The sequence below is a fragment of the Dongia deserti genome (assembly GCF_003574735.1).
Lineage (GTDB): Bacteria > Pseudomonadota > Alphaproteobacteria > Dongiales > Dongiaceae > Dongia_A > Dongia_A deserti.
In genome coordinates this window covers 1-111,345 of sequence record NZ_QORW01000016.1, presented here as the reverse complement: position 1 = coordinate 111,345, position 111,345 = coordinate 1, and the positions used below count along the sequence as shown (strand labels likewise).

At 64.2% G+C, this 111,345-nt stretch carries 114 protein-coding genes and 1 pseudogene (1 of these 115 only partly in view); 70 read left to right on the top strand and 45 right to left on the bottom strand.

Going from position 1 to position 111,345, the window contains the following annotated elements; all coding sequences use genetic code 11:
• The 8 genes from DTX69_RS22560 to DTX69_RS22525 all read left to right on the top strand — a co-directional run.
• A protein-coding gene (locus DTX69_RS22560) for a heme lyase CcmF/NrfE family subunit (protein ID WP_119303846.1) crosses the window boundary here: on the top strand, positions 1-955 show its 3' end. It extends 1,022 nt beyond the left edge of the window; only the last 955 of its 1,977 coding nucleotides appear in the window; its start codon lies off the left edge, out of view; it ends in the stop codon at positions 953-955.
• A 10-nt stretch (positions 956-965) separates the two neighbouring features.
• Positions 966-1,502, top strand: a complete 537-nt coding sequence (locus tag DTX69_RS22555; protein ID WP_119303845.1) for a DsbE family thiol:disulfide interchange protein — start codon at positions 966-968, stop codon at positions 1,500-1,502.
• Positions 1,499-1,966 carry a cytochrome c-type biogenesis protein gene (locus DTX69_RS22550; protein WP_119303844.1) on the top strand — a complete coding sequence of 156 codons (468 nt, stop codon included), beginning with the start codon at positions 1,499-1,501 and terminating at the stop codon, positions 1,964-1,966. The genes DTX69_RS22555 and DTX69_RS22550 overlap by 4 nt, the downstream gene beginning before the upstream one ends.
• Positions 1,963-3,327 carry a c-type cytochrome biogenesis protein CcmI gene (ccmI, locus tag DTX69_RS22545; RefSeq protein WP_119303843.1) on the top strand — a complete coding sequence of 455 codons (1,365 nt, stop codon included), beginning with the start codon at positions 1,963-1,965 and terminating at the stop codon, positions 3,325-3,327. The genes DTX69_RS22550 and ccmI overlap by 4 nt, the downstream gene beginning before the upstream one ends.
• 164 nt (positions 3,328-3,491) lie before the next feature.
• Positions 3,492-4,001 (top strand): membrane lipoprotein lipid attachment site-containing protein, encoded by a 510-nt coding sequence (locus DTX69_RS22540; protein ID WP_119303842.1) that lies wholly within the window; start codon positions 3,492-3,494, stop codon positions 3,999-4,001.
• A gap of 99 nt (positions 4,002-4,100) precedes the next feature.
• Positions 4,101-4,784, top strand: a complete 684-nt coding sequence (locus tag DTX69_RS22535) for an SDR family NAD(P)-dependent oxidoreductase (protein ID WP_119303841.1) — start codon at positions 4,101-4,103, stop codon at positions 4,782-4,784.
• 133 nt (positions 4,785-4,917) lie between these two features.
• Positions 4,918-5,331 (top strand): hypothetical protein, encoded by a 414-nt coding sequence (locus tag DTX69_RS22530; RefSeq protein ID WP_162917466.1) that lies wholly within the window; start codon positions 4,918-4,920, stop codon positions 5,329-5,331.
• A 25-nt stretch (positions 5,332-5,356) separates the two neighbouring features.
• The gene (locus DTX69_RS22525) at positions 5,357-6,604 is read left to right on the top strand and encodes a class I SAM-dependent methyltransferase (RefSeq protein WP_119303839.1); all 1,248 of its coding nucleotides are present in this window, start codon (positions 5,357-5,359) and stop codon (positions 6,602-6,604) included.
• Here the strand turns inward: DTX69_RS22525 and DTX69_RS22520 are convergent, their stop codons facing one another.
• On the bottom strand, positions 6,605-6,916 hold the full coding sequence (locus DTX69_RS22520) for a cupin domain-containing protein (protein WP_119303838.1): 312 nt from the start codon (positions 6,914-6,916) through the stop codon (positions 6,605-6,607).
• A gap of 98 nt (positions 6,917-7,014) precedes the next feature.
• Here DTX69_RS22520 and DTX69_RS22515 point away from each other — a divergent pair, with 98 nt between their 5' ends.
• From DTX69_RS22515 to DTX69_RS22475, 9 genes are all read left to right on the top strand, one after another.
• Positions 7,015-7,452 carry an Lrp/AsnC family transcriptional regulator gene (locus DTX69_RS22515; RefSeq protein ID WP_119303837.1) on the top strand — a complete coding sequence of 146 codons (438 nt, stop codon included), beginning with the start codon at positions 7,015-7,017 and terminating at the stop codon, positions 7,450-7,452.
• An 85-nt stretch (positions 7,453-7,537) separates the two neighbouring features.
• The gene (locus DTX69_RS22510; RefSeq protein WP_119303836.1) at positions 7,538-8,167 is read left to right on the top strand and encodes a glutathione S-transferase family protein; all 630 of its coding nucleotides are present in this window, start codon (positions 7,538-7,540) and stop codon (positions 8,165-8,167) included.
• A gap of 156 nt (positions 8,168-8,323) precedes the next feature.
• Positions 8,324-9,262, top strand: coding sequence for an aldo/keto reductase (locus tag DTX69_RS22505; RefSeq protein WP_119303835.1), 939 nt, complete (start codon positions 8,324-8,326; stop codon positions 9,260-9,262).
• Between the two features lie 251 nt (positions 9,263-9,513).
• Positions 9,514-10,506, top strand: coding sequence for a calcium-binding protein (locus DTX69_RS22500; RefSeq protein ID WP_119303834.1), 993 nt, complete (start codon positions 9,514-9,516; stop codon positions 10,504-10,506).
• A gap of 232 nt (positions 10,507-10,738) precedes the next feature.
• Positions 10,739-11,704 carry a calcium-binding protein gene (locus DTX69_RS22495; protein WP_119303833.1) on the top strand — a complete coding sequence of 322 codons (966 nt, stop codon included), beginning with the start codon at positions 10,739-10,741 and terminating at the stop codon, positions 11,702-11,704.
• Positions 11,705-11,908: 204 nt separating this feature from the next.
• Positions 11,909-13,183 carry a PQQ-dependent sugar dehydrogenase gene (locus DTX69_RS22490; RefSeq protein WP_119303832.1) on the top strand — a complete coding sequence of 425 codons (1,275 nt, stop codon included), beginning with the start codon at positions 11,909-11,911 and terminating at the stop codon, positions 13,181-13,183.
• Between the two features lie 61 nt (positions 13,184-13,244).
• Positions 13,245-13,574, top strand: coding sequence for a c-type cytochrome (locus DTX69_RS22485; protein ID WP_119303831.1), 330 nt, complete (start codon positions 13,245-13,247; stop codon positions 13,572-13,574).
• A gap of 272 nt (positions 13,575-13,846) precedes the next feature.
• Entirely contained in the window at positions 13,847-14,779 is a 933-nt protein-coding gene (locus DTX69_RS22480; protein WP_162917465.1) for a hypothetical protein, read from the top strand.
• 83 nt (positions 14,780-14,862) lie between these two features.
• Positions 14,863-15,687, top strand: a complete 825-nt coding sequence (locus DTX69_RS22475; RefSeq protein ID WP_162917464.1) for a sulfotransferase family protein — start codon at positions 14,863-14,865, stop codon at positions 15,685-15,687.
• On the opposite strand, the gene DTX69_RS22470 is transcribed toward DTX69_RS22475, so the two are convergent.
• Complete coding sequence (locus DTX69_RS22470) at positions 15,654-15,845, bottom strand: hypothetical protein (protein WP_119303828.1); 192 nt, start codon at positions 15,843-15,845, stop codon at positions 15,654-15,656. The genes DTX69_RS22475 and DTX69_RS22470 overlap by 34 nt on opposite strands.
• Positions 15,846-15,991: 146 nt before the next feature.
• On the opposite strand from DTX69_RS22470, the gene DTX69_RS22465 reads away from it, so the two are divergent.
• Positions 15,992-16,276: a BrnT family toxin gene (locus DTX69_RS22465; protein ID WP_119303827.1), complete on the top strand. Its 285-nt coding sequence runs from the start codon at positions 15,992-15,994 to the stop codon at positions 16,274-16,276.
• Positions 16,263-16,556: a BrnA antitoxin family protein gene (locus DTX69_RS22460; protein ID WP_119303826.1), complete on the top strand. Its 294-nt coding sequence runs from the start codon at positions 16,263-16,265 to the stop codon at positions 16,554-16,556. The genes DTX69_RS22465 and DTX69_RS22460 overlap by 14 nt, the downstream gene beginning before the upstream one ends.
• 57 nt (positions 16,557-16,613) lie before the next feature.
• Here DTX69_RS22460 and DTX69_RS22455 read toward each other — a convergent pair whose 3' ends face one another.
• Both DTX69_RS22455 and mutS read right to left on the bottom strand, forming a co-directional pair.
• On the bottom strand, positions 16,614-18,131 hold the full coding sequence (locus DTX69_RS22455) for a hypothetical protein (RefSeq protein WP_119303825.1): 1,518 nt from the start codon (positions 18,129-18,131) through the stop codon (positions 16,614-16,616).
• 73 nt (positions 18,132-18,204) lie between these two features.
• Positions 18,205-20,874 carry a DNA mismatch repair protein MutS gene (gene mutS, locus DTX69_RS22450; protein ID WP_119303824.1) on the bottom strand — a complete coding sequence of 890 codons (2,670 nt, stop codon included), beginning with the start codon at positions 20,872-20,874 and terminating at the stop codon, positions 18,205-18,207.
• 311 nt (positions 20,875-21,185) lie between these two features.
• Here mutS and DTX69_RS22445 point away from each other — a divergent pair, with 311 nt between their 5' ends.
• Both DTX69_RS22445 and DTX69_RS22440 read left to right on the top strand, forming a co-directional pair.
• Positions 21,186-23,456, top strand: coding sequence for an NADP-dependent malic enzyme (locus tag DTX69_RS22445; protein ID WP_119303823.1), 2,271 nt, complete (start codon positions 21,186-21,188; stop codon positions 23,454-23,456).
• A 241-nt stretch (positions 23,457-23,697) separates the two neighbouring features.
• A complete protein-coding gene (locus DTX69_RS22440; RefSeq protein WP_119303822.1) occupies positions 23,698-24,306 on the top strand; it encodes a glutathione S-transferase family protein in 609 nt (202 codons plus the stop codon).
• A gap of 60 nt (positions 24,307-24,366) precedes the next feature.
• Here DTX69_RS22440 and DTX69_RS22435 read toward each other — a convergent pair whose 3' ends face one another.
• On the bottom strand, positions 24,367-25,425 hold the full coding sequence (locus tag DTX69_RS22435; RefSeq protein WP_119303821.1) for a sensor histidine kinase: 1,059 nt from the start codon (positions 25,423-25,425) through the stop codon (positions 24,367-24,369).
• A 119-nt stretch (positions 25,426-25,544) separates the two neighbouring features.
• On the opposite strand from DTX69_RS22435, the gene DTX69_RS22430 reads away from it, so the two are divergent.
• From DTX69_RS22430 to DTX69_RS22410, 5 genes are all read left to right on the top strand, one after another.
• On the top strand, positions 25,545-25,856 hold the full coding sequence (locus DTX69_RS22430; RefSeq protein ID WP_119303820.1) for an ArsR/SmtB family transcription factor: 312 nt from the start codon (positions 25,545-25,547) through the stop codon (positions 25,854-25,856).
• Complete coding sequence (locus DTX69_RS22425; protein ID WP_119303819.1) at positions 25,853-26,329, top strand: SRPBCC domain-containing protein; 477 nt, start codon at positions 25,853-25,855, stop codon at positions 26,327-26,329. Before DTX69_RS22430 ends, DTX69_RS22425 begins: the two co-directional genes overlap by 4 nt.
• Positions 26,330-26,435: 106 nt before the next feature.
• Positions 26,436-27,146, top strand: a complete 711-nt coding sequence (locus DTX69_RS22420) for a GntR family transcriptional regulator (protein WP_119303818.1) — start codon at positions 26,436-26,438, stop codon at positions 27,144-27,146.
• A complete protein-coding gene (locus DTX69_RS22415; protein ID WP_119303817.1) occupies positions 27,143-27,949 on the top strand; it encodes a phytanoyl-CoA dioxygenase family protein in 807 nt (268 codons plus the stop codon). Before DTX69_RS22420 ends, DTX69_RS22415 begins: the two co-directional genes overlap by 4 nt.
• Positions 27,950-27,959: 10 nt before the next feature.
• Positions 27,960-29,315: an NAD(P)H-dependent oxidoreductase gene (locus DTX69_RS22410; protein ID WP_119303816.1), complete on the top strand. Its 1,356-nt coding sequence runs from the start codon at positions 27,960-27,962 to the stop codon at positions 29,313-29,315.
• On the opposite strand, the gene DTX69_RS22405 is transcribed toward DTX69_RS22410, so the two are convergent.
• Together DTX69_RS22405 and DTX69_RS22400 are read right to left on the bottom strand one after the other, a co-directional pair.
• Positions 29,312-29,974 (bottom strand): glutathione S-transferase family protein, encoded by a 663-nt coding sequence (locus DTX69_RS22405; protein ID WP_119303815.1) that lies wholly within the window; start codon positions 29,972-29,974, stop codon positions 29,312-29,314. The genes DTX69_RS22410 and DTX69_RS22405 overlap by 4 nt on opposite strands.
• Before the next feature lie 85 nt (positions 29,975-30,059).
• The gene (locus tag DTX69_RS22400; RefSeq protein WP_162917463.1) at positions 30,060-30,980 is read right to left on the bottom strand and encodes a hypothetical protein; all 921 of its coding nucleotides are present in this window, start codon (positions 30,978-30,980) and stop codon (positions 30,060-30,062) included.
• Between the two features lie 175 nt (positions 30,981-31,155).
• On the opposite strand from DTX69_RS22400, the gene DTX69_RS22395 reads away from it, so the two are divergent.
• From DTX69_RS22395 to DTX69_RS22360, 9 genes and pseudogenes are all read left to right on the top strand, one after another.
• On the top strand, positions 31,156-32,463 hold the full coding sequence (locus DTX69_RS22395) for an ATP-binding protein (protein ID WP_284735996.1): 1,308 nt from the start codon (positions 31,156-31,158) through the stop codon (positions 32,461-32,463).
• A 227-nt stretch (positions 32,464-32,690) separates the two neighbouring features.
• Positions 32,691-33,710, top strand: a complete 1,020-nt coding sequence (locus tag DTX69_RS22390; protein WP_119303812.1) for a PstS family phosphate ABC transporter substrate-binding protein — start codon at positions 32,691-32,693, stop codon at positions 33,708-33,710.
• Between the two features lie 122 nt (positions 33,711-33,832).
• Positions 33,833-34,729: pseudogene (locus DTX69_RS31095) on the top strand (substrate-binding domain-containing protein); the annotation flags it as partial.
• 255 nt (positions 34,730-34,984) lie between these two features.
• Positions 34,985-36,313, top strand: coding sequence for a phosphate ABC transporter permease subunit PstC (gene pstC / locus DTX69_RS31090; protein WP_407643993.1), 1,329 nt, complete (start codon positions 34,985-34,987; stop codon positions 36,311-36,313).
• Complete coding sequence (gene pstA, locus DTX69_RS22380) at positions 36,306-37,628, top strand: phosphate ABC transporter permease PstA (protein ID WP_284735992.1); 1,323 nt, start codon at positions 36,306-36,308, stop codon at positions 37,626-37,628. Before pstC ends, pstA begins: the two co-directional genes overlap by 8 nt.
• A 78-nt stretch (positions 37,629-37,706) precedes the next feature.
• On the top strand, positions 37,707-38,516 hold the full coding sequence (pstB, locus tag DTX69_RS22375) for a phosphate ABC transporter ATP-binding protein PstB (protein ID WP_119303866.1): 810 nt from the start codon (positions 37,707-37,709) through the stop codon (positions 38,514-38,516).
• A 19-nt stretch (positions 38,517-38,535) separates the two neighbouring features.
• The gene (phoU, locus tag DTX69_RS22370; protein ID WP_119303809.1) at positions 38,536-39,249 is read left to right on the top strand and encodes a phosphate signaling complex protein PhoU; all 714 of its coding nucleotides are present in this window, start codon (positions 38,536-38,538) and stop codon (positions 39,247-39,249) included.
• A complete protein-coding gene (phoB, locus tag DTX69_RS22365) occupies positions 39,242-39,979 on the top strand; it encodes a phosphate regulon transcriptional regulator PhoB (protein WP_119303808.1) in 738 nt (245 codons plus the stop codon). Before phoU ends, phoB begins: the two co-directional genes overlap by 8 nt.
• Positions 39,980-40,087: 108 nt before the next feature.
• A complete protein-coding gene (locus DTX69_RS22360) occupies positions 40,088-40,606 on the top strand; it encodes an anthrone oxygenase family protein (protein ID WP_162917461.1) in 519 nt (172 codons plus the stop codon).
• On the opposite strand, the gene DTX69_RS22355 is transcribed toward DTX69_RS22360, so the two are convergent.
• Entirely contained in the window at positions 40,554-40,847 is a 294-nt protein-coding gene (locus tag DTX69_RS22355; protein WP_119303806.1) for a SelT/SelW/SelH family protein, read from the bottom strand. The genes DTX69_RS22360 and DTX69_RS22355 overlap by 53 nt on opposite strands.
• Positions 40,847-42,160 carry an AmpG family muropeptide MFS transporter gene (locus tag DTX69_RS22350; protein ID WP_119303805.1) on the bottom strand — a complete coding sequence of 438 codons (1,314 nt, stop codon included), beginning with the start codon at positions 42,158-42,160 and terminating at the stop codon, positions 40,847-40,849. The genes DTX69_RS22355 and DTX69_RS22350 overlap by 1 nt, the downstream gene beginning before the upstream one ends.
• A 258-nt stretch (positions 42,161-42,418) precedes the next feature.
• Here DTX69_RS22350 and DTX69_RS22345 point away from each other — a divergent pair, with 258 nt between their 5' ends.
• Entirely contained in the window at positions 42,419-43,762 is a 1,344-nt protein-coding gene (locus DTX69_RS22345; RefSeq protein WP_119303804.1) for an ammonium transporter, read from the top strand.
• A 16-nt stretch (positions 43,763-43,778) separates the two neighbouring features.
• The gene (locus tag DTX69_RS30345; protein ID WP_162917460.1) at positions 43,779-43,946 is read left to right on the top strand and encodes a hypothetical protein; all 168 of its coding nucleotides are present in this window, start codon (positions 43,779-43,781) and stop codon (positions 43,944-43,946) included.
• Positions 43,947-44,018: 72 nt separating this feature from the next.
• Here DTX69_RS30345 and DTX69_RS22340 read toward each other — a convergent pair whose 3' ends face one another.
• From DTX69_RS22340 to DTX69_RS22330, 3 genes are all read right to left on the bottom strand, one after another.
• Positions 44,019-44,918, bottom strand: a complete 900-nt coding sequence (locus tag DTX69_RS22340) for a homocysteine S-methyltransferase family protein (RefSeq protein WP_119303803.1) — start codon at positions 44,916-44,918, stop codon at positions 44,019-44,021.
• Between the two features lie 172 nt (positions 44,919-45,090).
• Positions 45,091-46,923, bottom strand: a complete 1,833-nt coding sequence (typA, locus tag DTX69_RS22335) for a translational GTPase TypA (protein WP_119303802.1) — start codon at positions 46,921-46,923, stop codon at positions 45,091-45,093.
• Between the two features lie 136 nt (positions 46,924-47,059).
• Entirely contained in the window at positions 47,060-48,049 is a 990-nt protein-coding gene (locus DTX69_RS22330; protein WP_119303801.1) for an adenosine kinase, read from the bottom strand.
• A 189-nt stretch (positions 48,050-48,238) separates the two neighbouring features.
• On the opposite strand from DTX69_RS22330, the gene DTX69_RS22325 reads away from it, so the two are divergent.
• The 3 genes from DTX69_RS22325 (at position 48,239) to DTX69_RS22315 (ending at position 50,125) form a co-directional block, all read left to right on the top strand.
• Positions 48,239-48,928: an EI24 domain-containing protein gene (locus DTX69_RS22325; RefSeq protein WP_162917459.1), complete on the top strand. Its 690-nt coding sequence runs from the start codon at positions 48,239-48,241 to the stop codon at positions 48,926-48,928.
• Positions 48,929-49,038: 110 nt separating this feature from the next.
• Entirely contained in the window at positions 49,039-49,593 is a 555-nt protein-coding gene (locus tag DTX69_RS22320; protein ID WP_119303799.1) for a bactofilin family protein, read from the top strand.
• A gap of 100 nt (positions 49,594-49,693) precedes the next feature.
• Positions 49,694-50,125: a hypothetical protein gene (locus DTX69_RS22315; RefSeq protein WP_119303798.1), complete on the top strand. Its 432-nt coding sequence runs from the start codon at positions 49,694-49,696 to the stop codon at positions 50,123-50,125.
• A 410-nt stretch (positions 50,126-50,535) separates the two neighbouring features.
• Here the strand turns inward: DTX69_RS22315 and DTX69_RS22310 are convergent, their stop codons facing one another.
• The 3 genes from DTX69_RS22310 to choX all read right to left on the bottom strand — a co-directional run bounded on the left by DTX69_RS22310 (position 50,536) and on the right by choX (position 53,978).
• A complete protein-coding gene (locus DTX69_RS22310) occupies positions 50,536-51,972 on the bottom strand; it encodes an amidase (RefSeq protein ID WP_119303797.1) in 1,437 nt (478 codons plus the stop codon).
• A gap of 99 nt (positions 51,973-52,071) precedes the next feature.
• Entirely contained in the window at positions 52,072-52,986 is a 915-nt protein-coding gene (locus tag DTX69_RS22305) for an alpha/beta fold hydrolase (RefSeq protein ID WP_119303796.1), read from the bottom strand.
• A gap of 50 nt (positions 52,987-53,036) precedes the next feature.
• A complete protein-coding gene (gene choX / locus DTX69_RS22300) occupies positions 53,037-53,978 on the bottom strand; it encodes a choline ABC transporter substrate-binding protein (protein WP_119303865.1) in 942 nt (313 codons plus the stop codon).
• Positions 53,979-54,100: 122 nt separating this feature from the next.
• On the opposite strand from choX, the gene betI reads away from it, so the two are divergent.
• The 3 genes from betI (at position 54,101) to DTX69_RS22285 (ending at position 56,576) form a co-directional block, all read left to right on the top strand.
• Positions 54,101-54,682, top strand: a complete 582-nt coding sequence (gene betI / locus DTX69_RS22295; protein WP_119303795.1) for a choline-binding transcriptional repressor BetI — start codon at positions 54,101-54,103, stop codon at positions 54,680-54,682.
• 83 nt (positions 54,683-54,765) lie between these two features.
• A complete protein-coding gene (locus DTX69_RS22290) occupies positions 54,766-56,244 on the top strand; it encodes a multicopper oxidase family protein (RefSeq protein WP_119303794.1) in 1,479 nt (492 codons plus the stop codon).
• An 83-nt stretch (positions 56,245-56,327) separates the two neighbouring features.
• On the top strand, positions 56,328-56,576 hold the full coding sequence (locus tag DTX69_RS22285; RefSeq protein ID WP_119303793.1) for a GlsB/YeaQ/YmgE family stress response membrane protein: 249 nt from the start codon (positions 56,328-56,330) through the stop codon (positions 56,574-56,576).
• Between the two features lie 68 nt (positions 56,577-56,644).
• Here DTX69_RS22285 and DTX69_RS22280 read toward each other — a convergent pair whose 3' ends face one another.
• The 5 genes from DTX69_RS22280 to trpS form a co-directional block, all read right to left on the bottom strand.
• A complete protein-coding gene (locus tag DTX69_RS22280; protein ID WP_119303792.1) occupies positions 56,645-57,166 on the bottom strand; it encodes a universal stress protein in 522 nt (173 codons plus the stop codon).
• 9 nt (positions 57,167-57,175) lie between these two features.
• Positions 57,176-57,928 carry a TIGR02186 family protein gene (locus DTX69_RS22275; RefSeq protein WP_119303791.1) on the bottom strand — a complete coding sequence of 251 codons (753 nt, stop codon included), beginning with the start codon at positions 57,926-57,928 and terminating at the stop codon, positions 57,176-57,178.
• Positions 57,925-58,884: a sulfite exporter TauE/SafE family protein gene (locus DTX69_RS22270; RefSeq protein ID WP_119303790.1), complete on the bottom strand. Its 960-nt coding sequence runs from the start codon at positions 58,882-58,884 to the stop codon at positions 57,925-57,927. The genes DTX69_RS22275 and DTX69_RS22270 overlap by 4 nt, the downstream gene beginning before the upstream one ends.
• Positions 58,885-59,165: 281 nt before the next feature.
• Entirely contained in the window at positions 59,166-60,134 is a 969-nt protein-coding gene (locus DTX69_RS22265) for a DUF2333 family protein (protein WP_119303789.1), read from the bottom strand.
• 64 nt (positions 60,135-60,198) lie between these two features.
• Positions 60,199-61,224, bottom strand: coding sequence for a tryptophan--tRNA ligase (gene trpS / locus DTX69_RS22260; RefSeq protein WP_119303788.1), 1,026 nt, complete (start codon positions 61,222-61,224; stop codon positions 60,199-60,201).
• 245 nt (positions 61,225-61,469) lie between these two features.
• Here trpS and DTX69_RS22255 point away from each other — a divergent pair, with 245 nt between their 5' ends.
• Both DTX69_RS22255 and DTX69_RS22250 read left to right on the top strand, forming a co-directional pair.
• Complete coding sequence (locus DTX69_RS22255) at positions 61,470-62,195, top strand: Bax inhibitor-1/YccA family protein (RefSeq protein ID WP_119303787.1); 726 nt, start codon at positions 61,470-61,472, stop codon at positions 62,193-62,195.
• Positions 62,196-62,327: 132 nt separating this feature from the next.
• Positions 62,328-62,954 carry a glutathione S-transferase family protein gene (locus tag DTX69_RS22250; RefSeq protein WP_119303786.1) on the top strand — a complete coding sequence of 209 codons (627 nt, stop codon included), beginning with the start codon at positions 62,328-62,330 and terminating at the stop codon, positions 62,952-62,954.
• A 19-nt stretch (positions 62,955-62,973) separates the two neighbouring features.
• On the opposite strand, the gene DTX69_RS22245 is transcribed toward DTX69_RS22250, so the two are convergent.
• Together DTX69_RS22245 and DTX69_RS22240 are read right to left on the bottom strand one after the other, a co-directional pair.
• Positions 62,974-63,420 (bottom strand): DUF421 domain-containing protein, encoded by a 447-nt coding sequence (locus DTX69_RS22245; protein ID WP_119303785.1) that lies wholly within the window; start codon positions 63,418-63,420, stop codon positions 62,974-62,976.
• A gap of 9 nt (positions 63,421-63,429) precedes the next feature.
• Positions 63,430-63,951 (bottom strand): hypothetical protein, encoded by a 522-nt coding sequence (locus DTX69_RS22240; RefSeq protein WP_119303784.1) that lies wholly within the window; start codon positions 63,949-63,951, stop codon positions 63,430-63,432.
• Positions 63,952-64,112: 161 nt separating this feature from the next.
• Between DTX69_RS22240 and DTX69_RS22235 the strand changes: the two genes are divergently transcribed.
• Complete coding sequence (locus tag DTX69_RS22235; RefSeq protein WP_119303783.1) at positions 64,113-64,934, top strand: potassium channel family protein; 822 nt, start codon at positions 64,113-64,115, stop codon at positions 64,932-64,934.
• Positions 64,935-65,022: 88 nt separating this feature from the next.
• Complete coding sequence (locus DTX69_RS22230) at positions 65,023-65,583, top strand: DUF924 family protein (protein ID WP_119303782.1); 561 nt, start codon at positions 65,023-65,025, stop codon at positions 65,581-65,583.
• A 474-nt stretch (positions 65,584-66,057) separates the two neighbouring features.
• Here DTX69_RS22230 and DTX69_RS22225 read toward each other — a convergent pair whose 3' ends face one another.
• Both DTX69_RS22225 and gcvA read right to left on the bottom strand, forming a co-directional pair.
• Positions 66,058-66,732: a hypothetical protein gene (locus DTX69_RS22225; protein WP_119303781.1), complete on the bottom strand. Its 675-nt coding sequence runs from the start codon at positions 66,730-66,732 to the stop codon at positions 66,058-66,060.
• Complete coding sequence (gcvA, locus tag DTX69_RS22220) at positions 66,729-67,655, bottom strand: transcriptional regulator GcvA (protein WP_119303780.1); 927 nt, start codon at positions 67,653-67,655, stop codon at positions 66,729-66,731. The genes DTX69_RS22225 and gcvA overlap by 4 nt, the downstream gene beginning before the upstream one ends.
• 131 nt (positions 67,656-67,786) lie before the next feature.
• Here gcvA and DTX69_RS22215 point away from each other — a divergent pair, with 131 nt between their 5' ends.
• Positions 67,787-68,011, top strand: coding sequence for a DUF1127 domain-containing protein (locus DTX69_RS22215; protein ID WP_119303779.1), 225 nt, complete (start codon positions 67,787-67,789; stop codon positions 68,009-68,011).
• A gap of 143 nt (positions 68,012-68,154) precedes the next feature.
• Positions 68,155-68,391, top strand: coding sequence for a DUF1127 domain-containing protein (locus DTX69_RS22210; protein WP_284735991.1), 237 nt, complete (start codon positions 68,155-68,157; stop codon positions 68,389-68,391).
• An 11-nt stretch (positions 68,392-68,402) separates the two neighbouring features.
• Here the strand turns inward: DTX69_RS22210 and DTX69_RS22205 are convergent, their stop codons facing one another.
• Positions 68,403-69,410 carry an isopenicillin N synthase family dioxygenase gene (locus DTX69_RS22205; protein ID WP_119303777.1) on the bottom strand — a complete coding sequence of 336 codons (1,008 nt, stop codon included), beginning with the start codon at positions 69,408-69,410 and terminating at the stop codon, positions 68,403-68,405.
• Between the two features lie 147 nt (positions 69,411-69,557).
• Here DTX69_RS22205 and DTX69_RS22200 point away from each other — a divergent pair, with 147 nt between their 5' ends.
• From DTX69_RS22200 to DTX69_RS22190, 3 genes are read left to right on the top strand one after another with little or no spacing between them, the layout of a single operon-like run.
• Positions 69,558-70,073, top strand: a complete 516-nt coding sequence (locus DTX69_RS22200) for a DinB family protein (protein ID WP_119303864.1) — start codon at positions 69,558-69,560, stop codon at positions 70,071-70,073.
• Positions 70,074-70,111: 38 nt separating this feature from the next.
• The gene (locus DTX69_RS22195; protein WP_119303776.1) at positions 70,112-70,753 is read left to right on the top strand and encodes a LysE family translocator; all 642 of its coding nucleotides are present in this window, start codon (positions 70,112-70,114) and stop codon (positions 70,751-70,753) included.
• A 9-nt stretch (positions 70,754-70,762) separates the two neighbouring features.
• Positions 70,763-71,704 (top strand): proline dehydrogenase family protein, encoded by a 942-nt coding sequence (locus DTX69_RS22190; RefSeq protein WP_119303775.1) that lies wholly within the window; start codon positions 70,763-70,765, stop codon positions 71,702-71,704.
• Positions 71,705-71,706: 2 nt separating this feature from the next.
• Here DTX69_RS22190 and DTX69_RS22185 read toward each other — a convergent pair whose 3' ends face one another.
• The 4 genes from DTX69_RS22185 to DTX69_RS22175 all read right to left on the bottom strand — a co-directional run bounded on the left by DTX69_RS22185 (position 71,707) and on the right by DTX69_RS22175 (position 75,196).
• Positions 71,707-72,174 (bottom strand): DUF5680 domain-containing protein, encoded by a 468-nt coding sequence (locus DTX69_RS22185; RefSeq protein ID WP_119303774.1) that lies wholly within the window; start codon positions 72,172-72,174, stop codon positions 71,707-71,709.
• 212 nt (positions 72,175-72,386) lie between these two features.
• Positions 72,387-72,920 (bottom strand): translation initiation factor IF-3, encoded by a 534-nt coding sequence (gene infC / locus DTX69_RS22180; protein ID WP_284735990.1) that lies wholly within the window; start codon positions 72,918-72,920, stop codon positions 72,387-72,389.
• A 330-nt stretch (positions 72,921-73,250) separates the two neighbouring features.
• Complete coding sequence (locus DTX69_RS30340) at positions 73,251-73,409, bottom strand: hypothetical protein (protein ID WP_162917458.1); 159 nt, start codon at positions 73,407-73,409, stop codon at positions 73,251-73,253.
• A 2-nt stretch (positions 73,410-73,411) separates the two neighbouring features.
• The gene (locus DTX69_RS22175) at positions 73,412-75,196 is read right to left on the bottom strand and encodes a thiamine pyrophosphate-dependent enzyme (protein WP_119303772.1); all 1,785 of its coding nucleotides are present in this window, start codon (positions 75,194-75,196) and stop codon (positions 73,412-73,414) included.
• 47 nt (positions 75,197-75,243) lie between these two features.
• Here DTX69_RS22175 and DTX69_RS30335 point away from each other — a divergent pair, with 47 nt between their 5' ends.
• The 3 genes from DTX69_RS30335 to DTX69_RS22160 all read left to right on the top strand — a co-directional run bounded on the left by DTX69_RS30335 (position 75,244) and on the right by DTX69_RS22160 (position 77,513).
• Positions 75,244-75,468 (top strand): hypothetical protein, encoded by a 225-nt coding sequence (locus DTX69_RS30335; RefSeq protein ID WP_162917451.1) that lies wholly within the window; start codon positions 75,244-75,246, stop codon positions 75,466-75,468.
• Entirely contained in the window at positions 75,446-76,543 is a 1,098-nt protein-coding gene (locus DTX69_RS22170) for an ATP-dependent DNA ligase (RefSeq protein ID WP_284735989.1), read from the top strand. Before DTX69_RS30335 ends, DTX69_RS22170 begins: the two co-directional genes overlap by 23 nt.
• A 655-nt stretch (positions 76,544-77,198) precedes the next feature.
• Complete coding sequence (locus DTX69_RS22160) at positions 77,199-77,513, top strand: HU family DNA-binding protein (protein ID WP_119303770.1); 315 nt, start codon at positions 77,199-77,201, stop codon at positions 77,511-77,513.
• A 187-nt stretch (positions 77,514-77,700) separates the two neighbouring features.
• Here DTX69_RS22160 and DTX69_RS22155 read toward each other — a convergent pair whose 3' ends face one another.
• From DTX69_RS22155 to DTX69_RS22145, 3 genes are all read right to left on the bottom strand, one after another.
• Positions 77,701-78,768: an ABC transporter ATP-binding protein gene (locus tag DTX69_RS22155; protein ID WP_119303769.1), complete on the bottom strand. Its 1,068-nt coding sequence runs from the start codon at positions 78,766-78,768 to the stop codon at positions 77,701-77,703.
• Complete coding sequence (locus tag DTX69_RS22150; protein ID WP_119303768.1) at positions 78,768-80,969, bottom strand: ABC transporter permease; 2,202 nt, start codon at positions 80,967-80,969, stop codon at positions 78,768-78,770. Before DTX69_RS22150 ends, DTX69_RS22155 begins: the two co-directional genes overlap by 1 nt.
• Before the next feature lie 63 nt (positions 80,970-81,032).
• Positions 81,033-82,079 carry an ABC transporter substrate-binding protein gene (locus DTX69_RS22145; protein WP_119303767.1) on the bottom strand — a complete coding sequence of 349 codons (1,047 nt, stop codon included), beginning with the start codon at positions 82,077-82,079 and terminating at the stop codon, positions 81,033-81,035.
• A 134-nt stretch (positions 82,080-82,213) separates the two neighbouring features.
• Between DTX69_RS22145 and DTX69_RS22140 the strand changes: the two genes are divergently transcribed.
• Complete coding sequence (locus DTX69_RS22140; RefSeq protein WP_119303766.1) at positions 82,214-83,002, top strand: inositol monophosphatase family protein; 789 nt, start codon at positions 82,214-82,216, stop codon at positions 83,000-83,002.
• Positions 83,003-83,063: 61 nt separating this feature from the next.
• The gene (locus DTX69_RS22135; protein ID WP_119303765.1) at positions 83,064-84,125 is read left to right on the top strand and encodes a DNA topoisomerase IB; all 1,062 of its coding nucleotides are present in this window, start codon (positions 83,064-83,066) and stop codon (positions 84,123-84,125) included.
• Here the strand turns inward: DTX69_RS22135 and DTX69_RS22130 are convergent.
• The gene (locus tag DTX69_RS22130; protein WP_119303764.1) at positions 84,122-84,916 is read right to left on the bottom strand and encodes an endonuclease/exonuclease/phosphatase family protein; all 795 of its coding nucleotides are present in this window, start codon (positions 84,914-84,916) and stop codon (positions 84,122-84,124) included. The two genes, DTX69_RS22135 and DTX69_RS22130, sit on opposite strands and share 4 nt — an antisense overlap.
• A 27-nt stretch (positions 84,917-84,943) precedes the next feature.
• The gene (locus DTX69_RS22125; RefSeq protein WP_119303763.1) at positions 84,944-87,172 is read right to left on the bottom strand and encodes a VTT domain-containing protein; all 2,229 of its coding nucleotides are present in this window, start codon (positions 87,170-87,172) and stop codon (positions 84,944-84,946) included.
• A gap of 148 nt (positions 87,173-87,320) precedes the next feature.
• Here DTX69_RS22125 and DTX69_RS22120 point away from each other — a divergent pair, with 148 nt between their 5' ends.
• The 5 genes from DTX69_RS22120 to DTX69_RS30330 all read left to right on the top strand — a co-directional run bounded on the left by DTX69_RS22120 (position 87,321) and on the right by DTX69_RS30330 (position 91,361).
• Positions 87,321-87,992, top strand: coding sequence for a DUF4142 domain-containing protein (locus DTX69_RS22120; RefSeq protein ID WP_119303762.1), 672 nt, complete (start codon positions 87,321-87,323; stop codon positions 87,990-87,992).
• Positions 87,993-88,120: 128 nt separating this feature from the next.
• Entirely contained in the window at positions 88,121-88,327 is a 207-nt protein-coding gene (locus DTX69_RS22115; RefSeq protein ID WP_119303761.1) for a hypothetical protein, read from the top strand.
• A gap of 119 nt (positions 88,328-88,446) precedes the next feature.
• The gene (gene ligD / locus DTX69_RS22110) at positions 88,447-90,963 is read left to right on the top strand and encodes a DNA ligase D (protein ID WP_119303760.1); all 2,517 of its coding nucleotides are present in this window, start codon (positions 88,447-88,449) and stop codon (positions 90,961-90,963) included.
• A gap of 4 nt (positions 90,964-90,967) precedes the next feature.
• Complete coding sequence (locus DTX69_RS22105; protein WP_119303759.1) at positions 90,968-91,147, top strand: hypothetical protein; 180 nt, start codon at positions 90,968-90,970, stop codon at positions 91,145-91,147.
• 67 nt (positions 91,148-91,214) lie between these two features.
• Positions 91,215-91,361, top strand: a complete 147-nt coding sequence (locus tag DTX69_RS30330; RefSeq protein ID WP_162917457.1) for a hypothetical protein — start codon at positions 91,215-91,217, stop codon at positions 91,359-91,361.
• A 7-nt stretch (positions 91,362-91,368) separates the two neighbouring features.
• Here the strand turns inward: DTX69_RS30330 and trhA are convergent, their stop codons facing one another.
• Complete coding sequence (gene trhA, locus DTX69_RS22100; protein ID WP_162917456.1) at positions 91,369-92,037, bottom strand: PAQR family membrane homeostasis protein TrhA; 669 nt, start codon at positions 92,035-92,037, stop codon at positions 91,369-91,371.
• A 329-nt stretch (positions 92,038-92,366) separates the two neighbouring features.
• Between trhA and DTX69_RS22095 the strand changes: the two genes are divergently transcribed.
• The 4 genes from DTX69_RS22095 (at position 92,367) to DTX69_RS22080 (ending at position 96,616) form a co-directional block, all read left to right on the top strand.
• Positions 92,367-92,555, top strand: coding sequence for a hypothetical protein (locus DTX69_RS22095; protein ID WP_119303757.1), 189 nt, complete (start codon positions 92,367-92,369; stop codon positions 92,553-92,555).
• Between the two features lie 193 nt (positions 92,556-92,748).
• Positions 92,749-93,111 carry a DUF427 domain-containing protein gene (locus DTX69_RS22090; RefSeq protein ID WP_119303756.1) on the top strand — a complete coding sequence of 121 codons (363 nt, stop codon included), beginning with the start codon at positions 92,749-92,751 and terminating at the stop codon, positions 93,109-93,111.
• A gap of 174 nt (positions 93,112-93,285) precedes the next feature.
• Positions 93,286-95,151, top strand: a complete 1,866-nt coding sequence (locus DTX69_RS22085) for an ABC transporter ATP-binding protein (protein WP_284735988.1) — start codon at positions 93,286-93,288, stop codon at positions 95,149-95,151.
• Between the two features lie 31 nt (positions 95,152-95,182).
• Entirely contained in the window at positions 95,183-96,616 is a 1,434-nt protein-coding gene (locus tag DTX69_RS22080; protein WP_284735987.1) for a phospholipase D-like domain-containing protein, read from the top strand.
• 241 nt (positions 96,617-96,857) lie between these two features.
• Here DTX69_RS22080 and DTX69_RS30325 read toward each other — a convergent pair whose 3' ends face one another.
• Positions 96,858-97,301, bottom strand: coding sequence for a hypothetical protein (locus tag DTX69_RS30325; RefSeq protein ID WP_162917454.1), 444 nt, complete (start codon positions 97,299-97,301; stop codon positions 96,858-96,860).
• A 97-nt stretch (positions 97,302-97,398) separates the two neighbouring features.
• Here DTX69_RS30325 and DTX69_RS22075 point away from each other — a divergent pair, with 97 nt between their 5' ends.
• On the top strand, positions 97,399-99,171 hold the full coding sequence (locus tag DTX69_RS22075) for a hypothetical protein (RefSeq protein ID WP_162917453.1): 1,773 nt from the start codon (positions 97,399-97,401) through the stop codon (positions 99,169-99,171).
• Positions 99,172-99,199: 28 nt separating this feature from the next.
• Here DTX69_RS22075 and DTX69_RS22070 read toward each other — a convergent pair whose 3' ends face one another.
• On the bottom strand, positions 99,200-99,622 hold the full coding sequence (locus DTX69_RS22070; protein ID WP_119303754.1) for a hypothetical protein: 423 nt from the start codon (positions 99,620-99,622) through the stop codon (positions 99,200-99,202).
• A gap of 149 nt (positions 99,623-99,771) precedes the next feature.
• Here DTX69_RS22070 and DTX69_RS22065 point away from each other — a divergent pair, with 149 nt between their 5' ends.
• Together DTX69_RS22065 and DTX69_RS22060 are read left to right on the top strand one after the other, a co-directional pair.
• Positions 99,772-101,409 (top strand): acetolactate synthase large subunit, encoded by a 1,638-nt coding sequence (locus DTX69_RS22065; protein ID WP_119303753.1) that lies wholly within the window; start codon positions 99,772-99,774, stop codon positions 101,407-101,409.
• Positions 101,410-101,479: 70 nt separating this feature from the next.
• A complete protein-coding gene (locus DTX69_RS22060) occupies positions 101,480-102,928 on the top strand; it encodes a nucleotidyltransferase family protein (protein WP_119303752.1) in 1,449 nt (482 codons plus the stop codon).
• Here DTX69_RS22060 and DTX69_RS22055 read toward each other — a convergent pair.
• The 8 genes from DTX69_RS22055 to DTX69_RS22020 all read right to left on the bottom strand — a co-directional run bounded on the left by DTX69_RS22055 (position 102,925) and on the right by DTX69_RS22020 (position 109,115).
• Positions 102,925-103,356 carry a PqqD family protein gene (locus DTX69_RS22055; protein ID WP_119303751.1) on the bottom strand — a complete coding sequence of 144 codons (432 nt, stop codon included), beginning with the start codon at positions 103,354-103,356 and terminating at the stop codon, positions 102,925-102,927. The two genes, DTX69_RS22060 and DTX69_RS22055, sit on opposite strands and share 4 nt — an antisense overlap.
• 53 nt (positions 103,357-103,409) lie before the next feature.
• The gene (locus DTX69_RS22050) at positions 103,410-104,159 is read right to left on the bottom strand and encodes a glycosyltransferase family 2 protein (protein WP_119303750.1); all 750 of its coding nucleotides are present in this window, start codon (positions 104,157-104,159) and stop codon (positions 103,410-103,412) included.
• Complete coding sequence (locus DTX69_RS22045; protein ID WP_119303749.1) at positions 104,156-104,863, bottom strand: glycosyltransferase family 2 protein; 708 nt, start codon at positions 104,861-104,863, stop codon at positions 104,156-104,158. Before DTX69_RS22045 ends, DTX69_RS22050 begins: the two co-directional genes overlap by 4 nt.
• A 66-nt stretch (positions 104,864-104,929) precedes the next feature.
• Complete coding sequence (locus DTX69_RS22040; RefSeq protein ID WP_119303748.1) at positions 104,930-105,988, bottom strand: phosphoenolpyruvate carboxykinase (ATP); 1,059 nt, start codon at positions 105,986-105,988, stop codon at positions 104,930-104,932.
• 202 nt (positions 105,989-106,190) lie between these two features.
• Entirely contained in the window at positions 106,191-106,763 is a 573-nt protein-coding gene (locus tag DTX69_RS22035; RefSeq protein ID WP_119303747.1) for a hypothetical protein, read from the bottom strand.
• A gap of 365 nt (positions 106,764-107,128) precedes the next feature.
• The gene (locus DTX69_RS22030; protein WP_162917452.1) at positions 107,129-107,749 is read right to left on the bottom strand and encodes a hypothetical protein; all 621 of its coding nucleotides are present in this window, start codon (positions 107,747-107,749) and stop codon (positions 107,129-107,131) included.
• A gap of 197 nt (positions 107,750-107,946) precedes the next feature.
• On the bottom strand, positions 107,947-108,369 hold the full coding sequence (locus tag DTX69_RS22025; protein ID WP_119303745.1) for a hypothetical protein: 423 nt from the start codon (positions 108,367-108,369) through the stop codon (positions 107,947-107,949).
• Positions 108,370-108,536: 167 nt separating this feature from the next.
• Positions 108,537-109,115 carry a hypothetical protein gene (locus tag DTX69_RS22020; RefSeq protein WP_119303744.1) on the bottom strand — a complete coding sequence of 193 codons (579 nt, stop codon included), beginning with the start codon at positions 109,113-109,115 and terminating at the stop codon, positions 108,537-108,539.
• Between the two features lie 571 nt (positions 109,116-109,686).
• On the opposite strand from DTX69_RS22020, the gene DTX69_RS22015 reads away from it, so the two are divergent.
• A complete protein-coding gene (locus DTX69_RS22015; RefSeq protein WP_119303743.1) occupies positions 109,687-111,231 on the top strand; it encodes a hypothetical protein in 1,545 nt (514 codons plus the stop codon).
• Positions 111,232-111,345: the final 114 nt, after the last annotated feature.

Sequence of the window (111,345 nt, the reverse complement as noted above, 5' to 3'; positions counted from 1 at the left end):
GTTCGCACCACTGAGCCGCGAAGGTGCCTTGGTGATGAACAACCTGCTGCTGGCCACCATGACGGCGACGGTGCTGCTGGGCACGCTCTATCCGCTGCTGCTGGAGCTCACCACGGGAAAGACAATCTCGGTCGGCGGGCCGTTCTATATGGCGACCTTCGGCGTGCTCGCCTTGCCGCTGCTGATCCTGATGGCGATCGGGCCGTTCCTGGGCTGGAAGCGCGGCGACGTGAAAGGCGCGTTGCAGCGTTTGATTGCCGCCGGCATTTGCGCGCTCGGCGCCGCGATCATCGCGATCTGGATCAAGGCGGATGGGCCGATCCTGGCCCCCCTCGGCCTGTTCGTCGGCGTGTGGCTGCTGGTCGGAACGCTCATCGAGTTCATGGAGCGCATTCGCCTGTTCGACGGCAAGCCGGGGCGCGTCTGGACGCGCATCCGCCACACGCCACGCGCCACCTATGGCATGACGCTGGCGCATCTCGGCCTCGCCATCGCGGTCATCGGCATGACCGGCGCCGGCGCCTGGAAGAGCGAGGAGATAAGGCTGCTGCATCCGGGCCAGTCGCTCACGTTGCAGGGCTACGACTTCAAGCTCGAAAGCGTGGAGGGTGTGCGGGGCGAGAACTACCTTGCCGACCAGGCGCATTTCATCGTCAGCCGCGACGGCAGATTCGTCGCCGATCTCTATCCGGAGCGGCGGCAATATATGGTGCAGCCGATGCCGACAACCGAGGCCGCGATCCGCTCAGGGCCGCTTGCCGATCTCTATGCGGTGATCGGCGAGCCCGACGGCAAGGGCGGCTGGCTGGTGCGCGTCTATCACGAGCCGCTGGTGACATGGATCTGGTTCGGCGCACTGGTGATGGTGGCGGGTGGCCTGACGAGTCTCAGCGACCGGCGCTATCGCGTGGGTGCACCCGTTCGCGCCGGTGCCGCACAAGCCGTGAGAGCGTAAGTCATCGATCATGCGCAGACTGGTCTTCCTGTTGCCGATTCTGATCGTCGCCATTCTGGTGGCGGTGTTCTGGATCGGCCTCGATCCGAAGCGGGACAAGAGCGTCCTGCCCTCGGCCCTGGTGGGCAAGCCGGCGCCGATGATCGATCTGCCGGGCCTGCATGAAGGGGCGCCGCGCCTGACGCTCGAGTCCTTCCAAGGCCAGCTGGTGGCCATCAACTTCTTCGCTTCGTGGTGCCTGCCGTGCCGCGCGGAGCATCCGCTGCTGAAGCAGATCAGCGCGGAGTTCGGCGTGCCGATCATCGGCATCGCCTGGAAGGACAAGCCGGACGACTCGCGCGCCTTCCTCGCCGAGCTCGGCGATCCCTACGTCGCGACCGGCACGGATGAGAACGGCCGTACCGGCATCGATTTCGGCATCACCGGAATCCCTGAGACCTTCCTGGTGGATGGCAACGGTATCGTGCGCTATCGCTTTGCCGGGCCGTTGAGTCCCGATGGCCTGCGCAACCAGCTTGCGCCCGCGATCGCGGAGGCGAAGCGATGAGGCGCGTCCTTGCCGTCCTGGCCGTGCTGTGGCTGGGCCTCGCGCCGGCGCTGGCGCAGGAAGTGCAGCTCGCCGATCCGAAGCTGGAGCAGCGTGCACGCGACCTGTCGCGCGAGATCCGCTGCGTGGTCTGCCAGAGCCAGTCGGTCGCCGATTCCGATGCCGACATCGCCAAAGAAGTGCGCGCCATCATCCGCGAACAGATCGGGGCGGGCAGGAGCGATCAGGAAATCCGCGACTACCTGGTCGCGCGCTATGGCGACTTTGTGCTGTTCGATCCGCCCTTCAAGACCTCGACCTACGCGCTGTGGATCGGGCCTTTCGCGATCCTGGTGTTCGCGGCGATCGGCGTCGCGATCTTCTTCCGCCGCCGTGCGCAGGAACCGGCGCGCGTGCGCGAACTCGATCCCGAAGAGCAGAGCCGGGTCGCGCGCCTGCTGAACGACCGGGAGGGCGGCGCATGATTCTGTTCTGGATCATCGCTGGTGTGCTGACCCTTGCCGCCGCTGTCGTGCTGGCGGCGCCCCTCTTCGACACGCGCAAGTTCAAGAGCGAGGACGCCTTCGCGCTCGAGGTCTATCGCGATCAGCTGGCGGAGCTGACTCGCGACGAGCAGCGCGGCCTCCTGACCGCGGAGCAAGCGCGCGCGGCACAGATCGAGATCGAGCGGCGCATCCTGGCGCTGGATGAAGGGAAGAGGTTCCAGCCCGCGCGGCCGCCCAGCCATGCGCTGACGCTTGCCATGGCAGTTATTTTGCCGCTGGCGGGCTTCGGAATTTACCTCTTCCTAGGTTCGCCGCACTTGCCGTCGCAATCGGCGATGGAGCGGCTGGCGGAAGAGCGACAGCGCACGTCACCGGAGATCCAGGCGCTGGAAGCGAAGGTCGAGCAATCGCCTTCGGATGGGCAAAGCTGGATCGAGCTCGGCGGCGCTTACGCCGATGTCGAGCGCGCCAAGGATGCCGCAGATGCTTTCGCCAAGGCGATGGCGCTGGGCCGCAAGGAGCCGGACCTGCTGCGCCAGTACGCGCATGCGGCGATCGTGGCGGCGGGCGGACGCGTCGGTCCCGACGCGCAGCGCGCCTTGCAGCGCGCGCTTGCAGCCGATCCCACCGACCCGACCGCGCGCTTCTTCCTCGCGCTCGCCAAGGCGCAGAACCAGGATGTCGAAGGCGCGCTGACCGACTGGCTGGCGCTCGAGGGGCAACTGCCGCCCAATGCGCCGCTGCGTGGCCTGGTGACGGACAACATCGACAAGGCAGCGCGGCAACTGGGCAAGGATCCCGCCACGCTGCCCGGCCGCGCTGCGGGCGCCGCCCCGGCAGGGCCGAGTGCCGAGGACATGGCTGCAGCGGCGCGGATGTCGCCGGAGGAGCGCCAGGCCTTCATCGAAAGCATGGTCGAGCGCCTTGCGGCCAAGATGAAAGAAAATCCGGACGATCTCGAAGGCTGGATCAAGCTCGCCAATGCTTATGGCGTGCTGGAGAAGCGCGAGGAAGCGCGCGCGGCCTGGGCGGAAGCGGCGAAGCGCGCGCCCTCGCGCATCGACGTGCAGATTGATTACGCGGGATCGCTGATCCAGGGTCGCAGCGATCTTGCCCAGATCCTGCCGGCGGAGTTCCCCGAGGCGGTGAAACGTATCCGCACCCTGGATCCCGAGAACCCGCTGGGCATGTTCTACGCGGGCGTGGTGGCGCGGGCAGAGGGCCGCTCGGAGGAGGCGAAAGCGCTGTGGGAAAAGGTCTTGGCGCTGATGCCCGAAGGTGCCCCCGAACGCCAGCAACTGCAGCGCCAGATCGACAATCTCGGTAAGCCCGCGAACTGACGTCGGTTGCAGACTCAATCGCACCTGCAGCGGATGAATGGATCCAGGGGCTCGCGCTGCGTTTGGCGGGTGACAGTTTAAGTGTGTGACCTGGATCACCCGTCTCACGGGAGCGTGAGCAACGGTGGCCTTGTTTGCAGTATTGGAAGGCGCACAATAGAGCCATGCGACGAACCATCCTGCCCATCTTCGCGATGCTCCTGCTGGCGGCCTGCTCCAGCAACGGCGGCGGCAGCGGCTATGGCGGCACCGGCACCTCCTATACCGACGCGCATTTCCTGAAGGATGATCCGACGGTGATCGAGCTCAAGGTGCGCGATCCATTGCCGGTAACCCAGGTCGTCTTGATCGATCCGACCGGCGCCAAGACGGAAGCCTACGATATCGAGCGCGACCGGCAGACCTATCGCTCCGGTGGCGGGCCGAGACCCAATGTCGGCGTCGGCGTGTTCGGCGGCTCTTCCGGACGCATCGGAACGGGCGTCGGCATCGGCTTCCCGATCTTCTCCGGCCAGTCCGGCGCCACCAACACGGTGGTCGACAGCACCGCCAAGGTGAAGATCAGCAACCCGGTACTCTATCGCTCGACGTGGCAAAACTGGAAATTGCGCGCCGAGCTGGACGACGGGCGCACTAAGCGCACGATCGAAATGGTTCCTCCGAAGCCGCTCTGACGCGCGCGTATCGAATGGCAGCCATGATCGCGCGGCGCTGCGCGGTCGCGCGTGGGCCGATATACTCCAATCGCTGCATGGAACGATCGGAGATCGATCATGTCATCCAATCCACATGCCATTGTGATCGGCGTCGGGCCCGGGCTCGGTGCGGCCTTGGTCCAGAAGTGCCTGACCGAGGGGATGAAGGTCAGCGCCGGCGCGCGCGATCGCGACCGGCTGCGCACGCTGCTCGATGAGCGCGGGCTGCAGGACGTGCCGGCCTTGCGGTGCGATGTGAGTGATCCTGCCAGCGTGGATCATGCCTTCGGCGACGCGATCAGCGATGGCGGCGTGCCGGACCTGATGATCTTCAATGCCAGCGGCTATGCGCGTGGCAGCATCCTGGATCTGACGCCAGGCCAGCTCGAGGCCGCGTGGCGCGTTGGGTGCCTGGGCGGATTCATCGTCGGGCAGGCGGCGGCCAAGGTGATGGTGCCGGCGGAACGCGGCACGATTCTTTTCACCGGTGCGACCGCCTCGCTGCGGGGCAGCGCCAATTTCGCGCCCTTCGCGATCGCCAAGTTCGGCCTGCGCGCTCTGGCGCAGAGCATGGCGCGCGAACTCGGGCCCAAGGGCATCCACGTCGCACATATGCTGATCGACGGCCAGATCGGCACCGCCGAGGGCGACACCAAGCTGAAACCGGCCGACATTGCCGAAGCTTATTGGTCGATTTATCGGCAGCCGCGCAGCGCCTGGACTCTGGAGGCGGACCTGCGTACCTGGGTGGAAAAGTTCTAGAAAAGTCTGTCTACTACCCCCTTGCTCCCAAATGAATGTCGCGGCACCCTGGCCCTGGACTCGGGATCGAGGGGGTACCGAGTCGCTTCATCCGTGCAGATGCCGGACGGCAGGCACGGCGTAGAGGGGACGAATGACAAAATCGCCGTCGAAATCGAGTGACCTGAGCTCACGCCTGCCGGCTTTGGGCGAGCTGCGCCATATCTCCTTCAGCAAGGATGCGCTGGTGATGGCGGTGAAGCTCTACTACGCCGCCACCAAGAAGCCGCTGCCCTCGGGCGTGGTCGAAGGCTGCGAGATCGTCGCAGCACCCGATACGCAAGTCGAGATCAAGATCCGCGACGATGCCAGCGGCGAGATCAAAACCGTGCCGATTTCCGCCGAGATCATCGGTGCGGCCATGATCAATTACTGCCGCAAGGTGAATGTACCCTTGCCGCGCGAAGGCAAGAAGTCGCTGCTGGTGTCCGGCGACAATCTCGTGCTCGTCGTCAACGTGCAGGCCCAGCCGACGAAGTTGTTCCGCACGGGAACGGCTGAGCGCTAGGGCGCGATCCGGCGCGCTCCACCCCATGTCCGATCCGGTCCGACAGCAATATGAGCTCCTACCCTATCCCGCGCGCGACCCGCGCGACGAGGCGCAACGGCTGATCGAAGGCTCGCCCAGCCATCTGCTGGAGCTCAATCACTATCTGTTCGCCGGCGCACGCGACTTCTCGAAACCGTTCCGGGCTCTGGTGGCGGGCGGCGGCACCGGCGACGGCCTCATCATGCTGGCGCAGCACTTGCGCGACAAAGGCTGCCCGGCGGAGATCGTCTATCTTGATCTGTCCAAGGCCTCGCGCGCCATCGCAGAAGGGCGTGCGCGGGTGCGCAGTCTCAACACCATCACCTTCGTGACGGGCTCGCTGCTCGATCTGCCCACGCTCGATCTGGGCCAGTTTGACTACATCGACTGCTGCGGCGTGCTGCATCATTTGACCGATCCGCCGGCCGGCCTGGCCGCGCTCACCGACGCGCTGGCGCCGGATGGCGGGATGGGCGTGATGGTCTATGGCACGCTCGGACGTACCGGCGTCTATCCTGTGCAGGCGATGCTGAAGACGCTCGCTGCCTACGCGCCCGCGCCAGCCTTGACGTCGACGGCGCAGCTCGCGACCGCGCGTGACCTGCTGAAGCAATTGCCGGTCACCAACTGGCTGCGGCGCAATCCGGCGATCGGCGATCATCTGGCCGGCGGCGATGCGGGTTTGCACGATCTGCTGCTGCATGCCCAGGACCGAGCCTATACCGTCGCGGAGTTGGCGGAACTGGTGCGCGGTGCCGGGCTGGAGATCACGGCTTTCATCGAGCCCTGGCGGTACGATCCTGCCAGCTATCTCGGCGATGCCGGCTTGCTGCACCGGTTGGAGCGGCTGGATTCGATTGCCCGTGCCGGGTTCGCGGAGCAACTCGCCGGCAACCTCAAGCGCCACATCGCCTATCTGGTGAGACGGGACCGCGCGCGGGCAGCGGTCGCGCAGCCGGATGATCCCACCATGGTGCCGGTCCTGCGCGCCGACAGCAGCGAACTCGGCGCCTCGCTGCGCGGCCGCAGCAGCCTAAAAGTCACGATCGACGGGCTCGAGGTGCGCTTTCAGGTTCCCCTGCATGCCGCCGACATTCTGGGAGCGATCGACGGCAAACGCACGATCGCGGCGATCCATCAGGCCGTCGCCGGTGCGGTCGGTGACCTGAAGAGCTGGGGTGCATTCAAGCCTGCGTTCGACAGAGTCTACGCGACTTTCAACAAGCTGAACCGCTTGTTCCTGACGCGCTAACTAGACGCTGCCCTTCTTCTCGATCACCAGGATGTGCGCGGGACCGTCAGGGTGCGCGACGTGCTCGTCGCCAGGCTCGGCATGACAGATGTCGCCGGCTCGCATCGCGCGCCGATATTCCTGGCCGCCGCGGCGGTAATGCATGGTGACCGCACCCTCGAGCACGACGAACACCTCAGCGCCATCATTGACGTGCCAGATATAAGGGCGGTCGGTCCAATGCAGACGAACGGTCGCGCCTTCGATCTCGGCGATCGGCAAGGCATCCCAGGCTTTGGTGGTGATAAAGTCGCTTGGTCTCATGAAGTTCATGAGCGAGGTCTAGCAGTGAAGTCAAACGGCCTGTATCGTCATTCTGTCGTGAACCGACCGGCATTGTGACGCGCTTCGCAACGCTTTCCTTGGGGACAATGGCCCGTAAACTGGACCAGACCGATCAGCAGATCCTGACGCTTCTTGCCGAGAATGCGCGGCAGAGCGTGAAAGAGCTGGCGCGTCGCATCGGCTTGTCGCGCTCCGCGGCGCAGGAGCGGCTGGCGCGGCTGGAGCGCGACGGCGTGCTGGCCGGCTACACGATCCGGCGCAACGACCCGGCGGAGGGGAGGGTCGCCGCCTATTTCATCATCAAGACCAGACAGGCGGTGTGTGACGACCTTGCGCCTTATCTGCGCAAGATCCCGGAAGTCGTGGTGTTCGATTCGGTGGCCGGCGAGACCGACGGCCTCGTCGAGGTGGTGGCTGACAGCATGACCCGCTTGCAGGAAGTACGCAGCGCGATCGCCGCTCTCGACGACGTCGAGGCGATAGAGACCTCGGTCATCCTGAAACGGCATTTCAATCGGCGGTGATGAAGGTACGACGAGGTTGTTCTCTCTTCTCCGTCATGGTCGTGCCAGGCACGGTCATGACGAAACAGACGAAGGGGTATTGGATATGAACAACTATCATCTGATCGCCTCTAAAGCCGCGGGGTCGATGATCGTGGAGGCGGCACTCGCCGTGTCGAGACTGCCATACGACGTGGAGATGATCCCCTATCTCGAGCCGGGGCCGCAGCGTGACCGGCTGCTCTCACTCAACCCGCTGGGGCAGGTGCCGACCCTGTTGCTGCCCGATGGGCGCGCCATGACGGAGAGCGCGGCCATCATCCTGCACTTGGCGGACGAAGCACCGGATGCTCAGCTGACGCCGCGGGCTCAGGATCCGACGCGGCCGATGTTCTTGCGCTGGCTCATTTTCATTGTCGCGGCGATCTATCCGACCTTCACTTACGGCGACGACCCGTCGCGTTGGGCGCACGACGAGGCATCCGGCAGACATCTGCGCCAGGCGACGGACGAGCATCGCAAGGCGCTGTGGCGCTACTTCGCGGCACAGAGTCCGTGCAAGCCGTGGGTGCTGGGCGATCGCTTCTCCGCGCTCGATCTCTATGTCGCGGTGATGAACATGTGGCGGCCGGGGCCGGACTGGTTCAAACGGGAATGTCCGGCACTCGCCGCCATCGCCGCGCGTGTATCGGAGATGGATGCGCTGCGCGACGTGTGGAAGAGGAACGCGGGTTGATGCTACTGCCCGAGTCACGCAGGTGCTACCATTCCGCTGTCAGCCCGGCCTTGAGCTGGGATCCATGGTTCAGTCGCACGTGCGACTGTGGAATGGACACGGGCTCAACGCCAGGTGACGGGATACGACGGATTCATCACGCGATAGGAAAAACAAATGGAAAAGCGTCGGCTGGGAAAATCCGATCTCTACGTCGCGCCGCTGTGTCTCGGCGGCAATGTGTTCGGCTGGACGGCGGATGAGGCGATGAGTTTCAAGCTGCTCGACGCCTTCATCGATGCCGGCTTCAACTTCGTCGACACGGCCGACGTCTATTCGAAGTGGGCGCCCGGCCATCACGGCGGGGAATCCGAAATCATCATCGGAGATTGGCTGAGGCGGCGCGGCAAGCGCGATGACGTGATCATCGCGACCAAGGTCGGATCGGAGATGGGGCCGGGCAAGACGGGCCTCTCCAAGGCCTACATCACGCGCGCGGTCGAGGATTCGCTACGCCGGCTCGGCACCGAGTATATCGATCTCTACCAGTCGCATCGCGATGATCCGGACACGCGACCCGAGGAAACGCTGGAGGCCTATAGCGCCCTGATCAAGGCCGGCAAGGTGCGGGCGATCGGCGCCTCCAACTTCACCGCGGAACGCCTCGCCGAATCGCTCGAGGCGAGCGCAAAGCACGGCCTGCCGCGCTATGAGACGCTGCAGCCGGAATACAATCTGATGGTGCGCGATTTCGAGCGGGAGCTGGCGCCCCTGTGCACGCGGCACGACATCGGCGTCATCCCCTATTTCGGCCTCGCCTCCGGGTTCCTCACCGGCAAGTACCGCAGCAAGGCCGACCTCAAGCAGAGCCCGCGCGGCGAGGATGTCGAACAGTATCTGAACGAGCGCGGCTTCAAGGTGCTGGCGACGCTGGACCAAATCGCTGCGCGCTCCGAGGCCACGCCGGCCCAGGTCGCCCTCGCCTGGCTGATGACTAGGGTGACGGCGCCGATCGCCAGCGCCACCAACCCGAAGCAGCTCGCGGACCTCGTTGGTTCGGCGCGGCTGAAGCTCCATTCCTCGGATGTCGCAAAGCTGGAAGTCGCGAGCGCATAAGAAGCCTCCAGAACAGGACGCATATGCCGCCCAAACGCTCAATTTGCCGCCCCCATCGGGCGCTCCACTTGCGCGGCAGGGTCATTGCCTTGCCTGCAAGTTTCCCAACCTTGCGACTGGAGTGTAGGTAGCGCGGGACCTTTGAGGCCTCCGTGATCGCTGTCACGTGCCTTCGGCGCAAACCCTCCCACCTGACTTGGCACCGCGCCACGCAAGCGGCGTAGGCGTCAATCTCTATTAAGGAGGTTCATATGGTCCGCAAGGTTCTTTACGAGTGGCCGCCCAGTTTCCTCAAGGCCGCGACACACATCATCAGCCCGGGTGCGCCGGTGGTGCCCTTCACGATTCTCGGTACGCACAACGACGACATCATCTTCGGCACGCGCCGTCATGACATTATCAACGCCAAGGGCGGCGAGGATGCGGTCTCGGGTGGGAACGGCAACGACTGGATCCTTGGCGGCCGCAGCAATGATCTGCTGAACGGCGATGGCGGCGATGATCATCTCTTCGGCGAGGAAGGAGATGACTATCTGAACGGCGGCTGGGGTAATGACACGATGTATGGGGGAATCGGCTCCGACGCGGGATGGGGCGACGCAGGCGATGACGTGATCTACGGCGAATCCGGCGATGACGGGTTCGGCGGCGCAGAAGGCAACGACACCCTCTACGGAGGCGACGGCAACGACAATCTCGAGGGTGGCACAGGCGAAGACAAACTCTATGGCGGAGCCGGCAACGATGTCCTGGATGACACTAAGGAGTTCGACGGCAGCCCAGGTCACGACTCGTTCTATGGCGGCGACGGGGACGACCAGCTGTTCGCGGCCGGGGTCGAGGACGCGCTCGCCATGAATGCGATCGACGGCGGCGCCGGCTTCGACCGGCTGGAGCTGGTTTCAGACGAAGCCGTGATCTCCAATCTGGGCATGCTGGCCGGATTCACCGAAGGCATCGAGGCGATCGGCCTCAGCCACGACCTCGATACCACCTTGATCGTCAATCCGGCGGACGTACTGGACTTTTCCGACGACAGCAACACGCTCTATATTACCGGCGGCCACGACAGCTTTTTCGCAGTGAACAACTGCAAGATCGACAGCACGGTTGGCGGCTGGACCGCGGTCGGCACGGTGCAGGCCTACAACAATGAGTTCACCCACTACCAGGCGACGGTCAACGGCCAGCAGGTAGATCTCTACGTCGACACTTGGCTGCAGCAGAGCGACCTGACGGTCTAACGCCTGCTCGGCAGCCAATAATTCGCCGCGCAATCTTTCCAAACATCACACCCGGCGTGTCGCACACGCCGGTTTTTTTCCTTCTCGCGCACGTTTTGTTCCTGCGATTAGCTGAGACAAAGCGATGACCTTCGCATGCGTCGTGACGATCGTCATCCTCCTTCGGTCGCCAAGGATATAGTCTTTCAGCTGTTGCGAGCGCCCCACCGGGGCTCCATTCCAGGAGGCGACAATGGCACTGCGGGATATTTACAGTTTCCGTTTGGCTTTGCTGAACAAGGGCCACCTCGTGTTTAATCCAGCTGCCTTGCATTGGCCGTTCTACACCCAGATCGGGACTGACAAGGATGATGAGCTTTTCGGTGGGATTGGCGCCGACATCATCGACGGCAAGGGCGGCGACGATGTCATTTGGGGAGACGAAGGTAACAACTGGATCGAGGGCGGGAGCGGCAACGACGAGGTGACCACTCTTGGCGGCAGCGACCATGTCTTCGGTGAGGACGGGAATGATTTTGCCAATCTCCATGGGGGAGATGACAAGTTCTACGGAGGAGACGGGGATGACGAGGCCGCCGGATGGAGTGGCAATGACCTCATGTATGGCGAGGCCGGCGATGACTATCTTGAGAGCGGCAAGGGCGAGGATACGCTCCACGGCGGTGACGGGAACGACATTTTCGATGAGTTCAGGAACTACGGCGGCGATGTCTTCGAGGTCTCTGGTCCCGATTGGTTCTATGGCGGGAACGGTAACGACCAGTTGTTCGCCTTCGATATCCCAGATGCAGTGCAGATGAACTTGCTCGATGGCGGCCCCGGCTTCGACCGGCTGGAGCTGCAGGTGGACGGCGCCGTCATTGCCAACCTTGATTTGTTAGCAGGGGCCACAACAGGAATCGAAGCGATCGGTCTTAGCCATTGTGTGGGCACCACGCTGTTCGTCGAGCCGCTGGATGTCCTGAACTTTTCTGACGAGAGCAACGCGCTCTATGTCACGGGTTACTTCACTGGCGGTTTCGACACTATTCCATCGCCCAACACCTCCTCGGTGGACAGCGCGAGCAAAGCTTGGACCGAGGTTGGTACGGTCCAGGCCGATGGACATGATTTCCTCCATTACCAGGCGACGGTGAAGGGCCAGCAGGTGGACCTCTACGTCGATAGCTCGCTACAGCAGGCCGGTATCACGTCGTAGGCGCTCGGGCGCGTCCGCCGAGCATCAGCCCGACGTGGCCGTCCGCACGCCGGGCTGCAGCCATGGAGCCAATTCACTGATTGGTCCATGCAGTACTGGCGTACTGCATGGTCGTCAGATCAATAGGCGACAGCCGGTTTCTCGTGATAGCGTTTTCATGGGGGAGGGTAACGAGGGCGCGACAACGAACAATGGGAGGAGCAAATGAGGAATTTGTTGCTTTCGTCCATCGCGGCTGGCGCGGTGGCCTTTGCGGGGCTGGCTCACGCTCAACAGGCGCAGACGGTGCCGACCGAGAATCTCCAGAAACTGAGCGCCATGCAATCGACCGGCACGCCGATGGAGGCGTTCCAGCCGGTTCCGCAGAATGACGAATACGCGGCACAGCTGCGCAAGAACCTGGAGCGCATCAAGCTGCCGCCCGGGTTCAAGATCAATCTCTATGCCGTGGTGCCGGATGCGCGCCACATGGCGGTCGGGCCGCAGGGCGTCGTCACTTTTGTCGGCACGCGCAAGGACGCAATGTGGGCGATGACCGACCGCAACAAAGACGGGGTGGCGGACGAGGTGAAGCGCTTCGCCCCCTCGCTCGCCTTCGACATTCCGAACGGGCCGTGCTTCTCGAGGGACGGCTTCCTCTACATCGCGGAGCGCAACCGCATCCTCGTCTTCCCGGCGGCCGAGTTCTTCTATGAGAGCCCGGACATCGCGGTCGGCGAAGTGGTGAAGCAGGGCGAGCTCATCCCCAAGGAGGAGGAGAGCTTCAACCACACCGCGCGCGTATGCCGGATCGGGCCGGACAAGAAGCTCTACGTGCAGCTCGGCCAGCCCTACAACGTGCAACCGAAGGAAAAGGTGGAGCTCTATGAGAAGGTCGGCATCGGCGGCATCATCCGCATGAACCAGGACGGCAGCGAGAAGGAGGTCTACTCGATCGGCCACCGCAATCCGGTCGGCATGGACTTCCATCCGACCACCGGCGAGCTGTGGAGCAACGACAACCAGGTCGACGGGCTCGGCGACGACACGCCGCCGGGCGAGCTCAACCGCATCACCGGGCCGGGGCAGCATTTCGGCTTCCCGTATCTCAACGGCGGCGTGCGGATTCCCGACTACAAGGACATGGAAGCGCCGGCCGAGACGGTGGCGCCGGTGGTGGAGACGGCGGCGCATGCCGCCGACCTCGGCCTCTTGTTCTATACCGGCAACAAGTTCCCGGCCAAATACAAGAAGGGCGTGTTCACCGCCCAGCACGGCTCGTGGAACCGCACGGTGCCGGTCGGCGCGCGCGTGCTGTTCACGCCGCTCAATGATGATGGCACCGCCGCGGGCGAGCAGGAGGAGTTCGCCGCCGGCTGGCTGACCCAGGACGGCGAATATATCGGCCGGCCGGTCGACATCGCGCAGCTACGCGACGGCTCGATCCTGGTCTCCGACGACTTCGCCGGAGCGGTGTATCGCATCTCCTACAGCCAGTGAGTGGGTTCGGGCCGCGGGTCTCCGTTTACCCGCGGCCCTCTTTCCTTCGGAGTTCTAGTCGATGAAGCCCTTCGTCGTTTCGGTCGCGGCGCTTATCGCCGCTGTCTCGGCCAATACCGCGCTCGCCGCCGATCCCGCCGCCGGCAAGAAGGTGGCCCAGGGCACCTGCGCCGTCTGCCACGGTCTGGACGGCATCGCCAAGGTCCCCGATGCGCCTCACTTGGCCGGCGAGAACGTCGAATACCTCATGCGTCAGCTGAAGGCGTTCAAATCCGGCGAGCGCAAGCACGAACAGATGTCCATCATCGCCCAGTCCATGAAGGATGAGGACATGGAGAACGTCTCGGCCTGGTACTCGCAGATCCAGATCAAGGCGGAGATGCCGAAGTAGAGCGCTATGCCGGCTCGTCGATATTGCTGAGCAGCGGCATCCCGCGATCGCCGCTACGCATGCTGTAGGCCCGGTATTGCACTTTTCAGCAGTGCGGTGTCGACGGCCCGCGCTGCCATCGTGCGCTTTCACGCAGACTCGTTCATCCGAAGCCAAGGCCACAGCTATATCACTCGAAGCCACAGCTATAACAACGGTACAATAAAGACCGAAGCGAGGGATTGACTTGGCAACGCGCCGTGGGCGAGCTCAAAACCAGGGGGACGCAGTTTATGAAGCTCAGTGACTGCGATGTTATTTTGCACCTTGGAGCCCATCGAACGGGGACAACTTCAATCCAGCATGCGTTGAACCAAAACTCCCAAGAGCTCTTTCAAGAGGGGATGATTTGCTTAACCGCGCCTGCGATGGGCGAACATAGTGAAGGCACCGTTCGCCAAGTAACGAAAGCATTGCCCAAGCTGGGAAGGAGATTTGGGCATGTGCTGCACTGGTCCCTTGCAGCTCAGCAAAAGAGTCTCCTTGCACAACTGATGATCGATCGATCCCAGGGAAGGGCGTTTAACTCGGTCATCGTGTCGGAAGAGAATTTCCTGGGCCATGCATTCCCTTTAGGCAGCAAGACCGATCTGTTTTACCCCAATCTCGCCAAGATGCTGCGTGGACTCAAGCGCACCTTGGGATCGAGGATCTCCCGCATTCATCTCTGCATCAGGTCTTACGACACATTCCTGCCATCGTACTACGCCATGCGTGCCATGTTCGGGGAGCGGAACGATTTCAAAAGCATCAAGGCTCGTTGGATGAAGGTTGAGGGCGGCTGGCCGAGTGTGATCGAACGGATCGCCGAACATTTCCCGAATGCGCAGCTTCGCGTGACCACGTTCGAATCTGCAACGCCAGAGGAGACATTCTGGCAAATCATCGGCTCGGAGCGCCTGCGTGGGCGATTGTCATGGAATGTGGAGGTGCACAACCAGTCGCCGACATGTGAGGCAATCCAGGCGGCCATACAGCTGAAGAAGACGCCCAACTTTGATCCGGATGAGGTCGTGCACCAGTACCACGTGCATCGTCATGGAAAGCGATTTGATCCGCTCTCGCCGGACGAAAAGCGGCTGTTGTCTGAGCGATATGCGCGTGATCTTGAAGCCTTGCGTCGAGGGGGCCTCCTCGCGTCTCAGCCCCTGGAAAGGGTCGCATGATCGGCCTAGGCAGACGACTCTACCGAGCCTACCGGCGAACAACGCTGGCCACGTCGTCCTTGACGGAGGCTCGCAGACCGCCCTTGACGGAGGCTCCGAGGGTCGACGGTCACCGGTTCCTGTTCATCGGCGGGCTCCATCGGAGCGGCACTTCGATCATCCATCGTCTATTGAGAGAGCATCCTGACGCCAGCGGGCTGAACGACACCCCCGCGCCAGAGGACGAAGGGCAGCACCTGCAATCCGTTTTCCCGCCCGCAAGGATGTTCGGAGGACCGGGCCGATTTGCGTTCGCCGAAGATGCACACATGATCGAAACATCGGATCGCGTGTCTGAGGAGAACAGACGGAAGCTCTTGTGCGAGTGGGGTCCCTACTACGACTTCAGCAAGAAGGTGCTCCTGGAGAAGTCGCCGCCGAATTTGATTCGTAGCCGATTCCTGCAGGCGATGTTTCCTGGAGCCCGCTTCATCTTCGTTGTTCGGCACCCGATCGCCGTATCCTGCGCGACCAGGAAATGGTCCAACACGCACATGTTGGAGCTGCTTTTCCACTGGTGCGTTGCGCATCAGATACTGATGCAAGATCTGCAGCAGCTGGACCGCGCAATGGTCATTCGATACGAGGATTTCGTGTCCAAGCCGCACGTCTTCTTGAAGGAAATATGCCATTTCACAGGATTGGAGAGCTTTACGCCCCGCGAAACCGTTTCCGATCACAACCAGGAATACTTCGCGCGCTGGAAGAATGAGATCGCTCGATCCACCCCGAACCTCGAAGGGCTGCTGAACGCGGCGCGTGGACCCATCGCAAAATTCGGCTATCGCTTGTCGGAGCCGTTTGTCAGCTCCTGGACACCAGAAGAATTGGAGCGTCAGAGCATCTCTTCCAGCGACCAAGCGCGATAGTTGTCGTTTGGAAAAACTCCAACGCCTCCTTCGGCCCTGAGCTCATCCGGGTTGGTCTCCGCCAGCGCGCGTTCCAGGACGGCATGCGCCGCCGATCCCTCTGCCGGCAACAAGATCGCCCAAGGCACCTGTGCCGTCTGCCACGGCTGGACGGGCATCGCAAGAATCCCGATGCGCCGAAAGTAGGAGCTCTTTTTGCTTGTCTTCTCAGATGGAATATCACTATAAGTAGCTGACGGGGTCTCTGCGCGATAGAGATCTTGTTCGGCATTGTAAATACAGATATGTAGGCATATATTTATAAATGCGGTTCACGTGGGATCCGCGAAAGGATGCTGCCAATCGGCAGAAGCACGGCGTCAGCTTCGAACTGGCGAGCCGCGTGTTCGACGATCCGAACCACATCAGCATACAGGATCGCCATGAAGGCGGCGAAGAGCGATGGCAAACAATCGGCCTGATCGGCCCGATAGCGATCTTCATGGTCGCCCACACGTATGAGGAAGACGATGGCGAAGAAGTCGTCCGCATCATCTCGGCGCGCAAGGCCACGAAAGCGGAGCGCAGGCGGTACGATGAGCGCACGTGAACGGCGGGAGCTGGCTGCGCTCGAGAAAATGCCGGACTCGGCGATCGACACCAGCGATATTCCGGAAGTGACCGACTGGAGCAAGGCGCAGGTCGGCCGCTTTTATCGCCCGATCAAACAGCCGGTGACGATCCGACTCGATGCCGACGTGGTTGCGTGGTTCAAGGCGACGGCGCCGCAGTATCAGACGGCGGTGAACAAGGTGCTGCGGGAACATATGGAGCGGAATGCAGCGAATGACTCTTCGTCGCAGCCGAAGGCGAAGAAAAAACGGGGATAAGAGAAGTCGAGTCTGACCCCAATTCTCCGAGAAGCAAACAGCCGCGCTCGGGCAGGATTAGATTGCCTCCACAGTCGAGAACAAGTCCTTGTAATCACCCCCGAACAACGGCTTGACTTTGATGTTGTCGCCAAATCTGTGATGGTTGTAACTGGACCAGTTCCAGTCTCGCATCTCGGCATCTCTCACTTTCCCGTCCCAATAGTCCCTCAGCCCTACGAAGTTGGCACACTGCAAACCAGTTTCGAGGTCAGCAATGCAAACGACGGAGTATGGTAGTTCTTCAGTTATTTCCACCGGTAGGTTTGATTCTTTTAGCTGCTCAACAACCGCGTTATGGAGCAACTCCCGAATTTTTGGTCCAAACATAAACCAGTTCTCGAGGGTCACGACGGCAGGAAGTACTGCAATCGCCTCCCTAAATGGAAAGTGAGGATATAGCCCATCGCGATAGTCCGCGATGGCCTTGTAGACTTGAACAACACCAGAAGCGAGGCTAGCTATATCTGACTCAAGAGGCCCAATCTCATTCAGAGCTGCTTTTGCGTCCCAGGAAAGCCTCTTCGCCTTGCATTCAAGAAACAGGGCGAAATCTCCCTCAGCTAAGATCCAGTCCACAGAATCGCGCTGAAGGGCTTTGTGTCCGTACCGTTGTTCGGCCAGCACTGTGCTGTCTGGACGGGATATCGAGCGCGAGATCACTTCGCCCACATAAGCTTGATAGGATCGCCCAAACGCATCGCCAAATTGCTTATGTTTGCACAGTGAATAATAAAGCCCGCCCGTGATTCTCCAAAACAAGAGTGCCACGACGGGGCATACGATCGCGTCGTTGCCCTCCCATGGCATCTGGATCAAAGGAAAAGCGCGAAGCGAATTGAATGCATACGCGAATCGATCGTCAAACACCTGCTCCGATTTCAGTATCTCGCGAATCTCGTTCAGCGGCCGAGAGCAAAAACTGACAAACTTCGTTATGTCCTCATTGTTGAGTTGTTTGATCTCCGAATTGACCGGAAGGGCGACGGTCGGGCTGCCGAAAAAGTGCCCTAAGAAACACATACCGCACAGATATATCGTTTGAACTGACATTCCCGTCTGCGACCGGCATATCTCATCGATCTGCGGAGTATCGAATATCTTCAGATATCTCATCAAAGCCGTGGACTTCATCGGATGCGCCTGCCAGATGAACTGGCGATGAGCTATCCGGTTTAGCTCAAGCATGATGTTCTTACCCGGCCCCTGCAGTGCATAGAGCGTGTCTTCGAGTTCCCTGAGCTCGTTCATTAGCTTCGCAAGGCTGCGCCACTCTCGCAGCGTCTTGCCCCTTGCAGATCGGGTGCCGCCATGAATAAGCACTTCTTTTGCGATCAGCTCTAACTGCCACGGTGGGATTACCACCTCTGGCATGGGCGCATTCAGGAATTGAGTGCCCATCTCTATGTCGCCCGGGGGTTCGAAACCTCTAATCTGCATGTAGTTAATGTAGGCCCAGAGAACGCGAAGAGCATCCTCCCGACCGAGTGTCGAGATCAGATTGCGAAAGGGCTTGTAGATCGAAAAGGCGTTCATGACCCAGCCAATCCACCCAACGACATCCGAAAGAGCGTTGCAGTCTAGACTTGGGTCCGATTCGCGTGAAAGCTCAGTTTGAGTATCCTCTTAGGCGGTACAGCACCTCCAACGCCTCCTTCGGCGTCAGTTCGTCGGGGTTGATCTCCGCCAGCGCGCGCTCTAACGCGCTCGGTTCGGAGGCGCCCGTGGGCTTCGAGGCGGTCGAAACGACGGCGGAGAACAGGGGAAGGTCGTCGGCGAGGCGCGTCAGCGCGCTCGCCTGTTCGCCTTGCTCCAAAGTGCTTAGCACTTCCTGCGCCCGCGCGATCACCGCCGCGGGCAGGCCGGCGAGTTCCGCGACGTGGATGCCGTAGCTGCGGTCGGCGGCGCCGGGGGCGATTTCGTGCAGGAATTTCACCTGGCCCTGCCATTCCATCACTTTCATGGTGTGGGGCTTCATCTCGGGCAGGCGGGCGGCGAGGCTGGTCAGCTCGTGATAATGCGTGGCGAATAGGGCACGGCACTTGTTCATCTCGTGCAGGTGCTCGAGCGTCGCCCACGCAATGGAAAGGCCGTCGAAGGTCGCGGTGCCGCGGCCGATCTCATCCAGGATGACCAGCGAGCGCTTGGTCGCTTGGTTGAGGATGGCAGCGGTCTCTACCATCTCCACCATGAACGTGCTGCGTCCGCGCGCCAGGTCGTCGGCGGCGCCGACGCGGCTGAACAATTTGTCGATGACACCAATCTCGGCGCGCCCCGCCGGCACGAAACTTCCCATCTGCGCCAGGATGACGATGAGCGCGTTCTGCCGCAGGAATGTCGACTTGCCTGCCATGTTGGGGCCGGTCACCAGCCATAGGCGCCGCCCGTCGCTCAAATCGCAATCGTTGGCGACAAAGGTGTCAGCGCCTGTCCTTTTCAGCGCCGCCTCGACGACGGGATGTCGGCCGCGCTCGATGCGAAACACGCCGTCGCGCAGCACGTGCGGGCGTGACCAGCTCTCCATTTCCGCGAGCTCGGCAAGGCCGGCCGTGACGTCGATGAGGGCGAGCGCGCCGGCCGCTTTCGAGATGCCGTCGGCGCGCGCAGTCACCTCGGTGACGAGGTCGGCGAACAAGCGCAATTCGAGCGCCACCGCCTTGTCGGCGGCCTGCGCGATCTTTGTCTCGAGCTCGCCCAGCTCGACGGTGGTGAAACGCGTGGCATTGGCGGTCGACTGGCGCTGGATGAAGCGGCCATCCGCTTTCACCTTGTCCGCTTGTGTGCTGGTGGCCTCCACGAAATAGCCGAGCACGTTGTTGTGCTTGATCTTGAGCGAGGCGATGCCGAGATCGCTGCGATAGCGCGCCTCCAGCTCCAGGATCAGCTTGCGTGAATCATCGCGCAGGCTGCGCCACTGATCGAGATCGGGCAGGTAGCCGTGCGCGATGAAACCGCCGTCGCGTGCCAGCAGCGGCAGGCTCTCCGCCAACGCGCGGCCCAAGCGCTCGATCAGATCGCCGTGATGGCCGAGGTCGGTCAGCGCCTGCTGCAGCAAGGGCGGTGGCGACCCGAAGCGCGCTTCGGCGAACAGCGTTTTGATGTCCACCGCGGCTTTGAGCCCATCGCGGATGGCCGCCAGATCGCGCGGGCCGCCTCTCTCCAGCGACAGGCGCGAGAGCGCACGCTCCAGGTCCGGCGTTTTCTTGAGCTGGGCCCGCAGGTCTTCGCGCAGCCGGGTTTCGCTCAGCAGATGCGCGACCGCATCCTGCCGCGCGGCGATGACGGCGATGTCGGTCAAAGGTGCCGCGAGCCATTCGCCCAGCAGCCGCGCGCCGGCGCCGGTCACGGTGCGGTCGATGATGGAGAGCAGGCTGCCCTGGCGTTCGCCAGAGAGCGTGCGCGAGAGCTCCAGGTTGCGCCGCGTCGCGGCATCGATCTCCAGGATCGCGCCAGCGCCGATCCGTGCCAGTTGGCCCAGACGCGGCATCTTGCCCTGCTGGGTCAGCTCGACGTAATCGAGGATCGCACCGGCGGCCGCCAGCTCCCCGCGGGTGAAGGCGCCGAACGCATCGAGCGCCGCCACCTTGTGGAAGCTCTGCAGGCGGAGCCGCGCATTCTCGCTATCGAAGCGCGCATTGGGCAGCGGCGAGAGTGCCGACTTCCATTCCTGGAACAGCTCGTAGAGATCGCTCTGCAGGAGCAAGCGCTCGGGCAGCAGGATCTCCGTCGGGTCGAGACGTGCCAGCGCGGCGGGCAGCGCCTTGCGCTCGATTGCCTGGGCGCGGAACTGGCCGGTCGAGATGTCGACCCAGGAGAGACCGAGCGTTCCACCCGCATCGGCCAGGGCGCAGAGATAATTGTGGCTGGTTGCGTCCAGCAATCCGTCTTCGGTCAGCGTGCCGGGCGTAACCACCCGCACGACGTCGCGGCGCACCACGGATTTGCTGCCGCGTTTCTTGGCCTCCGCCGGGTCCTCCACCTGCTCGCAGACGGCGACCTTGAAGCCCTGGCGGATCAGGCGGTTCAGGTATCCTTCGGCGGCATGGATCGGCACGCCGCACATCTTGATCGGCTCGCCCAGATGCAGGCCGCGGGTGGTGAGCACGATGGAGAGCGCCGCCGCCGCCTTCTCGGCATCCTCGAAGAACAGCTCGTAGAAATCGCCCATGCGGTAGAACAGCAGCGCATCCGGATGCTGGCGCTTGACCGCCAGATACTGCGCCATGAGTGGTGTCGTGGCGGCGTCCATGGCGTCAGGGGTGCGCTGGGAGTCAGACATGATACGGCGCCCCCAGTGCTACGTTTCCACCACCTCTTCTCCTGTCACCCAGGCCTTGAGCCGGGGTCCACCGGACTCGCAAGTGCGGGCGGATGGATGGGTCCCGGGTCAAGCCCGGGGTGACAGTGGAGGGGCGGCGGAGGGGGGTGCGTCCCAAGGCGACAACATGCGCATGCTTCCCGCGGCAAACGCCCTCAGCCCCGCCAACCCTTTGCAACGCGCGCAAATTCATGCCAGCCTGATAGTTCGCCCTGCCGAAAGCAGGGAATAACGACGTTCCTGGGAAACCAAGGGGAGCCCTAAGCCTTTCCATGTCCACCAATAAGCCGCGCATCACCGAAGAGGAAGCGCTTGTTTTCCACAGCACGGGCCGGCCGGGCAAGCTCGAGATCATCGCCACCAAGCCGCTGACGACACAGCGCGATCTGTCGCTGGCCTACTCGCCCGGCGTGGCCTGGCCATGCCTCGCGATCGAGAAGGATCCGACCACCGCCTACGACTACACCGCGAAGGGAAACTTCGTCGCCGTCATCTCCAACGGCACAGCGGTGCTGGGCCTCGGCGATCTCGGCGCACTCGCCGCCAAGCCGGTGATGGAAGGCAAGGCGGCCTTGTTCAAGCGCTTCGCCGACATCGATTCCATCGACCTCGAGATCGACACCAAGGACGTCGATGCCTTCGTCAACTCGGTGCGCTATCTCGGCCCCGCGTTCGGCGGTATCAACCTCGAGGACATCAAGGCGCCGGAATGTTTCATCATCGAGCAGCGGCTGCGCGAGCTGATGGACATCCCGGTGTTCCATGACGACCAGCACGGGACAGCCATCATCGCGACCGCGGGCCTGATCAACGCGATGCACCTGACCGGGCGCAAGCTCAAGGACATCAAGATGGTGGTGAACGGCGCGGGCGCAGCGTCGATCGCCTGCGTCGAGCTGCTCAAGCGCATGGGCCTCCCGCACGACCAGACCATCCTGTGCGACACCAAGGGCGTGATCTATCAGGGCCGCACCGAGGGCATGAACCAGTGGAAGTCCGCCCACGCCGCCGCGACCAAGGCGCGCACGCTGACAGAGGCGATGGAAGGCGCCGACCTGTTCTTCGGCTTGTCCGCGAAAGGCGCGGTCACGCAGGACATGGTGCGAAGCATGGCGCCGAAGCCGATCATCTTCGCCATGGCCAACCCCGATCCGGAGATCACGCCGGAGGAGGTGAAGGCCGTGCGCCCCGATGCCATCATCGCGACCGGGCGCAGCGACTATCCGAACCAGGTCAACAACGTGCTCGGTTTCCCCTACATCTTCCGCGGCGCCTTGGACGTGCGGGCGCGCACCATCAACGACGAGATGAAGATCGCGGCTGCGGAAGCCTTGGCCGCGCTGGCGCGCCAGGACGTGCCTGACGAGGTCGATGCCGCCTATGCCGGCAGGCGCCTGCGCTTCGGCCCGGAATACATCATTCCTGTGCCGTTTGATCCGCGCCTCATCTCCTACGTGCCGGCGGCCGTCGCCAAGGCGGCAATGGATAGCGGCGTTGCGCGCCGGCCGATCATCGACATGGAGGACTACAAGGCGAGCCTTGCCGCGCGGCTCGATCCGGCCGCCGCCTCCATGCATCTCATCTTCGAGCGGCTGCATTTGAATCCTCGTCGCGTGGTGTTCGCGGAGGGCGAGGAGGAGCGGGTGATCCGCGCCGCGCTGGCCTATCGCTCGGCGGGCTACGGCACGCCGGTGCTGATCGGCCGCACCGAGCGCATCCGCGACACCATCAAGCAAGCGGGCCTGGGCGAGGCGGCGGGGCTGGAGATCGTGAATGCCGCCAATTCGCCGCACAACAAGGCCTATCACGAAATGCTCTATGCCAGGCTGCAGCGCCGCGGCTCGCTGCTGCGCGACGTGCAGCGCATGGTGAACCAGGACCGCAATGTGTTCGGCGCCTGCATGGTGGAGGCCGGTCATGCCGACGCGATGGTGACCGGCACCACGCGCAGTTTCGCGGTCTGCATCGAAGACGTGCTGCGGGTCATCCCGGTGCGCGAGCATCAGACCCTGATGGCGATCTCGGTGGTCGTGGCGCGCGGCCGCACCGTGCTCATCGCCGACACCTCCGTGCACGAATTGCCGACGCCCGAGCAGCTCGCCGATTTCGCGGTGCAGTCCGCCTCGCTCGCCCGGCAACTGGGACATGAGCCGCGCGTCGCGTTCCTGTCCTTCTCCAACTTCGGCAACCCGCCGCGCGAAAAAGCCGAGCGCATCCGCGAGGCGGTGGGGGTGATGGACGCGCGCCACGTCGACTTCGAATACGAAGGCGAGATGCAGGCCGACGTTGCGCTGGATTATGGGCTGATGAAAGGGCTCTATCCCTTCACGCGATTGTCGGGACCCGCCAACATCCTCATCATGCCGGCGCTCCATTCGGCGAACATCACGGCGAAGCTGATGAAGCAACTGGGCGAGACGGTGATCGGCCCGGTGCTGGTCGGCCTGGCCAAGCCGGTGCAGATCGTGCAGATGGGCGCCACGGTGAATGATATCGTGACCGCAGCGGCCTTCGCAGCGCTCGCGACCATGGTGCATGCATAGGCAGCAATGGCACGCATTCATGGTGCGCCAAGTCCCATGGGTGGTGCAGAGGATTCGATGGTGGCGGTCCGTTCGTGACCGACGCGCTCGCGGGTTGCGATGAAGCCATCGCATCGGCCGAAGCCAAGGACTGGATAGGGAGCTGCACGATCTCGATCGCGCCATGCCGGAGCATACTGACAGAATTTGTCAGCATAGCGGTCTATGAGTCCTCCGCTGCGATCAAGCATCGGAGGAGCTCATGTATATTCTCTATCACTTCCCATATTCGCAGCACGCGCGGCGCGTCGTGTCCCTGCTGGAGGCGGCGGGGCTGCCGTATGAGCTGCGCCATGTTGACATGGCGAAAGGCGAGCATCTGTCAGCAGCGTATCTCGCCACCAATCCCAACCATCAGGTGCCGACGCTGCTCGATGGCGATCTCAAGCTCCATGAATCGAACGCGATCCTGCGCTACCTCTGCCAGAAGCATGCATTGACCGACTGGTATCCGTCCGACCTCGCGCACCGGGCGCGGGTGGATCAGTGGCTGGACTGGAACCAGTGCCGCCTGTCGCCGGCAGTGATCGACGTCGTGCGCAACAAGGTCTTCCTGGGCGACAAGGGCGACAAGGCGGCGATCGAGCGCGGCGAGGCGCGGCTGCGCGAACTTGGCCCGATCCTGGAAGAGGGACTCGGGGCGGACGACTTCCTCACCGGTGCCAAGTCCACCATTGCGGACCTGTCGGTCGCGTCCAACCTGTTCCAACTCGGGCTGGCAGAGGCCATTCCGCCGGGCGAGCGCATCGCCGCGTGGTATCGCCGGATCGGGGCGTTGGAGGGTTTCCGCAGATCATTGCCGCGACAATAACGCGGCCTCGCTGAAGCGCACGGAACCGCCAGTGGGTGGCGGAAAATCCCCGCGCTGACGTCACGCGCGGCCCGTCTCGTCCACATCGAGGCGGGTGGCGGCCAGGTCCGGGCGCTTGAAACGCATCTGCAGATGGAGTCCACCCGGCTTGAAATCGAGCTGGACGTCGCCGTGCACGGCCGCCCGCAAGGCTTGGGTCAGGATCACCGAACCAAAGCCGCGGCGGCTCGGCGGGGTCACCGCTGGGCCGCCGGTCTCGATCCACTCGAGCACGATCTCGTCCTCGCCGCGCCACGAGATCGCGACGCGCCCTTCCGGCGTCGAGAGCGCGCCGTATTTCGCCGCGTTGGTCGCAAGCTCGTGCATGGCCAGACTGAAGGTCATCGCCTGCTGCGGATTGAGCCAGACCTCTGGCCCTTGCACGGTCACGCGGCCGCCACTCATCCACGCACCAATCGCGGTGTCTACCACGTCGGCAATGGATGCGCGCTCCCATACTTCCCTGGTCAGGACGTCGTGCGCGCGGGACAGGGCGATCAGGCGTTCGCGATATGAATCGGCGAACGCGGCGGGATCGGGCGTGTGCTTCAGCGTCTGCTCGGCCAATGCCTGCACCAGAGCAAGCGTGTTCTTCACGCGATGGGATAGTTCGCCGAGCAGCAGCTTGCGCGTCTGCTCGGTCCGACGCCGCTCGGTCTGGTCGCGCATGATCTTGATGAAGCCTTCCAGCCGATTGCCGTCGCGCAAAGGCATGGTGAGGCCGGCGCCCCAAAACCGGCTGCCATCTTTCCGCAGGTGCCAGCGCTCGTTGGTCGCGCGCCCTTCGGCCATGGCAATCTGCGCCTCGGTCGCCGGCACACTGCGCGCGCGATCTTCGGGCACGAACAGAATCTCGCCAGGCCGGCCCAGGATCTCGTCCGCCGCCCATCCGAGGAGGCGCTGCCCGCCACTATTCCAGCCCGTCACACGAAGATCCGTATCCAGGGTGAAGATCGCGTAATCAATAACGCTTTCCAGCAGGATGCGGTGCAAATGCGCGGTGCGCTGAAGCTCGCGATTCCGCGCTTCGAGTTCCGCGATGCGCGCGGCCGGATCGTCGCGGTGCTCTTGAGTGGCCATTCGGTCGGCTCCCCGGAAAGCGGGCGAGGCGGATAAGGAAAGAACCGCTGGCACCTTTCGCGCGTTGCCAGGGCCACGATGAGGATTGACATAAGGTTAGCTATGGCTTACGGTAAGGTATGACTAACGGACTGGATGCGCTTGCCGCTCTAAGCGATCCGACGCGGCGCACGATTATGCAGCGGCTGCGCGGCGGGCCGCGGGCGGTGGGTGAGATCGCCGCCGGCATGACTATCAGCAGGCCGGCGGTGTCCCAGCATCTGAAGGTGCTGAAGGAGAGCGGCCTGGTCGCGGAAACGCGGCAGGGCACGCGGCACTATTTCGCGATTGCGCCGGACGGGATCGGCGCACTGCGCAGTTATCTGGATGACTTGTGGGGCGACGCGCTCGCCGCGTTCGCGCGCCATGTCGAAAAGGAGCGAGCATCATGAGCAATGCCGAGGTCGCGCGCTTCGCCGTCCCTCCAATCGAGAAGAGCATCGTGGTCCGGTGCGATCTGGAGCGGGCTTTCCACGCCTTCACCGCTGAGATCGGACAATGGTGGCCGCTGCAGATGTTCTCGGTCACGCAAGCGAAGGCGCGGACCGCGACGATCGAAGCCAAGATCGGCGGGCGAATCTACGAAACGGCCGACGACGGCAGCACCCATGACTGGGGCCGCGTCCTCTCGTGGTCGCCGCCGAGCGGCTTCTCCATGACGTGGCACCCCGGCCGCATCGGCGGCCCGCACACTGTCGTCGAGCTCAGCTTCGCGGCGGAGAACGGCGCCACGCGCGTGCGCCTGGTTCATCGCGGCTGGGAGACGCTGGGCAAAGACGGCCAGGGTATGCGCGAGAACTATAATGGCGGCTGGGACAAAGTGCTCGGCCAGGCGTTTGCTGGGCATCTCGAGCGCGCCGCCTAGGATCTGTGCCCGCGTCACGCTGGTTGGCGGCGGGAGAAATCCGGCCGCTTGCTTTTTTGGCCCGTACTGTGTACCGTATACGAGTTCACGAGAGCGGGACGAGAGCATGCGGCATCTGACGCTCGAGCGGTCGCTCACCGACCGCACCTACGACGCCATCCTCGACGCGATCTGCGACGGAGAGCTCGCCGCCGGCGCGCGCATCAATCAGGACGAACTGGCGCAGAAGCTGAACGTCTCGCGCCAGCCGGTCGTGCAGGCCTTGGCATTGTTGAAGGTCCAAGGCTTCGTCAGGGAATCCGGTCGCCGCGGTGTCGTGGTGGCGCCGCTCGACGCCGGTTCCGTTTCCCACCTCTACGAGTTGCGCAGCGCGCTCGATGGCATCGCATGCCGCGGCGCCGCCTTGCGCGGCAGCACCGATGCGCGCGCCTGGGGCCCCAAGCTGATCGCGGAGGGCAGGGCGGCTGTCGCTTCCGGCTCGGTCAAGCGCATGATCGAAGCCGACATGCGTTTCCATCGGTTTCTTTATGAGCTGTCCGGCAATCCGATCATTGCCGAGACGGCTTTGCTGCATTGGCAGCACGTCCGCCGCCTGATGGGCGGCTACCTGCAGCACTACCGCGTGCGCGACACCGTCTGGGATGAGCACGACGCCATCCTCGAAGCAGTAATGCGCGGCGACGCCGAGCAGGCTGAGAAGTTGGCGCGCCGCCACGCGGAAGGTGCTGCCGCCAACTTCACGGCATTGGTCGCGGGGGATGAAAAGTACGAGAGCAAGCCGGGCAAACCGGCAGCGAAGGGAAGGAGATGCCCATGAAACTCACTGACACTCAGATCAAGGAGTTCGAGACCGAGGGCTACCTGTTCCTGCCGAACGTATTCTCCGCGGAGGAAATGGCGCTGCTGACGGCCGAGATTCCCGGCCTGTTCGCGCAGAACCGGCCGGAGGTGATCCACGAAAAGGATTCGAACGCGCCGCGCTCCGCCTTTTACGTGCAGACCTGGAACGACGTGTTCGCGATGGTGGCGCGCCATCCGCGGCTGGTCGAGCCCGGCATGCAAATGCTCGGCTCGGACAAGCTCTACATGCACCAGTTCAAGATCAACGCGAAATCGGCGTTCGACGGCGCGGTGTGGCAATGGCACCAGGACTACGCCACTTGGTTCAATGACGACGACATGCCGAGCCCGCGCGCCATGAACATCGCCTTGTTCCTGGCGGAGGCGAACGAGTTCAACGGGCCGCTGATGTTCATCCCGCGCAGCCACCGCCTGGGGCGGCTGGAGGCAGGCCACGACGTCACGACGACGAGCTATCCGCTCTGGACCATCGACAACGACACCATCAAGCGCCTGGTGGAGGAGGGCGGCATCGTCGCGCCGAAAGGCTCGGCCGGCTCCATGCTGCTGTTCCATGGCAATCTGGTGCACGCGTCCGGCTCGAACCTGACGCCGTGGTCGCGCTGGGTTCTCTACCTGTCGCTCAATCGTTGCGACAATGCGATCCGGCGCTTCAAGCGACCGACCTGGATCGCCAACCGCGACTTCACGCCGATCGAGATGTTGCCGGACGATTGCCTCATCACCTACGCACGCAACCGGCAAGGCGCAGCGGCCTGAGGAGATACCGATGAATCTGCACAAGCTGCTGCTCGAACGCGATGTGGCGGGCAAGAAGCTGCGCGTCGGTCTGATCGGCGCCGGCAAGTTCGGCTCCATGTTCCTGGCGCAGGCGCGCCGGACACCCGGGCTGCACATCCTGGGCATCGCCGACCTCGATCCCGCGCGGGCGCGCGCGGCCCTCGCGCGCGTCGGCTGGCCGGCGGAACAGATCGCGGGGCGATCAGCGAGCGAGGCCGTGGAGCACGGCACGACCTGGATCGGCGACGATGCGAAAGCCCTGATCGCGCATCCCGCGCTGGATGTGGTGATCGACGCGACCGGTCATCCGGCTGCGGGCATCACCCACGCGCTCGCTGCGGTCCAGCACGGCAAGCATATCGTGATGGTGAACGTCGAAGCCGACGTGCTGGCAGGGCCGCTGCTCGCCGCCAAGGCGCGCAAGGCGGGACTGGTCTACAGCCTCGCTTACGGCGACCAGCCAGCCTTGATCGCGGAGCAGGTGGATTGGGCGCGGGCGTGCGGGTTCGACGTCGTCGCGGCAGGCAAGGGCACCAAGTATCTGCCCGCGTACCATCACTCGACGCCGGACACGGTCTGGCCGCATTACGGTCTGACCCCGGAGCAGGCGCGCCAAGGCGGCATGAATCCGCAGATGTTCAATTCCTTCCTCGACGGCACCAAATCGGCAATCGAGATGGCGGCGGTCGCCAATGCAACCGGGCTGACGCCAGCGCCTGATGGTTTGTCCTTTCCGCCGTGCGGTGTCGACGACCTGCCACGCGTGCTGCGACCGCGCGCCGAAGGCGGGCAACTCCATCACACAGGACAGGTGGAGGTCATCTCATCGCTCGAGCGGGACGGAAAGCCGGTATTCCGCGATTTGCGCTGGGGCGTCTATGTCGTGTTCGAGGCGCCGAGCGACTACGTCAAGCGCTGCTTCGCCGAATATGGGCTGGTCACCGATCCCACCGGGCGCTACGCGGCGCTCTACAAGCCCTATCACCTGATTGGCCTGGAGCTCGGCATCTCGGTCGCGAGCGCGGGCCTGCGCGGCGAAGCGACCGGTGCGCCGACCGGCTTCCGCGGCGATGCGGTGGCGACGGCCAAGCGCGACCTCAAGGAAGGCGAGGTGCTGGACGGCGAAGGCGGCTTCACGGTCTGGGGCAAGCTGATGCCGGCATCGGACAGCCTGCGCATCGGTGCCTTGCCGATTGGATTGGCGCATCATGTGAAGCTGCGGCGTGCGGTGAAGACGGGCGCCAGCCTCACCTGGAGTGATGTCGTGGTGGACGAGGCAAGCGAAGCCGTGCGCATCCGGCGCGAAATGGAGGCGCAATTCCGAGAGCAGGTTGCGGCAGCTTAGCCCTTGGCGGCGCGTGCAGCGTAGAAGGCTTTCAATCCGTCGATCATCTCCTGCCAGACGCGCCCGAGCGCGGCGTCGCGCTTGACGACATCCGTATAACCGGCGATCGCAGGATAGCGGTCCAGCAGATCGGGCCGTTTCGCAAATTCCATCAGGCCATCGAGCGTGAAGCGCACCGGCAGTAGCCACACGTCCGCCATGCTGATGCGCTCCCCATGGGCATAGGCGCCGGGGCGCAGCAATGTCTCGAGGTGCGCGAGTCCCGCATCGAGCTTGTCGAAGCCCGCTGTGACAGCCGTGCTGTCGATCGTCTTGGCGTCCAGCAGAAAGAAGAGCGGCATCAGCGCCTGCATCACATAGAGCTCTGCGACGGTGGTGACGAGGCGCACATGCGCCAGATCCTTTGCATGCCGTGGCCGCAACGGAATGGCTGGAAAAGCATCTTCTAGATATTCGACGATCACACCGGATTCCGGCAGGGCCGTGCCATCATCGAGGATCAGGACAGGGACGCGCCGCGCCGGATTGAGCTGCCGGAATTCCTCAGACTGCCGCCAACCCTCCGGCGGCATGACGATCTCGATGTCGAGCTGCTTCGCATAGATCGCGGCGCGCACACGGGCGGAATAGGGAGAGAGCGGCAGGGAATAGAGTTTCATGGTCAGGAATCAGTAATCAGGTATCAGTGGTCGGAAACAGCATTGGGCGAATCTAATCCCTGATACCTGATCCCTGACTTCTGAGCTAGAGCCCCACTACCTTGATCTCACGGATCCAGTAAGCACCACCCTGGTTGACGTTCAGCCAGCCATCGAGATTGCCGGTGATCTGCGTGTCGGTCGCGATGATGAGCTGCTGGTTGTCGAGATAGACCCGCATCTTTCCAGTCGGCTCGCGCTGCCACATAAGCTCGTGCGTCTTGCCGTCTTCCAGATTGAGCGGATCGTTGTAGGCGCCGATCTGCGTCACCTGGTTGCCGACGATGCGCTGAAGGACGAGACCGGTGTCCTTGCCGGGATGGTAGACCAGGCGATAGCCGCTGCTCGCGCTGGCACCCTGATAGGGCCCGATGTTGAGCGGGCCGTTCTTGTTGACCGACACCAGCTTCATCGTCATGCGAAAGCTGTTGGCGATCGGCACCGCGGTATAGATCGAGGCATAGGTCGATTGCGGCGCCTGTTGCTCCTGCACGCCCAGGATCGCCTTCAGGACATCATTGCCCGTGACCTTGGTGCTGGTCGACGCGCCAAGCTTGCTGGACAGGCCGATCATCGTGCCCTTGGTATCGACCTCCCAGGTCCCGGCTGAGACCTTCCACACCGGATTGGCGGTGTAGTTGCCGTCGGCGAAATTGTCGTAAAGGAAGACCGTGCCGGGCCCGCCCAGCGACGGCGTGACCGGATATTTCGCCGCCAGCTTTTTCAGATCGGCCAGGAAATTGGGGTCTGCGGCATTGGCGGTCTCCGCCTTCTTGATAAGGGCGTTGAGATCGGTCACTAGGCTTTGCAGCTTCTGATCGCTAGTCTGGTTCGCTTGAGCCTGGGTCGTGCCGGACCAGGGCTGGTAGGTCGTTTCCTGCGCCAGCGCCGCACCAGTGACGCTCGAGGCCCCCAGCCCGATCAGCATGGCCGCCACTGACGCCCTACCCGGATTTGATCTTTTCATGACAAACGTCCCGTCATTGAGGGAACCCGCTATACTCAGTCCCGGATGAAGCGGGGTTCCCGATTCGCCTCCGGGTAAGCTCTAGCCTACAGTATGCCGGAACATGGGCTTGTTGCCGAAACCGTTCCTTACACTTCTCTGTTACGATGCCGCCATATGGGCGGCGCTCTTGACCGTGATCGGCGTCACAGTTGGTGGCGATCCTGTGTGGCTCGCTGCCATCGGCATCGGCGGTGTCGGCTTCACCACATGGGCAGCCTGGTTCGCGACCAGGACCCACTTGGCGACTCCTAGCGAGCCGCCGAGCGAAGCCTCCGCCGCTGCCGAGCCCGCGCCTGATGAGAGCGAAGCACCCGCCGGCTTGACGGAGCCTGAACCGGAGCAGCATGCGGATTCCTACCAGGTGCTGGAGGCCATGCCGCTTGCCGTGCTGGTAGTCGATCGGCGGCGAGACATCCGGTGGGCGAACGACCGGATGCGCCATCTGCTCGGGGAGGCAGTAACCGGCCGCAGCCTGATGAGCGTGTTGCGCTATCCGCCGCTGATCGATGCCTTGGATCAGGTGATGGGTGGCCAGAACACGGAAGTGGCAGGCGCCCCGACCGCGATCGAGGGGGTCGAGACGCCGATCGGCCCCGACCGGCTGCTGATCGCCGATCTGAAGCGGCTGGATGCGGACCGCATCCTGGTCGCCCTCAAGGATGCGAGCGCCGCGCATCGCCTGGAACGGCTCCGCAGCGACTTCATCGCCAACGTCAGCCACGAGCTGAAAACGCCGATCGCGACCTTGATGGGCTTCATCGAAACATTGCGCGGGCCGGCCAAAGGCGACCTCGAGGCCCATGAGCGCTTCCTCGGCATCATGCATGAGCAGGCGAGCCGCATGAGCCGCCTGGTGGCGGACCTGCTCTCGCTCAGCCGCATCGAATTGAATGAGCATGCGCGCCCGTCCGGCGGCGTCGACCTGGGCGAAGTCGTCGGCCGCGTCGCGAATGGGCTGTCGTTGCGGGCCGCCGAACGCAACATGAAGATCGAGCTGCCGGCGGGATCGATGGGCCGCGCGATCGGTGATGCCGACGAGCTGACCCAGGTGTTCCAGAACCTGATCGACAACGCGATCAAGTACGGCAGGCCGGGCACGTCGATCACGGTGAGCGCCGCGCGCATCGTCGACCCGATCGAGATCAAGGCCCACCTGCCGGGCCTGCGCCGCGCCAAGGCGATGATCGCGGTGGCGGTTGCCGATCGCGGCGAGGGCATCGCACGCGAGCACATCCCGCGCCTGACGGAGCGGTTCTATCGGGTCGATGCTGCACGCTCGCGCGATCTTGGCGGCACCGGCCTCGGCCTTGCCATTGTGAAGCACGTTGTCAACCGCCATCGCGGCAGCCTGGAGATCGAATCGACGCCGGGTCATGGCAGTGTCTTCACGGTCTATCTGCCGGCGGAAGAGGCTGCGGCTGACCTGCGCGCCGCGTCATAAATCTGACGCCCACCTGTCGATCTGGCGGGCTTTTCGCGTGCGTTCAGCGCCCTAGAACCGACGGCTCATCTGCTTTGCCAGGGCTCGTCATAGAACCGTAACCTGCCTGTCGAAAGCGTGTCACGAAAGCGACCTAGTTTGCCGCCGAGTACAGAGGGGGCCGGCGATTAGGGGTCGCCAGAGAGCGAGCCACCGGCCTCGTCCCTATCAAACCGGAAGGAGAGGCTATGAAGCGCATGTCCGTTGCCATCGCCGCTCTCGCTGGGCTGGCAATCACTGCCGGTGCCGCCGAGGCGCGCGACCAAATCCACATCGTCGGTTCCTCGACGGTGTTCCCCTTCACCACCGCGGTCGCCGAGAATTTCGGCAAGGCTGGCAAGTTCAAGACCCCGGTCGTGGAATCGACCGGCACCGGCGGCGGCATGAAGCTGTTCTGCGCCGGCGTAGGCGAGAACACGCCCGACGTGACCGGCGCCTCGCGCAAGATCAAGGACAGCGAGATCGAAGGCTGCAAGAAGAACGGCGTCACCTCCATCACCGAAGTGCTGATCGGCTATGACGGCATCGCCTTCGCCAACTCGAAGGCCGGCACGTCGATCGACGTGACGCGCAAGCAGCTGTGGCAGGCTCTCGCCAAGCAGGTGCCGGTCAACGGCAAGCTGGCCGACAATCCGTACAAGATGTGGAACGAGATCGATCCCAGCCTGCCGGCGCAGAAGATCGAAGTGCTCGGCCCGCCGCCGACCTCCGGCACGCGTGACGCGTTCGTCGAGCTCGTGATGGATGTGGGCTGCGAGGAATTCCCGGAGATCGAAGCCCTGGATAAGGACGCCAAGAAGGCGGCCTGCCAGTCGATCCGCGAGGACGGCGCCTTTATCGAGGCGGGCGAGAACGACAACCTCATCGTCCAGAAGCTCGATGCCAACCACAATGCCTTCGGCGTCTTTGGCTACTCCTTCTTGGAAGAGAACGCCGACAAGCTGCAGGGCGGCAAGATCGAGGGCGTCGCGCCGACCTTCGACACCATCGCGGACAAGTCCTATCCGGTGTCGCGCGAGATCTATTTCTATGTGAAGAACGCCCATGTCGGCGTGATCCCCGGCATTCGCGAGTTCGTCGCTGAATATGTCAGCGAGCGCGCCATGGGCGAGGAGGGCTACCTCGCGGACAAGGGTCTGATCACCCTCACCGACGACAAGTACAAGGACGTCGCATCCAAGGCGATGGCCCTGTCTCCGATGAATTAAACACCGCGAATGGGGGTAGCGCTGACACGCTGCCCCCATATCTTGTTGTCACATTCCTGTAACATAAAAGCAATAATGTCCGCCCGGATGAGCGGACGAACCAGACGGGAGCGGATTTGGGCATGAAACGCGTAGCAGCCATCCTGCTCGGTTTGGCGGCCATCTTGATGGCCGCGCTGCCTGCTGCGGCGCGGGAACAGCTTCATATCGTCGGCTCCTCGACAGTCTATCCTTTCTCCACCACGGTCGCCGAGGCTTTGGCAAAGCAGGGCGTCCTCAAGTCGCCCGTCGTTGAGGCAACCGGTACCGGCGGCGGCCTGAAGCTGTTCTGCGAAGGCGTGGGCGAGGGCACACCGGATATCGCCGGCGCCTCGCGCAAGATCAAGCAGAGCGAGGTCGACGCCTGCACACAGAACGGGGTCGCAAAGATCACCGAGATCCCGATCGGGCATGACGGCATCGTCATTGCCAACGCCAAGTCGGGGTCGGATTTCTCCATCACGCGTGCGCAGCTGTTCCTGGCGCTCGCCAAGACTGTGCCGCAGAACGGGCAGCTCATTCCAAATCCCTATCGCACCTGGAACCAGATCGATCCATCACTGCCTGCCACGCGGATCGAGGTGCTGGGTCCGCCGCCGACCTCCGGCACACGCGACGCCTTTGTCGAGCTGGTGATGGACACAGGCTGCGAGAACTTCCCCGAGATTGCCACACTCGAGGGCGATGCCAAGAAGGCCGCCTGCCAGCAGGTGCGCGAGGACGGCGCCTATATCGACGCCGGCGAGAACGACAATCTTATCGTCCAGAAGCTGCAGGCCAATCCCTCGGCCTTCGGCATCTTCGGCTATTCGTTCCTGGAGCAGAACGCGGACACGCTGAAGGCCGCGTCGGTCGAGGGCGTTGCGCCGACCTACGAAGCGATCTCCGCCAAGCAATATCCGGTCGCGCGCGAGCTCTACATCTATGTGAAGGACGCGCATCGCACCATCATTCCCGGCATTGACGCCTTCGTGCGCGAGCTGCTGAGCGAACGCGCAATGGGGCAGGACGGCTATCTCGCGGATAAGGGCCTCGTCCCGTTCACGCCGCAAGAGCGCACTGAGATCGAATCCAGAGTCCTTGCCGGCCTGGGTCTGACGGCACTGTCCGGGAATGGCGGCGTCGAGCCGCAAGGAGCGCTCGGCACGGCGCTGCACAGCGTCAGCGGCTCGACGGGTGCGACCGCGACGGCCATTCTGGTCGCGGTCCTGGGCTTGAGCCTGATCGGCTTCTTCATGGGCCGCGCACGCGCCGCCGTAAAGGCCGGCGGTGACCTGCGCCGCCTGCACTCGCTGCCCAACTACCACGGCTTCTACGTTGCCTTGTGGTGCGGCCTGCCGGCGCTGCTGGTGGCCCTCGTCTGGCTGACGGCTCAGCCGGCGATCGTCACCGAGGCGGCGATCTCCGCCATGCCGGCCCAGCGAGTCGCAAGCCTCGATGAGAGCCGGCTTTCTCTGCTGCTGAGCGAAGCACGCCAGGCCGCCGAGCGGGCGGACCTCAGCCAGATCGCCGACCCCGCAGTGCAGGCTGCGGCGGCGACCTATCGTTCGTGGAACGCGATGGCGCGTCTCGGCGCCATCGGAGCCGCTGTGGCCCTGGCGGTGCTAGGCATCGGCTTTGCCTACAGCCGCATCAATGTCGAGGCGCGCTCGCGCAACCGCGTGGAGCGGATCGTGCTCGGCATCCTGTTCGCCTGCTCGACCCTCGCCATTCTCACCACCGTCGGCATTGTCCTGTCGCTGGTGTTCGAATCGCTGCGCTTCTTCGCCCAGGTCCCGATCACGGAATTCCTGTTCGGCCTGCAATGGAGCCCGCAGATGGCGTTGCGCGCCGACCAGGTCGGTTCCTCCGGCGCGTTCGGCGCGATTCCCGTGATCGCCGGCACGCTGCTCATCACCTTCATCGCCATGGTGGTCGCGGTGCCGACCGGCCTCATGATCGCGGTCTATCTGTCCGACTATGCGACCAGCAGGGTGCGCAGCATCTTCAAGCCGCTGGTGGAGATCCTGGCGGGCATCCCGACGGTGGTCTACGGCTTCTTCGCCGCCCTCACCATAGGCCCGATCTTCCGCCAGGCGGGTGACGCGATCGGCCTCAATGTCGCGTCGGAAAGCGCGCTGGCCGCCGGCCTCATCATGGGCGTGATGATCATCCCCTTCGTCTCCTCCTTGTCGGATGACGTGATGAACGCGGTGCCGCAGAGCCTGCGCGACGGCTCTTTCGCGCTCGGCGCGACCAAGTCGGAGACCATCAAGCAAGTGGTGTTTCCCGCCGCGCTGCCCGGCATCGTCGGCGCCGTTCTGCTCGCGATCAGCCGCGCCATCGGCGAGACCATGATCGTGGTGATGGCGGCTGGCCTTGCTGCCAATTTGACCGCCAATCCGCTGCAGGCGGTGACGACGGTCACGGTGCAGATCGTGACGCTGCTGGTGGGCGACCAGGAGTTCGATTCGCCGAAGACCCTGGCGGCCTTCGCGCTCGGCCTGCTGCTGTTTGTCGTCACTCTCTGCCTCAACGTCATCGCGCTCAATGTGGTTCGCAGATATCGAGAGAAATATGACTGACGTGGCGCTCATCGGATCTGCCTCGGAAACCGGCGTCAAGCTGCGCCGTCCGGACCTGTCGGAAGACCGCATCCGCCGGCGCTATGCCGCCGAGCGCCGGTTCCGCCTCTATGGCATGCTGGCGATCGGCTTCGCCGTATTCATGCTGGGTTTTCTCGCCGTCACGGTCGTCCTGCAGGGCTACACCGCCTTCTGGCAGACCCGAATCGTGCTCGACGTCAATATTGACCCGGCAGAGGTCGACCCGCAGAACACGCGCCTGCCCGAATCGCTGTGGCAGGGCAACTACCAGGCTGTGGTGCGCGAGGCGTTGCGCAGCCTGTTCCCGGAGGTCGAGTCCCGCGGCGACCGGCGCGCGCTCAACGATTTCCTCAGCAACGCCGCCGGTGATGCCGTACGCCGGATGGTCATGGAGAACCCGGCCCTGGTGGGCACCACCCAGCGGGTCGAGGTGCTGGCGGCCGACGAGATCGATATGCTGGCCAAGGGCCGCATCGATCGCGACGTGCCAGCGACGGATCGACCGATCGACGACCAGCAGCTCGGATGGTTCGACAAGCTCGAAGCCGAAGGCCGCATCGTCAGCAGCTTCAATCTCGACTTCTTCACGACCGGCGATTCGCGCGAGCCGGAGCAGGCGGGCGTGGGCGGCGCCTTGGTGGGCAGCCTGCTCACGATTCTGACGGCCATCATCCTCTCGCTGCCGATCAGCGTGGCGGCGGCGATCTATCTCGAGGAGTTCGCGCCCAAGAACCGCATCACCGACATCATCGAGATCAACATCAACAATCTGGCGGCGGTGCCCTCGATCGTGTTCGGCTTGCTGGGCCTTGCGGTATTGCTCGGCTTCTTCGGCCTGCCGCGCGGTGCGCCTCTGGTCGGTGGCATGGTGCTGTCGCTCATGACACTGCCCACCATCATCATCGCCACGCGCGCGGCGCTGAAGGCCGTGCCGCCGTCGATCCGGGAAGCCGCCTATGGCGTCGGCGCCTCGAAGCAGCAGGTCGTGATGCATCACGTCTTGCCGCTCGCCATGCCCGGCATCATGACGGGCGCCATCATCGGCACGGCGCGCGCCATGGGCGAATCGGCGGCGGTCCTGATGATTGGCATGGTCGCCTTCATCGTGGATATTCCCACCAGCATCACCGATCCGGCGACGGTCTTGCCGGTTCAGATCTTCCTATGGGCGGATGCGCCGGAGCGCGCCTTCGTCGAACGCACCTCGGCCGGCATCATGGTGATGCTGGTGTTCCTGGTACTGATGAATGCAGCCGCGGTGGTGATCCGCCGCAGGTTCGAGCGGCGATGGTGATGGTGAGGAGCGGCTATGGCACGGGCGGCACACAAAGCCCAACTGACAGCGGATGACGGCAAAATGGATACCAGCGGAATGGTTCTGACAAATGCCAACGTGAAGCCGGCGGTGGCGCCCCGGCCGGGCGAAGAGCCCAAAATGATGAGCCGCCAGGTCAACGTCTTCTACGGTCAGAAGCAGGCCTTGTTCAATGTCGACCTCGACATTCCCTCGCGCCAGGTGACGGCGCTGATCGGCCCATCCGGCTGCGGCAAGTCGACCTATTTGCGTTGCCTCAACCGCATGAACGACGTGATCGACGGCTGCCGCGTTACCGGCGACATCCGGCTGGACGGCGAGAACGTCTACGACCCGAAGCTCGACGTCGTGATGCTGCGCGCGCGCATCGGCATGGTGTTCCAGAAACCGAATCCGTTCCCGAAGTCGATCTACGACAACATTGCCTACGGTCCGCGCATCCACGGCATGGCGCACGACAAGGCGGAGATGGACGAGATCGTGCAGACCAGCCTGGAGCGCGCCGGCCTGTGGAACGAGGCGAAGGACCGCCTCGCCCAGCCTGGCACCGGCCTCTCCGGCGGCCAGCAGCAGCGGCTTTGCATCGCGCGCGCCATTGCGGTCTCGCCCGAGGTCATCCTGATGGACGAGCCGTGCTCGGCGCTCGATCCGATCGCGACCGCGCGCATCGAAGAGCTGATCGACGAGCTGCGCGAGAACTACACCATCATCATCGTCACCCATTCGATGCAGCAGGCCGCGCGCGTCAGCCAGAAGACGGCGTTCTTCCATCTCGGCGTGCTGGTGGAATGGGGCGATACCGAGCAGATCTTCACGGCCCCGCGCGATGAGCGCACGCAGGGCTACATCACCGGCCGCTTCGGTTAAGAGGCGCGAAGGAAACATCATGGTGAACAAGCCGACCGACCACATCGTCAAGAGCTTCGATGAGGATCTGAAGCGCCTCAGCAACGTGATCGCGGAGATGGGCGGCCTTGCGGAAGCCCAGCTCACCCGCGCGGTCGAGGCGTTGGTGCGGCGCAACAGCGAGCTTGCGACCCAGGTGGTGCAGGACGACAAGCGCATCGACGCGCTGGAGACCGAGGTCGGGCAGATGACCGTGCGCATGCTGGCGCTGCGCCAGCCGATGGCGCAGGACCTGCGCGAGGTCGTGGCCGCCATCAAGATCGCGTCCGACATCGAGCGCATCGGCGACTACGCCAAGAACATCGCCAAGCGGGCCATTGTGCTGTCGACCCATGCGCCGATGAAGCCGGTGGCCTCCATCCCGCGCATGAGCCAGCTCGCGCTGCAGATCATCAAGGACGTGCTCGATTCCTATATCGAGAAGGATGCGGAAGGCGCCCGTGCCGCCTGGCGGCGCGACGAGGAAGTCGACGAGATGTATAACAGCCTGTTCCGCGAAATGCTGACCTACATGATGGAGGATCCCCGCAATATCGGGCCCTGCACGCACCTCTTGTTCATTGCCAAGAATATCGAGCGCATCGGCGACCACGCGACCAACATCGCGGAGATCGTCTATTTCCTGGTCCACGGCCGGAGCCTGGACGAAGAGAGACCGAAAGGCGATACGACCAATGTTCCAATCGATGCCTGATCGCGCCAAGACCACACCGTTGCCCGTGCGCGAGGCGCACGGCCAGCCATTGGTTCTGGTGGTGGAGGATGAAGCGGCCCTGGTCACCCTGCTGCGCTACAACCTGGAGCGCGAAGGCTTCCGCGTGATCGATGCCGCCAACGGCGAGGAAGCACTGCTGATCGTGAAGGAGCAGCGGCCGGACCTCATCCTGCTGGACTGGATGCTGCCGGCCTTGTCCGGCATCGAAGTATGCCGGCAGATCCGCCGCTCGCCGGAGCATCGCCGCACGCCCATCATCATGCTGACCGCGCGCGGCGAGGAAAGCGACAAGCTGCGCGGGTTGGAAGTCGGCGCCGACGATTACGTGACCAAGCCGTTCTCGCCCAGCGAGCTGGTCGCGCGCTGCCGCGCTGTCTTGCGCCGCGCCCTGCCGCAGGCCGAGACCGAGGTGCTGCAGTACCAGGACCTCTCCATGGACCTTGCCACGCACCGGGTGCGGCGCGGCGCCAAGGATGTACATCTGGGGCCGACCGAGTTCCGCCTGTTGCGCTTTCTTCTAGAAAACCAGGGACGGGTGTTCAGCCGCGAGCAATTGCTGGATCACGTCTGGGGCCGCGACATCTATGTCGAGCCGCGCACCGTCGACGTGCACATCCGCCGCCTGCGCAAGGCCATCAACATCGAAGGCGCCGCCGACCTCGTGCGCACCGTGCGCTCGGCTGGCTATGCGCTGGATGTGAATATCTAGGCGCCGCGCACTATTCTTTCCGTTCTTGGCTGCGCAGGGTTTGCTCGGTAGCTTCGTTGCATCTGCGGACCGTGACGGGGGAACCAGATGGTTGTGGCGCGTCGCTTCATGCTGTCGCTGGCTTTGCTGGCGAGCGCACTGATCGCCGGCTTCTTCTACACCTATTCCATCTCGGTAATGCCTGGACTGGCGGTGACCGAGCCGCGCGCCGCAATGCTGGCTATGCAGGGGATCAACGCCACTATCCGTACGCCAGTGTTCGCGTTCGCGTTCTTCGGCGCCTTCGGGTTCACCACCATTGCAGCCCTGCTGGCGCGGCGCTGGGCGATTGCCGCGCCGTTGGCGGCTGCGGGACTGATCTATGCAGCGGGCAGCCTTGCCCTCACCTTCATTGTCCATGTGCCGATGAACGAGGCGCTGGCGCTGGTGCCGGCTGACGCCGACGACGCCGTGGCGGTCTGGCGCGCCTATGCCGAGCGGTGGACCCTCTGGAACCACGCACGCACCGCCGCGTCGATCTTGGCTTTTGCGTGCGTCGCGCTGGCCGCCATTGGTGAGTGGCGCGGCCAGGCTGCTATGGCTGCTTCTTTCGGTCGGAGTGGCCGAGCTCCCGCTCCGGCGCGATGACGTCGCGCAGGCGCTGCTTCAACTCGGTCAGCTCGGCATGGCGCCCTTCGCCCTTGCGCGACCAGATGGTCTGGCCATCGACCCGCACCTCGAACACGCCGCCGGTACCGGGAATGAGTGCCACCTCGCCGATCTCGTCCTGGAAGGTGGTCAGCAGCTCCTGCGCTGTCCAACCCGCGCGCAGCAGCCACCGGCACTGGGTGCAGAACTCGATCTCGACGCGGGGTGATCTAGTGGGCATCAGGATACCGCGGGCTGATCGGCCGGACGTGCGGCAGGCCGATAGGGAAAGTAGCGCATCATGATTGCAAGCAGCACTAGGCCCGGGACGGCAAAGAGCATGGTCGCGATCCAGAACGTGGCCCAATCCATGTGATCGGCCAGCCACCCACTGCCTGAAGAAAGCCAGGTGCGCCCCTGCGCCATGAATGATGTGAGCAGCGCATACTGGGTCGCGGTGTAAGCGACGTTGCAAAGCCCGGACAGATAGGCCACCAGCGCCGCGCCGGCAGCGCCGCCGGCAATGTTGTCGGCCGTGATGGCGATGGCGAGCGCAGGAAGATCGTGGCCGACCGTTGCAACGTAGGCGAAGGTGAGATTCGTGACGGCCTGCAGGATGCCGCCGATCATGAGCGCCTTGAACACGCCCCAGCGCGCGACCGCGATGCCGCCGAGGATGGCGCCGGCGACCGTCATCCACACGCCCCACACCTTGCTGACCGCCGCAATCTCTGTGCCGGTGAATCCCATCTTGACATAGAACGGATTGGCCATCGTGCCGCCCAAGGCATCGCCGAACTTATAGAACAAGGTGAAGGCGAGGATCAGGATCCAGCCCTTGTGCATCATGAAATCGGCGAACGGATCAATGACCGCTTCCTTGACGACCTCTCCGTAGTCGCGGTGCTCCGGTTTCGGCGGAGCCTTGGGTTCGGGCGCCAGCAGCGTCACCACCATCGCCGCCAACATGGCGCCGGCCAGCACGGCGAAGACGACCGGCCAGGATACATGGTCGGACATGGCCAGCGCACCCGCGCCCGCCAGTAGCAAGCCGAAACGATAGCCGACTTGCGTTGCGCCGGCGCCGTGGCCCTGCTCGTCCAGCGGCAACAGATCTATGCGATAGGCGTCGATCACGATGTCCTGGCTGGCGGAGAGGAACGCGACGACGAGCGCAGCCACCGCTGTGCCCAGCGGGTCTGTGGCTGGATCGGTCAGCCCCATGGCGAAGATCGCGACCGCCAGCAGCGCTTGCGTCAGCAAGAGCCAGCTGCGCCGCCGACCGAGCAGGCGCGTCAACACGGGCAACGGCACCTGATCCATGATGGGCGACCAAAGAAACTTGAACGTGTACGGCGTTCCGACCAGAGCGAAAAGGCCAATGGTGGTCAGATCCACTTTGACCGTCGCTAGCCAGTACGACAGCGTCGACAGCGTCAGCAGCAGCGGCAGGCCGGAGGCGAAGCCCATCGCCAAGATGATCAGCATGCGGGGCGTGAGATAGGCCGCGATCGCCGACCACCAGTCCTTCTTCACGGCAACCGCTTCGGCCATCGAACTTTCCTCTCCGCACCGTCCGACTCGGAGACTAGGGCCGGACCGGTTGCCCAATCGTTACGCACTTGCTCAAAGCGCGTCCAGATGGTCGCGCCGTTGGTCTCGAAAATCCATGCCGAATCAACGAGGCGGCGCGCTGGCATACCCCTTGCTGAGGTTCCGCTGCCCAAACAGCAAACAGGGCACGCTTGCGGGTGCGGTCCAACGGATCGCGTGAGGGGAGCAAGCGCATGACACAGGGATAGGGGGCACCGAATGGATCCTGAGACCCAAGCCGCGGTGGATGAGCTGCGCAAACTCATCACCATGTCCGGCACGATCAACATGGAGATCTTCTACTGGTGGTGCACCGCCATCATGGTGATGATCCATGCCGGGTTCCTGGCCTACGAGATGGGCGCGTCGCGCGTGAAGAACGCGCTGGCATCGGGGGTGAAGAACATCCTCGCGTTCGCGTTCATCGTGCCGACCTTCTTCTTGTTCGGCTGGTGGATCTATCTCGCCTTTCCCGGCGGCTTCACGATCGACGAAGCCGGCGTCGCCGGCCTGCCCTGGAGCGCCAATATGGGGCCGAACCTCACGGACAATGCGTCCGGTGTATTCTGGGCGGCCTTCACCATGTTCGCGGCCACCACGGCCTCCATCCTCTCGGGCTCGCTAATCGAACGCATCCGCCTCAGCGCGTTTATCATCCTCGCCGTCCTGCTCGGATCGGTGATCTGGATCCTCGCCGCGGCATGGGGTTGGCATCCGGCGGGCTGGCTGCACACCAAGCTTGGCCTGCATGACGTGGCGGCAGCAGGCTGCGTGCACGTCATCGCCGGCTTCTTTGCCCTCGGTGTGATCATCAATCTCGGCCCTCGCATCGGCCGGTTCGCGCCGGACGGCACGCCGATGGAGATTCCTGGGCATTCCGCGCCCATGACGATGATCGGTCTGATGATGATCATCGTCGGCTTCTTCGGCTTCCTGGGCGGCTGCATCATCTATGTGACAGGCGATCAGTGGATCAACATCTACGGCCAGCCGGCCACGCTCTCGGCGTTCGCCTTCAACACGTTGATGAGCTTCGCGGGCGGCATCATCGGCTGCTTCCTGATGACGCGCGATCCGTTCTGGATGATGTCCGGCGCGCTGGCCGGCATCATCTCCGCCGCGTCGGGCCTCGATGTCTATCATCCGGCGCTCGCGTTCCTAATCGGGTTCGCCGGCGGCTGCATCATCCCGAAGGTGCAGGACATGCTGATCAAGCTGAAGATCGACGACGCGGTCGGCGCCTTCGCGGTGCATGGCGCGGCGGGTGCCTGGAGCCTGGTCGCCGCTGGCATCTTCGCGAGTGGCTATCCGAGCGCAGCGGGCCCCGACTCCAGCCTCTATGGCCAGCTGGTCAGCCTCGCCGTCTTTGCGTCGCTCGGCTTCATCCCCGGCTTCGTGGTGTCCTATGTGCTGAAGCTGTTCGGTCTGCTGCGCATCACGCCGGGTGCGGAGATCGCCGGCCTCGATCTCGTCGAGATTCCGCTGAAGCCTTATCCGGAAGGCCTCACCCCTTCAACCAACGGCAACGGCCACGCGGCGCCGCAAGGCGTGCCGGCCGAGTGAGAAAAGGAGAACCGACATGAATGGCAGCCCGGTAACCGCCTGGGAAGGGACGGAAGCCTACTTCACCTTCGCAGACCGGCCGTTCCTGATCGTCGTGGCCCTGGTCCTGACCGCGATCGTGACGGTGGGAGTCATCGTGCACTCGGCCAAGCACGAGACCAAGGCGTTCAGGCGTTTCCCCTAGAGTTGGCTTGACCATCCCCAGAACGACTGGCGCGCATGGATCCCCATGCGCCCTCCGTTCTGTGGACTTTGATCAGTCTTGCATCGCCTTGAGCGCAGCGATGTGCTCCGGGCCAATGCCGCAGCAGCCGCCGATGATGTGCGCGCCGCGCTCGCGCCAGTCCATGGCGAACTCCGCGTAGCGATCCGGAGTGAGATCGGCGCGGATGTTGCTCAGGCCTTTGTTGGCCGCTTCATCGCGCTGGGGCGGGAAGGCGTTGGCGTAGACACCGATCCTGGCTTCGCTGCCGCGCGCGTCGCGCACCGACCGGGCGGCATCGACGGCGCCTGCCATGATCTCCGGCTGGCTGCAATTGAACAGGATTGCGTCGACGCCGAGCTCCAGCATGGCGGTGACGACAGCGGCGACGCATTCGCCGGAGCGCAGCTTCGGCCGCGTCAGGTCCGGATTGTCGTCATCGAGTGTGAAGGAGACCCAGAACGCGCGCTTGTCCTCGCTGAGCGTCTGGCGGGCAAAGCGCGCCTCTGCCAAGCAGCTTTGTGTCTCGGCGAGCCACAGATCGACATGCGGCGAAAGGCCGTCGATCAGCGGGCGGATGATCGCGGGCGCCTTCGCTTCGTCGACCAGATCAGGACGATAGGAGCCGAAGAGGGGCGGTAATGACCCCGCCACCAGGACCTTGCGCTTTGATCCGTCCGCGACCTTGCGTGCGAGCCCGCCGGCGAGGTCTGCCAGGAAACGCCCCTCCGCCTTGAACTTCGCCTCACCGATGTGAAAGGGCACGAGCGCGTATGAGTTGGTGGTGATCACCTCCGCGCCGGCGTCGGCAAAGCGCTGGTGCGCCCGCGTCACCGTGTCAGGCGCAGCCATGAGCGCCAGCGCCGACCATTCCGGCTGTTTGAACGGCGCACCCATCCGGTGCAACTCGCGCCCCATGCCGCCGTCGAGGATTGTGAAGTTGGTTTCGCTCATCTGGAATGGACCTTGTTTGCGACGTCGAGCATGGCATCGACATACCCCTCACCCTGCCCCTCTCCCTCAAGGGGAGAGGGCACGCTGTTGATGGGTTCGTGCGAATAGCCCCTCTCCCCTCGAGGGAGAGGGGTGGGGGTGAGGGGGCCTCGATGCAGCGCCAAGTGCCAACTCACGCCGTTTCCGCCTCGGCGCGCTTCTCTGCCTTCTTGCGGTCGTGCGGGTTGAGGATGGCTTTGCGCAGGCGGATGGACTTGGGCGTGATTTCGACGCGCTCATCGTCCTCGATATAGGCCATGGCGTATTCGAGCGTGATCGCGCGCGGCGGGGTCAGGCGGATCGCCTCGTCCTTCGAGGTGGTGCGGATGTTGGTGAGCTGCTTCGACTTCAGCGGGTTGACCTCGAGATCATGGCCGCGGCTGTTCTCGCCGATGATCATGCCCTCATAGACCGCTTCGCTGGGATTGACGAACAGCTCGCCGCGCTCTTCCAGGTACCAGAGGGCATAGGCGACCGCCGCGCCGTCGGCGTTGGAGATGAGCACGCCGTTGCGCCGGCCCGCGATCGGGCCGCGATAAGGGCCGTAACCGTGGAACAAGCGGCTCATGATGCCGGTGCCGCGGGTGTCGGTCAGGAACTCGCCGTGATAGCCGATGAGCCCGCGCGCGGGCACGTGGAAGACAAGCCGCGTCTTGCCGCCGCCGGAGGGCCGCATCTCGACCAGCTCGCCGCGGCGCTGGCCGAGCTTGTCGATGACGACGCCGGTGAACTCCTCGTCGACGTCGATGACCGCTTCCTCGATCGGCTCCATGCGTTCGCCGGTTTCAGGATCTTGGCGGAACAACACGCGTGGGCGGCTGATCGACAGCTCGAAGCCTTCGCGGCGCATGGTCTCGACCAGCACGCCCAGCTGCAGTTCGCCGCGACCGGCAACCTCGTACGCGTCGCGGCCTTCCGTCTCCCTCACCTTGATCGCGACATTGCCTTCGGCCTCGCGCAGCAAGCGGTTGCCGATCATGCGGCTGGTCACCTTGTCGCCCTCGCGGCCGGCCAGCGGCGAATCGTTGACCGAGAAGGTCATGGCCAAAGTTGGCGGATCGATCGGCTGGGCCGGCAGCGGGATCTCCACCACCGGGTCGCAGATCGTGTCGGCGACCGTGGTGTCGGTCAGGCCTGCGATGGCGACGATATCGCCGGCCTCCGCCTCCTCGACCGGCACGCGCTCGATGCCGCGGAACGACAGCAGCTTGGTGAGGCGCGCGGTCTCGACGATGTTGCCGTCGGGCTGGATCGCGCGCACCGGCATGTTGACCAGGGCCTTGCCCGTCTGGATACGCCCGGTCAGCACACGCCCCAGGTAGTTGTCGTATTCCAGCGTGGTGACCAGCATGGAGAATGGGGCGTCGTTCTGCACCCGCGGCGTCGGCACATGGTCGACGATCAGGTCGAACATGGGCGAAAGATCCTTGCGCTCTTCCTTCTCGAGATCCGCGACCGCCCAGCCCTGGCGCGAAGACGCGAACAAGGTCGGGAAGTCGAGCTGCTCGTCCTGTGCGCCGAGTATGGCGAACAGGTCGAACACCGCATCGTGGGTCTCGTGCGGCTGCGCATCCGGCCGGTCGCACTTGTTGATGACCACGATGGGGCGCAGGCCCAGCGCCAGCGCCTTCATGGTGACGAACTTGGTCTGGGGCAGCGGGCCTTCGGCCGCGTCCACCAGCAGGATCACGCCATCCACCATGTTGAGGATGCGCTCCACCTCGCCACCGAAATCGGCGTGGCCGGGCGTATCGACGATATTGATGCGCGTACCTTTCCAGTCGACCGAGGTGCATTTGGCGAGGATGGTGATGCCACGCTCGCGCTCCAGGTCGTTGGAGTCCATGACCCGCTCCATCACCTGTTGGTTGGCGCGGAAGGCGCCGCTTTGCTTCAGGAGCTGGTCAACCAGGGTGGTCTTGCCGTGGTCGACATGGGCGATGATGGCAATGTTACGCAACTTCATGGGTCTACTTTCAAACTGAGCAAAAGGGCGCGCCGCTCGTAGGGAGCGCGCGGTCGGATCGGCGAAACCAAGGTCGCCGGATCAGCGGAGCGTCGGCGGCGTTCCCGATGTGTAGCGGCTGGATGCGTGCATTTTGTTACACCAGCCGGCTGAGCACGAGTTCGGCGAGCGGCGTCTCGGGCCTGGCGCCGATATGGGAAATGATCTCGCCCGCGGCAAGCGAGGCGATGCGCCCGCAGGTCTCGAAGTCGCGCCCGTGGGTATAGCCGTAGAGGAAGCCCGAGGCATAGAGATCGCCGGCCCCGGTCAGGTCGACAATGCGGTCGACCGGCCAGGCCGGAATCTCGATCATCTCGTCCGGCGTGACGATGACGGAGCCGAGCTCGCTGCGGGTGAGTGCCGCGAGGTCGCAATGCTGCTGGGTGATGCGCGCCGCCTCGTGCCAATCGTTGGTCTCCCAGAGGGCGGTGATCTCGCCGATGTTGGCGAACAGGATGTCCACGTGGTTCTTCACGAGGTCCTGGAACTCCTTGAGGTAGCGGTTCACGCAGAAGGAGTCGGACAGGCTGAGGGCGACTTCCTGGCCAGCCTCGTGGGCGATGCGCGCGGCCTTGAGGAACGCCTCCTTGGCCAGCGGAGGGTCCCACAGATAGCCCTCCATGTAGGTGACCTTGGCGCGCTGGATCAGGTGCGGGTCGATGTCCGCGGGGGTCAGCTCGTGGCAGGCACCGAGATAGGTGTTCATTGTGCGCTCGGCATCCGGCGTCACCAGGATCATCGAGCGGGCGGTCGGGGTCGTGGAGGTCGCGGGCGCGATGTCGTAGTGGACGCCGGCGGCGCGCACATCATGGCGAAAAATGCCGCCCAGCTGGTCGTTGCCCACCTTGCCGATGAAGGCGGCCTTGCCGCCCAGGCTGGCGACGCCGACGGTGGTATTGGCTGCACACCCGCCGGAAATCTCGATGGCCGGGCCCATGGCGGCATAGAGCTCCTCCGCCCGGGCGGTATCGATCAGGGTCATGGCGCCCTTGGTCAGGCCCAGCCGCTTGATGAACGCATCGTCGCAATGTGCCAGCACGTCGACGATCGCGTTGCCGATGCCGACCACATCGATGACTTCAGACATGAAACCCTATCTCTTCCCGCCCCAAAAAAGTCGGCGGAGTATAGTCAGGTATCGGTTTTCAGGAATCAGGAATCGGAAGGGCGGACCGCATGACGCACATTCCAATTCCTGTTAACTAATGACTGATCCCTTGCGGGTGTCGCGGCGGCCCTCGATATGGGGTAAATCATTGAATTGAAAGGAACGGTCGTGCTCAGCGCGCTTGCGAAAACCCTCGGTCAACTGAACGATCCGCCGATCCGGCGGGTGATTGCCAAGACTATCGGCCTCGCCATCCTGGGCTTTGTCCTGTTCGTGGTGCTGGTCTACCTGCTGATCGGCTGGCTGGCAGGCTTGAGCGGCTGGCTGGAGGGCTTGGCGCAGTTCGGCGGCGCGATCGGGGCCATCGTAATTGCCTGGCTCCTCTTCCCCAGCATTGCTGCGGCCATCGCCGGGATCTTCGCCGACGAGGTGATCGACGCGGTGGAGGCCAAGCACTATCCGGCCCTTCCGCCGGCCAAGCCGGTGCCGATACTGCAAGCCGTATTCGACGGACTGAAGCTGGCTGCCATCGCCATCATCGCCAATATCCTGGCTCTGCCATTCCTCCTAGTCTTTCCGATCTATGTGCTGATCACGTGGGGCGTGAATGGCTGGCTGTTGGGCCGGGAGTATTTCGAAATGGTGGCGTTCCGGCGCATGGATCGTGCCAGCGCGCACGAATTACACCGCCGTCATAACCGAACGTTTACCATCGCTGGTGTCATGATAGCGGTGTGCCTCACGATACCGTTCGTCAACCTGTTGGCGCCGGTATTGGGGGCGGCTTTTATGGTGCACGTCGCGCAGAATGTGCTAAACCACAAAAGCACGACTCAGACCGTCAAGCCATTGGCATAAACTGGCGATTTCTCGGTCTGTGTCGTTGGCGGGGCTGATGGGGCCTAACACTGAGAGTATGCCGCGCCGAGGGCACGGGGCGCACTCCGCACGTCACGGAAAGGGTTAAGATGTTCGGGAAGAAGAAGGATCAGGATATGTCGACGCCAAACACTGCGGACACCCCGCCTACGGCGCCGGCTGAGGCCAAGAGCTATTTGCGGCAGGACGCGCCGACACCAGGCGTTTCGCGGCCCGCGGAGATTGCGCGCCGCCCACCTGATCTCAGCGCGTTCACACAGCGCCGTGAGCAGCCTCCCGCACCGCGCGCCGGTGAGACCGACCACAAGAAGCTGATCGTCGGTCGCGAGATCATCCTGAATGGCGAGATCCGCACCTGCGATTTCCTGGTGGTCGAGGGTCGCGTCGAAGCGGTGCTGAACGACTGCCGGCAGATCGACATTGCCTCGTCCGGCCAGTTCAAGGGCTCGGCCGACATCGAATCCGCCGACATCAGCGGCCGGTTCGATGGCGACCTGACCGTGCATGGCCGCCTGACGGTGCGGGCGACAGGCCGGGTGTTCGGCAAGGTGAAATACGGCCAGCTTGAAGTCGAGCGCGGTGGTATCATCTCTGGCACCGTGGAATCACTGCCGGAAGCCAGCACCAGCGAGGCTGCGGCGTAACAGCGTATGGGGTTGACCGCCGGCGCCGGTGGGCGGTGCCGGCCGGTTCTCGAGACAAGCCGGCCCTACCCGGCGGCGTGCTTTTGGGCGGGGGCCCGAAATGCGACCTGGCCAGATTGGCCGCGGAAAGTTCCGTTGGATCGCGCTGACTGGCGCGATGCTCCTGATCAGCGCGTGCCAATCCACTGCCTCGCTTGACTCCGCGAACCCTGCCGCCAAGCGTGCCAGCGTCCAGCCCGCCGCACCCATCCTTTCCAAGGATACTGCCTCTTTCATCGGTCTGGGCGGCGCGGATCTGTCTCGCACCCTCGGCCAGCCAAAGCTGGTGCGCAAGGATGCGCCAGCCGAGATCTGGCAATATTCCGGCGCAGATTGCGTCGTGGACTTTTATCTCTATGCCGGCGCAACCGGCCTTGCCGTCGCTTACATGGAAGCCCGCAACCAGGTCGCGGAATCGACGCCCGCCGACCGCTGCGTGAAATCGCTGCTGCAATCGGTCAGCTCCGAGAACGCTCAGCAGAAGATGCTGTAGGCCGAAAGTCAGAAGTCGGACGGGCTCTTTCTGAATTCTGCCTTCTGACTTCCGAAATGGTCGGAGCCGGAACGATCGCAGGCTGCGATACCGCGCTCGCCCCGGCCCCGTGACATCGGGGCGTGCCTTCTGGTGGATGGCTACTTCGCGCCCGACTGAGGCGCGGGAATAGCATCGGGCGAGTTGAGAACGGCTTAATCGGTCTCGTCCTGCCGCTGCCTCAGACCACGGCATCTGACCTAGTCCGAATGGATTGCTGCAAGCGTGCGGCTGTCCCGCGATGCACAAGGATCGCGGCCGATCGCCTGGCACCGCGGATGGGTGCAAATCATGCGCGGCGTCCGGCATGAAATCACAAAGTGACCACCCGACTTACGGACCGGCTCCAAGAGCTCTCGAAAAAGTGCTTCTCAGAAGGCCCAGACTGGAGGGCGTCGACGGATCCAGCCTGTTGTTTCCTCGAGTTCGGCGGCGAGGCATAACAGGCGATGGTCCTCATTCTGTCGGCCTACGAGCTGAATGCCGATTGGCAATCCGGATTCAGACTGGAACAGCGGCAAACTGGCTGCTGGTTGTCCCGTTACGTTGAAGACTTCGGTAAAAGGGGCGAAGCCGTAGGCGGATGCCGCCCACTTCTCGAACGTGAAAGAAGGTGAATTGCTGTCGATCGCGCCGAGCTTCGGGGGCAAGGTCGCCGTTGTTGGCGTCAGAATCAGATCAAAGCTTCCAAACTGGCGGGCCATGGCAAGCTTGACCGCATGTGCCCGGCGCTTGGCGGTGATGTAGTCGGCCGCGGTCATGGTCTCGAATCTCTCCAGGATGCAGCGTCCAAGCCGCTCAATCTCATCGGGCCCTGGCCCCCGGCCGAGCTGGGCGGATCGCCCGCGGATCGCCATGCCGATGTCCGCCATCCATAGCGGCATCCAGCTCTCGCCCTCCGCGACCTCCGGCGGAAACGCGCCCATTGTGACCTCGTGTCCCAAGGTCTCGACCAGCTGCGCTGCCTTCTTCAACGCCGCTTCGATCTCAGGCGCGACGGGGCTTCCATCCGGCCGGCGGGGAACGCAGACGACGTGAAGACGCTCCGAAGGTGCGGATAGCGATTTCACATAAGAGGGCACGGACTTGGCTACCTGATAGGGTGCCCCTGGCTCCGGGCCAGCGGTTGCATCAAGAAAGGCGGCACTGTCGCGCACGCTGCGGGACAGAACGTGCTCGCAATGGAGACCGCCGCCGACTTCGCCGTTATACGGACCGACGGGGTTCAGCCCACGAGAGGGCTTCAGGCCAAAGATCCCGCAACAAGCAGCCGGTACACGGATGGAGCCACCCACATCCGAACCATGGGCGGCAGGCACCATGCCGCTCGCAACTGCCGATGCGGCACCACCGCTCGATCCGCCCACCGTGACGCTAAGGTCCCAAGGGTTCAGAGTAGCGCCGCGGAACGTCGGCTCCGTGACAAAGTCGGCCGCGAACTCGGGCAAATTGGTTTTGCCAAGAAAGACGATGCCTGCCGCACGCCAGCGCTGCACAATTTCGCTGTCCGGCTGGGCGGGCGCCTCGGCGAAGAAGCGCGAGGAAAGTGTCGTGGGCCATTCCCTGACGTGGACGCAGATGTCCTTGACGAGGAAGGGAACACCTGCCAGCGCTCCCTGTGTTGCGGTATGCTTGGCATGCTCGCGCGCCGACTCAGGGTCTTTCAGAACCAGCGCATTCAGCACGGGATCGAGCTTTTCCACAGCAGCGATGGCAGCCTCCGTCACCTCCCGGGCTGAGATTTCGCCCGTGCGCACGAGCGCAGCAATGCCAACTGCGTCAAGCTCAGCGTACTCGGCGATCTTCATAGTGATCCCCCTAGGCGAACCCGAATCCGTTTCGCCAACTCAGTCGGGCATCTCGCGCTCGATGAAGCGCCGGGCATAGCAGGAGGCGCGTCAAGCGTCTCAGACAACATCCGACCTAATCCGAATAGGTGCGGCGACAGCGAGATGCGCGAGGATCGCAGCCGATAGCCTGGGCACCACGGCCGGATGCAAATCGTGCGCTGCGTCCGGCAGCACCATGAGGCTTGCTCCGGGAATCAAGCGGGCAGCAGCCTCGGCGAACGCCAGCGGGATGATCGGATCGGCCCCGCCGTGAATCACGAGCGACGGGCATCGAATGCATCGCAACAGGGACGAGCGATCACCTGCACTGGCATACGCCAAGGCCTGGCGATGAATCGCCGCCGGCCGGTAGCAGCGGCGATAGCCAAGCTCAAGGCGTCGCACGACGATGCGCGGGTCGATCACGTGATGCGGCCCCGTCCACGCGGACTGCGCGGCGACCATCCGGCGGATCAAGCGCGCGCGATCTGGCACATGCACGATCATCCGCGCCAAGAACTGCGCCCCCGGCATGTCGTCCAGCAAGACAGGTTGGCCGCCGGACGACATCAGCGATACCAGCGAGCGCACGCGATCGGGCCATTGGGCCGCCATGATCTGCGCGATCATGCCGCCCATCGAAAATCCCATGACGTGAGCGCTGTCGATGCGCAGCGCATCGAGCAGGCTCAACGCATCGGCCGCCATGTCATACAGCGAGTACGGCGCGCGCTCTGGGGCAACCGGTGCGAACGGATAATCGGACTCGCGGAGCGCCGGATCGATCGCAGGGCCGCACGGGCTCGAGCGGCCATAGTCCCGGTTGTCGAACAGAACCAGGCGATGGTGCTGTGACAGCGCCGCCAGCAGCGTACCCGGCCAATCGGTCATCTGCATACCGAGCCCCTGGATCAGCAGCAGGGGCGAGTGATCCGCCGATCCGATCATACGCACATGCAGGCGCATGCTGCTGCCGATGACAATGGCTGGCATGGAGAAACTGCGCTCGCGCTATCGCGCACGGAAAGGAAGTGCGCTCCTCGCTAGTTCATCAGCCCCAGCGAATCCCTGACCGCTGCAAGACCATCCTTTCCGTCGAAGGTCGTCACGCCGGCGAGCCATGGCGCCAGCAGATCGGGGTGCGCGGTGATGGCCTTCTTCGCCGCGTCCCTCGGCAACATCGCTTCGCCGATGAGATAAGCCATGCCCTCATTCTCAAGCTCGAGTGTAAACGTGATATTGTCCAGCAGCTTGCCCACATTCGGGCACTCGGCCACATAGCCCTTCCGGACCTGCGTGTGGACGGTGGCGCCGCCATAGTTCGGCCCATACCATTCGTCGCCGCCGCTGAGATAGGCCATGGGAATCTCGCTGTTCATCGGATGCGGCGCCCAGCCCTGGAACAGAATCCACTCCTGCTTGCGCACGGCTTTCTTCACCTGCTGCAGCATGCCCTGTTCGCTCGATTCCAGCAGCTCCCAGTCACCCAGACCGAAGCGGTTCTCCGCGATGATCTGCTCCATGATCGTGTTGGAGCCGGGTTCGATGCCATACATCTTGCGATCGAACTTGTCGGCGTGTTCGGCAAGATCGGCAAAATCGTGGATGCCGGCATCATGCACGTACTGCGGAACGGCGAATGTGTATTTGGCGCCTTCCAGGTTCTGCTTGATGGTCTCGACCGATCCGTCCTTCTGATACGAGTCGAAATAAACCTGCATCGCCGGATCCCAGTAGCCGAGAAAGACGTCGAGATCCTTGTTTTTCAGGGAGGCATAGATGATCTCGAGTCCGAGCACATCGGATTTCGGCTCGTATCCCAACCCCTCCAGCAGCACCGAAGCGACACCGGTCGTGAAGGCAAGGTCGTTCCAGCCGGGTTCTGCCATGCGCACCTGGCGGCAGGATTGCGGCTCCGCCGCTTGCGCCGTGCTCGCGGCCACCAGGAGCAATGCGGCGACCGAAACCTTGGAGAACCTGATCATCTCCGCCTCCCAAGAATTATAGACCATCGGTCAGTAAACTGACCGATGGTCAATTTATCGACCTGCTGGACAATGGAGTCAAGGGGCTCTATGTAAGCGTTTGATTTGTCTCGGAGAATGCCGTGCCGCGCCTGTCCATCGAACAGATCCGCCGGAAGGAGCTCAGCGAAGCCGCCTATGAGGCGCTGCAGGTCTGGGGTCTGCCCGGAACAACCCTGGTACGCGTCGCGGCCAAGGCCGGCGTCTCCAAAGGCATCGTGCTTCACTACTTCCGGAACAAGGATGAGCTGATCGAAGCCGCCATGCGGCGCTCCAACGCCGCCTTGCGCGACGAAGTGGTCCGACGGCTCGCCGCCGCGCGCTCGCCGCGGGAGCGGCTTGAAGCTGTGATCGAAGGGAACTTCGACGAGCACTTCTTCGTGCCGCAGATCACGCATGCCTGGCTCAGCTTTTGCGGTGCGGTGCCGCGAAACCCCCAATTCGCAAGGCTCCAGCGCGCGATTCACGCGCGCATGCACAGCAATCTCATGTCGGCGCTGAAGCATCTGCTGCCCGCACCTCAGGCGCAGGACGCGGCGCAGGCAATCAGCATCATGATCGATGGACTCTGGCTCCGGCATGGCTTGGTGCAGGGCGGCATCGATCGCGCGGGCGCGTTGAAGCGGATCAAGGCGCTGGTGGAGAGCCTGCTCAAATCGGCGTGAAGGGTGCGGCATGGCGCCGCTGCAATGGGGCAGCGTTCGCCGCTGTGCTTGGCGTCGGGGTTGGCGAGGGTTAGGTTGGCGGCATGCGTCGCTTATCCCGTCGCCGCTTTCTCGTCGCCAGCGCCGCCCTCGGCGCCGTGTCTTTCGCGCCACCTGCGCGCGCCGCCTCGCACGGTGCGACGACGAAGATCACCATCGGCACGCGCACCATCGAGGTCAAGAAAAAGGCGGCCAAAGTCTTCGGCCTGATGCAGCCCGATGGCACCCACGGACTCATCATGAATGCCGGCGAGCGTTTCCGCGTGCGCCTGAAGAACGACGCTGGAGAGGCTGCTCTCATCCACTGGCACGGGTTGACGCCGCCCAACGACCAGGACGGCGTGTCGGGCGTTACGCAACCGGCGCTCGAGCCGGGCCAGAGCTACGAGTACGACTTCACGGTTGCGCTGCCCGGCACCAACTGGATGCATTCGCACCATGTGCTGCAGGAGCAGTCGCTGATGGCGGCACCCCTCATCGTGCGCGACCCCAAGGATGCCGCGCGCGACGAGCAGGAGGTCGTGATCCTGCTGCACGATTTCACTTTCGAGATGCCGGATCGGATCCTGAGCGCCCTTTCCAAAGGCATGAGCCACGACCACGGCGCCATGGCGCCCGCTGCGCAGGATCCGCATGCCGGGCACGATATGTCGAACATGGATATGTCCGGCATGGATATGCCCCACGACATGTCGCAGATGAACATGGCGGGCATGGATCTGAACGACGTCTCTTACGACGCGTTCCTGGCCAACGATCGGACGCTCGATGATCCGGAGGTCGTGCGCGTCGACAAGGGCCAGCGCGTGCGCCTGCGCGTCATCAACGCGGCTTCTGCCACCAATTTCATGATCGACCTGGGGCCGCTGTCAGGCTCGCTCACCGACGTCGACGGGCGGCCGATCGTACCCGTGATGGGCAATCGCTTTCCCCTCGCGATTGCACAGCGCGCAGACGTGCGCTTCACCTTGCCTGTGGAAGAGGGCGCCTGGCCGGTTCTGTTCCAGCGTGAAGGCGATACCGCATTGACGGGCGTTGTCCTGGCGACCAAAAGCGGGACGATCGCCAAAATCGCTGATCAAGCGCATCAAGCGATCGGCGCGATCGACCGCGCAGCATCAATGCTCTACGAGGCCGCGGAGCCGCTGCCGGAGCGGCGCACGGACCGCGAGCTCAAGATCGACCTGACCGGCTCCATGATGACCTATCGCTGGGGCATCGCAGAGAAGGCCGCCATAGCGCACCACGCGCATCTCATGGTCCAGGAGGGCGAGCGAGTCGAGATGATGCTCACCAACCGCACCGAGATGTCCCATCCGATGCATCTGCATGGCCACCATTTCCAGGTGGTCGCGGTCAACGGCTCGCGCGTGAAGGGCGCAGTGCGCGACACCGAGCTGGTGCCGATCGGCGGCTCCGTCACCCTGGCGTTCGATGCCTTCAATCCCGGCAAGTGGATGTTCCATTGTCATAATCTCTATCACATGCTGTCCGGCATGATGACGCAGGTGAGATACTTGTGACCTCGGACCGGGGTCCGGCGGCGTGGTGACACGTCACAGGGCAGCGGCTAAACTGCTGCCCTCGATCTCTGCAGGGGAATGACATGAGCTGGATAATCTGGCTGGTTCTCGGTCTGGTCGCTGGCATCGTCGCTAAGCTGCTCATGCCCGGCCGTGATCCCGGCGGGTTCATCATCACCATCATCCTCGGTATCGTGGGTGCCATGGTCGGCGGCTTCATCAGCACCAGGCTCGGCTTCGGCGATGTAACAGGCTTCAATCTGCCCTCGATCATCATCGCGGTGCTGGGTGCGATGCTCCTGCTCTTCCTCTATCGCCTGATCAGGCGGTAGTTCAGAAGTCAGAAGTCAGAAGTCAGAAGTCAGAGGAACGCTGGTACCATCTGACCTCCGACTTCCGATCACGCCACGTGCTCGATGTCCTCTGGCGTCAAATTGCCGGGGACGATCGTGACCGGCACGCGCATCTTGCTGACATATTTGCCGGTCAGGGCCGAAACCAGCGGACCCGGCCCCTTCGGGCTGGTCGAGGCGGCGAGCACCAGGATCGAGATGCCGGGCTCTTCCTCGATCAGCTTCAGCAACTCCTCGCGCCGGTCGCCCTCGCGGAAGTAGAGCATCGGCATCTTGCCGGAGAGCTTGTTCACCTCCGTCGCCATCTTCTGCATGGTGGCCTCGGCCTGCTGGCGCGCCTCGTCCTTCATGAGCTCATTGACGCCGATCCAGTCGCCGAAGCCGGTCGGCTCCATCACATGCACCATGGCGACGCGGCCATTCGAGCGGAAGGCGCGGCGGCAGGCATAGCGCAGAGCGACCTTCAGCTCCGGCGTTTCGTCGACCACCACCAGGAAGACGCGCTCCTGCGCCGCCGGCGGTGCACTCGCGGGTTGGACTTGAGGATCGGGGCCTGGATCGGTGCTCATGATTCACCTCTACCGCTTGCGGAAGGCCAGATGCGCCAGCCAGCCCGTCAACAACGCAACCACCACGGCCGCTACGCCATAGGCGAAACGCTGGGCGATCGAGCGCGCATTGGCATATTTGAAGATATCCGCCCCGAAGCCCACCTTGCTGATGACCAGGGGCATGTTCTGGGCATCCACGATCCGGCCGTCACGCACCAGATAGACATCGATCAGGAACGTGCCGGTCGGAACATTGGACGGCAAATGCAGATTGGCGCGGAACAGGGTCGCGCCGATGAAGGTCACCCGGCCGACGCGGTCGGCATAGAGGCCCTGCTTCTTCTTCTGCTGCACAAGCGCGGTGCGGAAGGGGCCGATACCCGGCACGTCGCCAGCCACGTCCCGGAACTGCACGCGGCCGACGCCGAGTTGGTAGCGGTCGAGGACATCGGGGGTCAGAATCTCGAACAACGGCCGGGAGGAGGCGACGCCATAGAGCGATGGCACGCCCTCGAACTCGATCGAATCCGCATTCACCCAGACGCCGGCGAGCCGCTCCTTGCGATGGACCGCGACACGGCCCGCCGGACCGCGCATCACCAGGACGACGTCGCCCGGCCCGTCGATGGCGCCGAAGACCAGGATGTCCTGGCCGGCAAAGTCAGTCGTGATCTCCACCAGATGATCATCGACATCCGCGACGATGCCCTTGGCCGCGGCGGGCGCCGCAAGCGCGAGACCAAGGACCGCGACCAAGCAGGGGATGAGCCGCCGTCTCATCGCGTCAGCCCCTGCAGCACATAGAGGTCGTCCGGCCTCGCCACCAGCTCGTAGCACAGGCCGCCGGCGACCGAAAGGACGAGCAGCGCCAGCAGGAATCGCAGCTGTTCGCCCGGCAGCCGCGCGCCGATCCGTCCGCCGAACTGCGCGCCGATGACCGAGCCGATGGTCAGCACGAAGGCGAGCAGGACGTCGACGGTGCGGTTCTCGATCGATTGCAGGATGGTGGTGACGGCGGCGACGAAGATGATCTGGAAGAGGGAGGTGCCGACCACGATCGAGGTCGGCATGCCGACCAGATAGATCATGGCCGGCACGATCAGGAAGGCGCCTCCGACGCCGAGCATGGCCGAAAGGATGCCGACCACGAAGCCGATCCCGATCGGCATGATGGCCGAGATATAGAGCCGCGATTTCTTGAATCGCATCTTCAGGGGCAGGCCGTGCACCCAGACATGCTGGTGCAGCTTGCGCGGGGCCATGGCGCGGCCACGCGCGCGGCGCACGCGGCGCAGGGTGCGCACGGATTCCGCCAGCATTATCAGGCCGATCGAGCCGAGCAGGATCACGTAGGCGAGATGGATGACGAGGTCGATCTGGCCGTAACGGCGCAGGATGGAGAAGATCGCGACGCCGACCAGCGAGCCGAACACGCCGCCGGACAGCAGCACCGCGCCCATTTTGAAATCGACGTTCTCCCGGCTCCAGTGCGCCAGCACGCCGCTGACCGAGGTCGCCACCGTCTGGTTCGCCGTGGTCGCCACCGCGACCGGCGAGGGTACCCCGATGAAGATCAGGAGCGGCGTCATCAGGAAGCCGCCGCCGACGCCGAACAGTCCGGACAGGAACCCGATGCCGCCGCCAAGAGCGAGCAACAGCAGGACCGACACCGAGATCTCGGCGATCGGCAGATAGACTTGGAAGCTGAGTAACCAGTCTAGAAGGGCGCCCAGCATGCCCGACCGAACCCCCGGTCCTTGCGATCCAACCACCCGGCAGAAGCGCACGCGTCAGCCAGGTACCCCCTCGACTGGTGATGGCGGTCGGCGAGACGCATCCTCATGAAAATGCTGGCGAGCTGAGCGTCTTCGGCGACAGCGACTCGGGGACCGCGGCCAATCGTTGAGGCTACTCTACGACGGTGATTCTGCAGGGGAAAGCGGGGAAATAAGCATCGGTGATCAGGTATCGGTGATCGGATGTGACAATTCCGATCCCAGCTACCTGATCCCTGGCGCTACTTCTGGAGGATATCGGTGATTTCCTCGAGCTGTATGCGGGCGCGCAGCAGGTAGAAGCCCTGAGCGGCCAGATGATTGGGCTGCATCATCGCGTGGGGCGTGCCGTTGATCACCATGATGGGCTGTAGCACCGCCCCCTCCAGCATCGAATCCACCATGCGCTGCCACACCGTGGTGGCGCCCTTCTCCTGGATGACCGCCTTGAAGTCGGCTCCGAGGTCGCGCAGCAGCAGGCCGTAAGCATAGAGCCGGCCCTTATTGAGATAGAACACATTGTCGGCATAGAAATCGAACCAGTCGCCGGAATGCTGGTCGATCTGCTGGTCGATTGCGCTGGAGGCCGAGCCGAGGTCCTTGCCGATGCGATCGAGCGTCGCCATCAGGTTGTCGGCGCGCGGCTCGAACGGCGCTTGGCCGCGCGCGAGCCGGTCGTTGTAGCTCAGCAGCTTCACCATTGCCCCCCGGTACTGCGATTCCGAGTTGGCGGTGATCGAGGCGGCCTCGAAGTACCACTTGTCGGGGGCGTAGTTGAGGGCCCCCCGTGCATCGGTCAGGTCGCGATCGGTGCTCGAGGAACCGCGCGAACGGCCGATCTGGTCGGCCATTTCGGTGGAGAACCGCGCGAGCGCCTGCTGAATGCCGATCTGGTAGTTCGGCATGTTGTCGAGCGCATAGCCGGGCATGAAGAAAGGATCGTTGGCCGGCCAGGCGGTGCCCTGCACCTCGCGTTGGATCAACGCTGCCGCCAGCGCCACGGCTTGGCTGCCACCCTGCGGAACGTCGCGCGCTGCGAACTCCGGGTCGTCGTTGATCCGGTGCACCAGCAGCATGCCGACCGGGTAATAGAGCAGCAGAACGGCCAGAACGACGAGGCCCGCCCATTTGGCGCGGCGCGCCCAGCGCCGGCCGGAGCCAGGCAATTGCGGCTGGTCGGCCGGTGAATCGAGGAACGGGTCGGCGGTCATGAGTGCCTGCTCTCCTGGTGGGGCGACCAACGACAGTTGGGGATTGGCCCCGCGCAGGGCAAGGTCAATGAAGGAACCCGACGATCTCCTCCACCTCGCGCAGGATCGGCATGGCAATCGCCTGCGCCCGCTCCGCGCCGTTGCGCAGCAGGGCATCAATCTCGTCCGGATGGGCCAGCAGGCGCTTCATCTCGCCGGAAATCGGCCCGAGCTTGGCAACCGCGAGGTCAGTGAGCTCGCCCTTGAACTTCGAGAACTCCTGTCCCGCGAAGCGGTGCACCACGTCGGCCAGCGCGGCGTCCGACAGGGCCGCGTAGATGGACAGCAGGTTGAAGGCCTCCGGGCGCGCAGCCTCGGCATCCGCCTTCACGTGCCCGTGCTCGTCCAGGCACTCAGGCCCGGGCAGCGGATTGGGATCGGTCTTGGCCTTGCGGAACTTGAGGGCGATGGTGTCCGCATCGTCGGTCATGTTGATGCGGCTGTAGTCGCTTTCGTCGGACTTGGACATTTTCTTGGTGCCATCGCGCAGCGACATGATGCGCGCTGCGGGCCCGCCGATCACCGGCTCCGGCAAGGGGAAGAGCTTGACGCCGTAGTCGTTGTTGAACTTCTGGGCGATGTCGCGCGCCAGCTCCAGATGCTGCTTCTGATCCTCTCCCACCGGCACGTGGGTCGCCTTGTAGGCGAGGATATCCGCCGCCATCAGCACCGGATAGGCGTAGAGGCCGATCGAGGCATTCTCGCGGTTCTTGCCGGCCTTCTCCTTGAACTGCGTCATGCGGTTCAGCCAGCCGAGGCGCGCGACGCAATTCAGGATCCAGGCCAGCTGCGCATGGGCGAGGCACTGGCTTTGATTGAAGATGATGGAGCACTTCGGGTCGATGCCGGAAGCGATATAGGCGGCCGCAACCTCCCGCGTCGCCTGGCGCAATGCCACCGGCTCCTGCCACAGGGTGATGGCGTGCAGATCGACGACGCAGAAGATGCAGTCATAGTCTTTCTGCATCCGGACCCAGTTCCGGACGGCGCCCAGGTAGTTGCCCAGGTGAAGGTTGTTGGTCGGCTGGACGCCGGAGAAAATGCGGTTCATCGACTGTGCTTTCGCGCTCTTAGTGTGCAATCAGGGGGTCAGCGCCCCAGGGTGGCGGCTATATCGCCGGCCGGGATCGGGTTTCGCAAGGGCTTTTCCGGAGGCGTTTTCACGGGTTTGTGCAGGAAACCGGCACATTGTCCCATTGGAGGGCACACCGAATGGCATTGAAGGCAAAGGCTTTCACCCTCATATTAGCATTCGGCTAATGGGGGCAGGGGCCCCAGGGAACAAGGAGCGAACAGATGGCCACGGGACCACAGAGAGACTATTTGGGCCGCGCTTACACGCCGGCCGGCGCCCGCGCTGCCGAGATTGATGTCGGCCTACGCGAGTACATGCAGAAGGTGTTCGGGCTCATGGCCGGCGGCACGGCTGTTACCGGCCTGGTCGCTTATTTCGGCGCAGTCAGCGGTATCTATGCGCAGTTGGCCGCCACGCCGCTGATCTGGGTGGTGGTGTTCTCACCGCTGGTGTTCGCGTTCATCTTCGGCATGCGGATCCATGCGATGCGCGCCTCGACCGCTCAGATGCTGTTCTGGGCGTTCTCGGCGCTGATGGGCCTGTCGCTGTCATACGTGTTCCTGGCCTATACCGGGACGTCGATTGCCCGCACCTTCTTCATCGCGGCGGCGACCTTCGCCGGCATGGCGCTCTATGGCTACACGACCAAGCGTGACCTGAGCGCCATCGGCTCGTTCCTGATCATGGGCGTCTTTGGCCTGCTGATCGCGATGCTGGTCAACCTGTTCCTGCAGAGTTCGGCCTTGCACTGGGCGATCTCGGTCATCGGCGTGCTGGTCTTCACCGGCCTGACCGCCTATGACGCGCAGCGGATCAAGGAGATGTACTATGCCGGCGATGGCGCCGAAGTCGCGACCAAGAAGGCCGTGATGGGCGCGTTGAGGCTCTATCTGGACTTCATCAACCTCTTCATCTTCATGTTGCAGTTCCTCGGCGAGCGCCGCTAAGCGCAGCAGAGAGATAGAGTTCTCGAACCGGGGCCTTCGGGCCCCGGTTTTATTTGTGCGTGGCCCTGGCGCGTCCTGCGCCGCTTGGCTAGCTTGGTGACGGCTGCGTTCAAGATCAGGGCTGGATAATCCATGTACACGCTTTATTGGTCGCCGGGATCGGCGTCGATGGCGCCGCACGGCGCGTTGGAAGAGGCAGGCGCCAGATATGAGCTGAGGCTCACCAACACCGATGCCGGCGCGCATCGGGATCCTGCCTATCTTAAGCTCAATCCCAACGGCCGGGTGCCGACCCTGGTGGTGGATGGCAGCTTCGTGATGTTCGAGTCCGCCGCCATGGTGATGCTCATCGCCGATCGTCATCCGGAGGCGAGGCTGGCGCCCGGACCCGATGAGATGGCGCGCGGGCACTTCTATCAGTGGCTGACGCACCTTACGAATTCGGTGCAGCCGGCCATGCTGCGCTATTACTATCCGGAACGGCACACGACTGACGCCGGCGGAACCGAAGCCGTCGCGAACAAGGCAATGGAGGAGATTGCGACCTTGTGGGGGCGTATCGATCAGCACCTTGCGGCGCACGGGCCCTATCTGCTGGGTGACCGGTTCTGCGCGGCGGACATCTTCGTGTTCATGCTGTCCGGCTGGCAGCAATGCTGCCCGAACACCTATGAGCGCTTCCCCCACTTGAAGCGGCTCGCCGACCTGGCTGCCGCCCGCCCAGCCATGCAGCGCGTCATCCAGAAGAACGCGGGGTAAGAGGCCACCATCCAGCGCGTCACCGGTCTTTCGGGATGACGGTGATCGACCCGGTGATCTCGAGCACGGCGAACTTGATCTGGTCGATGCTCTCCAGGCCCTGAGTCTCGCGCGCCGATTCTAGGATGTCGCTCTCGTCGATGCGGGCGTGACGCAGGCGTTCCTCGAGCACCGCGCCGTTCTCCACGACTATCATGGGAAGCCCGTCGATCAGCTTGGAGGAAGCGGGGACACGCCCCTTGATCAGCGAGAGGCCGACGTCGATTGCCAGCAGGGTGGCGATGATCACAAGCGCATTGGTGATGGAGAAGTCGTCGCCGAGCAGCGCCTGCTGCGTCGCCTCGCTGATGATCAGCAGCAGCACGAAGTCGAACGTCGTCATCTGCGCGAGCGTGCGTCGGCCGGAAATGCGCAGCACCACCAGCAGGAAACCGTAAACTGCGACGGTACGAAGGACTGCATCCATAGCTCGACCTCACGGGTAGATGAACTGACTGAGCCGCGCCGGCCGATTTTCGCCGATGCCGATCTCGCCGGTGACCACGCCGACGCTGCGCGCGCGCATGGTCATATGGACGGTGAGCGGCCCGCCCGCCGCGACGGGGAACAGCAGTTCAACCCCGCCGGCTATGCCGCGCTCCGTTCGTGGCTTGGGCGTGACGCTCTCGATGGTGAACGCCTCCATCACCGGCGCGCTGATGCGGATCGCGACCTCGCCCGCCCGCCGCGGTTCGACCGCCAGCTTGAGCTCGGCCGGCGCGCCATTGCGTTCGAACCGACCATAGGTGATGCGAAGATCCCCCGCTGGGCTTTCCACCGAAGCCATGCTGAGCGGCCCTTCGGAGAAAAGGCCGAGTAGGGCAAGGAGCACGATCAGCCACAGGACGACCCACCCGATCCGCTCCGCGCGCCATGTGCCGCGCTGGAACTGCATGTCTTCTTCGATCGGATGAGTGCGGTTTCGCCATGTGTCGTTGTCTTGGCGCGTTGGCGGCATTGCGGGACTCCCTTTGGCAGGAGAGATCAACCAACCGGCGTCTGGTTGGAACGTCGCACCGGCTGCGCGGGTTCCGCCAACGCGGCGTGCTGTCCGGCGCAAGGGCGGCGCGGGCGATGGCGGAAGCGGCGCAAACGGCGGCGACAGGGAGGACAAGACCCATGCAGGATTCGAACAGGCAAGATGCGAACGGGCGAGACCGGACCGAAGGCAACTGGGCGCTGTTGCGCGAGCTCGATTCCTGGCTGCGCGTGCCCATGATCGTGCTGAGCTTCGCGTGGCTGGTGTTGGTCGTGGTGGAGCTGGTGTGGGGCGCTTCGCACCTGCTCGAAGTGTTCGGCACGGCGATCTGGATCGTGTTCGTGCTGGAGTTCATGCTGCGCCTCTCGCTCGCACCCGACCGGCCGGCCTTCCTGCGCGCAGAATGGCTCACCATCATCGCTCTGATCGTGCCGGCGGTGCGGATGTTCGCCGCCTTCCGGGCGCTGCGGCTGGCGCGCGCGTTCCGCGGCCTACGCCTGGTCAGACTGGTCGGCACCGCCAACCGCGGCATGAACGCGCTGAAGCGCAGCCTCGGCCGGCGCGGGTTCGGCTATGTGATGCTCGCGACCGTGCTGGTCGCGCTGCTCGGCGCCGCCGGCATGCTCGCTTTCGAGCCAGCCCCGCAAGTGCCCGGCGGATTCCGCGATTTCGGCGACGCGCTGTGGTGGACGTCCATGATTCTCACTACCATGGGCTCGGCCTTCTGGCCGCAATCCGGCGAAGGACGCCTGCTCTGCCTGCTGCTATCGATCTACGGGTTCACGGTGTTCGGCTACATCACCGCGAGCTTCGCCACCCTCTTCATCGGTCACGAGGCCAGCTCGTCGGACGGCGAGGTTGCCGGCCCGGCCGAGCTTGCGCGCATCGAGCGGGAGATCGCATTGCTGCGATCGGCGGTGCTGCAGGGCAGCCATTCGCAGGGTGGGCGGGATCCGGCCTAGGCGGAACCGGCGCGCCGCCATCTCATCAAGTGAGATGATGCGTGCTATAAGCCGCTCGGGTAGGCATTCGGCGAGAGGTGCAGGCGGCATGACCACGCCACGCGAAATTCTGCAATTCTGGTTTTCGGAACGGGCGCGCCCGCTGTGGTTCGAGAAGAACACGGTATTCGACGAGGATATCCGCGCCCGCTTCGGCCCGCTGGTCCACCAGGCGCAGATGGGCGCGTTCGAGGAGTGGCGATCCTCGCCCGACGGGACGATGGCACTGGTGCTGTTGCTCGATCAGTTCGCGCGCAACATCTATCGCGGCCAGGCCAAGGCCTATTTGGGCGATGAGCGGGCGCATCAGATCGCGGATGAAGCGATCCGACGCGGCTTCGATCGCCACTATCCGTTTCCCGACCGCGTGTTCCTGTATCTGCCGTTCGAGCATTGCGAGACGCTCGCCAACCAGGACCGCTTCATCGCGTTGCTCGAAGGTTGCGTGCGCGAGTTTGGCGACGCAGCCGCCATATTCCTGGAATACGGCCATCGCCACCGCGACATCATCAAGCGCTTCGGCCGCTTCCCGCATCGCAATGAAGCCCTGGGTCGCGAGACGACGGAGGAGGAAGCGGAGTTCCTGAAGGGGCCGAATTCGTCGTTTTGAGCGAGCTACTTGCGTGCCCGCACCAGCAGCTCGTGCGCGACGGCGGCATCGATCAGCTCGGTTTTCCGTCCCGTCGATCTGGTTTGAGATGGTGTAGATCGCCATGAACTTGCCACGGAACGCGTCGCCCAGAATCTCCAGGCGACGCTCGATATCATCGGGCGGCGGCAGCTCGACAAAGGGATCGTCTTGCGCCCTTCGGGCGATTCGCAACGACCTTGTCAATGTGCCGCCTAATGGCGGCTCTCCGCTCATTGGGCAAGGGAGGATCGATCTTGATGAGTAGGGCACCGAGCGGTGCGCCAGTAGGTCATTGAACCGAATGCAGCCGCCGGGTCGCGCAGGTCGGAAGGATCGGCAGTGCTTTGCCCGAGCGAAAGGCCCAGGATCTGCTGCCTGGACGATTCGTCGGCGAACGGGGACGCAGAAAACGCAGTTATCAGGCCGACGAGAGCGAGCGCTTGCCGCACGTCGCTATGGCGCCGTGAGATTGAGCACCGTCTGTGCGCGGACCATGTCGATGAGGTCGGTCTGCATGCTCGCGATCTTGCCTTTGAAGGCGGTCAGATAGAACACGGCACCGCGGAAATCGGGCGTCAGCAGCTTGACGCGCGAGCGCAGGTCGGTGAGGCCGAAATCGCCGATCTGATGCGGCGTCGGCGTGAAGCTGAGGTCCAGCTGTTTCAGGATTGTCGCGCGCCGCGCTTCCGGCAGGCGCGGGTCGAGCTTAAGCAGGATCCAGACGCTACTGAGGTCGCCCTTCAACTCGGCGACCTTGTCGGGCTTGCCGAAGGTCGCCTCGAAGTTGGCGAGGGCGGCTTCGGGCTGCATGGTCTTTCCCTCGAATCCCTGGGTGAGGCGCGCCCAGAAGATGCGCCGGCCGTCCTCCTCCGACGAGAACCAGAGCTCGAGAGAGCGGTTCTCGGTGAAGCGGCTCTCGATATGCGGGATCGGCGCTTCGATCAGCACGCTGTCCTTCAAGACATCGTGCAGCTTCTCTTGGTAGATGCCCTCGAGATACTCGCCGTCGAGCGGATCATCGAGCGGCATGTCGAGGGGGATGTTCATCACGCGCTGGCGCGGCTCTTCCGCCAGGGCGACGGCCGATGCGGCGAGAAGGGCAATGACCCCCAGAACCAGTCGCTTCATGCCACCTTCGCTTCCTTGCACACTTCCACGTGCCCGCTGGCCTGTTCCATCAGCCAGTCGCGGAACGCCTTGATCTTCGGCTGATTCAAGGCGCCCTTGGCGTAAACGATCCAATAGCCGGTGTCGGTCTGGACGGTGAAGTCGATCGGCTTGATGAGGCGCCCGTGGCGCAGGTCATCGCCGGCATTGATGACATTGCCCATGGCGATGCCGAGCCCGTCGATCGCCGCCTGGATCAATAGGTTGGAGAAGTTGAGGCTGAGGTTGGATTTGATCTTCGCCTCCGGAAAACCGGCGCCTTTCAGCCAATCGGACCATTCGTCAAAGCCGGAGCGCATCCAGTCGCTGTCGGTCAGCAGCGGATATTGCAGGACGTCGCGCGGCTCCCGAATCGGCTTGTCGGGGGTCAAGAGGCCGGGCGCGCAGACCGGATAGATGTCGTTCCTCGCCAGCAACTCGCTTTCCAGATTGTCCCACTGGCCGCGGCCGAAGCGGATGCCGAGATCGATGTCGCGCCCGCCGATCTGCTCCACCGTGCTGGTGGCGGAAAGGCGCACCTGGATCTCCGGATGGCGGCGCTGGAAGTCGGACAGGCGCGGCACCAGCCATTTGGCGGACAGCGACGGCAACGCCGTCACGGTGAGCGGCCGATCCTTTCCGAAGCGCGTGACCTCCGCAGCACCGTCTGCCAGCTGCTCGAACGCGGTCTTGACCGGCCCCAGGAAACGCTTGCCGGCTTCCGTCAAGCGCACTTGTCGGGTCTTGCGCTCGAACAAGGGCTGGCCCAGCCACTCTTCCAGAGCCTTGATCTGATGGCTGATGGCGCTGTGCGTGACGTTCAGTTCCTGCGCCGCCTTGGTGAAGCTCTGCAGCCGGGCGGCGGCTTCGAAATAGTGCACTGATTTCAAGGGCGGAAGGCGCATTGCAGGCCCTTTCTAACGTGTCAATTTTTCTAACAGGAATTCTGAGAAACTATCGTTTGTCCGCGCTGGGAATCAAGCCCATTCTCCATCTCAACGGCGATGACGCCATAGAGAGACCTGTGAGGTGAGCTATGAAGTCCAACGTCTTTTCAAGCCCGATCAACGGCTTGTCGCGCGGTGTCGGGCACGAGATCGTCGCGGTTCTGGACCGCCTGCTCGAGACCCCCTTCGTCTGGGCGGAGCGGGCGGCAGAGCGCCGGCACCTGTCGGAACTTGACGATCATTTGCTGAACGATATCGGCCTCAACCGGGCCGACGTCGAAGCCATCAGCACCAAGCCGTTCTGGCGGCCGTGACGGCGAACACGAGTTCCATGCGTTTTCCGGGACGGCCCAACGGCCGTCCAGTCCAAGCGCGGCGCGAGGGACAGGGGCGGCCAGCTCTCACCCGACCCCTGTGAAGCGCCGCGCAAGGACCACTCGACAGAAGGAGATGGACCATGAAGTACCAAGCACACGGTATGTTGGACCTGGTTCCGCGGAGTGGTCTGGCGCAGATCGTCGCCAGCGACCTGGCACCCGTCCTGGATCGCATCATCGAGACGCCGATTGCCTGGCTGGAGCGCATGCGCGAGCGGCGGCAGCTGGCCGGGCTCAGCGACACCATGCTGAAGGATATCGGCGTCAGCCGCGCCGACGTCGAGCACGTGGTGGAGAAGCCGTTCTGGCGGTCGTGATCGCGAACGATCTATCGGCCTTGAGGGCGACGCAATCCCTCAAGGCCCTGGAACTCGACGAACTTGGTCATGGTCGACCACAGATAATCGCCGAAATAGAACGGCGTGAATGGCTCGATCCCTGGCAAGGGCAAGGGCTCGATCAATGCATCGGCTCTGGCGTCATGGAAGAACGGGATCGAAAACCGCTCTTCCGCGCGGCCGATCACCCGATGCTCGGTCGCCTTGATGCGACCGCCGGTCCATTTCTCCAGCAGCTTTCCGAAATTGACCGCCAGCGTTCCCTCTTCGGGCGGGATATCGATCCAGGCGCCATCGGCGGCACGCGCCTGCAGGCCAGGCACGCCATCCTGTGCCAGCAGTGTCATCAGCCCTGAATCCACATGCGTCCGGCCGAGCAGATAGTGGCGTTGGCCGTCGAGCGTGACCCACAAGCGGTCCTCCGGAACCCCGATCATGGATTCCGGTGGCCGCACCGGATAATGGATCAGGCGCAGTGTGGAGATCCCGCGCGCAAAGGCATCATCGAAAATACCCTCCCGCAGGCCGAGGCCGCGCGCCAGCGCGCGCATGAGAGCCTGCGCAACCCGCTCCATCGCCACGAAGTAGGCTGCGGCGGCCGCGCGCCAGCCGGGCAGCGCGCTGTCCGGCGGCAACGGCGTTGGTTCGCGCAATGGATCGCGCGGATCGACCACGTCGGCACCGAAGGCGATATCAGGGCCGATGTCGATCCCCTCCTTGTAGGTCTCGAAGCCGTTCTGCAGCGGGAACCAGCCGCGATAGACGTTGCGATGGCTCGCATCGAACTTCTGGCGCCAGAGCTTGCGTGTCTCGGCCGGCGGCAGATCGAACAGGCGCAGGAGCGCGCGCCGCGACCGGGCGCCGATCGGCACGTCCGCCGGCAGGCCGCAGACGGTCATGAAACCAATGGAGCTGGCTGCCCCCAGGATCGCCACATCGGTCTTCGCGCGGTCGGCCGGGTCCGAGAACAAGGCGGAAATGTCGATCCGGGGCACCATCGTTTTGCTTCTTGGTTGCACGGGGCAATTGGAGCGGCTTGGCGGCGCGCCGGTCAAATGCCAAAAGCCGCGAGGCCTGTTGCAGAAATGCGATGAGGCGATCTGTTATGCTGGCTTGCAAGCGTGTCGGAAGGGTGCGAGGAGGCGATGAAGGCGCATTTCCAGAGGATGGCAGTGTACAACCGCTGGGCAAATCAGCGGCTCTACGAAGCGGTGGGCAAGCTGTCGCCGGAGGAATTCGCGGCGGCACGCAGCGGCTTCTTTCCCTCGCTGCTGAAGACGCTCAACCACATCCTGGTCGGCGACGCAGTCTGGATGGGACGGCTGGAGGGCACCGGGAGCGCCGGCATCACCAGTCTCGATCAGGTTTTGCACGCGGAGTTTTCTGCCCTGAAAGCGGCGCGCGCGGCGATGGACGAGCGCATCGTTGCGTTCGTGGATGGACTTGCGCCGGCGCGGCTCAAGGAGGATCTGGTCTATCACACCATGGCCGGCGAGCCGATGACGATGCAGGTGGGTCAAGTGCTGGCACATTTCTTCAATCACCAGACTCACCATCGCGGCCAGGCACACGCCATGCTGTCCTCGACGACAGTTGAGCCGCCGGTGCTGGACCTGATCTATTTTCTGCGCGATCATCCGGGGATTGCGGAGGTGCGGTGAGATTGCGCCTCCTATGGAAATAGAAAGAGAGCTCAACCATGGATCCCGCGCTCGCCCTTGTCACCATTCTCGGCACGCTCGCCATCGGTGCGATGAGCCCTGGCCCGAGCTTCGTGGTGGTGGTGCGCGCGTCTGCGGGCTTCTCGCGGCGTGACGGGTTGGCGGCTGCGCTCGGCATGGGATGCGGCGGTCTTGCCTTTGCCGGCCTCGCGCTCGCTGGGTTGCAGGCTGTGCTGATGCAGGTGTCGTGGCTCTATCTGGTCCTGAAAATCGCCGGCGGTGCCTATCTCATGTATCTGGGCTATCGCATCTGGCGCGGCGCGAGGACGCCGCTGCCGACGAACGGCGGGCAGCCGACGGCGGCCGGCGGCTGGCGCAGGAGCTTCGTCGTCGCCTTGGTGACGCAGCTCAGCAACCCGAAGACCGCCATCTGGTATGCGAGCGTCTTCGCTGCCTTCCTGCCGCATCCGATTCCGACCTGGATGTTCTGGACCTTGCTGCCGCTGATCTTCGCGCTCGAGGCCGGCTGGTATACCATCGTCGCACTGGCCTTCTCCGCCGCGCGCCCGCGAGCCATCTATCTCGGCGCGAAGCTGTGGATCGACCGCTTCGCCGGCGGCCTGGTTGGCCTGCTGGGCGGCCGGCTGATCATGGAAGCGGTGCGCGGCCGCATTTCCTAAAGTGCCGCCATGAAGACTTGGCAGAGCTGGATGATCGGGCTGGCGCGCTCACCGGGCCTCGCGCGCTGGATGCAGGCCAATCGCGCAACCGCAGCCCTGGCGCGACGGTTCGTCGGCGGCCTGACCGTCGAAGACGGAATCGAGACCGCCAAACGCCTGTGGCAAGCAGGATTCAAGGCATCGCTCTACTATCTCGGCGAATATGTCGCCGATCCCGCACTGATTGCCGAGACGGTCCGGCAGAAAAAACTCGCCGTGATGCTGCTCAAGGATGCGCGCCTGCAGGTGCACCTCTCGGTCGATCCCACGCAGATCGGGTACGGGTATGACGATGCCCTGGGCGAACGCAACGCGCTGGAGATCGGGCGCTCGATCCAGCAATCCAGCGGCGACGCGCCGGTGTTGATGCTGGACATGGAGGATGCCGGCTACGTCACCCGCACGCTGGCGTTGCGCGATCGCCTCGCCGCCGAAGGGATTCCGGTGGGGCAGACCCTGCAAGCCTCTCTGAAGCGCACGGTCGATGATGTCGCGGCGATCATCGCAGGCGGCGGCAGCGTGCGTTTGGTGAAGGGTGCCTTCGCAGATCCCAGGCCGCATGCATTCCAGTCGCGCGATGCCATCGACGAGAACTACCTGGCCCTTGCGCGCATGATGCTGAGCGCGGATGCAAAGGCGCGGGGCTTCCGGCCCGTGTTCGGCACCCATGATGACGCGCTGATCGCGGAGATCCGCCAGGTCGCCGACACCGGAGGCTGGGAATCCGGCCAGTATGAGTTCGAGATGCTTTACGGCGTGCGCACCGAATTGCAGCGCCAGCTGCGCGAGCAAGGAGAGCAGGTGCGCCTCTATCTCCCCTTCGGGCGCGACTGGTGGCCCTATGCCGTGCGCCGTGTCGGGGAAAACCCGCGCAACGCCGTGCTGTTGGCGCGGGCGCTGCTGAGTGGTTGACGCTAGCGGATCAGCCCGCCGCAATATTCGAGCCGATAGACCACTGCGCCGTTGCGGGTGACGCGTTCGGTGCCGCGGAAGGAGGCAAGATCGCCCTCGCTGTCGTCTGAATAGTGCAGCGCGCCACTTCCCAACGTGCGTGGCCCCCGAAACGGCCGTGCGGGCTCGACGATATACAGGGCTTGGCGCAGACAGGACTGGATAATGGCGATCATGGCCGCGTCCGTGACGTCCGGCGCGATGCCGCCGCCATAGACCATGGACCAGATCACACGACCATCGAGTGCCACGGTTTCCTGGCCCGCGAACCGCGTCGTGCCGAAATGGACGTCGCGATAGAGGAAGCGTCCCGCGCGATATTCCAGCTGCCTGGAGCCGGTCAATGCCGGCGTAACCGATGCGTCATCGCTCGCGGACGCATAGGTGCTGCGCTTCGCGGCGACCAGAAACGCTGAGAGTTCGGAGAGCATCCCACCTCGCTCGTGCAGTCATTGCTGGCCCCTCCTTACATGGAGCCAATGTCAGGCTTTGGCATGACCGTGCGAGCAACTGCAGAGCGGCTAGGCTCGTGCCCGTCGATTTCTGCGCAGGAACGCGCGACACCGCCTTTAGATTTCGTTTGCAAAGCATAAGGGCGCCGCTTTCGTTCGGCGCCCTTCCTGCAATTGGTCGGCAGTGCCGCCTATTTCGGCGAGATCACCATGATCATCTGGCGGCCCTCCATCTTGGGCGCGCTTTCGACCTTGGCGATGGCATCCAGATCCTGCTTCACCCGATCCAGCACCTTCGCGCCCAGTTCCTGGTGCGCCATCTCGCGGCCGCGAAAGCGCATGGTGACCTTCACCTTGTCGCCTTCCTCGAGGAAGCGGTGGATGCTGCGCATCTTCACGTCGTAATCGTGCGTGTCGATGCCGGGGCGCAGCTTGATCTCCTTGACCTCGATGACCTTCTGCTTCTTGCGCGCCTCGTTCTTGCGCTTCTGTTCTTCGTATTTGAACTTGCCGAAGTCGAGGATCTTGCAAACCGGCGGCGTCGCGTTGGGCGAGACCTCAACCAGATCAAGGCCGGCGTCGGCGGCCATGCTGATGGCTTCTCGGGTCGCTACTACCCCCACCATGGTGCCGTCCTCGCGCACCAAGCGCACTTGCGGGACGTTGATCTGGTGATTGACGCGCGGTCCATCACTGCGGGACGGCGCGGGCTCCTGGGCAGGCAATCTAGCTATGGAAGGCTCCTGTAAGTTGTTAAGCACTTGAAATAAAAGCACGCAATCGAGACGAGCCCGATTGCGCTGAAGCCATTATGCCACAGCCGAGAAAGCGGGGGGAAGGGGGTGGCCGGGGGGTGCACGCCTTTCCCGAGGCCGCCGGCGCGGCCACCAGGGGCAGGCGGGGTCGCCGGAGCCCTGGTCCGGCTGCCGTCGTCCGGGTCAGGGCGCCGGGCGCTTCGCCAAACCCCTGTTCGGGTGCCGCCATCGTCGTCGCCGGCTTCGTTGTCGCCGCGGCCCACGTCTGCGCACGACTGGAACTGCCGGGCAGTTGAGGGATTAACGTCCCCACAGCGACAGCAAGAGGCCGAGCAGCACAGCAACGGCGAGCGCGCCGAAGAAGACAATGCGCTGCCAGCGCTTGCGCAGGATGATCTCACCACCGCGCGCCTTCTCGGCGGGGTAGGGCTCGGGGCGGTCAGGTTTCGTATCCGGCATGGTCAGGGCTGCAAGGCGGTGCGCGCGGGTTCTTCCTGCATGGCGCGCTCGATCTCTCCGCGTGCCTGCGGCATCTGCTGCAGAGCCTTGTTCATGTTCTCGACGTAATTCTCGCGGCGCTTGGGCGGCAGCATCGGCTCGGCAGCATCCACCACCGCATCGACCAGCACGGGGCCGGCATGCGCGAAGGCTTCATCCATGATGGCGGCGCAATCGTCGGAACGGGTGATACGTAGGCCCTTGAGGCCGCATGCTTCGGCGATCCTCGCGAAATCGACGGAGCCGAGGGAGCAGGCGAATTCCGGGTGTCCCAAGAACATCATCTGCTCCCACTGGATCTGGCCGAGCGAGGAATTGTTGATGACCACGATCTTGATTGGCAGGTCGTATTTGCGGCAGGTCGCCAACTCTCCCAGCGACATGGACAGACCGCCATCACCGACGATCGCCACCACCTGGCGCCCCGGATAAACGAGCGCGGCCGCGATCGCGTAGGGCACACCCGCACCCATGCAGGCGAGCGTGCCGGAGACGCCGAACAATTGGTTCGTTCGCATCATCACGTATTGCGCTGCCAGCCCGGTGTTGTGGCCGCAATCGGTGACGATGATCGCATCCTCCGCCAGGCGCAGATTGAGGTCGCGCACCACGCGCTGCGGCTTCAGCGGCTGTCCCGGCCGTTCAGCACCATCCTCGAGCGAGGTCAGCCATTCCTCCTTGGCGGTCTGAATTTGCCGGAGGAAGTTGCGGTCATCGCGCGGGGTCAGCTTGTTGATCAGTGCCCGCAGGCTGAGCGCGGCATCGCCCACGATCGGCACCTCGATCGGATAGCGCAGGCTGATACGTGTGGGATCGATATCGATCTGGACTGCGCGCGCCTGGCCCGGCTTCGGATAGTATTCGATGTAAGGGAAGTTGGAGCCGACGATCAGCAGCGTGTCGCATTCCTCGAGCGCCTGCTGCGACGGCCGCGTGCCGAGATAGCCGACCCCGCCCATGACCATGGGATGGTGATCGGGCGCCGCCGCCTTGCCGAGCAGCGCCTTCACGATGGGCGCGCCGAGCAGCTCCGCGATCTCCAGCAATTCGACACGCGCATGCATGGCACCCTGTCCCGCCAGGATGACGACCTTCTCGCCATTCCTCAAAACCTCGGCGGCGCGCTCGATCGCCTCCGGCTTGGGGTGGCGTTCGGCCTCGACATAGGCAGTGCTGACGTGGTGCGGCTTGTTGCGGGGCGAAGGCTTTGCTTCCTCGATCTTCTCCTCCTGCACGTCGACCGGGATGGCGATATGGGCGACGCCGCGGCGCGCCAGCGCCGTGCGACACGCGAGCGATGCGGCGTTCTCGATATGGGCCGCGTTGAAGATCGCCGTGGAATAGGCAGCGACGTCGCTGAACAGGCGCGTATGGTCGATATCCTGCTGGGTGGAGGTCTGCATCAGGTCCTGGTAAGGCAGGCCGGTGATGGCGAGGACTGGCGCGCGGTCGAACTTGGCATCGTAGAGGCCGTTCAGCAGATGCACGCCGCCCGGACCGGTGGTGGCGAGGCAGCAGCCGAGCTTGCAGGTCCACTTGGCGTGGGCGCAGGCCATGAACGCGGCACCTTCCTCGTTGCGCGCGAGGATGAAGCGGATGCGATCCTGGCGCTGGCGCAGGGCTTCCATGATGCCGTTGATGCCATCTCCGGGCAGGCCATAGATCGTGTCGATGCCCCACTGTTCCAGCACGTCCAGAAGGATATGAGAGGCGGTTTTCGGTGTTGGCTGGGAAGTTGCGGCGGTCATGGCATCGTTCCGGACTGGGTTTACGGTCGTCCCATCGGGAACCTCCGATGGGCGAAGTCGTTGCAATCGGAACGGCTCGATTCGAGAGACCCATGGCCAGACGCGAGTTGATCGCACCGAAAGGCGATAAACGCCATGTCCGTCGAGACAAAGAAGGGCGATTCAAGGAAAGCGACGATGTCAGCCGCTCCATCTCGCAAGACATCCGCCAGCGCGCCAAAACCAGGGCGAAGTCCGGGCAAGGCGACCGTGGAGACCGAAAGGCCCGCTGAGCCTGCAACCCCACGGCTGCGCGCCAAGGTCGGCTTGGGCTCCCTGCCGGTCCGGCCGGGCACGCAGCCGATGGAAGCGAAGTTGGTGGAAGAGCTGCCGAAGGAGGAAGGCTGGCAGTTCGAGCCGAAATGGGACGGGTTTCGCTGCCTCGCTTACCGTGCCGGACCCGACGTCGAGCTGCAGTCGAAGTCGGGCAAGTCGCTGGCGCGGTATTTCCCGGATGTGGTTGCGGCGCTGCAGACTCTGCCGCTCGATCGCTTCGTGTTGGACGGCGAGCTCGCGATCCTGAGCGGCGATGCGCTCTCCTTCGATGCTTTGCAGAACCGGCTTCACCCGGCAGAAAGCCGCGTTCGCAAGCTGGCGACAGAGGCGCCGGCGATGTTCATCGTGTTCGATTGCTTGGCGACCGCGGAGGATGGCTCTCTGATGGAAGCGCCGCTCACGCGGCGGCGCATGGCGCTTGAGCGTTTCTTCGCATCCCTTGGCGATCAGCTGACTCTGCGCCTCACGCCCTATACGCGCGACGCGGCGACCGCGCGCGGTTGGCTTAAGAAGGCGCGAGGTTCACTCGATGGCGTGGTCGCCAAGCGCCTGGACGGCCGCTACGTGCCGGGCGAGCGCGAGATGCTGAAGGTCAAGCTGCTGCGCACGGCCGATTGCGTGGTCGGCGGCTTTCGCTATGCCGCCGACAGCAATCTGGTCGGCTCGCTCCTGCTCGGGCTCTATGATGACGCAGGAAAGCTGCACCATGTGGGCTTTACCTCCACCATCAAGGACGAGGAGCGCAAGGCACTGACCAAGCGGCTGGAGAAGATGATCGAGCCACCCGGCTTCACCGGCGAGGCACCTGGGGCGCCGAGCCGCTGGAGCAACGAGCGCTCGGCCGAGTGGAAGCCCTTGAAGCCCCAGCTTGTAGTGGAAGTGAAATACGACCAGGTGACCGGCAATCGTTTTCGCCACGGCACGCGCCTCTTGCGCTGGCGTCCCGACAAAAAGCCCGACCAATGCACGTGCGACCAGCTCCAGCGCGAGGCACCGCCAGCCAAGCTGGTGGCCGAGGTGATCGGCCGCTAAGGCCTATTTCTTGCGCGGCTCCTCCAATTGTGCATCGGGTTCGATGCGGCCGGCGCGCATCATCTGCACCTGTCGGACCAGGGCGCGCGCAGCGTTGCAGATGTCCGCCGAACGGTGGCCGGGCAGGTCACTTGACGTGCGACTCGGACAGGGCACGCGTTCAGGAGTCTCATTTGGCCCCGTGGCGCGGACCTTACCGCGATCGGTCGCCAGTGATCTCGATCACATCTTCGGTCGGGCGATATAGGCCATCCGAGTCAAATCGAGTTGGCCTCGGCGCGCCCCGCGTTGTGTCAGATGCGCGATTTCGACCTGCGGGAGCAGGCAAAGCGTTGAGTCAAGATCAGCGCGCAAACGCTTGATAAACAGCGCATGCATGCACTCTTCCGACTCTCCGAGTCGCGGCATCAGAGAGGAAGTCGCGACTCGAATTGGTCTTGGCGCGCCATCGCACGCTGCGATCAAGAGGCAAGAAATGCCCACCCCGCAGGCCTTTCCGGCCCTTCGCATATTATCCACAAAGCGTTTTGTGATGGCCCGACTCGCAGAATAGGCGTAATAATCACGCGTTTCCGACTGATCGGCCTTGTCTTTATCGACCGGTCGTGATTCTGTCCGGGGACTGATCCCCTACTGACAAGAGAGGCTTATAACCATGGGAATCAAACCATCGAAGGGCGCGAAGTCGACCCCGACGACCGTCACCCAGAAGCATCTGGCTGCGGACATCGCCGCCGCGCATGACCTGTCGAAGAAGGCGGGCGAAGCGATCATGAATGACGTGATCGCCCTCCTGGTGAAGAACCTGAAGAAGGGTGCCCGCATCCGTCTCGCCGGTCTCGGCGTGCTGCAGGTGCGCAAGCGCGCTGCCCGCATGGGCCGCAACCCGGCGACGGGCGAGGCCATCAAGATCAAGGCGAGCAAGAAGGTCGCGTTCCGCGCGGCCAAGGAACTCAAGGAAGCGATCTAAACCGGATCGAGCTTCCGGGGTCTTGTTAGACAAGGCCCCTAAGACGGGGGTTTGGGGGACGATCGATAAAGCGCGTGTGAGAAGGATAAGTGCCAGGCCGCTCCGGCTGGGTTGCTTGTCCCTAAGGTGTTTCAGCCTGCTCGCTGCCGCGCCCGATCGTTCCCTCCCGGTCTACTCACCCGACCGTTCAGGTGCGCGCTACGACCGACAGGTGCTGCGGATCCAGCTGCAGCGCGACGGTCGCGCCTTGCTCAAATCGCCTGCCGACCGGCTGGGCCAGGAACAGCGAACCGAACGGCGTATCGAGCGTGTATTCCCAATGTCCGCCCAGATAGGTCGCCTTGCGGACCGTCGCCGTCAAACCTCGCGCCGCGCCGGCATCGGCGAGCGCAACCGCGGCTGAGCGCACCACCAGATAACCCGCGCTGCCACTGATACGCGGCGCCCGTACCCGCAGCTCGGTGTCGCCAAAACGCACGATGGCGAGCGCATCTTCGCGCCGCAGGATCTCGCACGGGATCAGGTTGGCGGCGCCGATGAAGTCGGCGACGAAGGAATCCGCGGGCCGCTCATAGAGATCGGCCGGCGTGCCTTCCTGCGCGATCCGGCCCTGGTTCATCACCACGATCTTGTCGGAGACCGCGAGCGCCTCTTCCTGGTCATGCGTGACGTAAATCGACGTCAGTTCCAGTTTCTGCTGCAGCTCACGAATCTCTTCGCGCATGCGGCGGCGCAGCTTGGCATCCAGATTGGAGAGCGGCTCGTCGAACAGCAGCACTTGCGGCTCCAGAACCAGGGCGCGGGCGCAGGCAACGCGCTGCTGCTGCCCGCCGGAGAGCTCCGAAGGCAGGCGCTCGTCGTAGCCATCAAGACCCACCAGCCGGAGCCCTTCGCGTGCCTTCTCCAGCTTTCGCGCCTTGCTGAGCGAGGCGTCGGCGAGGCCGTAGGAGACGTTCTCGAGCACGGTCATATGCGGGAACAAAGCGTAGGATTGGAACACCATACTGACGTCACGCTCGTTGGGCGGCAGCAGCGTCACGTCCTTGTCGCCGATCAGGATGCGGCCGGCGGTCGGCATCTCGAGGCCGGCGACCATGCGCAGGGTGGTGGTCTTGCCGCAGCCCGACGGCCCCAGCAGCGTGACCAAAGTGCCGGCCTCGATCGTGACCGACACTTCCTCCACGGCCATCACGACGCCGTACTGCTTGCGCACCTTCTCTAGCACTACGGCGGCGGAGCGGTTGACGATGGTCATCACGAGGTCCCCAGGGCTGCGGGCGTTCCGAACGTGCGGCGGGCGCGGCGCTGTTCGCCCACGCCCAGCTGGATGAGGCCGATCGCCGCCAGCATGCAGAGGATCAGCACCGAGGAATAGGCTATGGCGACGCCGAAGTCCGAGATCTCCACGCGCCCGACGATGTAGGCGGTGGCGAGATTGTATTGCGCGCTGACCAGGAAGATGACCGCGCTGACCGACGTGATCGCCCGCACGAAGGCATAGACCAGGGACGCAATGATGGCCGGGCGCAGGAGCGGCAGGATCACGCGCCGCATGGTGGCGAAGCTCCCGTGGCGCAGGGTCAGCGAGCATTCGTCAAGACTCTTGTCGATCTGGCTCAAGGTCGCGAGGCCGGCGCGGATCGACACGGGCATGTTCCGGAACACGAAGCAGATGACAAGGATGAGTCCTGTCCCGGTGAGCTCGATCGGCGGCACGTTGAAGGCGACGATATAGCTGATGCCGATCACCGTGCCGGGAATGGCGAAGCTCAGCATGGTCAGGAACTCGAAGCTGTTCTTGCCGAAGAAGTTCTGCCGGTTCAGCAGATAGGCGGTCAGCAGGCCGATCGCGGCGGTGAGCGGTGCCGCGATGGCGGCGAGCTCGATGGTGGTGAAGAAGGACGGCCAGGCACGGCCGCTCCACAGGATGCCGTGCGGTCCCCAATCGATGCCGAAGGCGGTGATGTAATGCTGGAATGTGGGCGTGTTGTTGAGCCCGAGTGAGCGCACGAAACCACCGGCCAGGATCATCAGGTACAACAGCACGGTGAAGGCCAGCCACGGCATGGTCGCGGCATAGATCAGGACTCTCAAGCCCCGCGGCAGGATCGCCGGAATGCCCGCATCGCCCTTACCGGAAATGGTGGTGTAGGAGCGCCGCCCCAGCCATTGCCGCTGCAGCACGAAAGCCGACAGGGTCAGGAAGAGGAGGACAATGGAGAGCGCCGACGCACGGCCGGGATCGTTCTGCGACCCGACGATGGCGAAGAAGATATCGGTCGATAGCACATCGTAATTGCCGCCCAGCACGAGCGGATTGCCGAAGTCGGCCAAGCTCTCGACGAAGCCGATCAGGAACGCATTGGCGAGGCCCGGCCGCAGCAACGGCCAGGTCACGGTGCGGAAGGTGCGCCAGCGGTCCGCGCGCAGTGTCTGTGCCGCTTCCTCCATGGACGGGCTGATGCCTTCGACCACTCCGATCAGCACCAGATAGGCGATGGGCGTGAAAGCCAGGGTCTGCACCAACAGCAAGCCGGAAAAGCCATAGATCCAGCGGCTGGGCGGAATACCGAACAGATCGCTGATGAGGGCGGTGCCGACGCCGCTGCGGCCGAACAGCAGGATGATGCCGAGACCGATCACGAAGGGCGGCGTGATGATGGGAAGCACCGCCAGCAACCGCAGCAGCCCCTTCGCGCGGAATCCCGTGCGCTTGTGCAGCAGCGCGAACGCGAGGCCCAGCAGCGTCGTTGTGATGCCGGTGGCGACTGCCAGCCACAGGGAGTTCCAGAACACGCCGCAATAGCGCTGACCAGCGAAACAGCCGAGGGACCAGATATCCTCCGTGGTCAGGCGGCCCAAGAGCGCGCCGAGGGAAAAGCCGCCCGCGGCGTCGATCGCTGCTTCCACCAGCACGGCGGCGATTGGAAAGAACACGAACAGCAGGATCGATGCCACAACCAGCGCGATGGCCCCGACCAGAAACTGATCGCCCCGCATGGCGCCCCGCCGCGCCATGCCGGCGGCGATCAGCAGCAGAAAAATGGTGCCGGCGACCAGCGCGCCGGTTCCAAGCCCGTCCTGGGGCGGCACCGGCCCGAACATCGCTTCCAGCGCGGGCAGCGACCACCCGCGCAGCCCGATCAGGAAGCCCTGCAGAAAGAGATAGCAGATCCCGAAGATGCCCCCGGCGAGCACCAACGCTGCTGCACGCCGGTGACCGAACAGCGCCGGCACCGGCAAAAGTAGCCCCAGGAACAGCGGCCAGAGCCACGGGCGTTCATGGAACGCGGCCAGCAACGTCGCCGGGGCGGTGCTCGCATCGGGATAGGAGGCGAGCCAGGCAAAGCTCCAGAAGCCGCTTTCGATCGCATACCAGGGCAGCAGGGCAAGACCCGCCGCGCCCGCCGCCAGCAGGGCGAGCAGGATGCGATCCTGTTGGGCCGAACCTGCCATTGCCGACTGAATCGCAACCGGCGACGGCTCCTGGCCGCCGCCGGTTGCGTTCTCCCGGTGCGACTACTGGGCCGCGCCGATTTCTTTGTCCCAGCGGCTCAACAGACGCTTGCGCTCTTCCGACGAGCCGTATTTGGCGAAGTCATAGTTGATGAGCTTGATCTCGGACAGCTTGGGGGCTGCCTCGGGGATCGGCGCGCTCTTGTTCGAGGGCACCTGGAAGGAATTGGCTTGCGCGCCAAGCGCCTGCGCCTCCGGCGTCAATGCCCAGTCGTACCACTTCTTCGCATTGTCCGGGTTCGGACCGCCCTTGATGATGCTCATGGAACCAACCTCGAAGCCGGTGCCTTCGCAGGGTGACACGACGACCATCGGCACGTCGGATGTGACGGCAGGCGTCACCAGGTCATGCTGGAACGTGATGCCGATCAGGGTCTCACCGCGCGAGGCCGCCTGGGCTGGTGCCGCGCCCGACTTGGTGTACTGGTTGACGTTTCCGTTGAGTTTCTTGAGATAGGCGAACGCGTCTTCCTCGCCCAGGATCTGTACCATGGTGGCCAGGAACGTGTAGGCCGTGCCGGAGGAGTTCGGGTTGGCGATCTGGACCTCGCCCTTGTAGTCGGTCTTGGTCAGATCGGCCCAGCACTTCGGACCCTCGACACCTTTCTCCTTGAGCACGTCGGCGCTGTAGCCGAATCCGAGCGCGCCCATGTAGATGCCGACCGTCTTGCCGCCGCCGGTCTTGTGTTGCGACACGGCCCAGTCATTGAGGTCCTTCAGCATCGACGATTCATAGGCTTCGGTCAGGCCTTCCTCGGCGGCCTGCAGATGCGGATCGCCGGTGCCGCCCCACCAGATGTCGCCCTTGGGGTTGGCGGCTTCGGCCTTCACCTGCGCGAAGGTCTCGCCCGAGCTCTTGCGCGTCATCGCGACGGTGATGCCCGTCGCCTTCTGGAACTCATTGACCATCAGCTGGCACCACTCCTCCTGCACGGAGCAATAGATGGTCAGGTTGCCCTCGGCCCTGGCATCGGTGACGGCCATTGCCGCCGAGATGAGTGCGGCCGCGGCCACGGCGGAAAGCCGGGCGGCTGCGAAAGATCGGGTCATCGGTTTCCTCCACGTAGAATGTCTCGGCCGTTTTTCGGCCGATTGTGAAAGTTTTGTTACAAGTTCACATTGACCGATCGGGCGCCGTCTGGAAAGTATGAAAAGTTGCTGCAGTGCAAGATCAGGTGAGGGCCATGGATCAGAACGAGCTCGGGCTGCGCTACCGGTTCGCCCAGGGCGTGGTGCGGGAGGCCGGGCAGATGGCGCTGGATCGCTATCGCCGGCGCGAAAGCCTCGCCGTCGAACGCAAGGGCCGGCAGGACTTCGTCAGCGAAGCGGACAAGGCGTGCGAAGCGTTCGTGGCCGGTGCCTTGCTCAAGGCCTTTCCAGAGGATTCATTCCTGGGCGAAGAGGGCGGCTTGCAGAATGCGGGCAGCGCGGCGACCTGGATCATCGATCCTATCGACGGCACCAGCAACTTCATCGCGGGCATTCCGATCTGGTGTGTGTCGCTGGGACTGGTCATCGGCAGCCAATCGGTGCTTGGCATCATCTACAATCCTGCGACTGAAGATCTCTATGCCGCACGGGCGGGTGAGGGCGCCTATCTCAACGGCAAGCGCATTCGCGTCAGCGGGGCGCGCCGACTGGAAGAAGCGCGCATGGGCCTCGGCTTCAGCTACCGCCGGCCAGTGCAGGACCATGTGAAAGCCGTCAGCGCCTGCCTGGAGGCGAGCTGCGAGTACACGCGCTTCGGCTCCGGTGCGCTCGGCATGGCATTTGCGGCCGATGGCAGGCTCGACGGCTACTACGAGGCTCATATCAATGCATGGGATGTTGCGGCTGGCCTGGTGCTCATGACCGAGGCCGGTGGGTGGTGCAGCGACTTCTTCGGCGCGCCCGATACCCTCATCAAAGGCAATGTCATCCTGGCAGCTGCACCCGGCTTGGTTGAGCCACTGCGCAAGCTGCTCGCCGTCTGAAGGAACTGACGGAACTCAACCAGTGTTTCATTCCTCGGCAGGAATGAGGCGAGTGGGCGGCATGCGTAGCGTCAATGAAGCGCTCAGACCAACCGAACCGTCGCCGATAGCGGGCGACGCGGAAAGGGCCGGCCTCGAATATGTGAACGATGACGACCCGGGCATACGCCGGCAGAAGCGCGGCAAAGGCTTCGTATATCTCGACAGCAACGGCAAGCCAGTGCGCGATCCCTATACCAGGGCGCGCATCCGTTCACTGGCGATTCCGCCTGCCTGGACCGACGTGTGGATCTGCGCTAGCGAGAACGGCCATCTGCAGGCGACCGGGCGCGACGCCAAGGGGCGCAAGCAATACCGCTACCACGTCGATTTTATCGCGATCCGGGACAGCGCCAAATACGAGCGCCTGGTGGACTTCGCCAAGTCTTTGCCTGCATTGCGAGCCGAGGTCGCCAGACGGATGGCACTGCCCGGCCTGCCGAGCGAAAAGGTGCTGGCCACCATCGTGCACCTGCTCGACGTCACCCTGATCCGCATCGGCAACGACTCATATGCGCGCGAGAATAACAGCTATGGCGTCACCACCCTGCGCGATTCCCATGTGAGGATCAACGGCAGTGAGCTGCGCTTCCACTTCAAGGGAAAGAGCGGCAAGGCCTGGCGCCTCACCATGCGCGACCGCCGGATCGCGAAAATCATCCGATCCTGCCAGGAGCTGCCGGGACAGCATTTATTCCAGTATCTCGATGAGAAAGGCGACGTGCTGCGCGTAACGTCGACGGACGTCAATGATCATCTGCGCAGGCTGTCCGGCGGGGAGGTCACGGCGAAAGACTTCCGCACCTGGGCCGGCACCGTACTGGCGGCCAATCTGTTGCACGAGACCGGCGGGCCCGCCAGTGCCACCGCCGCCAAGCGGCAGGTCCGCGCGGCCTTGCAGGAAGTGGCGGCGCGCCTCGGCAATACAGTCGCGATCTGCCGCAAATGCTACGTGCATCCAAGCGTGCTGGAGGCTTACACGACCGGCGAGCTGCGCCTGCGGCGGATCGCTGCCAAGGACCATGCATTGCCGCCCGAGGAAGCGGCGACCCTGCGCTTCTTGCAGCGCCGGCTCAAATCCTAATTAGCAACGGCTTGCGGGATCGCCAGGTTGGCCGGTGCGCGCTCCATCGCCATCGCGGCAAGATCGACCTCTGCATAGACCGGTAGGTGATCCGAAGCGCGCCGCGCCGTGGTGTCGATCCAGGACCGCAGCAGCGCCCGGCCGGGCCGGCAATAGATGCGGTCAAGGTTGAGCATCGGTCGCCAGGAGGGAAAAGTCCTCTGCATCGTGTGTGTCGGGATGAGGGTGGTAAGCGTCGAACGCACCCGCCCGTGCCAGTCGTTGAAGTCGCCCATCATGAGCAGGCCGCCCGGCATGATGGATGGATCGGCATCGGGGTCGCCCCGCACCAGCGGCTCGAAGACGTCGAGCTGCGGGCGGATCTCATTGGGCCTGAGGCCCAGATGCGCAGCGATGACGCGGATATAGCCGAACGGGCTTTCGATCGTCGCTTCAATGGCGCAACGGGTCTCGCGCTTGGAGACATGCAGCTCATGGATATTCACGTCATGCATCGGCCAGCGGCTGATCAGTACGTGACCATAATGGCCGTCCGGCGCGACGATCGTCCGCGCTTCCGCCGTGTGGCTGCCCAGCACCTTCCTCAACGCGGCGAGGGGCAGGTTGGTCTGATCCTTGCCGCGTGAATCCACTTCCTGCAGCGCCACGATGTCCGGATCATGCGGCTTGATGAGGTTGATGATCCGGTCAAGATCGTAGCGCAGATCACTGCCAATCGCGCGGTGGATGTTCCACGTCAGGACGCGGGCATAGCGCTCCGGCGCCGCGTTGTTGACGTTCTCTTGGTTCATCGAACATAGACCCTCTGTTCACTTTATTCATGGCACACTTTCACGCAAGAGTCTCCGGCCCGGCCGCCTGCGCTCGGCGCGGTCGCGGCGGCGTGAGACGAAGATCTGCAGCCCGATCGAGATCCCGACCGCAGCGACCAGCAAGCTCGCCAGGATCGCGACCCCCTTCAGGGTCGGCCTTTGGATGAGTTCGATCGCCTGGTCGCCCAGCAGAGACATCACGGCGAGGCCGGGCATCAGACCGATGGCGGTACCAAGCAGATAATCCAGCGCTGGAATGCAAATGGCGCCAGCCGCCAGGTTCACGATGCTGAAGGGTGCGACCGGTACCAACCGCACCAGCGTCACAGTGGGGATTCCCTTGCGCGCAAAGCTGCGCGTGATGAGGTTGAGGCGCGGTCCGAAGAACTGGCGCAGACCCCGCGGCCCCAGCCAGCGGCCGATCGCATAGGTCGTGAGGGCGCTCGCGAGCGCGCCAGCTGCCGCATAGAGCACGCCAGGCCATGCTCCAAAGACCGCCGCCGTCGCGGCGATCAGCACCATGACGGGGAACATGACAAGGCCCAGCACCACGAACAGAAGGATGACGGCCACCGCTGCGAATGGGCCATGTTGCCCCGCAATCCACCTGGTCCATAGGTCGGGGTCGGCCAGCTCCGCCAACGGCGTCACCACCCAGGCAACTGCCAGGAACAAGATCAGCGCCAGCAATATGCCGACCGCAGCCACAATAGGTCTGCGCTTGCTGCGGCCGATGGCGTTGCCTTCCTCCGAGAGGATGCGCGTCGGGTCGATCGGCTCGCGCGGGTCGGCAACGGTTTCCCACAAGGTCGGGGGAGAGACCGGCAGGGACCGATCGGAAATCGGCTGCAGCCAGTGCGACCGCTTGGGCAGGGACTTGATGGCGGCAATGATCGATTCATGTTGTGCGATCGCCGCCTGCACCTCTTGCAAAGTGGCGCCGCAATGCTCGGCCAGTAGAGTTTCCCGCAGCATGGCGACCTTGCTGCGCGCTTGCTCGTCACTTCCCGCCGCAATGGCTAGGTCGCATTCGGTATCCGTGCCCATGGATCGATGGCAGAGATTGGCCGATCCAACGCGGAGATAGCGATCATCGACGATCATCACTTTCGAATGGACGTGTGGATCGGCCACGACGCCTTTGTCATTGATGCGCGGCGCGGCAATCAGCACCCGATCCGCGACTCCGTCCTGGCGCAGGATGCGTGCGATGCGCGCGCGACCGGAGCTCATGACCGTGCGCTCGACCCGCCCGCGGTAGCTGAAGGGACAGACAATGATCGCCTCCAGCTGGGGATTGCGCTTGAGTGCCTTGGATAGTGCCCGGAAGAAGCTGGAACACGTGAGATACTGGCTCTCGACATAGAGCGTGCGACGTGCGCACGCGATCATGTCGTGGAACAACGTTTCCACTTCCTGGACAATGGCCTGGGACGCATAGGGCGGCTCTGTACGGGCGATCGCGACCTCGACGTTGCGAAAATGCGGCTCGATCTCCTCCGGCCAAGGCACGTCCGCGCGCGGCACGTTCGGCAGCTCCTCGCAGGCTGCGCGCGCCCAGCGCTGACGCGCCAGGTCGGCCATGGCCCGGGCGGCATCGCCGTCGATCATCATCTGCACATCGTGAAAGCAGCGGTAGGGCTTGCCCGCGGGATCAACGCGATGGGGAGAGAGAGGATCGTGATCGCAGGTGTCCCAGCGGCGGATCGTGAGGTCGAGGCCGCCGGAAAAGACCAAGGTTTCGTCGAGCACCACGATCTTCTGGTGATGCGACGAGCCGAGCGGGATCGCGTCATCGAGGCAGAGGTCTATCTGCGGCGGCGTCTTCCAGCGCAGCGAGAAGGTCGGCATGGTCTCCCGCTCGCTGGTGAAGAACAGCGAGTAGTCCCACAGCAGGATGTTGATCCTCAACTCCGGCCGACGCTCCACGAGGGCGGTGAGGAACGGCCCGAGCTCGCGCGGCAACCCGTCATCGGCCTCGGCAGTCGGGCCCACCAAAGGCGTGCGGCTGTCGACGTCCCAGCCGATGATGTACACGCTGTGTCGCGCGCGCAGCAGCGCCTTGCGCAACGTTCCGAAATATGCGGCAGCATCGATGAGGACGGCGGCGCGGTCGGCCCGGGCCACCCGCCAAGCATTGCGGCCGGGCCGGAAAATGGTGCCAGAGGCGCTCTCGCCTCCAATGGCGCCGTTCTTCGCGATGTCGGGCCGAGGCGTTATCCTCTCTGTCAGCATGGATTCGTCCTGACTGTGCTTTCAGAATTAACGCGGCTCCCTCCAAAAAGTGCCCATTTCTCAAGGCATCAAGTGGGGTGCTGCAACGAAAGTGCAACAGCGCGGTTGATTCCTTAAGCACGTAACACGCGATCAGAAGGTGAGAGCGATGGAACAATTCGTTCGTCCAGTCGCATGCCTGACCACCGCCGCACTGCTGATGACCGGCTGCAGTTCCGGCAACGGCAAACCCTACGCTTACGAATCGATGCGTCACCCGACCGCAGCCGAGCAATTGTTCGGCACGACCGGTAGCCAGATGTCGACGACAGCTCCAAGTTCCTCGGTCGTGAGGACGCTGCCCGGGCCGAGTGTGCAGCCCGCTCCGGTCGCGGTGCCGCAGCCGGTGGCGCGGGTGTCGCCCAGCGATGCGACCTTCGCGCAAGAGGTCGCCGCCTCCAATGCTGCTGAGATCGAGCTGGCGCGCCTCGCCTATGTGCGAGCGCAATCCGCGGAAGTGCGGGACTTCGCCCAACAGATGCTGATCGATCATCGCGACATGGCGATCACGCTCGACAACTTCGCGCTCGAGCGGGGCTATCTGGTCGCTTGGCAGATCGAGCCGGAAAAGGTCGCCATAATAGAGCGTCTAAGCACGCTGGACCGCGCATCGTTCGACCGCGCCTACATGGACGAGATGGTCGCGGCACACATCAAGGCGGTGAGCAGGCTGGAGACACAAGCTCCGACCGGTCGTGAAACCGCGAGCTTGGCGAATGAGTTCTTGCCGACGGTGCGCCATCACCTGGAGATGGCGCGTGAACTGGACGCTCGATTCTAGGCATATCCGCGGGTCCTGTGGGCCAGCGCGACGCGGGGAACCGCCTGCGCACATCGGGGTTGATCTCGCGCCCCGCGGTCGTTTGGGCGGGGCGATCCCTGTCTCAATAGAAGAGAAGCGAGGAATCCATGAATCGTGGTCTCAAGCTCGCCGGTACGGCGCTGCTGCTGAGCGCCGGTGTCGCCTTGGCTGCCTGTTCCAGCACGGGAGACGAGGTCGGCAGCCAATTTGCAGGCTGCACCGGCGGCTATCCGGACGGCGGCGGCATCACGGACATGAGCCCCTACTCGACCAACCCCGGCTCCTTCCAGCCGGACTGCGAAGGGCGCGGATAGATATCGCTTGCGCGCGGCCCAGCCCGCGCGAATCATGCATCGAGAAGCAGCTTGCCTCCATGTCCCGGCGGGGAGGTGGAGGCAGGTGCCTGTACGTGCGCCAGCTGATGTGACACGCCATGCGCCGCAAGGACAAACTGGGCCTCTATCGCAGGAAGCGCGACTTCTCCGTCACGCCCGAGCCGAGTGGCGCGACACCGCCGGCATCCGGCCAAAACCGTTTTGTCGTCCAGATGCATGCGGCCCGCCGGCTGCACTTCGACCTGCGGCTGGAGGTTGGCGGCGTCTATAAGAGTTGGGCCGTGACACGCGGCCCCAGCCTCGATCCCAACGAGAAGAGGCTCGCGGTCGAAGTCGAGGATCATCCGATCGAATACGGCACGTTCGAAGGCACCATCCCGAAGGGCGAGTATGGCGGCGGAACCGTGATGCTGTGGGACCGCGGCCATTGGATTCCGGAAGGCGACCCGACCAAGGCGCACAAGAAGGGCCACATCGCTTTCGAGTTCCAGGGCGAGCGCCTGAAGGGCAAGTTCGATCTGGTCCGAATGGCCGATCGCGACAAAGGCAAAGGTGCGAACGTCCGTCACAACTGGCTGTTGATCAAGAAACGCGATCGCTGGGCCAAGCCGGGCCACGGCGACGCTGCGATCGCCAATGCGACCAGCGTCAAGACCGGACGCACCATGCGCCAGATCGCGGAAAGCGACGGGCCGGTGTGGAATTCGACCCGCTCGAAAGGGGCGATGAAAAAGAATGTGGCCGCCATGGAGGCAGGGGATGCGGGAAAACCCGGCAAGCTTCCGGCCTTCATCGAGCCCGAGCTCACGATCCTGGTGGACGCGCCGCCCAGCGGCGTCAACTGGATCCACGAGGTGAAGTTGGACGGCTATCGGATGGGCGCACGGATCGAGAACGGCACCGCGAAGCTCATCACGCGCTCAGGCCTGGACTGGACGCGCAAGTTTCCGACGATCGCCAAGGCGCTTGCCAAGACCGGGATAAAGTCGGGCTGGCTCGATGGCGAAATCGTCGTGCCGGATGAGGACGGCCTCAGCAGCTTCTCCAAGCTGCAGCGCGCCCTGTCCGAAGGCGACGATAAGCGAATGGTGTTCTACCTGTTCGATCTGCCCTATCTGAACGGGCGGGATCTGCGCGACCTGCCGCTGGTCCAGCGCAAGCAGATCTTGCGTGAGACCTTGTTCGCGAAAAAGCCGAACGGCGTCATGGCCTATAGCGAGCATCACGAGGCGGACGGCGATGCCTTCTTCGAGGCGGCCCGCAGCATGTCGCTGGAAGGCGTGATTTCAAAGCGCAAGGACAGTCCCTATCGCTCCGGGCGCGGGCGGGACTGGCTCAAGTCCAAATGCGTCGATCGCGATGAATTCGTGATCGGCGGCTATACGCCCTCGCGCGCCGGGCGTGGCCTCGGCTCGCTGCTGGTCGGCCATTACGAGGGCAAGCGCCTGGTGTATGACGGGCGCGCCGGCACCGGTTTCAATGCCAAGGAGTCGATGTCGCTCGAGAAGACCTTGCGCGCGCGCAAGGTCGACGAATGTCCGTTCGATGGGATGGAGCGTGCATACAAGGCCCGTGCGCACTGGGTCGCGCCGGAGCTGGTGGCGGAGATCGAGCATCGCGGCCGATCTTCCGACGGCTTGCTGCGCCAGGCGTCCTATCAGGGGCTCCGTGGCGACAAGCCGGCCAAGAAAGTCAATCGCGCGGACCGGTCGGCCGGACCTGTCGAGCGCGATGATGACATCGTCGCCGGCGTCAAGATCACCCACCCGACGCGCGTCATCGATCCGACCACCGGCAAGACCAAGCTGGACATCGCCCGCTACTACGAGCGCGTGGCGGAGACCATCCTGCAGGACATGCGCGACAGGCCGGTCGCGGTCGTGCGGAATCCCGACGGCATCACCGGCGAGAGCTTTTTCCAGCGTCATCCGCAGCAGACGTTGAAGGGACGCATCAGCACGGTGAAGGACCCGGAGGACAAGGAGGAGTTGCTGTGCGTGCGCAACGTCAAGGACCTGATCACCCTCGTGCAGTTCGGCGTGATCGAGATCCACCCCTGGCAGACTCATATCGACAAATTGGACAAGGCGGACCGCTTCATACTGGACCTCGACCCGGGACCTGACGTGCCGTTCGGCGCCGTCACCTTGGCCGCCAGGCTGGTGCGCCAGCGGCTGCAAGATCTCGGGCTCAAGTCCATTGTGAAGACGACCGGCGGAAAGGGGCTGCACGTCATAGTGCCGTTGCGCCCGGCGGCCAGCTGGCCGATTGCCAAGGCATTTGCCAAGGCGATTGCCGACGCACTGGCGCGGGACGAGCCCAGGATCTTCCTCGCCAAGGCCAGCAAGGCAGCACGCAAGGGGCGCATCTATGTCGACTATCTGCGCAACGATCGCGGCTCGACCGCTGTCGGAGCCTACTGTGTGCGCGCCCGCGAAGGTCTTTCGGTCGCCATGCCGATCGAATGGCGCGAGGTGAAAGAGAGCCTGAAGCCAGCGGACTACAACATCGACAGTGTCGGCAAGGTCACCTTGCCGAGGGAATGGCGTGCCGCGCGCAGCTGGCGTCAGGGACTGGATGCCAAGAAATTGCGCGCCATCGGCCTGAAGGAATAGTCAGATGCCGGAGAGCAAGAAGGTCAAGGAATACCGCCAGACGCTGCAGGAGTTGGCCAAGCCGCACGGGAAGCGGCACAAGAAGGTGCTGGAAGGCAAGGCCGCGAAACTCGGCACGGAGATTTACGGCGAAGAGCGCAAGGCCAAGCCGAAGATCAAGCCCGGCAACAAGCCACGCAAGTAGCCGCGTTGGCACTGAACCTTGGACGCGATATAATGGCGCTGCGTCAACAGCCTAGGGAGCAGACGACATGCCCAGGGGTGAACAGCGCGGCAACCGCGAAAAGAAGAAGCCGAAAAAGGACAAGGGGGCGAGGCACGTCTCGGCCTACGCGGCTCAGTACGGCAAGCAACAGCCGTCCCACGTCACGGATACGGCATCCGGCAAGAAGCAGTAGCGGCCATTTACGCGCCGCGGAGCACGACTCCCCACATGACGGCGGCATAATGGACCGACGCCGCCGCGAGGACGAAGGCATGCCAGATCGCATTCTGGAACGGCAGCCTCTCCCAGACGTGGAACAGCACGCCAATGGTATAGAGAGCGCCGCCAAGGCCGATCAGCGCCAGCGTTTCCCAGCCCAGCGAGCTGAACAACGGATCGATCGCGATCAGGCCGACCCAGCCAAGCAGCAAATAAGGTGCGGCCGAACTGAACCGCAGATCGTGCCGTGGGCTTAGCTTCATCAGCATGCCGACAGCGGCGATCGACCACACCGCGCTGGTGAGGCCCCAACTCCACGCTCCATCCAGCCGCAGCAGGGTGAAGGGCGTATAGCTGCCGGCGATCATGACGAAGATGGCCGCATGGTCGCAGCGGCGCAGGATGGCACGCCAAGGGCTGTTGCGCGCGAAGTTGTAGGCTGCGGAGCAGCAAAACATGGCGATCATGCCACTGGCGTAGATGAGCAGCGCACCGAATTCCAGCCAGTCGCCGCGCATGGCGATCAGTGCGACCAGAGTGGCTCCGCCGATCGATCCGCCGGCGATGCCAAGGATGTGGATGATGCAGTCTGCCACCAGTTCGCGGCGGCTTGGGTCACGCGGCAGAGTGGCTGTTACGTCGACCGGCATGCTCACACCTTCGGCCTCTTTGCGCCGATATCGTGCGCGCAACGTCCCGACAGACCGTACTTGCGCGAGCCTGGAAGGAATGCGCCCGGGGGACAAAAGTTGCGATGGCCGGTGTCGCGACCACCGATGCCGCATTGCAGCGAAATCCGGAGTGGCCGGCGGAATCTGCCGGCAGGGGCGAAATTGTCACCGTGCCTTGTATGGCAACCCGTGATAAATTTCAGCCCGTTGGCCGCTCGCCTCACGTCGAAGCCCGGTCTGTGTGCAAGCGTGACCAGCGGGTACCGGCCCATGCTCACAGGATGCAATAATAGAAAAGCGAGGACATCATGGAGCGCACTCTTCTGAAACGCGTCTGCACCGGCGCCCTCCTGGGTGCGGCACTGTTGTTGGCGGGCTGCACCACCTATGGCGGTACGTGCCAAGGCGGCTATCCGGATGGTGGCGGTGTCACGGACATGAGCCCTTATTCGGGCAATGCCGGAAGCTTCCAGCCTGACTGCGAAGGCAAGTATTGAGGGTTGGCCTGCGCGGCGCCGCAGGCCCTTGCATGGAGCAGCGACGGGCTTGCCCCTGCGGTCCGGCCGGGTCGTGGAGCAAGCCCGAAGCGCGTCCGGGCCTTGGTGTCGCCGAAGCCGCGATCTATATGAGAGGTGGTCCGGCCGAACTATGACGGCCGGTGCCCGGTCTATGTTTCGAAGAGGATTGCACATGAAAGCCCCCAGCGCCGATCATCCGATTACGGTCACGCCAACCAGCGCGCGCGTGCAGGTCAAGTTCGGCGGTCGCGTCGTCGCCGACAGCATACGCGCTTTCACGCTGCAGGAAGCAAGCTATCCGCCCGTGCAGTACATTCCGCGGGAAGATGTTGAAATGAGCTTATTCCAGCCGACGGCACATAAGACGTATTGCCCCTATAAGGGCGACGCCACCTATTTCAGCCTGAAAGGGGCCGACAAGAGCGCCGAGAATGCGGTTTGGAGCTATGTCGACCCCTATCCTGCGGTGAAGGAGATCGCAGGCCACCTCGCTTTCTATCCAGACCGGGTGGATTCGATCGAAGTGGCGAAGTAGGCTTCGGTTTTTGATGCCGAGCCGGGAACCGGACCGCCGTTCCCGGGTGTCATCGCCGAATTTCCGGCGATCCAAGTTGGTAGCTGTGCGGTTGCCGCTTGGATTGCCGGATCGCATCGCTGCGCTCTGGGCCCGGCAATGACAGGTTCGCATGACATTGCCAGGGTCTGACCCATGTTCGTGTTCCGGTACTTCGAGGACTTGCTCAATCCGACGGCGCTGCCGACGCAGGACACGCCACCGGCGAGATTGGCGGCGTTCTATTGGCACTACGCGCGGCAGGCGCGCTGGTTGGTCGGCGCGCTGCTCTGCACCGGCTTCCTGGTGGCGGTCCTCGACACAATGATTCCCGTCTTTATCGGCCGCGTCGTCGGTCTTGTGGCCAGCAACGAGCCGGCCGCGCTTTGGCGCGAGCGATGGCCGGAATTGGTTGGCATGGCGGGGGTGTTGCTAGTCGGCCGGCCGCTCGCGCTGCTGACGCAGAATCTCATCACCAACCAGGCGATCGTGCCCGGCCTCACCAACCTCATCCGCTGGCAAAGCCATTGGCACGTGGTGCGGCAGAGCTGGAGCTTCTTCCAAAACGACTTCGCCGGCCGCATCGCCAACCGCGTGATGCAGACCGGCCCTGCCCTGCGCGAAAGCGTGGTCGCCTCCACCAATGCGGTATGGTACATCACCGTTTACGGCGGCAGTGCGATTGTCCTCACCGCCAGCAACGATCCACGTCTCTCCATCCCGATGGCGGTCTGGTTCTGCTGCTACGTGCTGCTGCTGCGCTTCTTCGTCCCGCAGCTGCGCGAACGCTCGCGCGAGATGTCGGAGCTGCGCTCCGCCCTCACGGGGCGCGTGGTCGACAGCTACACCAACATCCAGACAGTGAAGCTGTTCGCGCGTCCGCGTGACGAGGATGCGGTGGTCCGCGATTCGCTCGATGAGCACACCAGAAGCTTCCACCGGCAGCAGCGCATCATCACCAAATTCGCGCTCAGCCTCGCCACGCTCAACGCGGCGATGGTCGTGAGCACCGGCGCCATGGCGGTTTGGCTGTGGATCCAGGGCTCGATCGGCGTCGGCATCGTGGCGATGGCGCTACCGCTCACCTGGCAGATCGTGAACATCGCGGGCTGGGTCGCGCAGAACGTGACGGCGATCTTCGAGAATGTCGGCGTGGTGCAGGAAGGGATGCGCTCTATCGCGGTCCCGCGCCAGATGCCGGACAAGCCCAACGCGGGCACGCTGCGCGTGACACAGGGTGCGGTGAAGTTCGAGAACGTGCATTTCGGCTACGGCACTGAGCGCGGCGTGCTGCACGGCATCGACCTCACCATCCAGCCCGGCCAGCGCATCGGCCTGATCGGCCCGTCGGGCGCGGGCAAGTCGACCCTGGTCAATCTGCTGCTGCGGTTCTATGACCTGGAAACCGGGCGCATCCTGATCGACGGGCAGGACATCGCGGATGTCACGCAGGAGAGCCTGCGCGCCAGGATCGCGATGGTGACGCAAGACACCTCGCTGCTGCACCGCTCGATCCGCGACAACATCAGCTACGGCCGGCCGGAAGCGAGCTTCGCGGAGGTGCGCGCAGCGGCCGCCCGCGCCCATGCGCTCGACTTCATCGAGGGCCTGGAAGATTGGCAAGGGCGTCGTGGTTTCGATGCCCATGTCGGCGAACGCGGCGTCAAGCTCTCCGGCGGCCAGCGCCAGCGCATCGCCATCGCACGGGTGATCCTGAAGGACGCACCCGTCCTGGTGCTGGACGAGGCGACGGCTGCCCTCGATTCCGAGGTCGAGGCGGCGATCCAGGAACAGCTGGAAGGCCTGATGCGCGGGCGCACGGTCATCGCCATTGCGCATCGGCTCTCCACCATCGCGCGGATGGACCGGCTGGTGGTGCTGGACCAGGGCCGCATCGTGGAAAGCGGGACTCACGGCGAATTGCTGGCCCGGCGCGGCACTTATTGGCGGCTGTGGCAGCGCCAGTCTGGCGGCTTCCTGCAGGAAGAGATGCGGGAGCTGGAGCGCGCGGTGAGCGATTGACAGCCGCCGCGCCGTATAGCCAAGTCGCCTCGTGATAGGTCAGGAACTCATTTCCCATCTCGAAGCCATTGGGGCGGTGCTGGGACCGCTGCTCCATATCGTGCTGGCTGGCGGCGTCACCCTGCATGTCCTGGAGCGCAAGCGCGACGTTGCGGCCTCCATCGCCTGGATCGGCCTTGCCTGGCTGTCGCCGATCATCGGCAGCGCGCTCTATCTGCTGTTCGGGGTCAACCGCGTGCAGCGTCGTGCCTTCCGGGCCGGCCGGCGGCACAGTGCCGACTGGGTCGACGATCCGGCAACCTTCCTTAATCCCAGGCACGATCACTTCGCGCCGCTCGAGCGCGCGATCGGCTTCCTGACCGGCCGGCCGTCAAGGCTCGGCAATTCGGTCACCATGCTGCGCAACGGGGATGAGGCCTATCCGCCCATGCTCGAGGCGATCGCCAGCGCGCGGGTGAGCGTGGCGCTGTCCAGCTACATCTTTGACCCCGATGAAGCCGGCGGGAAGTTCATCGCCGCGCTGACGGCGGCGAAGGCGCGCGGCGTCGCGATCCGCGTCATCGTGGACGGCATCGGCAGCGGCTACTGGTATTCCCCCGTCTACCAGCGCCTGGTGGAAGCGGGCATTCCGGTCGCCCGCTTCATGCACACGCTGGTACCGTGGCGCATGGCCTTCCTCAACCTGCGCAGCCACAAGAAGATCCTGGTCGCGGACGGCACGCGCGCCTTCATCGGCGGAATCAACATCAGCGCGGCGAATGTGCTGGCGGCGAATCCCAAGCATCCGGTGCGCGACATGCATTTCGACGTGACCGGCCCGGTGGTGGCGCAGATCACAGAGGCCTTTGCGACCGACTGGCACTTCTGCACTGGAGAGCGGCTGGGCGGCCCGGCCTGGTTTCCGGCGCTGGTGGAGACGGGAACGGCCGCGGCGCGCATCATCACCTCCGGCCCGGACCAGGATGTCTACAAGATCGAGTTCGCCATGCTGCAGGCGATCGGCTGTGCGCAGCGCTCCATCAAGATACTGACACCCTACTTCCTGCCGGACGAACGACTGATGAGCGCCTTGGTGCTGGCAGCAATGGCCGGAGTCACGGTGGATGTGGTCATTCCAGAATGCTGCGATCACCCCTGGATGGATTGGGCAATGCGCGCCCATATCGCGCCGCTGCTGCGCGCCGGCGCGCGGGTGTGGCGCGCCCCAGTGCCCTTCGAGCACTCCAAATTGTTCGTCGTCGACGATGGCTGGTCGCTGATCGGCAGCGCCAACTGGGACCTGCGCAGCCTGCGCCTCAATTTCGAGATCAACATGGAAGTCTGCTGCCCGCAATTTGGCGCGCAGGTCACCGAAGCGATCGCGCAGAGGCAAGCCAATCCATTGACCCTGGCGGAATTGGCTGAGCGGAGCCCGCCGGAGCGTTTGCGAGACAGCGCGGTGCGCCTGCTTCTGCCATATCTGTGAGCGATCTGTGACCTCTCGCGTTTGGGAACGACTGCGGCTTTCAACCGTTCCCGTACCCGGTCAAAATCACTTTGGCCAAAAGACATGGAACGGATTGATTTATGAGTTCGGGCGAGAGCGCAAAGCCCCCGGGGACCTATAAGGAGCGCAATCCCTTCGACATTTCCAAGCGCTCCCACACAGAGGTTGCGGCTGAAATCGCCAAACGCATGGCGGCCTGGAAGCATGCGCGCGGCCGCTCTCATGGCACGCCCGCCACAACGCCTTCAGACAGCCCGCCCTCCGGCGAGGCGAAGCAGCCGCCCCTTGGCGCGCCGGTGCAGCCAGCGCGCATGCCGAAATTCGCGGAGCACAGTGCGCAACCGCCGCGCCCGGCGGAAAGCCGCCCCGCCGAAGCGCCAAGGCCGCAGCGCGTTCCGCCATCTGCGCCGCCGGCCGGCAGCGAAACACGCGCGCCGCTCTTTGCGTCGCCCTCGATCCAGCGCGCCATGCCGCCGCCGCCGAGCTTGAAGCAATCCCCGGCACGTGTGCGAACCACGACCGGTCGGGTCACACCATCTGCTACCGAACGGGCGCCGGTTCCCGCGGCCGAGAGCGGCAACACAGGTTCAATCGCCACACACGAAAGCGAGGAGCGGCGCAGCGACATGCCGCTCGCGGCAGTGTCGGAGTCGGTATCCGGCATCGCATCGGCACCCGCAGTCGAGACGCCAGAACGCGATGCAGGTCCGATAGAAGCCAAGACAAAGGACGTATCGTCTCTTGATGTGACCGGAGGCCCGGTGCCTTCAGTCGCGCCGAACACTGGATCAAGTAAGACGCGCGAGATTGGCCAGCAGGCGACGGCGCAGGTCACGCCTGATGCCACGCCGGCCGACGAGACCGATACGATCGAGATGCGTCGTGCCAAGGCTCGCGATATCAAGGCTCGCTGGATGGCCGCGCGCGATTTCGAGGTAGCACGGACTGACGACTCGTCCGCTGTCGAAAGACACGGGGCAACATCAGCAGCACCGGCCGAACAGCAGGATTTCGATCGCCCGCAGGAAGTGCCACAGTTCGCACCGGCCGTACCGCCGATCGAGGCGTTGGACGAAATGGCCGGCCGCAAGGAGCCGACGTTTGATGAGTCGGCGCATGTGGCACAAGCCGTCGACGAGGCTCCGGCTGCGCCAAGCGTGACGGAATCGCACGACGCAGGCGGGGCCGTAGAGATGCCGGCAGCAACGGCACCGTCCATCAAAGCGTTCGAACGGGTTTCCGGCCGTCGGGAGCCGACGTTCGATGAGCCTGTGGACGAACCGCCCGCGACCGAGCCGGCTGCAGCTCGGCCTATGGCGGCGAAGGAACAGGACGAGGGCACGGAGACTTCCAGGCTGGCGTTAGGTCTTACGATCGAGGCACTTGAGGCGGCATCCGGCCGTCGGGAGCCGACGTTCGACGAGCCCGTCGTCAGAAAGCGCAAGCAGGACAAGGCTCCGCCTGCGGCTGTCGAAGCGGAAGCCCCTCATCTCAAACGTCAGATCGAGCTGCCTGCCATGCAGACGCGCATCGAGGCGCGGCGGCTTGACACCCTGCGTGCCGACCCGCAGATGGCAGCGCATCGGCGGATCTTCCCGCACAGCGAGCCGGAAGAATGGGACGTTCTGCCGCCGATCGCCACGAGCGCCGGACACGAGCGGCACAAAACAAACTGGGCGATCAGCTTGGGTGCGGTGCTGCTGATCATCGGGATCACTGCGCCGGCGGCGCTTCTGCAGGATAAGCGCCAAGAGTCGCGAACCGACGATGTCGCGATGGAGCCGATTCCGCTGCCGCTCCAGAGCCAGACCAGCCAGTCCCCGGCCGAGGATCTGTCGCCTGAGAAGCCGACACAATCAGCCGCGCACGCAACTTCGCCCAGCGGCCAAGCCCCGGGCGAAAATCCATCGCCTGAGAAGCCAACGCAATCCGCCAGCCACGCGACTCTATCCACCGGCGAGGCTCAGGATCCCGAGGTCGCGAACTTGCCAGAGCCGGTCATCAAGCCTGAAGCTGGCGAGAGGGCTCCGGAACAAGCTGCGGAACAACAGGCGAAACTTGGCCCAGTCCGCGACGGCGGCGAACTCAATGACGCACCGATCTCCGCTCCTCCGCCGCCGCAGGATTCGGCGGAGGGTCCGATGGTCAATCTCGCCAGTCAGCAGGAAGCGGGCAGGGCGGCTTGGCAGGGGCCCCCGATGGTTGCGCGGCCGTTCGTGCCTGATGGCAAGCCGGCGCCGTTTCTGCGGCCGCCGACAGTGGGAACCGCGACAGTCCCGATCGATGGCGCTTCTGCTGCCAGCCAGCAAGGCGCTCCGGAAGGTCTGAGGCCGACTTTGATTCCGCAGCTGAAGCCGAAAGCGTCTGCTCCCCGGGCGGCTGCCAGTTCGCCGCAGAGAGCCGTCCAAAGAAAGCCGAGGCCGTTCATGCCGCCAACCCTCGAGCAGATGTTCGAAACCTTGGCGGACACACTGAATCCACAGGGCCGACCGCCGAATCCAACCCTCAAGCCCGCTCCAGGCGGGCGCAAGTGACCAGATCGAACGGCGCCCCTCGGTTCACCTATTGAATATCGAGCCGCGCCTTCGCCTTGGCGACTTCGTTCATGCAGCTGGCTTCGTTGCCGGCCAGATCGAACTGCCGAGCGCGCTCCAGCGCGGCTTCTGCCTGCAGGGGAGCCGCGGAGGCGTCGAACTCGCCCGTCTGGGCCGCTTCAGCATCGGTGGGCTCGCCCACATTCTGGCTCAGCACATCCTCAGATGAGGTAGCCGTGCCCTCGGCCGCCTCGTTCATCGCATTGGTCGGCGGATGAAGCCGGCCGGATTCGACGACCTGGCCGGTGCCGGTCGGACCCATTCCGGCATCGCTGCTGGAGAGTTGCTTTTGCAGCGCCTCGATTTCCGCCGTGCAGGCGCCAGCGCTTGCCCCGCTAGCCGCCGCCACCAATCCGACGGCCGTTCCGAATATCAATAAGGTCTTGATCATCGTTATCCTCCTAATCGTCGCCGCCTCAGCCTGCGATTCCCAAGCCGGCACGGCGAGCGTAGTTTAGAGCGTCGTTTGACCTGTCCCTTAAACAGCCAACGGCGGCCGCTGTTCGCCGCATCGGCTTTTGGGCGAAGTTCGGGGTGAACATGATCAAGGGTTCCGATTTGCTGGTGGCGGCTCTGGAGAACGAGGGCGTCGAGCGGATTTTCGGCGTGCCGGGCGAGGAGAATCTCGATGTCGTCGAATCCTTGCGCAGGTCGCGCATCGAGCTGGTGGTGACGCGCCACGAGCAGGCGGCGGCGTTCATGGCGGCGACCCACGGGCGCCTCACCGGTCGGCCGGGCGTGTGCATCACCACGCTGGGACCGGGCGCGCTCAATCTCACCACCGGTGCGGCCTACGCCCACCTCGGCGCGATGCCGATGATCATGCTGACCGGCCAGAAGGGCATTCTGTTCAGCCGGCAGGCGCGATTCCAGATCGTCGATATCATCGCGACCATGCGCCCGATCACCAAGATGGCACGCACCATCGTGAACGGTGCCAGCATCCCAACTCTGGTGCGCGATGCTTTCCGCGTGGCGATGGAGGAACGCCCCGGCCCCGTCCTGCTGGAGCTGCCGGAGGATATCGCCGGCGAGGAGATCAAGGATGTACCACTGGTGCCGCCGCACGATGTGCCGGTGCCGGTCGCGCATCCCGCGGCCTTGGAGCGCGCAACGCAGATGCTGCTCGCAGCCAAGCGTCCGCTGCTGATGGCGGGTGCCGGTGCCAATCGGCCGCGCCTGACCGAAGCTCTGTCCGATTTCGTGCGGCGTACGCGCCTGCCGTTCTTCAACACCCAGATGGGCAAGGGCGCGATCACCGGCGGCTCCAACCTCTATATGGGCACGGCGGCGCTCAGCGAGCGCGATTACGTTCACCGTGCGATCGACCGCGCCGATGTGATCCTCTCCGTCGGCCACGACACGGTGGAGAAGCCGCCATTCCTGATGGGCCCCAAAGGACCGAAAGTGATCCACGTCGGCTTCACGCCGGCCCATGTGGAGCAGGTGTTCTATCCCCATGCGGAGCTAGTAGGCGATGTCGGGCCGAGCCTTGCGTTGCTCGCCGATCGGATCGAAGGCAGGCTCCATCTCGACCCGGAATTCGCCATCTTGCGCAACGAGATCCTGGACAGGATCCGCGACCGTGCGGAGGAGGCGCGCTTTCCGCTGACGCCGCAGCGCATCGTGCACGACGTGCGCGACGTGATGCCGGAGGACGGAATGGTTTGCCTCGACAACGGCATGTACAAGATCTGGTTCGCGCGCAACTACCGCACGCACGTGGCCAACACCCTGCTGCTCGACAACGCGCTCGCTACCATGGGCGCCGGCCTGCCATCCGCGATGATGGCGGCGATGCTATATCCCGACCGGCGCGTGATGGCGGTCTGCGGCGACGGCGGCTTCATGATGAACAGCCAGGAGATGGAGACGGCCGTACGGCTGAAGCTCAATCTCGTGGTCCTGATCCTCGAGGACAACGCCTATGGCATGATCCGCTGGAAACAGGCGGTGGACCACTTCCCCGATTTCGGCTTGGGCTTCGGCAATCCCGATTTCGTCAGATATGCCGAATCCTACGGCGCCAAGGGCCGACGCGTCGAAACGGCAGACGGCCTCGCCCCCGCCCTGGAAGCAGCATTCCGGGATGGTGGCGTGCAGCTGGTGGTCGCGCCGGTGGATTACTCGGAAAACGTCCGCGTGCTGGTGGAGGAACTCAGCCGAAACGTTGGGTGATCCGCCAAGAGCACTGGCGTCGCCGCGCCGCACCCATTATGGTCTCGCCGGGTGAGGGGGTAATCCATCCATGCATGAATGTCTCCGGCGCTATTGGCCGCCGGAAGGGCAGATTCTGCTGCTGATCGCGGCGCTGGCCGATCTCGAGACGGCGCGGCGCGCATGGCGACAGTGGGACGCGGGACAGGATCTCGCCGATGCCGCCTGGGCCGAAGTGTGCCTGTTGGCGGCCATCGCACACCGGATGCGCGCGTTGGCGCCCGGTGCGGCGCCGGATCCGCGCCTTGTCGGCGCGCGCCGCTACATCTGGACCCAGACCCAGATGACCCTCGGCACAGTGCGTCCGCTGCTTGCGGCTCTCCAGGCGGAGGGGCTGCGCCTGATGCTGATGAAAGGCGCAGCACGGCTTTCGACCGATCCGACGCTGGCGCAAGATCGCGCGCTGCGGGATATCGATGTGCTGATTCATCCCGCGGATTGGGAGCGAGGTGTTGGCATTGCGAGGCGCGAAGGCTGGGTCGGGGCACGGCAAAAGGACACCAACATCGACAACCTGCGGCACAGGCATGCGATCGGTCTTCGTAGCCCAATTCCAGGCGCGCGAGGAGAATTCGATCTGCACCGCCATGCGCTCGCCGAATGTGTCAACGAGGGGCAGGATCTCGACTTGTGGGACCGGGCGCTTCCGGTCCGCTTTCTGGATGTCGATGTGCTCCGCCCTGCGCCCACGGACTTCGCGCTGGTAACATTGGGGCAATCCTTGCTGTATGGTGCGTCGAATACAGGCCACTGGGCACTCGACGTCGATCCGCTGATCCGCGCCGGCCAGATCGATTGGGATCTGCTCTTGCACGAGGCTCGCAGGCGCCGGATAGAGCCGTACATCGCCGCACCGCTGCTGATGCTGCGGGAACGCATCGGCAGCCCGGTGCCGCTCGATATATTACGGGCGCTGACACAACGGTTGAGCAGTCATTCGCTCACCGAATTCGAGACACGCACCACAGGCTATGGCGCGCGAAATCCGGCACAGTTCGAGGCGCGACGCATCGTGGCGTCTGCGCGCGCCATGCGTATCGCTCGCGATCAGCCATGTTCGGCTACCCCGCTGGGCCAGACATCGCCGCGCGTGGTCCGCCACGCACGTCTGAAGCCGGGCGAGGAGATCGCGATTCCGGTGCCGACCGGCGCCACCTCGTTTGCCCGCCTGCGCCTACATCTTTCATTCGATGTCCATCACGCCCGGGGTCACGCTTATCTGAAGATCGAAGGGCCTGGCCTTGCGCTGAAGATGATCCCGGTCGAACGCGCCAGCAAGGCGCGCGGCGGCAGGGTTCGCCGGCATGTGGTGATACTATGCCCCGCTTGCCTGTTCGCCTTGCGCGGAATCGATCATGTGCGCGTGCGGACCAACGACCGCGTGGAGATCCGGAATATGGTTGCAAGCTGGGGCCGGCCCGTGCCGTTCACCCGGCTGGACAGGCTGGCAGCGGCGGTTCGCCGATGGCGAGGGACTTAAGTGTTCGCGGGCAAGTTAGGCCAGCCTCGGGTCTCGTCAACCTCATGCACCGGATCGAGCAGGATCAGAGTCTTCATATCCTCATAAACTTCGAAGACCAGCTTTGCTTCGCCGCCGCCCGCCAAAGCGCTGGGAAGCTGCGGTTCGGCTGTTGGCGACGCCGTATTGGGGGCTGGGCGCAGCAGGCCCTGCGCAGTCGCATTGGCTACGAAGTCGAGTACAGGCTGAGGCCCACCCAGCTTGCCCGCTGCTTGCGCGGCGAGTGTTTCCACCGGATGGCCCGCCGCCAGATCGCGCCACAATACTGCTCCCAGTTCGCGCAGGCTGTAATAGGTCCCGTCGGCTAGATTGAGCACGATGACCTCGCCCTCGAAATCCTGCGCGACGCACTGCGGCGCCGCGATTTCAAGGACAGTCCGCTGGCTCATGACGATTCCCCCTTTGTAACTGCGCGGACAATAGCATCGGTAATGGTCGATGCTCAATGCGCAGCGACGGGGACCGCCGGATCGGCGACGGGCAAGAAATCGCGTTCCGGCGGCACTCGGGTGCGCTGGAGCCCCGCTTCATCGATCATGTAGCGATAACCCTTCTTGGGCTCATATAGCCCTTGCGGGTCCATCGCTTCGTAGCGCTCCATCCGCGCCGTGCGATCAGACGCCGCGATCATCCGCAGGTGGTAGATGTTGAGCTGCGTATGCCGGCCCCAGCTTTCCAGGTTCGCGGCCAGCTCGAACGGAAACCAGTAGCGGTGCAGGGGTCGCGGATCGAACCGCCGGTGCGTTGGATCGTTACGGAACAGGCGATAGCACGCTGCGGTGTTCCAGTCGCCGTCGCTGCGGTAGTGATGGCGATCACCCCACAGCTCGCGGTGCTGAAAAGAATAGATATGGATGTTGCCGGTATCTGCTTCGCGCAGCAGATCGCCGATACGATCCGCAACGGCGCGCTCCAGCCGCTCGTCGGCATCGATGCAGAAGAACCACCTTGCACCGTGGCGGCGGCCGGCCTGGATGAGCGCCATCTGATTGCCGCGCTCGTCCCATGGCTGGCCGGGGGGATTGCTGAGCAGCTCCATTACCTTGGGATGCGACCGCAGGATATCCGCGGTTGCGTCGGTCGAGCCGTCGTCGAGCGCGATGATGCCATCGACGCAGGGTGCCACGTTCTCGAGCCAACCGGGCAGGAAGCGCTGCTCGTTGCGCGCCTGCAACAGCGCGATCAGCGTCATGGCTGCCCGCTTTCCGCGCGCCGCCGGTCCAGCATGGCCTTCAGCACGTGGGCGTAGCCGACTGCTTCGGTCTTGCGGCTCAGGCTGTGGTTCTTGCCATGCAGCCGCCGCATCGCGACAACCTGGGGCAACATCGCCGACGTCAGCCCTAGATCATTGGCGCGGCCGTACCAATCGAAGAACTCCCCGATGCGGAACCGCTCATCGAGGCGACCGACCTTGCGAAACGTCTCCAGGCTCGTCAGGAGCGTTGAGGCATTGCAGCCCGCCATCGGCTCAGGCGGACATTGGAGCCTGGCGGCCGTGGCCGCATCCAGCTCCGGGCTGATGAAGTTCTGCATATGGCCGAACACCAGGTCGGCGCCGTCGGCCAAGGCTTTCAACTGCCATTCGAGCTTCTGCGGGATCCAGATGTCGTCGGCCGATTGAAAGGCAAGAAGGGCACTGTCCGCCAAGGTGGCTCCGCGGTTCATTGCCGCCGCGGGGCCAGCATTGTCCTGGCGCACGTAGCGGACCGGTGTTCCCTCTCGATCGCGGCACAAGAGTTCGGCGACTTCGGGCGTCGCATCGGTTGAACCGTCATCGACCAGGATGATCTGGCCCGGCCGATGACTCTGCCGACGCACACTTTCGACCGATTCAGCGAGATACAGTGCCCCATTATAGACTGGAATCACCACCGTGATATCTGCCGCAAAACCCATGCGCGGATCTTCCCCTCCATGATACGGCCAACATAGGGCCGGACGCCCGGCGGTCGCAACCGACTGTCAGGCCAACGCGGCTACGAATTCCGCCAGGGCCGCGCCATTGTCGGCAGCACTGTCGGACAATTCCAGGTGATGGACCGGCGCGCCTCGCACCAAGTCAGCGTAATAATCCAGGCCATCGATTGGCTCGCCCGGAAACTGAAAGAGGTTGGAGGGAATCAGCACCCGCATCGCCTCGCCTGGCGTCGCGGCAGCGAAGCGGGGAACCTGCGCATGCGCGACTCTCGGCAGAACGATTGCGTCGATCCGCAACGCGTCGGCGAAGCAATCCGGAAAGATGGTGGTCGGATCGAATTCGACCTTGTTCATCCAGTTCAGCGGCAGATGGGCCAGGCGCTCCGCCAGCTGAGCTGTGCGCGCAAGCCCGGCGCGATCCTGTTTGGCAATGCGAAACAGCGATCGCGCAACCGCTGGTGCCGTTCCACTAAGCGCGAGGTAATCGTCGCCGACGGTCTGCAAGCCTGCGGCCAGACCCGCCAATGTGGTGCCCGACTTGCCGGCACCACCATGTCCCAGCAGCAGGATGCCGCGCCCATCACAGCCCAGGCTCGCGGCATGGGCGATGCGGTCACCCCGTGCGCGCAGCAGCCAGTGCAGATGCTGGCGCAGCGGCGCGCCGGCGAACCAAGCCGGGAGATCGGCGGGGGCGCGCGCGAGTTGCAGGCCGATGCCCGCCGTGGTGTCGAGCGCGAGCCATTCCTGCGGTCGGAACGGATAGGCGCCGCATAGGCCTGCTTCACTCAGGATTGCGTGGAATGTCGCCGCATCGCAGTCGGGATCGCCCCAACTCGGTGGCGTCTCCAGACCGAGGCCGGCAGCGCTCAACACATAGATCCGCGTCGGTTTGCTGCGAGGATGGGTCTCTGCGTCGGCGAGCCGCGGCGCGTTCAAATCCGCCTCGGCTTCGGTATCGAACCAGAGGTCGAGCGGGATGCCGGCCGGGCACGCTGCGCGTTGATGCAGGCGGTCGCGCGGCAGAGCTTCCGCGGCCGCAATCACGCGCCGCAGGAAGGCAGTGACGGTGCGACGGTCGATGCTGGCAGGGAATTGGCTGGACATAGATCGCGAGCAGAGGACGCCGGTTCGTCACTCTCCGCGATTCGCCGGCGTTGCGCAATCGGCCCGCGTTTGGAGGATGCGAGCCGTCGCCAGCATCCAAGCCGGCGCGGTTATGGCAGAACAAAAAGAGGGCCGCGGCGGGAGAAAGCTCCTGGCGAGGGTTCCTCGCGGCCGCGGCCGTGTCTCGTCTAGCGAGGGGACGTTATTCCACGCCCAGATGCTGCTTGGCCATCTCCAGCTCCGACATACAGGCGTCTTCGTTGCCGGCATCGGCATGGAGCTGCGCCTGCTTCAATGACGCGATCGCAGCGGAGCGGTTGTCGGCGGGAATGTCGCCGAGCCGCGTCGTTTCGGTAACCGTGCCGGTGCCGACCGTGCCGCTCGGCACAGTCGTGGTCCCCGACGCTATATCAGGTTGGTCGGTCGACGGCTCGATCTTACTGTCGCTCGGCGTCGTAGTGATTGTGTCTGCGGTCGCCGTGCTTTCAGTCTCAGTCGTGGTTTCCGTGCCCGTGACGGTAGGGTCGTCGGTGGTGGGCGCGGTCTCCGCTACATCAGGTTGGTCGGTCGACGGCTCGATCTTGCTGTCGCTGGGCGTTGTGGTCACGCCGCCGGTCGCGCTCATCTCCGTGTCGCTGCTCGTAGCGGGCACATCCAGCGCGCCCAGCTGCTGCTGCAACGCGTTGACTTCGGTCGCGCAATCGGCACTGGCGGCACCGGCCGCCAGGATCAGGCTCGCCCCAATCCCGAACGCAAGTGCAATCTTCCGTGTCATGAACTTCTCTCCACTGTCTATCGCCAGCCCTGCCCTCGCGGAATGCGAGCGCTCACCCTGGCGTAACGGGCAAACAGCGGAGGAACCGAAAACCGTCCGGAATCGCGGCCTGAAATTAATGTGATCGCGGCGCGACCACCGGCCGCAGCCGAATAGCGCTCAACGGACACCGCGCAGCCGAATCGGGATGCAACAACGGACGAGCGCTGACGTTGCCTCTTCATCACGGCCTGTTCATCAGCACCGATCGTGCAGATCGAAGTCTATGTTGCGCGCTGGTCGACAAACGACGACGGCCGGGCGCACGCGCAGGAATGGCCGCGACTCTTCCAGCCGCGGCCATTTCGCTGTTCGAACGTCGAATGCTACTCGACGGCCATGTGTTGCTTGGCGATGCTCAGCTCCGCCATGCAGGCTTCCTCCTGGCCTGCGTTGGCATAGATCTCCGCCTTCCTCAGCGAGGCAAGGGCGACAGATCGGCTGTCGGGCTCTTCACTCAGCGTGCCGGCCCGCGTGGTTTCGGTAATAGTCCCAGTACCGACCCTGCCCGTGACCGTTGGGTCGCTTTTGACCTGAGCGGCCGGATTGCCCGTTGCAGCCAGCCCGGTCGATGTGCCCACCCCATCCGGGTCACCGCTCGGGCTCATGGTCGAGCTGCCGCGCGTGAAGTCCGTCGCTGGAGTGGCATCCGGCCCCTGATCCACCGCGCTCAACTCGGTCGACCCAATTGGCGCGTTGCTACTGGCGGTCCCTTCGGGCGTGCCGGTGGACGTGCCGTAGTTTTCCGTATCGCCGCTCGGGCTCATCGTTGAGCTGCCACGCGCGAAATCGGTCGCTGGGTTCGCGTCGGGCTGCTGGATGTTCGATTGCATTCCGATCTGCTGCTGCAGGTCCCACACCTCGCTCGCGCAATTGGCGCTTGCCGTTCCTGCCGCCAGCATCAGGCTGGCGCCGATCCCGAATGCAAGTGCTGTTTTCCGTCTCATGAGCTCCTCTCCACCGTCTGCCAGTGTCCACTACCAGCATTGCCCTCGCGACATGCAATCGCCCTCGCTGGCGTCACTTGGCAAACAGTCGAGGGGCGAAACGCACCGAGATCGCCACCTGAAATTAATGTGAGGCTACCCCTACCGCCTATGCGCGCAAACAGCGACAACACCCGACCCGCGCGGCTGTTGCTCCTTCATCGGTCATGCAGATCGAAATCGACCTCGCGCTGCCTCTCCGACCCGTGACGGCCGGGAAGATCATTCTCGATGCGCGTAAAGGCGAGGCGCGGCTCGTCGCGCACATAGAGGAGGACGCAGGGCGTGCCGCTCAGATTGTGGCAGCCGCGCAGCGCTGGCATCGAATAGTTCGACACGGCACATCGTATCTGCCCGCAATAGGTATAGAAGGAATTGCGCCCGTCCGGCGACACGGCGAAGGCGCCGGGCCGCGTCACCTTGACCGCCCGCAGGTAGGTGCTGAGGGCCGCGCTGGTCTGCGGCGTAATGGCCAGCGGTTCCGGCGGCGGTGGCGCGGCGTAGGGCGAAGCGCAACCGGCAATGCTCGTTGCGATGAGAGCAGGCGCAAGCGAAATGGCGATCTTCCGAATGTGCGGCACGGATGAAATACCCTTCTACGAAATGTCACGTCGGATCCTACGATGCGGCCAGCGTAGGCGACGCATCACCCTCGGGGGAAGTGAACTCCATCACAAGGGACAACGGCGCAAGACCAAGCACCGCGCCTCGCACGATGCGAGGCACGGTGATCGCGCTGCTTGCCGGCCTATTGCTGGCGGAGCTCGCCGAGCTCGTTCTTCGCCTTGTTGACCTCGTTTAGGCAGGCCGCTTCATCGCCCGCCCGATCGAAAGCGCGAGCGCGGGCCAACGCTTTCGCTGCCTCGTCGATGTCGGCCGAGGTAGCCCTGTCCGGGGCGGCGCCGATCTGGCCGGCCTGAATCGCATCTGAATCCATCGGCTGGATCTCGGCCGGCGGCGGCACAGTCCCGCCCTGCGCCAAGGTGCCGCTGCGCGCAGCCGGCACCGGCAGAGGCTCGCTGCCCGGCGAGCTGCCGGCCTCGGCAGATCCGCTCGGCACTGCATGTGCCTGCTCACGCCCACCGCCCGCATCGGCGCCGGGTGCCGCGCCCAACGTCTCACCCGGCGAGGGGAGCGGCCCATGGGCGGGCGGGAGCGGGGCAGGCCCCGCATCCGGACTATATGGGGAGCTGCTCGCGATCGTCGGCATTCTCGCCATCTGCTCTTGCAACGCCATGATCTCGGCGGTGCACGCACCAGCCTGCGCGGTCCCGCCCGCCAGCAGCAGCCCGGCGCCTGAGAGCAGCAGAAGTGCGCATCTGTTCATTCTCTGTCTCCACTGTTCGCACCGGCCCGTCTCGTGGGGCCGGCCATCCCTTAGCAAACAGCGGGGCAGGGCGAGTGTATCAGGGAGCCGGCCACTTTCTCGTGACTGTATTTGGAGCGCGAGCGGAGCGCTCCCGCCCATCTGTTGTAGCGACGTGACCCAGGTCCAAGCGCTCCCCCTACACCGGCGTCCCTGCATCTTCTTCAACACCGCGACCGCCTCGGCGAACGGTATCACCTGCTGCCATTGAGTCCCAAGCGGCGCGCCGTGGCGGTGCCGGCTTCCTGATCGCGCTTGCCGACAGCCAATATCAGCAGCCCATCTGCAGCGTGCCGCACTTACTCAGATGCTGCGATCGTGTCGCGCAGCTGGGACGCGAGCGCGTGCGCGGATTCTTGCAGCGACTCGCACGAGGACGATAGATTCACTCAAAATTTGTTTGCGTGTGGCCGTTCGCCGAGGGCCGAGGATTTTATACCGGCGGCCACCTGCTGCTCCGGATTGCCGGAGGACCCCTGGGGAAAGACGTCGGGCTGTTTTGATTCGTCCGAGCGGGGGGAGATCGTGGATCGTGGATCGAAACGGGCGCGGTAAGCCGCCGCCGGGAGAATCGAGCGCCTTCGATCTGTCGAAGAAGAGCGAGGCGGACGTCGCCGCCGAGATGGCGGCGCGCATGGCACGTTGGCGCGAGGCGCGCAAGCGTGCCGGCGAGCCGGCACGTGCGCCGCCTGTCAGCGCACCGACCGTTCAACCATCTGCCATGCCATCGGACACGCCAGCTGCCGCACAGCCGGCGCGGGCAGACCAGCCGCCGCTGCCGGAACTGGACGTGGTGATGGTGACCCGCATCGATCGTACGCTGCGAATCGCCGCGCAGGCGCGCGCGCCGCACGCCGAGCGGACCAGGGCGCGACTGGGTCGACCTCTATCTTCCTACGGACTGGCGTTCAGGAGCGTGCTGGACGAGGGCCCGAACCAGAACGCCATCGGCATGACAGCGGAGCGCAGCGTCGGCGAGGCGTCGCCGCCGGCCGGCATGCCGCGCTCCAGGGCGCAAGCATTTGGCACGTCGTCCTCGACCCCGCTGCACCGGGCGCTGGAGAATCGCATCCGGGCAGCAGGTGAGCGCACGCGTGCGTTTGGCGCTGGCACGCGCGCGGCCGGCAGTGCAGGCTGGCGTGTACTGCGAGCGGCACTCACGTTCGGCATCGATGCAACGCTGCGGCAGGCCCGTGCACTCGGCGTCGCGGCACACAGCCTCGGCGTGGCAGTGTGGTGCACATGGGCGCCGGCGCTGGCGAATTCCGTGCAACGGGCACAGCGCCACATCCGCGCGCGCGTGTCTGCAGCCTGGGGGGCACTGAGGCCGACGCTGCGAAGCCGCATCGGCGAAGCACAGCGCCGCGCCGTGGCGCTCGGTGCCGCGGCCCTCACGCTGAGCGGCGCGGCGTGCCGATCGCTGGCGACGGCGCTCGCACGTTACGTCGATCAGACGACGCGGCGCATGCACGCCGCCGGCGTCACGGCGCGGCAGCTCGCCATCGCCGGATGGCAGGCGCCGGCGAGCCGGCCCGTGATGGCGGGCGTTGCCCTGATTGCGACCGTGATCGCCGCCTGGTGCCTGATGCAGCCACACGTGACGGTGACGCCTGGCATTGCCGGCACGCCCGCGATCTCAATGCCGCAGGAGATTGCCGGCGCACCAATCATCGAAGCTCCGGTCAGTCCGCCCGTCCCCGCACCAGCTCAGGCCCCGCCCTCCGCGCGACCGATGGCCGAGGCACCGAGCGCGGAAACACCGCCCGCGCCGGAAGCGGCCGAGCCCGAAGACGCGATCGGCTTCCTGGCGCCCAAGCTTAAGCCTCGACCGCCCCTGCCGACGCTGACGGCGTACCTCAAGCCCACGCACAAAGCCGCCGCACCCGACCGGCAGAAACAGCCGGAACCGCCACCGCAGGAGAAAGCGCCGCTGCCGCCTCTGCCTGAGGCAGAGCCGCCGCCGGCGACACCCGACGACCTGCGCAAGCGCAACGACCCGCGTAGCACCGACATCATGCTCGATCAGATGTTCAGCGACCCCGTCGGCCGCAAGCTGCGCCGCAAGCGGGTGCGCTAGAGCACGTTTCCCGAAGTGTGAATCTGGTGGGATTCCCAGCTGGGGTGATTTGTGATTCAAGATGCTGACTGGGGTGGAGGCCAGCATCGATGTCACGACCCTATTCACTGGATC

Coding starts and splice junctions, on each gene's coding strand:
- DTX69_RS22555 (WP_119303845.1), top strand. CDS start 966: ATGCGCAGACTGGTCTTCCTGTTGCCGATTCTGATCGTCGCCATTCTG.
- DTX69_RS22550 (WP_119303844.1), top strand. CDS start 1,499: ATGAGGCGCGTCCTTGCCGTCCTGGCCGTGCTGTGGCTGGGCCTCGCG.
- ccmI (WP_119303843.1), top strand. CDS start 1,963: ATGATTCTGTTCTGGATCATCGCTGGTGTGCTGACCCTTGCCGCCGCT.
- DTX69_RS22540 (WP_119303842.1), top strand. CDS start 3,492: ATGCGACGAACCATCCTGCCCATCTTCGCGATGCTCCTGCTGGCGGCC.
- DTX69_RS22535 (WP_119303841.1), top strand. CDS start 4,101: ATGTCATCCAATCCACATGCCATTGTGATCGGCGTCGGGCCCGGGCTC.
- DTX69_RS22530 (WP_162917466.1), top strand. CDS start 4,918: ATGACAAAATCGCCGTCGAAATCGAGTGACCTGAGCTCACGCCTGCCG.
- DTX69_RS22525 (WP_119303839.1), top strand. CDS start 5,357: ATGTCCGATCCGGTCCGACAGCAATATGAGCTCCTACCCTATCCCGCG.
- DTX69_RS22520 (WP_119303838.1), bottom strand. CDS start 6,916: ATGAACTTCATGAGACCAAGCGACTTTATCACCACCAAAGCCTGGGAT.
- DTX69_RS22515 (WP_119303837.1), top strand. CDS start 7,015: ATGGCCCGTAAACTGGACCAGACCGATCAGCAGATCCTGACGCTTCTT.
- DTX69_RS22510 (WP_119303836.1), top strand. CDS start 7,538: ATGAACAACTATCATCTGATCGCCTCTAAAGCCGCGGGGTCGATGATC.
- DTX69_RS22505 (WP_119303835.1), top strand. CDS start 8,324: ATGGAAAAGCGTCGGCTGGGAAAATCCGATCTCTACGTCGCGCCGCTG.
- DTX69_RS22500 (WP_119303834.1), top strand. CDS start 9,514: ATGGTCCGCAAGGTTCTTTACGAGTGGCCGCCCAGTTTCCTCAAGGCC.
- DTX69_RS22495 (WP_119303833.1), top strand. CDS start 10,739: ATGGCACTGCGGGATATTTACAGTTTCCGTTTGGCTTTGCTGAACAAG.
- DTX69_RS22490 (WP_119303832.1), top strand. CDS start 11,909: ATGAGGAATTTGTTGCTTTCGTCCATCGCGGCTGGCGCGGTGGCCTTT.
- DTX69_RS22485 (WP_119303831.1), top strand. CDS start 13,245: ATGAAGCCCTTCGTCGTTTCGGTCGCGGCGCTTATCGCCGCTGTCTCG.
- DTX69_RS22480 (WP_162917465.1), top strand. CDS start 13,847: ATGAAGCTCAGTGACTGCGATGTTATTTTGCACCTTGGAGCCCATCGA.
- DTX69_RS22470 (WP_119303828.1), bottom strand. CDS start 15,845: ATGCCCGTCCAGCCGTGGCAGACGGCACAGGTGCCTTGGGCGATCTTG.
- DTX69_RS22465 (WP_119303827.1), top strand. CDS start 15,992: ATGCGGTTCACGTGGGATCCGCGAAAGGATGCTGCCAATCGGCAGAAG.
- DTX69_RS22460 (WP_119303826.1), top strand. CDS start 16,263: ATGAGCGCACGTGAACGGCGGGAGCTGGCTGCGCTCGAGAAAATGCCG.
- DTX69_RS22455 (WP_119303825.1), bottom strand. CDS start 18,131: ATGAACGCCTTTTCGATCTACAAGCCCTTTCGCAATCTGATCTCGACA.
- mutS (WP_119303824.1), bottom strand. CDS start 20,874: ATGTCTGACTCCCAGCGCACCCCTGACGCCATGGACGCCGCCACGACA.
- DTX69_RS22445 (WP_119303823.1), top strand. CDS start 21,186: ATGTCCACCAATAAGCCGCGCATCACCGAAGAGGAAGCGCTTGTTTTC.
- DTX69_RS22440 (WP_119303822.1), top strand. CDS start 23,698: ATGTATATTCTCTATCACTTCCCATATTCGCAGCACGCGCGGCGCGTC.
- DTX69_RS22435 (WP_119303821.1), bottom strand. CDS start 25,425: ATGGCCACTCAAGAGCACCGCGACGATCCGGCCGCGCGCATCGCGGAA.
- DTX69_RS22430 (WP_119303820.1), top strand. CDS start 25,545: ATGACTAACGGACTGGATGCGCTTGCCGCTCTAAGCGATCCGACGCGG.
- DTX69_RS22425 (WP_119303819.1), top strand. CDS start 25,853: ATGAGCAATGCCGAGGTCGCGCGCTTCGCCGTCCCTCCAATCGAGAAG.
- DTX69_RS22420 (WP_119303818.1), top strand. CDS start 26,436: ATGCGGCATCTGACGCTCGAGCGGTCGCTCACCGACCGCACCTACGAC.
- DTX69_RS22415 (WP_119303817.1), top strand. CDS start 27,143: ATGAAACTCACTGACACTCAGATCAAGGAGTTCGAGACCGAGGGCTAC.
- DTX69_RS22410 (WP_119303816.1), top strand. CDS start 27,960: ATGAATCTGCACAAGCTGCTGCTCGAACGCGATGTGGCGGGCAAGAAG.
- DTX69_RS22405 (WP_119303815.1), bottom strand. CDS start 29,974: ATGAAACTCTATTCCCTGCCGCTCTCTCCCTATTCCGCCCGTGTGCGC.
- DTX69_RS22400 (WP_162917463.1), bottom strand. CDS start 30,980: ATGAAAAGATCAAATCCGGGTAGGGCGTCAGTGGCGGCCATGCTGATC.
- DTX69_RS22390 (WP_119303812.1), top strand. CDS start 32,691: ATGAAGCGCATGTCCGTTGCCATCGCCGCTCTCGCTGGGCTGGCAATC.
- pstC (WP_407643993.1), top strand. CDS start 34,985: ATGGGCCGCGCACGCGCCGCCGTAAAGGCCGGCGGTGACCTGCGCCGC.
- pstA (WP_284735992.1), top strand. CDS start 36,306: ATGACTGACGTGGCGCTCATCGGATCTGCCTCGGAAACCGGCGTCAAG.
- pstB (WP_119303866.1), top strand. CDS start 37,707: ATGGTTCTGACAAATGCCAACGTGAAGCCGGCGGTGGCGCCCCGGCCG.
- phoU (WP_119303809.1), top strand. CDS start 38,536: ATGGTGAACAAGCCGACCGACCACATCGTCAAGAGCTTCGATGAGGAT.
- phoB (WP_119303808.1), top strand. CDS start 39,242: ATGCCTGATCGCGCCAAGACCACACCGTTGCCCGTGCGCGAGGCGCAC.
- DTX69_RS22360 (WP_162917461.1), top strand. CDS start 40,088: ATGCTGTCGCTGGCTTTGCTGGCGAGCGCACTGATCGCCGGCTTCTTC.
- DTX69_RS22355 (WP_119303806.1), bottom strand. CDS start 40,847: ATGCCCACTAGATCACCCCGCGTCGAGATCGAGTTCTGCACCCAGTGC.
- DTX69_RS22350 (WP_119303805.1), bottom strand. CDS start 42,160: ATGGCCGAAGCGGTTGCCGTGAAGAAGGACTGGTGGTCGGCGATCGCG.
- DTX69_RS22345 (WP_119303804.1), top strand. CDS start 42,419: ATGGATCCTGAGACCCAAGCCGCGGTGGATGAGCTGCGCAAACTCATC.
- DTX69_RS30345 (WP_162917460.1), top strand. CDS start 43,779: ATGAATGGCAGCCCGGTAACCGCCTGGGAAGGGACGGAAGCCTACTTC.
- DTX69_RS22340 (WP_119303803.1), bottom strand. CDS start 44,918: ATGAGCGAAACCAACTTCACAATCCTCGACGGCGGCATGGGGCGCGAG.
- typA (WP_119303802.1), bottom strand. CDS start 46,923: ATGAAGTTGCGTAACATTGCCATCATCGCCCATGTCGACCACGGCAAG.
- DTX69_RS22330 (WP_119303801.1), bottom strand. CDS start 48,049: ATGTCTGAAGTCATCGATGTGGTCGGCATCGGCAACGCGATCGTCGAC.
- DTX69_RS22320 (WP_119303799.1), top strand. CDS start 49,039: ATGTTCGGGAAGAAGAAGGATCAGGATATGTCGACGCCAAACACTGCG.
- DTX69_RS22315 (WP_119303798.1), top strand. CDS start 49,694: ATGCGACCTGGCCAGATTGGCCGCGGAAAGTTCCGTTGGATCGCGCTG.
- DTX69_RS22310 (WP_119303797.1), bottom strand. CDS start 51,972: ATGAAGATCGCCGAGTACGCTGAGCTTGACGCAGTTGGCATTGCTGCG.
- DTX69_RS22305 (WP_119303796.1), bottom strand. CDS start 52,986: ATGCCAGCCATTGTCATCGGCAGCAGCATGCGCCTGCATGTGCGTATG.
- choX (WP_119303865.1), bottom strand. CDS start 53,978: ATGATCAGGTTCTCCAAGGTTTCGGTCGCCGCATTGCTCCTGGTGGCC.
- DTX69_RS22290 (WP_119303794.1), top strand. CDS start 54,766: ATGCGTCGCTTATCCCGTCGCCGCTTTCTCGTCGCCAGCGCCGCCCTC.
- DTX69_RS22285 (WP_119303793.1), top strand. CDS start 56,328: ATGAGCTGGATAATCTGGCTGGTTCTCGGTCTGGTCGCTGGCATCGTC.
- DTX69_RS22280 (WP_119303792.1), bottom strand. CDS start 57,166: ATGAGCACCGATCCAGGCCCCGATCCTCAAGTCCAACCCGCGAGTGCA.
- DTX69_RS22275 (WP_119303791.1), bottom strand. CDS start 57,928: ATGAGACGGCGGCTCATCCCCTGCTTGGTCGCGGTCCTTGGTCTCGCG.
- DTX69_RS22270 (WP_119303790.1), bottom strand. CDS start 58,884: ATGCTGGGCGCCCTTCTAGACTGGTTACTCAGCTTCCAAGTCTATCTG.
- DTX69_RS22265 (WP_119303789.1), bottom strand. CDS start 60,134: ATGACCGCCGACCCGTTCCTCGATTCACCGGCCGACCAGCCGCAATTG.
- trpS (WP_119303788.1), bottom strand. CDS start 61,224: ATGAACCGCATTTTCTCCGGCGTCCAGCCGACCAACAACCTTCACCTG.
- DTX69_RS22255 (WP_119303787.1), top strand. CDS start 61,470: ATGGCCACGGGACCACAGAGAGACTATTTGGGCCGCGCTTACACGCCG.
- DTX69_RS22250 (WP_119303786.1), top strand. CDS start 62,328: ATGTACACGCTTTATTGGTCGCCGGGATCGGCGTCGATGGCGCCGCAC.
- DTX69_RS22245 (WP_119303785.1), bottom strand. CDS start 63,420: ATGGATGCAGTCCTTCGTACCGTCGCAGTTTACGGTTTCCTGCTGGTG.
- DTX69_RS22240 (WP_119303784.1), bottom strand. CDS start 63,951: ATGCCGCCAACGCGCCAAGACAACGACACATGGCGAAACCGCACTCAT.
- DTX69_RS22235 (WP_119303783.1), top strand. CDS start 64,113: ATGCAGGATTCGAACAGGCAAGATGCGAACGGGCGAGACCGGACCGAA.
- DTX69_RS22230 (WP_119303782.1), top strand. CDS start 65,023: ATGACCACGCCACGCGAAATTCTGCAATTCTGGTTTTCGGAACGGGCG.
- DTX69_RS22225 (WP_119303781.1), bottom strand. CDS start 66,732: ATGAAGCGACTGGTTCTGGGGGTCATTGCCCTTCTCGCCGCATCGGCC.
- gcvA (WP_119303780.1), bottom strand. CDS start 67,655: ATGCGCCTTCCGCCCTTGAAATCAGTGCACTATTTCGAAGCCGCCGCC.
- DTX69_RS22215 (WP_119303779.1), top strand. CDS start 67,787: ATGAAGTCCAACGTCTTTTCAAGCCCGATCAACGGCTTGTCGCGCGGT.
- DTX69_RS22210 (WP_284735991.1), top strand. CDS start 68,155: ATGAAGTACCAAGCACACGGTATGTTGGACCTGGTTCCGCGGAGTGGT.
- DTX69_RS22205 (WP_119303777.1), bottom strand. CDS start 69,410: ATGGTGCCCCGGATCGACATTTCCGCCTTGTTCTCGGACCCGGCCGAC.
- DTX69_RS22200 (WP_119303864.1), top strand. CDS start 69,558: ATGAAGGCGCATTTCCAGAGGATGGCAGTGTACAACCGCTGGGCAAAT.
- DTX69_RS22195 (WP_119303776.1), top strand. CDS start 70,112: ATGGATCCCGCGCTCGCCCTTGTCACCATTCTCGGCACGCTCGCCATC.
- DTX69_RS22190 (WP_119303775.1), top strand. CDS start 70,763: ATGAAGACTTGGCAGAGCTGGATGATCGGGCTGGCGCGCTCACCGGGC.
- DTX69_RS22185 (WP_119303774.1), bottom strand. CDS start 72,174: ATGCTCTCCGAACTCTCAGCGTTTCTGGTCGCCGCGAAGCGCAGCACC.
- DTX69_RS30340 (WP_162917458.1), bottom strand. CDS start 73,409: ATGCCGGATACGAAACCTGACCGCCCCGAGCCCTACCCCGCCGAGAAG.
- DTX69_RS22175 (WP_119303772.1), bottom strand. CDS start 75,196: ATGACCGCCGCAACTTCCCAGCCAACACCGAAAACCGCCTCTCATATC.
- DTX69_RS30335 (WP_162917451.1), top strand. CDS start 75,244: ATGGGCGAAGTCGTTGCAATCGGAACGGCTCGATTCGAGAGACCCATG.
- DTX69_RS22160 (WP_119303770.1), top strand. CDS start 77,199: ATGGGAATCAAACCATCGAAGGGCGCGAAGTCGACCCCGACGACCGTC.
- DTX69_RS22155 (WP_119303769.1), bottom strand. CDS start 78,768: ATGACCATCGTCAACCGCTCCGCCGCCGTAGTGCTAGAGAAGGTGCGC.
- DTX69_RS22150 (WP_119303768.1), bottom strand. CDS start 80,969: ATGGCAGGTTCGGCCCAACAGGATCGCATCCTGCTCGCCCTGCTGGCG.
- DTX69_RS22145 (WP_119303767.1), bottom strand. CDS start 82,079: ATGACCCGATCTTTCGCAGCCGCCCGGCTTTCCGCCGTGGCCGCGGCC.
- DTX69_RS22140 (WP_119303766.1), top strand. CDS start 82,214: ATGGATCAGAACGAGCTCGGGCTGCGCTACCGGTTCGCCCAGGGCGTG.
- DTX69_RS22135 (WP_119303765.1), top strand. CDS start 83,064: ATGCGTAGCGTCAATGAAGCGCTCAGACCAACCGAACCGTCGCCGATA.
- DTX69_RS22130 (WP_119303764.1), bottom strand. CDS start 84,916: ATGAACCAAGAGAACGTCAACAACGCGGCGCCGGAGCGCTATGCCCGC.
- DTX69_RS22125 (WP_119303763.1), bottom strand. CDS start 87,172: ATGCTGACAGAGAGGATAACGCCTCGGCCCGACATCGCGAAGAACGGC.
- DTX69_RS22120 (WP_119303762.1), top strand. CDS start 87,321: ATGGAACAATTCGTTCGTCCAGTCGCATGCCTGACCACCGCCGCACTG.
- DTX69_RS22115 (WP_119303761.1), top strand. CDS start 88,121: ATGAATCGTGGTCTCAAGCTCGCCGGTACGGCGCTGCTGCTGAGCGCC.
- ligD (WP_119303760.1), top strand. CDS start 88,447: ATGCGCCGCAAGGACAAACTGGGCCTCTATCGCAGGAAGCGCGACTTC.
- DTX69_RS22105 (WP_119303759.1), top strand. CDS start 90,968: ATGCCGGAGAGCAAGAAGGTCAAGGAATACCGCCAGACGCTGCAGGAG.
- DTX69_RS30330 (WP_162917457.1), top strand. CDS start 91,215: ATGCCCAGGGGTGAACAGCGCGGCAACCGCGAAAAGAAGAAGCCGAAA.
- trhA (WP_162917456.1), bottom strand. CDS start 92,037: ATGCCGGTCGACGTAACAGCCACTCTGCCGCGTGACCCAAGCCGCCGC.
- DTX69_RS22095 (WP_119303757.1), top strand. CDS start 92,367: ATGGAGCGCACTCTTCTGAAACGCGTCTGCACCGGCGCCCTCCTGGGT.
- DTX69_RS22090 (WP_119303756.1), top strand. CDS start 92,749: ATGAAAGCCCCCAGCGCCGATCATCCGATTACGGTCACGCCAACCAGC.
- DTX69_RS22085 (WP_284735988.1), top strand. CDS start 93,286: ATGTTCGTGTTCCGGTACTTCGAGGACTTGCTCAATCCGACGGCGCTG.
- DTX69_RS30325 (WP_162917454.1), bottom strand. CDS start 97,301: ATGCCGGATACCGACTCCGACACTGCCGCGAGCGGCATGTCGCTGCGC.
- DTX69_RS22070 (WP_119303754.1), bottom strand. CDS start 99,622: ATGATCAAGACCTTATTGATATTCGGAACGGCCGTCGGATTGGTGGCG.
- DTX69_RS22065 (WP_119303753.1), top strand. CDS start 99,772: ATGATCAAGGGTTCCGATTTGCTGGTGGCGGCTCTGGAGAACGAGGGC.
- DTX69_RS22060 (WP_119303752.1), top strand. CDS start 101,480: ATGCATGAATGTCTCCGGCGCTATTGGCCGCCGGAAGGGCAGATTCTG.
- DTX69_RS22055 (WP_119303751.1), bottom strand. CDS start 103,356: ATGAGCCAGCGGACTGTCCTTGAAATCGCGGCGCCGCAGTGCGTCGCG.
- DTX69_RS22050 (WP_119303750.1), bottom strand. CDS start 104,159: ATGACGCTGATCGCGCTGTTGCAGGCGCGCAACGAGCAGCGCTTCCTG.
- DTX69_RS22045 (WP_119303749.1), bottom strand. CDS start 104,863: ATGGGTTTTGCGGCAGATATCACGGTGGTGATTCCAGTCTATAATGGG.
- DTX69_RS22040 (WP_119303748.1), bottom strand. CDS start 105,988: ATGTCCAGCCAATTCCCTGCCAGCATCGACCGTCGCACCGTCACTGCC.
- DTX69_RS22035 (WP_119303747.1), bottom strand. CDS start 106,763: ATGACACGGAAGATTGCACTTGCGTTCGGGATTGGGGCGAGCCTGATC.
- DTX69_RS22030 (WP_162917452.1), bottom strand. CDS start 107,749: ATGAGACGGAAAACAGCACTTGCATTCGGGATCGGCGCCAGCCTGATG.
- DTX69_RS22020 (WP_119303744.1), bottom strand. CDS start 109,115: ATGAACAGATGCGCACTTCTGCTGCTCTCAGGCGCCGGGCTGCTGCTG.